The sequence below is a fragment of the Cupriavidus sp. MPR-AND1C genome (genome assembly GCF_058809705.1).
In genome coordinates this window covers 84262-197732 of the sequence record NZ_JBXASU010000001.1, presented here as the reverse complement: position 1 = coordinate 197732, position 113471 = coordinate 84262, and the positions used below count along the sequence as shown (strand labels likewise).

Annotated in this window: 96 protein-coding genes and 1 riboswitch (1 of these 97 running past the window's edge); of the genes, 35 read left to right on the top strand and 61 right to left on the bottom strand. The window is 67.2% G+C overall.

The genetic code is table 11. The features are described from left to right. Both mdeB and AC1RWI_RS00900 read right to left on the bottom strand, forming a co-directional pair. Positions 1-2584, bottom strand: the 5' portion of a protein-coding gene (mdeB, locus tag AC1RWI_RS00905) for an alpha-ketoglutarate dehydrogenase (protein ID WP_492863916.1). Its footprint begins 92 nt before the window's first position; only the first 2584 of its 2676 coding nucleotides appear in the window; the start codon lies at positions 2582-2584; the stop codon falls past the left edge of the window. 226 nt (positions 2585-2810) lie between these two features. Then, on the bottom strand, positions 2811-4331 hold the full coding sequence (locus tag AC1RWI_RS00900) for a CoA-acylating methylmalonate-semialdehyde dehydrogenase (RefSeq protein ID WP_043356536.1): 1521 nt from the start codon (positions 4329-4331) through the stop codon (positions 2811-2813). A 132-nt stretch (positions 4332-4463) separates the two neighbouring features. Between AC1RWI_RS00900 and AC1RWI_RS00895 the strand changes: the two genes are divergently transcribed. From AC1RWI_RS00895 to AC1RWI_RS00885, 3 genes are all read left to right on the top strand, one after another. Beyond that, positions 4464-5399 carry a LysR family transcriptional regulator gene (locus AC1RWI_RS00895; RefSeq protein WP_492863913.1) on the top strand — a complete coding sequence of 312 codons (936 nt, stop codon included), beginning with the start codon at positions 4464-4466 and terminating at the stop codon, positions 5397-5399. Between the two features lie 69 nt (positions 5400-5468). Next, entirely contained in the window at positions 5469-6464 is a 996-nt protein-coding gene (locus AC1RWI_RS00890; RefSeq protein ID WP_492863911.1) for a 5'-nucleotidase, read from the top strand. After that, positions 6461-6778 (top strand): YnfA family protein, encoded by a 318-nt coding sequence (locus AC1RWI_RS00885; protein ID WP_043356543.1) that lies wholly within the window; start codon positions 6461-6463, stop codon positions 6776-6778. Before AC1RWI_RS00890 ends, AC1RWI_RS00885 begins: the two co-directional genes overlap by 4 nt. 89 nt (positions 6779-6867) lie before the next feature. On the opposite strand, the gene AC1RWI_RS00880 is transcribed toward AC1RWI_RS00885, so the two are convergent. Then, complete coding sequence (locus AC1RWI_RS00880) at positions 6868-10428, bottom strand: indolepyruvate ferredoxin oxidoreductase family protein (RefSeq protein WP_043356546.1); 3561 nt, start codon at positions 10426-10428, stop codon at positions 6868-6870. Positions 10429-10544: 116 nt separating this feature from the next. Between AC1RWI_RS00880 and AC1RWI_RS00875 the strand changes: the two genes are divergently transcribed. From AC1RWI_RS00875 to AC1RWI_RS00860, 4 genes are all read left to right on the top strand, one after another. Beyond that, the gene (locus AC1RWI_RS00875) at positions 10545-11492 is read left to right on the top strand and encodes a LysR family transcriptional regulator (RefSeq protein WP_052495158.1); all 948 of its coding nucleotides are present in this window, start codon (positions 10545-10547) and stop codon (positions 11490-11492) included. 218 nt (positions 11493-11710) lie between these two features. After that, entirely contained in the window at positions 11711-13231 is a 1521-nt protein-coding gene (gene adh / locus AC1RWI_RS00870) for an aldehyde dehydrogenase (RefSeq protein WP_043356548.1), read from the top strand. 112 nt (positions 13232-13343) lie between these two features. Then, positions 13344-14372 carry an alcohol dehydrogenase AdhP gene (gene adhP, locus AC1RWI_RS00865; RefSeq protein WP_492863908.1) on the top strand — a complete coding sequence of 343 codons (1029 nt, stop codon included), beginning with the start codon at positions 13344-13346 and terminating at the stop codon, positions 14370-14372. 122 nt (positions 14373-14494) lie between these two features. Next, a complete protein-coding gene (locus AC1RWI_RS00860) occupies positions 14495-14887 on the top strand; it encodes a DUF779 domain-containing protein (protein ID WP_043356552.1) in 393 nt (130 codons plus the stop codon). Between the two features lie 52 nt (positions 14888-14939). Here the strand turns inward: AC1RWI_RS00860 and AC1RWI_RS00855 are convergent, their stop codons facing one another. After that, positions 14940-16874, bottom strand: coding sequence for a sigma-54-dependent Fis family transcriptional regulator (locus AC1RWI_RS00855; RefSeq protein WP_492863906.1), 1935 nt, complete (start codon positions 16872-16874; stop codon positions 14940-14942). A 216-nt stretch (positions 16875-17090) separates the two neighbouring features. Here AC1RWI_RS00855 and AC1RWI_RS00850 point away from each other — a divergent pair, with 216 nt between their 5' ends. Continuing rightward, the gene (locus AC1RWI_RS00850) at positions 17091-17498 is read left to right on the top strand and encodes a VOC family protein (protein ID WP_492863904.1); all 408 of its coding nucleotides are present in this window, start codon (positions 17091-17093) and stop codon (positions 17496-17498) included. A 25-nt stretch (positions 17499-17523) separates the two neighbouring features. Here the strand turns inward: AC1RWI_RS00850 and AC1RWI_RS00845 are convergent, their stop codons facing one another. After that, complete coding sequence (locus AC1RWI_RS00845) at positions 17524-17796, bottom strand: hypothetical protein (RefSeq protein ID WP_043356557.1); 273 nt, start codon at positions 17794-17796, stop codon at positions 17524-17526. Between the two features lie 229 nt (positions 17797-18025). Here AC1RWI_RS00845 and AC1RWI_RS00840 point away from each other — a divergent pair, with 229 nt between their 5' ends. Genes AC1RWI_RS00840 through AC1RWI_RS00830 form a run of 3 tightly spaced genes read left to right on the top strand, consistent with a single transcriptional unit; the run spans position 18026 to position 22385 of the window. Beyond that, positions 18026-18991, top strand: a complete 966-nt coding sequence (locus tag AC1RWI_RS00840) for an alpha/beta hydrolase (RefSeq protein ID WP_492863902.1) — start codon at positions 18026-18028, stop codon at positions 18989-18991. Between the two features lie 9 nt (positions 18992-19000). Next, a complete protein-coding gene (locus AC1RWI_RS00835; protein ID WP_492863900.1) occupies positions 19001-21097 on the top strand; it encodes a penicillin-binding protein 1A in 2097 nt (698 codons plus the stop codon). Positions 21098-21125: 28 nt separating this feature from the next. Continuing rightward, positions 21126-22385, top strand: coding sequence for an arsenic transporter (locus AC1RWI_RS00830; protein ID WP_492863898.1), 1260 nt, complete (start codon positions 21126-21128; stop codon positions 22383-22385). On the opposite strand, the gene AC1RWI_RS00825 is transcribed toward AC1RWI_RS00830, so the two are convergent. Genes AC1RWI_RS00825 through AC1RWI_RS00810 form a run of 4 tightly spaced genes read right to left on the bottom strand, consistent with a single transcriptional unit; the run spans position 22382 to position 25895 of the window. Beyond that, entirely contained in the window at positions 22382-23704 is a 1323-nt protein-coding gene (locus AC1RWI_RS00825) for an NAD(P)/FAD-dependent oxidoreductase (RefSeq protein WP_492863896.1), read from the bottom strand. The genes AC1RWI_RS00830 and AC1RWI_RS00825 overlap by 4 nt on opposite strands. Then, a complete protein-coding gene (locus AC1RWI_RS00820; protein ID WP_492863894.1) occupies positions 23701-24459 on the bottom strand; it encodes an amino acid ABC transporter ATP-binding protein in 759 nt (252 codons plus the stop codon). The genes AC1RWI_RS00825 and AC1RWI_RS00820 overlap by 4 nt, the downstream gene beginning before the upstream one ends. Continuing rightward, the gene (ehuD, locus tag AC1RWI_RS00815; protein WP_492863892.1) at positions 24456-25124 is read right to left on the bottom strand and encodes an ectoine/hydroxyectoine ABC transporter permease subunit EhuD; all 669 of its coding nucleotides are present in this window, start codon (positions 25122-25124) and stop codon (positions 24456-24458) included. Before ehuD ends, AC1RWI_RS00820 begins: the two co-directional genes overlap by 4 nt. A 6-nt stretch (positions 25125-25130) precedes the next feature. After that, the gene (locus AC1RWI_RS00810) at positions 25131-25895 is read right to left on the bottom strand and encodes an ABC transporter substrate-binding protein (RefSeq protein WP_492863890.1); all 765 of its coding nucleotides are present in this window, start codon (positions 25893-25895) and stop codon (positions 25131-25133) included. Positions 25896-26079: 184 nt separating this feature from the next. Between AC1RWI_RS00810 and AC1RWI_RS00805 the strand changes: the two genes are divergently transcribed. Then, positions 26080-26874 (top strand): IclR family transcriptional regulator, encoded by a 795-nt coding sequence (locus tag AC1RWI_RS00805; protein ID WP_492863888.1) that lies wholly within the window; start codon positions 26080-26082, stop codon positions 26872-26874. A gap of 79 nt (positions 26875-26953) precedes the next feature. Here the strand turns inward: AC1RWI_RS00805 and AC1RWI_RS00800 are convergent, their stop codons facing one another. Continuing rightward, entirely contained in the window at positions 26954-27262 is a 309-nt protein-coding gene (locus AC1RWI_RS00800; protein ID WP_043356568.1) for a nicotinamide mononucleotide transporter, read from the bottom strand. A gap of 69 nt (positions 27263-27331) precedes the next feature. Then, the gene (locus AC1RWI_RS00795) at positions 27332-27466 is read right to left on the bottom strand and encodes a hypothetical protein (protein ID WP_492863886.1); all 135 of its coding nucleotides are present in this window, start codon (positions 27464-27466) and stop codon (positions 27332-27334) included. 478 nt (positions 27467-27944) lie between these two features. Here AC1RWI_RS00795 and arsN2 point away from each other — a divergent pair, with 478 nt between their 5' ends. The 5 genes from arsN2 (at position 27945) to AC1RWI_RS00770 (ending at position 31512) form a co-directional block, all read left to right on the top strand. Then, complete coding sequence (arsN2, locus tag AC1RWI_RS00790) at positions 27945-28373, top strand: arsenic resistance N-acetyltransferase ArsN2 (RefSeq protein ID WP_043356573.1); 429 nt, start codon at positions 27945-27947, stop codon at positions 28371-28373. A 244-nt stretch (positions 28374-28617) separates the two neighbouring features. Next, a complete protein-coding gene (folE, locus tag AC1RWI_RS00785) occupies positions 28618-29343 on the top strand; it encodes a GTP cyclohydrolase I (protein ID WP_043356575.1) in 726 nt (241 codons plus the stop codon). 157 nt (positions 29344-29500) lie between these two features. After that, positions 29501-29944 carry a BLUF domain-containing protein gene (locus AC1RWI_RS00780; RefSeq protein WP_043356577.1) on the top strand — a complete coding sequence of 148 codons (444 nt, stop codon included), beginning with the start codon at positions 29501-29503 and terminating at the stop codon, positions 29942-29944. A gap of 78 nt (positions 29945-30022) precedes the next feature. Then, complete coding sequence (locus AC1RWI_RS00775; protein WP_492863883.1) at positions 30023-30820, top strand: fumarylacetoacetate hydrolase family protein; 798 nt, start codon at positions 30023-30025, stop codon at positions 30818-30820. A 161-nt stretch (positions 30821-30981) separates the two neighbouring features. After that, on the top strand, positions 30982-31512 hold the full coding sequence (locus tag AC1RWI_RS00770) for a hypothetical protein (RefSeq protein WP_492863881.1): 531 nt from the start codon (positions 30982-30984) through the stop codon (positions 31510-31512). Positions 31513-31559: 47 nt separating this feature from the next. Here the strand turns inward: AC1RWI_RS00770 and AC1RWI_RS00765 are convergent, their stop codons facing one another. The 3 genes from AC1RWI_RS00765 to AC1RWI_RS00755 all read right to left on the bottom strand — a co-directional run bounded on the left by AC1RWI_RS00765 (position 31560) and on the right by AC1RWI_RS00755 (position 34696). Further along, the gene (locus AC1RWI_RS00765; protein ID WP_492863879.1) at positions 31560-31856 is read right to left on the bottom strand and encodes a YciI family protein; all 297 of its coding nucleotides are present in this window, start codon (positions 31854-31856) and stop codon (positions 31560-31562) included. Positions 31857-32368: 512 nt separating this feature from the next. Continuing rightward, on the bottom strand, positions 32369-33760 hold the full coding sequence (locus AC1RWI_RS00760; RefSeq protein WP_492864059.1) for a dihydrolipoyl dehydrogenase: 1392 nt from the start codon (positions 33758-33760) through the stop codon (positions 32369-32371). Positions 33761-33964: 204 nt separating this feature from the next. Then, positions 33965-34696 carry a glutathione peroxidase gene (locus tag AC1RWI_RS00755; protein WP_043356588.1) on the bottom strand — a complete coding sequence of 244 codons (732 nt, stop codon included), beginning with the start codon at positions 34694-34696 and terminating at the stop codon, positions 33965-33967. A gap of 430 nt (positions 34697-35126) precedes the next feature. Here AC1RWI_RS00755 and AC1RWI_RS00750 point away from each other — a divergent pair, with 430 nt between their 5' ends. Further along, entirely contained in the window at positions 35127-38528 is a 3402-nt protein-coding gene (locus AC1RWI_RS00750; protein ID WP_492863877.1) for an ATP-binding protein, read from the top strand. On the opposite strand, the gene AC1RWI_RS00745 is transcribed toward AC1RWI_RS00750, so the two are convergent. Both AC1RWI_RS00745 and AC1RWI_RS00740 read right to left on the bottom strand, forming a co-directional pair. Beyond that, positions 38525-39325, bottom strand: coding sequence for an Hpt domain-containing protein (locus AC1RWI_RS00745; protein WP_492863875.1), 801 nt, complete (start codon positions 39323-39325; stop codon positions 38525-38527). The genes AC1RWI_RS00750 and AC1RWI_RS00745 overlap by 4 nt on opposite strands. Before the next feature lie 65 nt (positions 39326-39390). Further along, positions 39391-40029: a response regulator transcription factor gene (locus tag AC1RWI_RS00740; RefSeq protein ID WP_043356589.1), complete on the bottom strand. Its 639-nt coding sequence runs from the start codon at positions 40027-40029 to the stop codon at positions 39391-39393. Positions 40030-40721: 692 nt separating this feature from the next. On the opposite strand from AC1RWI_RS00740, the gene AC1RWI_RS00735 reads away from it, so the two are divergent. Continuing rightward, entirely contained in the window at positions 40722-41435 is a 714-nt protein-coding gene (locus tag AC1RWI_RS00735; RefSeq protein WP_492863872.1) for a response regulator, read from the top strand. 32 nt (positions 41436-41467) lie between these two features. Here the strand turns inward: AC1RWI_RS00735 and AC1RWI_RS00730 are convergent, their stop codons facing one another. The 19 genes from AC1RWI_RS00730 to AC1RWI_RS00640 form a co-directional block, all read right to left on the bottom strand. Further along, positions 41468-42445 (bottom strand): LysR substrate-binding domain-containing protein, encoded by a 978-nt coding sequence (locus AC1RWI_RS00730; protein WP_492863870.1) that lies wholly within the window; start codon positions 42443-42445, stop codon positions 41468-41470. A 91-nt stretch (positions 42446-42536) separates the two neighbouring features. Beyond that, positions 42537-44993 (bottom strand): polysaccharide biosynthesis tyrosine autokinase, encoded by a 2457-nt coding sequence (locus AC1RWI_RS00725; RefSeq protein WP_492863868.1) that lies wholly within the window; start codon positions 44991-44993, stop codon positions 42537-42539. Between the two features lie 57 nt (positions 44994-45050). Continuing rightward, positions 45051-45836: a Crp/Fnr family transcriptional regulator gene (locus AC1RWI_RS00720; RefSeq protein ID WP_492863866.1), complete on the bottom strand. Its 786-nt coding sequence runs from the start codon at positions 45834-45836 to the stop codon at positions 45051-45053. Positions 45837-45893: 57 nt separating this feature from the next. Next, positions 45894-47051 (bottom strand): polysaccharide biosynthesis/export family protein, encoded by a 1158-nt coding sequence (locus AC1RWI_RS00715; protein WP_492863864.1) that lies wholly within the window; start codon positions 47049-47051, stop codon positions 45894-45896. A gap of 177 nt (positions 47052-47228) precedes the next feature. Continuing rightward, positions 47229-48956 (bottom strand): FAD-dependent oxidoreductase, encoded by a 1728-nt coding sequence (locus AC1RWI_RS00710; RefSeq protein WP_043356595.1) that lies wholly within the window; start codon positions 48954-48956, stop codon positions 47229-47231. A gap of 148 nt (positions 48957-49104) precedes the next feature. Further along, positions 49105-50313, bottom strand: coding sequence for a glycosyltransferase (locus tag AC1RWI_RS00705; protein WP_492863862.1), 1209 nt, complete (start codon positions 50311-50313; stop codon positions 49105-49107). Further along, entirely contained in the window at positions 50313-51824 is a 1512-nt protein-coding gene (locus AC1RWI_RS00700) for a hypothetical protein (RefSeq protein ID WP_492863860.1), read from the bottom strand. Before AC1RWI_RS00700 ends, AC1RWI_RS00705 begins: the two co-directional genes overlap by 1 nt. A 13-nt stretch (positions 51825-51837) precedes the next feature. Further along, positions 51838-53124, bottom strand: coding sequence for an acyltransferase family protein (locus tag AC1RWI_RS00695; protein ID WP_492863858.1), 1287 nt, complete (start codon positions 53122-53124; stop codon positions 51838-51840). 101 nt (positions 53125-53225) lie between these two features. Next, on the bottom strand, positions 53226-54530 hold the full coding sequence (locus tag AC1RWI_RS00690) for a glycosyltransferase WbuB (protein WP_492863856.1): 1305 nt from the start codon (positions 54528-54530) through the stop codon (positions 53226-53228). 194 nt (positions 54531-54724) lie between these two features. Next, positions 54725-55900 (bottom strand): glycosyltransferase family 4 protein, encoded by a 1176-nt coding sequence (locus tag AC1RWI_RS00685; RefSeq protein WP_492863854.1) that lies wholly within the window; start codon positions 55898-55900, stop codon positions 54725-54727. Between the two features lie 19 nt (positions 55901-55919). Then, the gene (locus AC1RWI_RS00680; protein ID WP_492863852.1) at positions 55920-56909 is read right to left on the bottom strand and encodes a GDP-L-fucose synthase family protein; all 990 of its coding nucleotides are present in this window, start codon (positions 56907-56909) and stop codon (positions 55920-55922) included. Between the two features lie 5 nt (positions 56910-56914). Beyond that, complete coding sequence (gmd, locus tag AC1RWI_RS00675) at positions 56915-58033, bottom strand: GDP-mannose 4,6-dehydratase (protein WP_043356603.1); 1119 nt, start codon at positions 58031-58033, stop codon at positions 56915-56917. Positions 58034-58099: 66 nt separating this feature from the next. After that, positions 58100-60334 (bottom strand): polysaccharide biosynthesis tyrosine autokinase, encoded by a 2235-nt coding sequence (locus AC1RWI_RS00670; protein ID WP_492863849.1) that lies wholly within the window; start codon positions 60332-60334, stop codon positions 58100-58102. Between the two features lie 85 nt (positions 60335-60419). Then, entirely contained in the window at positions 60420-61799 is a 1380-nt protein-coding gene (locus AC1RWI_RS00665; protein WP_492863847.1) for an undecaprenyl-phosphate glucose phosphotransferase, read from the bottom strand. A 203-nt stretch (positions 61800-62002) separates the two neighbouring features. Beyond that, positions 62003-63535, bottom strand: a complete 1533-nt coding sequence (locus tag AC1RWI_RS00660) for a mannose-1-phosphate guanylyltransferase/mannose-6-phosphate isomerase (protein WP_492863845.1) — start codon at positions 63533-63535, stop codon at positions 62003-62005. Between the two features lie 118 nt (positions 63536-63653). Next, a complete protein-coding gene (locus tag AC1RWI_RS00655; RefSeq protein WP_492863843.1) occupies positions 63654-64640 on the bottom strand; it encodes a GlxA family transcriptional regulator in 987 nt (328 codons plus the stop codon). A 744-nt stretch (positions 64641-65384) separates the two neighbouring features. After that, the gene (locus AC1RWI_RS00650; protein WP_492863841.1) at positions 65385-66074 is read right to left on the bottom strand and encodes a PIG-L deacetylase family protein; all 690 of its coding nucleotides are present in this window, start codon (positions 66072-66074) and stop codon (positions 65385-65387) included. Between the two features lie 48 nt (positions 66075-66122). Continuing rightward, positions 66123-67187 carry a glycosyltransferase family 4 protein gene (locus AC1RWI_RS00645; protein WP_492863839.1) on the bottom strand — a complete coding sequence of 355 codons (1065 nt, stop codon included), beginning with the start codon at positions 67185-67187 and terminating at the stop codon, positions 66123-66125. After that, entirely contained in the window at positions 67187-68443 is a 1257-nt protein-coding gene (locus AC1RWI_RS00640) for an oligosaccharide flippase family protein (protein WP_492863837.1), read from the bottom strand. Before AC1RWI_RS00640 ends, AC1RWI_RS00645 begins: the two co-directional genes overlap by 1 nt. Before the next feature lie 318 nt (positions 68444-68761). Here AC1RWI_RS00640 and AC1RWI_RS00635 point away from each other — a divergent pair, with 318 nt between their 5' ends. From AC1RWI_RS00635 to AC1RWI_RS00620, 4 genes are all read left to right on the top strand, one after another. Further along, the gene (locus tag AC1RWI_RS00635) at positions 68762-69988 is read left to right on the top strand and encodes a glycosyltransferase (protein WP_492863835.1); all 1227 of its coding nucleotides are present in this window, start codon (positions 68762-68764) and stop codon (positions 69986-69988) included. A 304-nt stretch (positions 69989-70292) separates the two neighbouring features. After that, a complete protein-coding gene (locus tag AC1RWI_RS00630; RefSeq protein WP_492864057.1) occupies positions 70293-70985 on the top strand; it encodes a DapH/DapD/GlmU-related protein in 693 nt (230 codons plus the stop codon). Between the two features lie 126 nt (positions 70986-71111). Then, positions 71112-72254, top strand: coding sequence for an acyltransferase family protein (locus AC1RWI_RS00625; protein ID WP_492863833.1), 1143 nt, complete (start codon positions 71112-71114; stop codon positions 72252-72254). Positions 72255-72399: 145 nt separating this feature from the next. After that, on the top strand, positions 72400-72873 hold the full coding sequence (locus AC1RWI_RS00620; RefSeq protein WP_492863831.1) for a transposase: 474 nt from the start codon (positions 72400-72402) through the stop codon (positions 72871-72873). Between the two features lie 123 nt (positions 72874-72996). On the opposite strand, the gene AC1RWI_RS00615 is transcribed toward AC1RWI_RS00620, so the two are convergent. Next, entirely contained in the window at positions 72997-75441 is a 2445-nt protein-coding gene (locus AC1RWI_RS00615) for a hypothetical protein (protein WP_492863829.1), read from the bottom strand. A 440-nt stretch (positions 75442-75881) separates the two neighbouring features. Next, positions 75882-76463 (bottom strand): phosphatase PAP2 family protein, encoded by a 582-nt coding sequence (locus AC1RWI_RS00610; protein ID WP_043358436.1) that lies wholly within the window; start codon positions 76461-76463, stop codon positions 75882-75884. Positions 76464-76785: 322 nt separating this feature from the next. Between AC1RWI_RS00610 and galU the strand changes: the two genes are divergently transcribed. Further along, positions 76786-77799, top strand: a complete 1014-nt coding sequence (gene galU / locus AC1RWI_RS00605) for a UTP--glucose-1-phosphate uridylyltransferase GalU (RefSeq protein WP_236702118.1) — start codon at positions 76786-76788, stop codon at positions 77797-77799. Between the two features lie 57 nt (positions 77800-77856). On the opposite strand, the gene AC1RWI_RS00600 is transcribed toward galU, so the two are convergent. Next, positions 77857-78309: a GDP-mannose mannosyl hydrolase gene (locus AC1RWI_RS00600; protein ID WP_492863826.1), complete on the bottom strand. Its 453-nt coding sequence runs from the start codon at positions 78307-78309 to the stop codon at positions 77857-77859. A gap of 505 nt (positions 78310-78814) precedes the next feature. Here AC1RWI_RS00600 and AC1RWI_RS00595 point away from each other — a divergent pair. The 5 genes from AC1RWI_RS00595 (at position 78815) to AC1RWI_RS00575 (ending at position 84602) form a co-directional block, all read left to right on the top strand. Next, positions 78815-79006, top strand: a complete 192-nt coding sequence (locus AC1RWI_RS00595; protein WP_043356632.1) for a hypothetical protein — start codon at positions 78815-78817, stop codon at positions 79004-79006. Between the two features lie 440 nt (positions 79007-79446). Next, positions 79447-80358, top strand: coding sequence for a LysR family transcriptional regulator (locus tag AC1RWI_RS00590; RefSeq protein ID WP_492863824.1), 912 nt, complete (start codon positions 79447-79449; stop codon positions 80356-80358). Between the two features lie 242 nt (positions 80359-80600). Further along, positions 80601-81215 carry a glutathione S-transferase family protein gene (locus AC1RWI_RS00585; RefSeq protein WP_492863822.1) on the top strand — a complete coding sequence of 205 codons (615 nt, stop codon included), beginning with the start codon at positions 80601-80603 and terminating at the stop codon, positions 81213-81215. 58 nt (positions 81216-81273) lie between these two features. Then, complete coding sequence (locus tag AC1RWI_RS00580; protein WP_492863820.1) at positions 81274-83388, top strand: 2Fe-2S iron-sulfur cluster-binding protein; 2115 nt, start codon at positions 81274-81276, stop codon at positions 83386-83388. A gap of 275 nt (positions 83389-83663) precedes the next feature. Next, the gene (locus tag AC1RWI_RS00575) at positions 83664-84602 is read left to right on the top strand and encodes a VOC family protein (RefSeq protein ID WP_492863818.1); all 939 of its coding nucleotides are present in this window, start codon (positions 83664-83666) and stop codon (positions 84600-84602) included. A gap of 174 nt (positions 84603-84776) precedes the next feature. Here AC1RWI_RS00575 and AC1RWI_RS00570 read toward each other — a convergent pair whose 3' ends face one another. Continuing rightward, positions 84777-85679: a LysR family transcriptional regulator gene (locus tag AC1RWI_RS00570; protein ID WP_492863816.1), complete on the bottom strand. Its 903-nt coding sequence runs from the start codon at positions 85677-85679 to the stop codon at positions 84777-84779. Between the two features lie 144 nt (positions 85680-85823). On the opposite strand from AC1RWI_RS00570, the gene AC1RWI_RS00565 reads away from it, so the two are divergent. Then, entirely contained in the window at positions 85824-86819 is a 996-nt protein-coding gene (locus tag AC1RWI_RS00565) for a hydroxyacid dehydrogenase (RefSeq protein WP_492863814.1), read from the top strand. A 41-nt stretch (positions 86820-86860) separates the two neighbouring features. Then, the gene (locus tag AC1RWI_RS00560; RefSeq protein WP_492863812.1) at positions 86861-87559 is read left to right on the top strand and encodes an RraA family protein; all 699 of its coding nucleotides are present in this window, start codon (positions 86861-86863) and stop codon (positions 87557-87559) included. Positions 87560-87951: 392 nt separating this feature from the next. On the opposite strand, the gene AC1RWI_RS00555 is transcribed toward AC1RWI_RS00560, so the two are convergent. The 4 genes from AC1RWI_RS00555 to AC1RWI_RS00540 form a co-directional block, all read right to left on the bottom strand. Further along, positions 87952-89187, bottom strand: coding sequence for a multifunctional CCA addition/repair protein (locus AC1RWI_RS00555; protein WP_492863810.1), 1236 nt, complete (start codon positions 89185-89187; stop codon positions 87952-87954). Positions 89188-89195: 8 nt separating this feature from the next. Then, on the bottom strand, positions 89196-89885 hold the full coding sequence (locus AC1RWI_RS00550) for a glutathione S-transferase family protein (RefSeq protein ID WP_492863808.1): 690 nt from the start codon (positions 89883-89885) through the stop codon (positions 89196-89198). Positions 89886-90085: 200 nt separating this feature from the next. Continuing rightward, positions 90086-91111 (bottom strand): complex I NDUFA9 subunit family protein, encoded by a 1026-nt coding sequence (locus AC1RWI_RS00545; RefSeq protein ID WP_492863806.1) that lies wholly within the window; start codon positions 91109-91111, stop codon positions 90086-90088. A 104-nt stretch (positions 91112-91215) separates the two neighbouring features. After that, entirely contained in the window at positions 91216-93168 is a 1953-nt protein-coding gene (locus tag AC1RWI_RS00540) for a lytic transglycosylase domain-containing protein (protein ID WP_043343169.1), read from the bottom strand. Between the two features lie 96 nt (positions 93169-93264). On the opposite strand from AC1RWI_RS00540, the gene AC1RWI_RS00535 reads away from it, so the two are divergent. Further along, a complete protein-coding gene (locus tag AC1RWI_RS00535; protein ID WP_236701956.1) occupies positions 93265-93873 on the top strand; it encodes a 5-formyltetrahydrofolate cyclo-ligase in 609 nt (202 codons plus the stop codon). 22 nt (positions 93874-93895) lie between these two features. On the opposite strand, the gene AC1RWI_RS00530 is transcribed toward AC1RWI_RS00535, so the two are convergent. The 5 genes from AC1RWI_RS00530 to ahcY form a co-directional block, all read right to left on the bottom strand. After that, positions 93896-94663: a Mut7-C RNAse domain-containing protein gene (locus AC1RWI_RS00530; protein ID WP_043343167.1), complete on the bottom strand. Its 768-nt coding sequence runs from the start codon at positions 94661-94663 to the stop codon at positions 93896-93898. Positions 94664-94694: 31 nt separating this feature from the next. Continuing rightward, positions 94695-95057 (bottom strand): TfoX/Sxy family protein, encoded by a 363-nt coding sequence (locus AC1RWI_RS00525; protein WP_043343164.1) that lies wholly within the window; start codon positions 95055-95057, stop codon positions 94695-94697. A 22-nt stretch (positions 95058-95079) separates the two neighbouring features. Next, a complete protein-coding gene (metF, locus tag AC1RWI_RS00520; RefSeq protein WP_043343160.1) occupies positions 95080-95910 on the bottom strand; it encodes a methylenetetrahydrofolate reductase [NAD(P)H] in 831 nt (276 codons plus the stop codon). A gap of 62 nt (positions 95911-95972) precedes the next feature. After that, positions 95973-96326 (bottom strand): phage holin family protein, encoded by a 354-nt coding sequence (locus tag AC1RWI_RS00515; RefSeq protein WP_043343157.1) that lies wholly within the window; start codon positions 96324-96326, stop codon positions 95973-95975. Between the two features lie 118 nt (positions 96327-96444). Then, entirely contained in the window at positions 96445-97878 is a 1434-nt protein-coding gene (gene ahcY, locus AC1RWI_RS00510) for an adenosylhomocysteinase (protein WP_492863802.1), read from the bottom strand. Between the two features lie 131 nt (positions 97879-98009). Further along, positions 98010-98090, bottom strand: a riboswitch (S-adenosyl-L-homocysteine riboswitch). A gap of 74 nt (positions 98091-98164) precedes the next feature. On the opposite strand from ahcY, the gene thiD reads away from it, so the two are divergent. Together thiD and AC1RWI_RS00500 are read left to right on the top strand one after the other, a co-directional pair. Then, complete coding sequence (thiD, locus tag AC1RWI_RS00505) at positions 98165-98995, top strand: bifunctional hydroxymethylpyrimidine kinase/phosphomethylpyrimidine kinase (protein ID WP_043343151.1); 831 nt, start codon at positions 98165-98167, stop codon at positions 98993-98995. 81 nt (positions 98996-99076) lie between these two features. Next, the gene (locus tag AC1RWI_RS00500; RefSeq protein WP_043343150.1) at positions 99077-99517 is read left to right on the top strand and encodes a PGDYG domain-containing protein; all 441 of its coding nucleotides are present in this window, start codon (positions 99077-99079) and stop codon (positions 99515-99517) included. A 4-nt stretch (positions 99518-99521) separates the two neighbouring features. Here AC1RWI_RS00500 and AC1RWI_RS00495 read toward each other — a convergent pair whose 3' ends face one another. From AC1RWI_RS00495 to AC1RWI_RS00470, 6 genes are read right to left on the bottom strand one after another with little or no spacing between them, the layout of a single operon-like run. Continuing rightward, a complete protein-coding gene (locus AC1RWI_RS00495) occupies positions 99522-99968 on the bottom strand; it encodes a PaaI family thioesterase (protein ID WP_492863799.1) in 447 nt (148 codons plus the stop codon). Positions 99969-99998: 30 nt separating this feature from the next. Next, the gene (locus AC1RWI_RS00490) at positions 99999-100211 is read right to left on the bottom strand and encodes an acyl-CoA carboxylase biotin carboxyl carrier protein subunit (protein WP_492863797.1); all 213 of its coding nucleotides are present in this window, start codon (positions 100209-100211) and stop codon (positions 99999-100001) included. Further along, positions 100211-101641: an acetyl-CoA carboxylase biotin carboxylase subunit gene (locus tag AC1RWI_RS00485; RefSeq protein WP_052494404.1), complete on the bottom strand. Its 1431-nt coding sequence runs from the start codon at positions 101639-101641 to the stop codon at positions 100211-100213. Before AC1RWI_RS00485 ends, AC1RWI_RS00490 begins: the two co-directional genes overlap by 1 nt. Then, positions 101638-103749 carry an acetate--CoA ligase family protein gene (locus tag AC1RWI_RS00480; protein WP_492863794.1) on the bottom strand — a complete coding sequence of 704 codons (2112 nt, stop codon included), beginning with the start codon at positions 103747-103749 and terminating at the stop codon, positions 101638-101640. Before AC1RWI_RS00480 ends, AC1RWI_RS00485 begins: the two co-directional genes overlap by 4 nt. Position 103750: 1 nt before the next feature. Beyond that, positions 103751-104761, bottom strand: a complete 1011-nt coding sequence (locus AC1RWI_RS00475; protein ID WP_492863792.1) for a tripartite tricarboxylate transporter substrate binding protein — start codon at positions 104759-104761, stop codon at positions 103751-103753. A gap of 51 nt (positions 104762-104812) precedes the next feature. After that, positions 104813-106360, bottom strand: coding sequence for an acyl-CoA carboxylase subunit beta (locus AC1RWI_RS00470; RefSeq protein WP_492863790.1), 1548 nt, complete (start codon positions 106358-106360; stop codon positions 104813-104815). Positions 106361-106522: 162 nt separating this feature from the next. Between AC1RWI_RS00470 and AC1RWI_RS00465 the strand changes: the two genes are divergently transcribed. Further along, on the top strand, positions 106523-108304 hold the full coding sequence (locus tag AC1RWI_RS00465) for a sigma-54 interaction domain-containing protein (protein WP_492863788.1): 1782 nt from the start codon (positions 106523-106525) through the stop codon (positions 108302-108304). Between the two features lie 20 nt (positions 108305-108324). Here AC1RWI_RS00465 and AC1RWI_RS00460 read toward each other — a convergent pair whose 3' ends face one another. The 7 genes from AC1RWI_RS00460 to AC1RWI_RS00430 all read right to left on the bottom strand — a co-directional run bounded on the left by AC1RWI_RS00460 (position 108325) and on the right by AC1RWI_RS00430 (position 113448). Next, positions 108325-108642: a hypothetical protein gene (locus tag AC1RWI_RS00460; RefSeq protein ID WP_043343135.1), complete on the bottom strand. Its 318-nt coding sequence runs from the start codon at positions 108640-108642 to the stop codon at positions 108325-108327. After that, positions 108643-109419, bottom strand: coding sequence for an AAA family ATPase (locus AC1RWI_RS00455; RefSeq protein WP_043351167.1), 777 nt, complete (start codon positions 109417-109419; stop codon positions 108643-108645). It abuts the gene before it with no gap. 59 nt (positions 109420-109478) lie between these two features. Beyond that, positions 109479-109982 (bottom strand): GNAT family N-acetyltransferase, encoded by a 504-nt coding sequence (locus AC1RWI_RS00450; RefSeq protein WP_043343131.1) that lies wholly within the window; start codon positions 109980-109982, stop codon positions 109479-109481. Between the two features lie 92 nt (positions 109983-110074). Then, the gene (locus AC1RWI_RS00445; RefSeq protein WP_492863786.1) at positions 110075-111208 is read right to left on the bottom strand and encodes a thiamine phosphate synthase; all 1134 of its coding nucleotides are present in this window, start codon (positions 111206-111208) and stop codon (positions 110075-110077) included. Then, the gene (locus AC1RWI_RS00440; protein ID WP_043343126.1) at positions 111205-112053 is read right to left on the bottom strand and encodes a thiazole synthase; all 849 of its coding nucleotides are present in this window, start codon (positions 112051-112053) and stop codon (positions 111205-111207) included. Before AC1RWI_RS00440 ends, AC1RWI_RS00445 begins: the two co-directional genes overlap by 4 nt. Before the next feature lie 6 nt (positions 112054-112059). Further along, positions 112060-112257 (bottom strand): sulfur carrier protein ThiS, encoded by a 198-nt coding sequence (thiS, locus tag AC1RWI_RS00435; protein ID WP_043351166.1) that lies wholly within the window; start codon positions 112255-112257, stop codon positions 112060-112062. Between the two features lie 12 nt (positions 112258-112269). Further along, positions 112270-113448, bottom strand: a complete 1179-nt coding sequence (locus AC1RWI_RS00430; protein WP_043343122.1) for an FAD-dependent oxidoreductase — start codon at positions 113446-113448, stop codon at positions 112270-112272. Positions 113449-113471 lie beyond the last annotated feature (23 nt).

The window sequence follows — 113471 nt, the reverse complement described above, 5'->3', positions numbered from 1 at the left end:
CAATCGCCACGTGGTAGCGGTCGATCTCGAAGAAGCGGCGCAGCGCGGCGCGCGTGTCGCTGCGGCCGAAACCGTCCGTGCCAAGCGCGGTGAACGGCGCGCGCAGGTACGAGGCGATGAGCTGCGCATAGGCCCGCACGTAGTCGGTGGCGGCGATGACCGGGGTAGCGCCCGGCAGCGAGCGCTGCAAATGGCTCTGCGTTTCGCCGCCGCTGGCGAACAGGCTGGCGCGCTCGCATTCGCGGGCGTCCCTGGCCAGTTCGGAAAAGCTGGTCACGCTCCAGATCTCTGACTTGATGTCCCAGTCGCTTGCCAGCAGGTCCGCGGCGGCGATGACTTCGCGCAGGATGGCGCCCGAGCCGAGCAGCCTCACGCTGGTGGCGGCGCCTTCCGGGCCGCGCGTGCCGAAAAGGTACATGCCCTTGATCACGTCGCCGTGCGCGTCCTCGCGCAGCGGCGCCTGCAAGTAGTTCTCGTTGTTGACGGTCAGGTAGTAGAACTCGTCGCGCTGCGCTTCCAGCATGCTGCGCGCGCCGTGGTGGATGATGACCGCGGCTTCGCTGGCGAAGGCCGGATCGTAGGCGCGGCAGTTCGGCACCGTGGCGGCGATCAGCTGGCTGGTGCCGTCCTGGTGCTGCAGGCCTTCGCCGGCAAGCGTGGTGCGCCCGGCGGTGGCGCCGATCAGGAAGCCGCGCGCGCGCTGGTCCGCCGCCGCCCAGATCAGGTCGCCGACGCGCTGGAAGCCGAACATCGAGTAGTAGATATAGAACGGCAGCATGGCGACGCCGCTCACGCTGTATGACGTTGCCGCGGCCGTCCACGACGCCAGCGCGCCGGCTTCGGTGATGCCTTCTTCCAGCAGTTGCCCTTGCTGGCTTTCCTTGTAGTACAGCATCGAGCCGGCGTCTTCCGGCTCGTAGAGCTGGCCCACCGGCGAGTAGATGCCGATCTGCCGGAACAGGTTGGCCATGCCGAAGGTGCGCGCCTCGTCGGCCACGATGGGCACCACGCGCGGGCCGATGTCCTTGTCCTTGATCAGGTTGGTAAACAGGCGCACCACGCCCGTGGTGGTGGAGACGGCGCGCTCGTCCGGCTCCATGGCGAAGCGGCCGTACTGCATCAGCTCTGGCATGCGCAGCGCGGGCGCGGTGCGCGCGCGGGCGGGCAGGTAGCCGCCCAGCGCCTGCCGGCGCGCATGGAGGTAGGTCATCTCCGGGCTGTCGTCGGCCGGCTTGTAGAAGCGCAGCTGCGCCACGGCATCGTCGTCCAGCGGCAGCGCAAAGCGGTCGCGGAAGGCACGCAGCGCGTCGATATCAAGCTTTTTCTGCTGGTGCGCCGTCATGCGGGATTCACCCGCTTCGCCCATGCCGTAGCCCTTCTTGGTCTTGGCGAGGATCACGGTGGGCTTGCCCTGGTGCGCCTGCGCATCCTGGAATGCGGCGTACAGCTTGCGAAAGTCATGGCCGCCCCGGCGCAGCGCATCGATATCCGCGCTGCTCATGCTGGCGACCAGGGCCTTGAGTTCGGGGTCCGTGTTGAAGAAGTGGGCCAGGTTGTAGTCGCCATCCTTGGCCCCGAGGTTCTGGTACTCGCCGTCCACCATCGCCGCAAAGCGCCGCAGCAGCGCGTGATGGGTGTCGCGCGCAAACAGCGCATCCCACTCGGAACCCCAGACCACCTTGACGACGTGCCAGCCAGCGCCGCCAAACAGCGCCTCCAGCTCATGGATCACCTGGCCGTTGCCGCGCACCGGGCCGTCGAGGCGCTGCAGGTTGCAGTTGATGACGAAGGTGAGGTTGTCGAGCTTCTCGCGCGCCGCCAGCGAGAGCGCGGCAAGCGATTCCGGCTCGTCCATCTCGCCATCCCCGAACACGCCCCACACGCGCCGCGCAGCGGTATCGGCAATGCCGCGATGCCCAAGGTAGCGCAGGAAGCGGGCCTGGTAGATGGCGCTGATCGGGCCGATGCCCATGGAGCCGGTCGGGAATTGCCAGAAATCCGGCATCAGCCAGGGATGCGGATAGGAGGAGAGGCCGCCGCCGCCGGTTTCCTGCCGGTAGCTCGCCAGTTGGGACTCGGACAGCCGGCCCTCCAGGAAGGCGCGTGCATAGACGCCTGGCGCGGAGTGGGGCTGGAAGTAGACCAGGTCGCCCTTGCGGTCCCCATCGTCGGCGCGGAAGAAGTGATTGAAACCCACCTCGAAGATCTCGGCGGCGGAGGCATAGCTGGCAAGGTGGCCGCCAAGTTCGCCGTAGGCCTTGTTGGCGCGCACCACCATGGCCAGCGCGTTCCAGCGGATGATCGAGGTCAGCCGCTGCTCCATGGCAAGGTCGCCGGGATAGCGTGGCTGCTCGCCTACGCCGATGCTGTTCTGGTAGGCCGAGTACGGATTGGCCCGTTCGCCAAGGCCGAGATGGCTGGCATGCTCGGCAAGGCGCTCCAGCAGGAAGCGCGCACGCGGCGCGCCGCCGGTGCGGAAGACGCCGGCCAGGGCGTCGAGCCATTCGCTGGTTTCCTCAATGTCGGGGTCGTGCCCTTCGCCAGGGGCAATCTGGATGGCGGCTGTCTTTGGCAGGGCACGCATTGCGGTCTCCGTGGGCCTCGTTCCTCTCTATTGGATTGTAGGGAGGAGCCCGCGGCAGATGCTGCCGAACTGGCAGGCAACACCGGCCGCCCGCAGCGTAGCGTGCTGCGGCTGGCCGGCTGGCAGCGCAACGTGCTGCCGGGACTGGCACGCGGATCGATCTGGCATGTGGGTCATATCCAGATTCGGATCCGGATTAGCGCGCCAACATGCCGCCGCCCGCAGCTTACTTCGCCGTAGGCATGGCGAACTCGGCGCCCTTGCCGATGCTGTCGGGCCAGCGCTGCATGACCGACTTCTGCTTGGTGTAGAAGCGCACGCCTTCCTCGCCATACGCGTGGGTGTCGCCAAACAGGCTGCGCTTCCAGCCGCCAAAGCCGTGCCAGGCCATCGGCACCGGGATAGGCACGTTGATGCCGACCATGCCGACCTGGATGCGCCGCGCAAACTCACGCGCCACGCCGCCGTCGCTGGTGTAGCAGGCCACGCCGTTGCCGAACTCATGGTCGTTGACCAGTTGCACGGCCTGGGCAAAATCCTTCACGCGCACGCAGCCCAGCACCGGGCCGAAGATTTCTTCCTTGTAGATGCGCATGGCGGGGGTCACGTTGTCGAACAAGGTGCCGCCCGTGAAGAAGCCTGCTTCATGGCCGGGCACGCGGCAGTCGCGCCCGTCCACCACCAGCGTGGCGCCTTCCGCCACGCCGAGGCCGACGTAGCCTTCGATCCGCTCCAGGGCCTGGCGCGTGACGATGGGGCCCATCTCGGCCTCGGCGTTCATGCCGTTGCCGATCACCAGTGCCTTCACGCGCTCGGCCAGCAGCGGCAGGATCTTGTCCGCGACATCGCCCACCAGCACGGCGATCGAGATCGCCATGCAGCGCTCGCCGGCCGAGCCGTAGCCGGCGCCGATCAAGGCGTCCACGGCTTGTTCGATGTCCGCGTCGGGCATGACCACCAGGTGATTCTTGGCGCCGCCGAGCGCCTGCACGCGCTTGCCGAAATGCGCCGAGCGCTCGCTGATGTACTGAGCGATCGGGGTAGAGCCGACAAAGCTCACCGCCTTGACCTCAGGATGTGCGATCAGTGCGTCGACCACGACCTTGTCGCCCTGCACCACGTTGAACACGCCGGCCGGCAAGCCGGCTTCGGTCAGCAGATCCGCCATGAACAGGCTGGCGCTGGGATCGCGCTCGCTGGGCTTGAGCACAAAGGTGTTGCCGGCCGCCAGCGCGATCGGGAACATCCAGCACGGGACCATGCAGGGGAAGTTGAACGGCGTGATGCCAACGACCACGCCCAGCGGCTGGCGCAGCGTCCAGTTGTCCATCCCGGTGCTGACCTGGTCCGTGTAGTCGCCCTTGAGCAACTGGGGAATACCGCAGGCAAACTCGATGATATCGATGCCCCGGGAGACTTCGCCCTGCGCGTCGGAAAAGACCTTGCCGTGTTCCGCCGTGATCATCGCCGCGAGCGTGTCGCGATGCTGGTTCATCAGTTGCAGGAAGCGTTGCATGACCCGCGCGCGGCGGATCGGGGGCGTGTCCGCCCAGGCCGCAAAGGCCGCAGCCGCGGCGGCAACCGCGGTGCCGGCTTCGTCGGCCGAGCCCAGCGCCACGCTGCGCGCGGCGGCGCCGGTGGCCGGATTGAAGACATCCTGCGCGCGGCCGCTGGCGCTGGCAACCCGGCTGCCGTTGATGTAGTGGCCCAGCTGGCCGCCTTCGGTGTATGCGATGGGAGTCTTCACGTTGCTGCCTTCCAATAAAAGAGAGGGAAAGAGTAGGAGGGATTAGCCAATGCGACGAGTGTAGTCACGGCCCCTTCCCCCATCAATGCCGCGCGGCTTGACTCATTGTTTAGCAAAGTAAACAATGCCGCGATGGAAGACGAAAACAAAGAACCCAACTGGGCGCACCTTTACTCGCTGGTCGTGCTGGGTGAGCTTGGCAGCTACACGGCCGCGGCCGTGCGCCTGGGCCTGAGCAAGGGGGCCATGAGCCAGCGCATCGCGGAGCTGGAGCGCAGCGCCGGGGTGCCGCTGGTGCAGCGGACCACCCGCAGCGTCCGGCTGACCGAAGCCGGCCAGCAACTCGCGGACACAACACGCAACGCCTTCGCGGACATCGAGCGCAGTTTTGCCGGCGTGCGCGATCTTGCCGGCGAGCCGCGCGGCTTGCTGCGGGTCACGGCGCCAGTGGCGCTGGGCCGGCAGCAGATCGTCCCGCGCATCCCGGCCTTCCTGAAGGCCTATCCGGAGGTGCGGATCGAGATGGAGTTTTCCGACAAGTTCACCGCGTTGGCGCAGGAGGGCTTCGACCTGGCAATCCGGCACGCCTCGGTGGCACCGGATACGCATATCGCCTGGACGCTATGCCGCACGAACACGGTGCTGGTGGCAACGCGCAGCTACCTGAAGCGCCATGGCTCGCCCGAAACCCCTGAGCAACTGGTCGAGCATGCCTGCCTGCATTACTTCCGGCGGGGCGAATCGCCCACCTGGAGCTTCGAGCCGCTGCGCGGCGCCGGCCCCCGGCGCAGCGTGGCCATCCACGGCAGCTTTGCCGCCAACAACAGCGAGGCCCTGCGCGAGGCGGCGCTGGGCGGACTGGGCATCGCCCTGCTGCCGGACTTCACCGCCCAGGCGGACGTGGCCGCCGGCAGGCTGGTCAAGGTGCTGCCCAACTGGCGCCCGGCGGGGGCCTTTGGCGACCACCTGTTCGCCATCCGCCCCTACAGCCCCTACCTGCCGCGCGCCGTGCGCGTGTTTGTGGACTACCTGCGCGAGACGCTGAAGGATGGCTTCACGATGGGCTGACGCCCCCTGCCCTGCCGCAGCTTGCCCGGCGCATTGCCAGCGCCGAATCGTCTGCCTTTATACTGCGGCATGGCCTACGATCTCACAGACAAACTCGTCATCGGCATCTCGTCCCGGGCGTTGTTCGACCTCGAGCACGAGAACGGCATCTATCAATCCGAGGGGGTGGCGTCCTACTCCGCCTACCAGCGCCAGCATGAGGACGAACCCCTGCTGCCGGGCACGGCCTTTCCGCTGGTGCAGGCGCTGCTCGGACTCAATCACCTGATCCCGGACCGAAGGCTGGTCGAGGTGGTGGTGATCTCGCGCAATTCGCCGGACACCGGGCTGCGCGCGTTCAACGCCATCGAGACCCACCGGCTCGACATCACCCGCGCGGCATTCACCGGCGGCGAATCGATCTCGCGCTACCTGCAAGCCTTCAAGGTGGACCTGTTCCTCTCGCGCGAGGCCACCGACGTGCAAGCCGCCATCGACGGCGGCGTGGCCGCGGCCCAGCTGTACGCTGCGCCAGCCGATTATCACGCCCCCGCCGGCCAGATCCGCATTGCCTTTGACGGCGATGCCGTGCTCTTCTCGCCGGAGTCCGAGCAGATCTTCAAGCAAAAAGGGCTGGAAGCCTTCGTCCGGCATGAGCAGAGACACCGCCACAAGGCCATGGCCGAGGGGCCGTTTGCCAAGCTGCTGCTCCGGCTGGCGGAGATCCAGTCGCATTTCCCGCCCGGGGAATGCCCGGTGCGCATCGCCATCGTGACGGCACGCAACAGCCCGGCGCATACCCGGGTGGTGCATACCCTGCGCGCGTGGAACGTCAGCATCGATGAAGCCTTCTTCCTCGGCGGCCTGCCCAAGGATCAAGTGCTGCAGGCGTTCGGCGCGCATATGTTCTTCGACGACCAGGAAGGGCATGTGGAACTGGCGTCGGCGGTGGTGCCGTCGGGGCGGGTGCCTTACAAAGGTGGCGAGCTGGGGGGCGGCAAACGCAGGCCCGCGCGCAAGCGCGCCAGGAACGATGACAACGATGCCGCCAGCCAGGCCGGCGACGCACCCGCCTGCGCCGCATGAAGACGTTCGCCCTTTACCTCATCACGGCCTGCGCGGAAATCCTGGGCTGCTATTTCCCCTACCTGTGGCTGCGCCAGGGTGCCAGCGCATGGCTGCTGGTGCCAGGCGCGCTGTCGCTGGCGCTGTTCGCCTGGCTGCTGTCGCTGCACCCGGATGCTTCCGGGCGGGTCTATGCGGCTTATGGCGGCATCTATATTGCGGTGGCTATCCTGTGGCTCTGGCTGGTGGATGGGGTGAAGCCTAGCCACTGGGATCTGGCCGGGGTGGCGGTGGCGATTGCCGGGATGGCGATGATTGTTTTTCAGCCGCGCTAAAGCGGCGCGGAGCGTGATGGAGCGCTTGCGCTACAGCTAGCGCCCGCCCTCCCGGTCCGTGCCCCGCCAACCATTGCGCCCGCAGCCGCTCAGGCCGCGACCCGCGCCGCCGCCCCGCGATACTGCGCCAGCAGCGCCACACGCCGCGCCGCCGCCTTCTCCATATTGGCTTCCTTGACATGCCCGAAGCCGCGGATGTCGTCGGGCAGGCTTGCCAGCGCTACCGCCGTATCCAGCCGGTCCGCATTCAGCGTCGCGCCGAATTCCTCCGCCATCGCGATGTAGTCCTCGATCAGCTTGCGTTCCGCGCGCCGCTCGGCGGTCTTGCCGAACACGTCGAAGGCGGTGCCGCGCAAGCCCTTGGCGCGTGCCAGCAGACGGAAGGCGGTCAGCATGGCCGGGCCGAAGCGGCGCTTGACCAGGTGGCCATGCGAGTCCCGCTTTGCCAGCAGCGGGGGGGCCAGGTGGAAGCTGAGCTGGTAGTCGCGGCCAGGTTCGCCTTCGAACTGCGCGCGCAGCTTGTCCAGGAAGGCGGGGTCGGCGTACAGGCGGGCGACTTCGTACTCGTCCTTGTAGGCCATCAGCTTGGCCAGGTTGCGCGCCACGGCTTCGGCGAGCGGCAAGCGCGGGTTGGCGCCCACGCGCTTCTCGGCGGCGCGCACGCTTTCGACCGCGGCGCGATACCGGGCGGCGTACGCCGGATTCTGGTAGGCCGTGAGCAGGGCTTCGCGCTGGCGGATGACGCTATCGAGCGTTTCCGGCATGGCCACCACCTGGGCACGCGGCGTGATCTGCAATTGCGCTGCGAGCGCAGCCTCGCCGTGATGCGCCAGATAGCGGCCCCAGTCGAAGGCCAGCAGGTTCTTCTCCACCGCTACGCCGTTCAGCTCGATGGCGCGCACGAGGCTTTCGCGCCGCAACGGGACCCAGCCCTTTTGCCAGGCAAAGCCCAGCAGCAGCGGGTTGGAGTAGATCGAATCGGCCAGCAGCTTCACGGCCCACGCGTTGGCGTCGATAAAGGCGCAGGCGTCGCCGACGCTGGCGCGCAGGTCTTGCTCGGCCGAGGCGCCCGGGAATTTCCAGTTGGGGTTCTTGATGAAGTCGGCGGTAGGCGTATCGGCGCTGTTGATGGCGGCTGCCGTCACGTCGATCCGGGTCTTGGACAAGACCTCGGGCGAGGCGGAGACGATCGCGTCGCAGCCGATCACCAGCCGTGCCTCGCCGGTGGCGATGCGGGTGGCGTGCAGCGCGGCCGGGGTCGGGGCGATCTGCACGTGGCTGATCACCGCGCCGCCCTTCTGCGCCAGGCCGGCCATGTCGAGCACGGTCACGCCCTTTTGCTCCAGGTGGGCGGCCATGCCGAGCAAGCCGCCGATGGTGACCACGCCAGTGCCGCCGACGCCCGTTACCAGCACGCCGTAGGGCCGCTCCAGCGTGGGGAGCGCCGGCTGCGGCAGCGCGCTGAAATCGGCGAGCGCGCCCTTGCCGCCCGCCGCGGCCGGCTTGCGCACCTGCGCGCCTTCGGCCGTGACAAAGCTCGGGCAAAAGCCGTTGACGCAGGAGAAGTCCTTGTTGCAGGACGATTGGTTGATCTTGCGCTTCGTGCCCAGCGGCGTTTCCAGCGGCTCCACCGACAGGCAGTTGGACTTGACCGAGCAGTCGCCGCAGCCTTCGCAGACCGCGTCGTTGATAAACGCGCGCTTGGCGGGATCGGCCATGGTGCCGCGCTTGCGGCGGCGGCGTTTTTCGGTGGCGCAGGTCTGGTCGTAGATCAGGATGGTGACGCCGGCGGTATCGCGCAGCTGGACCTGGATCTCATCGAGCTGGTCGCGGTGGTGCACGGTCACGCTGGCGGGCAGCATGCCGCCGTCGCCGTATTTCTCGGGCTCGTCGGTGACCACCACGATCTTGCTGGCGCCTTCGGCCAGCACCTGGTGAGCGATCTGCGGCACCGTCAGCACGCCGTCCACCGGCTGGCCGCCGGTCATCGCCACGGCGTCGTTGAACAGGATCTTGTAGGTGATATTGGCCTTGGCCGCGATGGACGCGCGCACCGCCAGCAGGCCCGAGTGGAAATAGGTGCCGTCGCCGAGGTTGACGAACACATGCTTCTCGCCGGTGAAATGCATCTGCCCGGTCCACGCCACGCCCTCGCCGCCCATCTGGCTGAAGGTGTCGGTATTGCGGTCCATCCACATCGCCATATAGTGGCAGCCGATGCCGGCCAGCGCGCGCGAGCCTTCGGGCACGCGGGTGGAAGTGTTGTGCGGGCAGCCCGAGCAGAACCAGGGCTTGCGCTCCACCGAGATGCGCGGGCGCGCGGCTTCGCGCTCCTTGGCCTCGATCAGCGCCACGCGCGCGGCGATGCGCTCGCGCACGTCGGTGGGCAGGTCGCTCTTCTCCAGCCGGGTGGCGATGGCCTTGGCGATCAGCGCGGGCGATAGCTCGTAGTGCGCCGGCAGCAGCCAGTTGCCGCGCGGCAGCGACCATTCGCCGCCGTGGTTGCCGCGCTCGTCGAACTTGCCGTAGACCTTGGGCCGCACGTCGTCGCGCCAGTTGTAGAGTTCTTCCTTGAGCGCGTATTCGAGGATCTGGCGTTTTTCTTCCACCACCAGGATCTCTTCCAGGCCGGTGGCGAACTCGCGCGCGTCGTGCGCGTCCAGGGGCCACACGCAGCCCACCTTGAACACGCGGATGCCGATACGGCGGCAGGTATCGTCGTCCAGGCCCAGGTCCGACAGCGCCTGGCGCACGTCGAGGTAGGCCTTGCCGGCGGTCATGATGCCAAAGCGCGCGTTCGGCGAATCCAGCACCACGCGGTTGAGCTTGTTGGCACGGATATAGGCCAGCGCCGCATACCATTTGTGGTCGAGCAGGCGGGCTTCCTGCGCCAGCGGCGGATCTGGCCAGCGGATATTGAGGCCGCCCTCGGGCATGGCGAAGTCTTCCGGCAGCACGATCCGCACGCGATCCGGATCGACCTCCACCGAGGCGGTGGATTCCACCACGTCGGTCACGCATTTCATCGATACCCACAGGCCGGAGTAGCGGCTCATGGCCCAGCCGTGCAGGCCGTAGTCGAGGTATTCCTGCACATTGGACGGGTACAGCACCGGAATGCCGGAGGCCAGCAGCACATGCTCGGACTGGTGCGCCACCGAGGACGACTTGGCGGCGTGGTCGTCGCCCGCCAGCAGCAGCACGCCGCCGTGCTTTGCGGAGCCGGCCGAGTTGGCGTGCTTGAGCACATCGATGGAGCGGTCCACGCCCGGGCCCTTGCCGTACCACATCGAGAACACGCCGTCGCGGGTCGCGTCCGGGAACAGGTTGACCTGCTGGGTGCCCCACACGGCGGTAGCCGCCAGGTCTTCGTTCACGCCGGGCTGGAACACCACGTCGCTGGCGGCCAGGTGCTTCTTGGCCTTCCACAGCGCCTGGTCCACGCCGCCCAGCGGGGAGCCGCGGTAGCCGGAGATGAAGCCCGCCGTATTCAGTCCGGCGGCAAGGTCGCGCGCCTTTTGCAGCATGGGCAGGCGCACCAGCGCCTGGGTGCCGCTGAGATACACGCGGCCTTTCTCCAGGGTGTATTTGTCGTCAAGGGAAACCGACGCTAGCGCATCTTGCTGGGCTGAGGATAGGGGGGCATTCATCGATGCTGTCTCCGGGTGCTCTTGTGGGCTGTCACTGAGTGTAGGAAGGCTGGCCGATATCGTAAAATCATGAATTCAGAGAGCTGGTATCCGAAAAACGCATAGTGGAGTGGCATATGGCGAAAGAGCGGCACGGGAAGGAAGACGGCGGGCAGCGCATCGCCAAGGAAATTACCCTGCGGCAGTTCCGCTATTTCGCCGCGGCGGCGGAGACCGGCCAGTTCTCCATGGCCGCCACCGCCGAGCATGTGTCGCAATCGGCCATTACCAATGCCGTGCTGATGCTCGAGCAGCAGCTTGGCGTGCGCCTGTTTGACCGCCTGCCGCACGGCGTGGCCCTGACGGCGGAGGGCCACCGGCTGCATCAGCGCGCCCGGCAGATCCTGGATGCCGTGCAGGACACGTTGCGCGAGCCGCGCTTCCAGGCGCACAACCTGAGCGGCACGGTGCGCCTGGCGGCGTCCTACACGGTGCTGGGCTACCTGCTGCCGGGCCTGCTGGCGCGGTTTCGCACCAACTACCCGGATATCGATTTCGACCTGCACGACATGGACCGTCCCGGCATCGAGCGCGCGGTGCTGGCCGGGGAGATCGAGCTTGGCATCGGGCTGCTGTCCAATATCGAGAGGCTGCAACGCTTTGCCCACCACACGCTGATCCGCTCGCGGCGCCAGCTATGGGCGTCGCCGTCGCATCCCCTGCTGGCGTTGCCCAGGCTGACGCTGAAGGACATCGCGGCGCATCCCTACATCCTGCTGACGGTGGATGAAGGCGAGCGCTCCACGCTGCGCTACTGGCGCAGCAAGCGGCTGACGCCATCGATCGCCTTTCGCACCAGTTCGATGGAGGGGCTGCGCGGGCTGGTGGCGCACAGCTTTGGCGTGACCGTACTGTCCGACATGGTGTACCGCCCGTGGTCGCTGGAAGGCAAGCAGATCGAGGCGCGGCCGATTGCCGAGGGCGTGCCGGACATGGAACTGGGCCTGCTGTGGCAACCCGGGCGCAAGCTGGACAAGCCCGCCGATGCGCTGCGCGAGTTCCTGATCCATGCCAGCGGCAGCTAGGCGTCAATCCCCTGTGCCAAGGCGCCACACGCTGTTCCAGATTGGTACACCTTGGCGCACCGCGGCACACTGGAAGCCGCCTGCATAGCCTCCTGCTTGCCAGGTTTTACGTGGTTTCGCCGTTCTCGCTGCGCCGTGTCCGCCAGGCACGGCTTTTGCGGATGGATGCTTGTGCGCGAACAACGCGGCACGACGGACATCACAGAACGGAGACAGACATGAACATGGCGGAAATCGCCCAGCTGGGCGTTGCGTATCCCTACAAGGAACAGTACGAAAACTATATCGGCGGCGCCTGGCTGGCCCCGGCCGATGGCCAGTACTTTGAAGCGATCTCGCCGGTCACCGGCAAGCCCTTCACGCGCGTGCCGCGCTCCAACCAGAAGGACGTGGACGCCGCGCTGGACGCCGCGCACCGCGCCAAGGGCGCCTGGGGCCGCACCTCCACCACCGAACGCGCCAACATCCTGAACCGCATCGCTGACCGCATCGAGGCCAACCTGGTCACGCTGGCGGTGGCCGAGACCATCGACAACGGCAAACCCATCCGCGAAACCACGGCGGCCGACCTGCCGCTGGCGGTGGACCATTTCCGCTACTTCGCCGGCTGCATCCGCGCGCAGGAAGGCGGCATCTCCGAGATCGACCACGACACCGTGGCCTATCACTTCCATGAGCCGTTGGGCGTGGTCGGCCAGATCATCCCGTGGAACTTCCCGCTCCTGATGGCCACGTGGAAGCTCGCGCCCGCGCTGGCCGCCGGCAACTGCGTGGTGCTCAAGCCCGCGGAGCAAACGCCGGCCTCGATCCTGGTGCTGATGGAAATCATCGGCGACCTGCTGCCGCCGGGCGTGCTCAATGTGATCAACGGCTTCGGGCTCGAGGCAGGCAAGCCGCTGGCCTCCAGCTCGCGCATCAGCAAGATCGCCTTTACCGGGGAAACCACCACCGGCCGGCTGATCATGCAGTACGCCTCGCAGAACCTGATCCCGGTCACGCTGGAACTGGGTGGCAAGTCGCCCAACATCTTCTTCGAGGACGTGCTGTCCGCCGACGACGCCTACTTCGACAAGGCGCTGGAAGGCTTCGCCATGTTCGCGCTGAACCAGGGCGAGGTCTGCACCTGCCCGTCGCGCGCGCTGATCCAGGAGTCGATCTACGAGCGCTTCATGGAGCGCGCGCTCAAGCGCGTGGCAGCGATCAAGCAAGGCCACCCGCTCGACAAGGCCACCATGATCGGCGCGCAGGCTTCTCAGGAGCAGCTTGAGAAGATCCTGTCGTATATCGACCTGGGCAAGCAGGAAGGCGCGCAATGCCTGATCGGTGGCGAGCGCAACGCGCTGGGTGGCGACCTTGCGAGCGGCTACTACGTCAAGCCCACGGTGTTCTCGGGCCATAACAAGATGCGCATTTTCCAGGAAGAGATCTTTGGCCCGGTGGTGTCGGTGACCACGTTCAAGGACGAGGAAGAAGCGCTGGAAATCGCCAACGACACGCTCTACGGGCTAGGCGCCGGCGTATGGACGCGAGACGGCGCACGCGCCTTCCGCATGGGCCGCGGCATCCAGGCCGGCCGCGTGTGGACCAACTGCTATCACGCCTACCCGGCGCATGCGGCGTTTGGCGGCTACAAGCAATCCGGCATCGGGCGCGAGAACCATCGCATGATGCTGGACCACTACCAGCAGACCAAGAACCTGCTGGTGAGCTACAGCCCGAACGCGCTCGGCTTCTTTTGATACAGCGCAAGAATGGGCGCTTGCGCCCATGACATGATCGACATGCCGCCCGCCCCTGCCGGCTTGCCGCCGCGCAGCGCGGGCGTCTTTGCCAACAGAATCAGGAGTCGAGATGACAGCGATGATGAAAGCCGCCGTGGTGCGGGAGTTCGGCGCCCCGCTCACGATCGATGAAGTGCCCGTGCCGCAACCCGGGCGCGGCCAGATCCAGGTCAAGATTGAAGCTTCCGGCGTATGCCACACCGACCTGCATGCCGCCGAAGGCGACTGGCCGGTCAAGCCGACCCTGCCCTTTATTCCCGGCCACGAAGGCGTGGGCTATGTCTCCGCGGTAGGCGCGGGCGTGAGCCGCGTGAAGGAAGGCGATCGCGTCGGCGTGCCCTGGCTGTACAGCGCCTGCGGCTACTGCGAGCACTGCCTGCAAGGCTGGGAAACCCTGTGCGAGAAGCAGCAAAACACCGGCTACTCGGTCAACGGCGGCTATGGCGAATACGTGGTGGCCGATCCCAACTACGTGGGCCTGCTGCCGGACAGCGTGGGCTTCGTGGAGATCGCGCCGATCCTTTGCGCGGGCGTGACCGTCTACAAGGGCTTGAAAGTCACCGACACGCGGCCCGGCCAATGGGTCGTGATCTCCGGCATCGGCGGGCTTGGCCATGTGGCGGTGCAATATGCGCGCGCCATGGGCCTGCGCGTGGCCGCGGTGGATATCGACGACAAGAAGCTCGAACTCGCCCGCAAGCTCGGCGCCGAGGTCACGGTCAATGCGCGCACCACCGATCCCGTGACGTTCCTGCAGAAGGAAATCGGCGGCGCGCACGGCGCGCTGGTGACGGCGGTGTCGCCCAAGGCATTCGGCCAGGCGATCGGCATGGTCCGGCGCGGCGGCACGATTGCGCTCAACGGCCTGCCACCGGGGGACTTCCCCACCCCGATCTTCGACGTGGTGCTCAAGGGCGTTACCATCCGCGGCTCCATCGTCGGCACCCGCAGCGACCTGCAGGAGTCGCTGGACTTCGCCGCGCATGGGGCGGTCAAGGCGACCGTGTCCACCGCGCCGCTGGAGAAGATCAACGAGATCTTCACGCGCATGCGCGCCGGCGATATCGAAGGCCGGGTCGTGATGGACTTCGCTGCTTGACGTTTGCCAGCCGAAGTTGCCGTCCGAAGTTGCCGTCCGAAGTTGCCATCCGAAGTTGCCATCCGAAGTTGCCATCCGAAGTTGCCACCTGAAGTTACCACCTGAAGGCAAGGAGCCGCCCGATGCCCGCCCCCCAGTCACCCGACGCCGTGCAGCGCGTCGTCGCCACGCCTGCCGCGCTGGCGCTGATCGAGCGCCTGCGCGCGCAGCACGGTGCGTTGATGTTCCACCAGTCGGGCGGCTGCTGCGACGGCAGCGCGCCGATGTGCTACCCGGACGGCGACCTGATCATCGGCGAGGCCGATGTCTGCCTCGGCGAGATCGGTGGCGCGAATTTCTACATGACGCGCGCGCAGTTCGAGTACTGGCAGCACACGCGGCTGGTGATCGATGTAGTGCCCGGATCGGGCGGGATGTTTTCGCTGGAAGGGCCGACCGGGTTGCGGTTCCTGACGCGCTCCGCATTGTTCAGCGATGAAGAGGCGGCGCGGCTGGAGCGTGAGCCGGCGCCGTGACGCGCCGGCACGACGTGAAACCGGTGTTGATCCGCCGCGCTTTAGCCCCGCTTTAGCTCCTCTTTAGCCGCCGGTAAATCGTATTGCGCGACAGGCCAAGCTCGCGCGCGGCCAGGCTGACGTTGCCGCCGTGGCGCGCCAGCGCCTGGTGGATCATGGCGGCTTCCCGATCGCGCAGGCGCTCGGGGGTACCGGCGGGGGTCACGGGCATCACCGGCGTCGGGGGCATGAAGGCTGATGCGGCGTCGCTGTCCTGCGCGAACATCGGCTCACGCTCGAAATCCTCCGGCAGATGCTCCACGCGAATCTCTTCTTCGCCTTCGGCCATGATGGCCGCGGTGCGCAGCACGTTGACCATCTGGCGCAGGTTGCCCGGCCAGGGATGGCGCTGAAAATGCGCCAGCACGTCCGCGGCAACGCGGGTTGGATGCGCGTCACCGTGCTCGCCCTGCTCCGCCTGCGCGAGTTGCTGCGTCAGGATGCGCTCCACCAGCACCGGCAGGTCGGTGCGCTCGCGCAGCGCCGGCAGCGTCACCGATAGCGCATTGATGCGGTAGTACAGATCCTCGCGGAAGGTGCCTGCCGCGATCATGGCGCGCAGGTCGCGGTGGGTGGCGCAGATGATGCGCAAATCCACGGGAATCGCGTGGGCGCCGCCCAGCGGGGTCACCGCGCGCTCCTGCAGCACGCGCATGAGCCGCACCTGCTGCGCCAGCGGCATGTCGCCGATCTCATCAAGGAACAAGGTGCCGCCGTGCGCCTGCACCAGCTTGCCCGGGCTGCCACGCCGCCGCGCGCCGGTGAACGCCCCGTCCTCGTAACCGAACAGCTCCGCCTCGATCAGGGACTCCGGGATCGACGCGCAATTCACGGCCACGAATGGCGCCGCGCCGCGTGGCGAATCGCGATGGATGGCGCGCGCCAGCCACTCCTTGCCGGTACCGGTGCGGCCCAGCACCAGGATGGGAATATCACGTCCGCGCACCTTGTCGACCCGCTGCAGCACGGCGGCCATGCGAGCGTCCCCGGTATCGAGAGCGGCCAGCGCCGAGGTAGTTGCCGATTTGGTTGCACGCGCGGCCTGCGCGCGGCGCGGCGGCGCGAGCAGCGCGATGCGCGCGAACACGAGCACACGGCTTGGCAGGGTCAGTGTCAACAACTGGCCCGGCGCATCGACGCCCTGCTTGAGCGCTGTGCCCAGCGGCATGCCGAACAAGGCGGCAAAACTCTGGCGGTTCAGCGTATCGGGAGACAGGCCGAGCTGGAACAGCCCGCTGCGGTTGGCCGCCAGGAAGGTGCCATCGGGCGCGAACGCCGCCATGCCTTCGAACAGCGTGCCCACGAACTCCGGCCGCGCGTGAAAGCGCACCAGCGCGGCATCGGTGAAATGGGTGGAAAACAGATGGTTCTCGATCATCTGCGCCGACATGCGCACCAGCGCCATGGTGTGCTTGTGGAAGCCGCGATGATCGCCGCTGACGTCGAGCGCCCCAAGCATTTGGCCAAACGGCCCGGAGATCGGCACGCAGGAACAGGTCAGCGTGCGGTTGGCACGCAGGAAATGCTCGTCGGCATGGACCACCGCCGGCCGGGCCTCGGCCAGCGCGGTGCCGATGGCGTTGGTGCCCTTGCTCGACTCCGCCCACGAGACGCCCGGCGCCAAGGCCACGCGCCTGGCCCGGTCGGCAAAATCGCCGTCGCCCAGGCTGTGCAGGATCACGCCGCCGCTGTCGGTCAGCAGCACCATGCTCTCGGTATTGGCGATCTGCGCGTGCAGGGTTTCCATGACCGGCAGCGCATGCTTGTACAGCATCTGGTTGGCGTCGACCAGTTCGTGCAGCGCGCGCGCGCCCAGCGATTGATAGTCCGCCGCATGGGTGGCTTCGAGGCCGAAACCGGTGGAGCGCGCGTGCGCGCGCGCAATCAGGATGTGGCGCTCCGGATCGGCGTGCGGCGTGGCGTCGTGGCTGGCAAGCGTGCTGCTCATGGCGGCAGGTCTCCTGTTCTGGATCCCGGCGTGGCCGGGTCAGGCCGTCTTTCGTGCCGGCCTGTCTGGCGGCATGGCGGCCTTGCCGCCAGACCTTATCACATGCCGGGCGCGCAACGCGCACGCACCACCGGGAAGTCGGGTGTAAAGTACATGTTTGCCGCACGCGCGCTGCGCGCCCGGCCACTCCCGTTTCACTCCCTCGAAAGGCGCACGATGAGCATTGTGATAGATCGCTTCGACCATATCGTCCTGAATGTGAAGGACGTGGAGACCAGCGCGGCGTGGTACGAGAGCGTGCTGGGCATGCGGCGCGAGGACTTCGAATCGCGCACCGGCAAGCGGGTCTCGGTGCGCTTCGGCCAGCAGAAGATCAACCTGCGCCCGATCGATACAGACACCGTGGCGTGGTTCACCGGCGTTCACCCGACCACCGGCAGCGACGATCTCTGCTTTATCACCCACAACACGCTGGAGAGCGTGATCGCGCACTGGATTGCGCACCATGTGCCGATCGAGGCGGGACCGGCGGCGCGCACCGGCGCGCTCGGCCCGATGACCTCCATCTATTGCCGGGACCCGGATGGGAACCTGATCGAAGTGGCCGCCTATCCCGCACACTGAGCGCCGGAGGCGGCGCCCGCCGGAATCAACGCTTGCCGTCGAGCAGGTCGTTCAGCACGTCGTCAAATGCCGCTTGCGCATCTTCCAGCGCCTGCAGCGACGCATCGAAGGTCTGCAACGCCATCTTTGACGGCTTGCCGCTGCCCTGCGGCGCAAACTGCCCCTGCAGCGCGGCAAAGGCCACCTGCACCTGGCGGGTGGCGTTGACGACACGCTCCATCGCCCGGGCTTCTTCCGCGCGGTTGTCTACGTCGTTTTGCTGGTCTTTCTGCTCTTTCTGGTCGTTTTGTCCGGTCATGCCCTTGGCTCCGTGCGCGGCCGCACCGGCCGCCGTTGATGTGAGGCGTATCGTACAAGAATCGGGCAAGAACTTGCGCACGGGTTGCCCGGTCGAATGCCGTGCCCCCCGGAAAATGATCCGGGAGACGCCAGGAAACACCAGGAAGCACCAGAAAGCACCAGAAAGCACCAGGAAACGCCCCCACGCATTGCGCTGTAAAGCCAGGCAGAACAAACCCTCCGAACCCATGCCCCCCCATTCACGCAAGGCCCTCGCCGCCGTCCTGCTCACTGCGGGCGGCTTCACCTGCTACTGGACCTACCTCACGCTGAACCAGGACAGGTTGCTGTTCGACGCCCGCCGCCGCCCGCCGCGGGACCTGCCCGAGGGCATTTCCGCTTACTCGCACGAAGTGCCGGGCGGTTTCCTGCGCGGCTATGTCTTCGGCGCCCAAGGCGTCCAGGACGCGCAAACCGGGGAAACCGTGCGCGACGCACAAACCGCGCGCGACCTGCTGTTCTACCTGCCCGGGCGCGGCGAGGATGTACTGGACACCATGCAATACCTGGCCTGGCTGCCGCCGGACGTGGGCTTTGCCACCATGGACTACCGCGGCCTGGGCCACTCGGACGGCCAACCCTCCGAAGCAGCCGCCGTGGCAGACGCCAGCCAGTTCCTGCTGCACCTGCGCCGCATGTTCCCCGGCACGCGCGTGCACGTGGTCGGCCGCAGCCTGGGCACCGGCGTAGCCATCCAGCTGGCGGACCTGCAGGATTTCGAGAGCCTGCAGCTGATCACGCCGTACGACTCCTTGCTGGAAATCGTGCGCAAGCGCTTCCCGCTGGTGCCGCTGCGGCAACTGATGCGCCATCACTTTGACTCGATCGCTCACTGCAAGAAGGTGGTGCAGAGCACCAAGGTGCTGCTGGCCGAGGTTGACGAGGTGGTGCCCCACGCATGCTCGGAGCGCCTGATCGCGGCCTGGCCCGGCCACGTGGCGCGGCAGATGATGCCGGGCACCAACCATTTCACCATCATCGAGCAGCCCGAGACCTGGCACGCGCTGGCGGAGTTCGCACAGCGCGTGGGCCGGCCCGGCGCCCGGCCGGTTGTGCCGGAAGTGCCGGAAGTGCCCCGGGCCGATGGCGTGGAACCGGCAGCGGCGCAAGCCCCGGACGGCATGCCCGGCATCCCTGAGTTCGCCCCAAGGTAGAATGCGCGCATGAAACGAGTCGTTGCAAAGGCAGCAAGCGTCACACTGGCGCTGGCTGCAGCCTCCACCCTGCTAGTTGGGTTCGCCGCCGTGGTGAGCCTTCGTCAACTCCCCGCCGTCGATGCGCTGCGGGACTACCGCCCCGACCTGCCGCTGCGGATCTTTACCAGCGACAACGTGCTGATTGGCGAGTTCGGCACCGAGCACCGCGAATTCGTCCCGCTGGAGCGCATGCCCAAGCAGATGTCCAACGCGCTGCTGGCGGCGGAAGACGATCAGTTCTACCAGCACGCCGGCGTGGATATTCCCGGGATCTTCCGCGCCGCGCTGGCCAATATCGGCGAGGGCTACGCCCAGGGCGCCTCCACCATCACCATGCAGGTGGCGCGCAACTTCTACCTGTCGCGCGAGAAAACGCTCTCGCGCAAATGGTATGAAATCCTGCTGGCCTGGAAGATCGACCGCTCCCTGCCGAAAGACCGCATCCTCGAGCTGTACATGAACCAGGTCTACCTGGGCGAGCATGCCTATGGCTTTGGCAGCGCGGCGCAGGCGTATTTCGGCAAGCCGCTGGATGCGCTCTCGCTGGCGGAAACCGCGATGCTGGCCGGCCTGCCCAAGGCGCCGTCGACCATGAATCCCGTGGTCAATTTCCCGCGCGCCAAGCTGCGCCAGCAATATGTGCTGGGGCGCATGCAGGCGCTCGGCATGATCTCGCACCAGCAATACCAGGCGGCCCGCGCGCAAACGCTGCAGGTGGCCGGCTCGCACAACGGCCGCTTTGACGGGCACGCCGAGTACGTGGCGGAGCTGGCCCGCCAGCTCGCCTACGACCGCTTTGGCGAGGCCGCCTATACCCGCGGCCTCAATGTCTACACCACGGTATCATCGGTGCGGCAAAGCCTGGCCTACGAGGCCGTGCACGCGGGCCTGGACCAGTATGGCAAGCGCCATGGCCAGCAAGCCGCGCCGCAGGCCGCGCTGGTCTCGCTGGACAGCAGATCGGGCGCCATCGAGGCCATGATCGGCGGCGCGGACTTTGCCACCAGCCGCTTCAACCATGCCACGCAGGCGCTGCGCCAGCCGGGCTCGACGTTCAAGCCGTTCATCTATTCCGCCGCGCTCGAGCGCGGCGTGTCGGCCAACACGCTGATCAACGATGCGCCGCTGGATGCCTCGTCGCGCTGGCAGCCGGGCAACGACGATGGCCGCTTCCTGGGCGCCGTGAGCGTGCGCCAGGCGCTGGCGGAGTCGCGCAACCTGCCTGCCATCCGGACCTTGCAGACGATCGGCATTCCCTATGCGGTTGACTATGCGGGCAAGTTCGGCTTCTCCGAGCAGCGCCTGCCGCGCTACCTGCCATTGGCCCTGGGCACCGGCACCACCACGCCGCTGCGGCTGGCCGCCGCCTATGGCGTCTTCGCCAGCGAAGGCTACCGCACCGAGCCCTACCTGATCGAGCGCATCAGCGACGGCGCGGGCAACGTGCTGTTTAGCGCCGACAGCGAACCCCAGCCACACCGCGTGATTCCCGAGCGCAATGCCTATGTGATGAACAGCCTGCTGCGCAGCGTGGTGACCAGCGGCACCGGCGCAGGCCTGCAACGCTACCTGCGGCGCACGGACGTGGCAGGCAAGACCGGCACCACCAACGATTCGGTCGATGGCTGGTTTGCCGGCTACGCGTCTGGCATCGTCACGGTGGCGTGGATGGGATTCGACGATAACCGCAGCCTGGGCCGGCACGAGTTCGGCGCCACCACGGCCCTGCCGATCTGGGCCAGTTACATGGAAGGCCGTCTGGCGGGCCAGCCCGAGGCGGAATTCGTTGCGCCCAGGAACCTCGTGCGCAGCGGCGACGACTGGGTCTACCCGGAATACGCCGACGGCAGCCACGGCATTGCCGCGCTAGGCTTCCCGTCCGCGCCGGCGGACGCTGATGCGGGGGTGGCGACGGCGCTGACCGACACAAGCGGCACTACCGCCGCGACCAGTGCAACCAGCGCGACCAGCGCCAACGGCACCGCCGGCGGCGCCGAAGCCGTCAGAGCACTGAGCCCTGCCCCGGCCGGCGTGCCGCCCCGCGCATCGCAGCCCACGACCTGAACCTCCACCCGCCGCCCGCAAGGCTCCGATGCAATTCTCCCAGTACAGTGGCCCCTTGATCTGGGCGGTGGCCGCCGCCACCACCTTTGGCGTCATCACGCGGCCGTTCCGGCTGCCGGAAGCCTTCTGGGCGGTAGCTGGCGCGCTGCTGCTATGCGTCACCGGCCTGCTTGCCGTGCCCGATGCCATGGCCGCCGTGGCGCGCGGCTATGACGTCTACCTCTTTCTTGGCGGCATGATGCTGGTGTCGGAGCTGGCGCGCAAGACCGGGCTGTTCGACCATGTAGCGGCCGTGGCGGTGCGCCAGGCCGGCGGATCGGCGCGGCGGCTGTTCCTGCTGGTCTATGGCTTCGGCACCCTGGTCACCGTGTTCATGTCCAACGATGCCACCGCCGTGGTGCTCACGCCGGCGGTGCTGGCCGCCGCCCGCGCCGCCAAGGTCAAGCATCCGCTGCCCTACCTGTACAGCTGCGCGTTCATCGCCAACGCCGCCAGCTTTGTGCTGCCGATCTCGAACCCCGCCAACCTGGTCATCTTCGGCGCGCACATGCCGTCGCTGATGGGCTGGCTGGCGCGCTTCACGCTGCCTTCGCTGGTGGCCATCGTGGCCACCTTCGCCGCGCTCTACTGGACCCAGCGCGACGCGCTGCGCGAGCGCATCGCGACCGACGTGCCGGTGCCGCCGCTGTCGCTGGAGGCCAGGCTGACCGCCGCCGGCATCGTGATCATGGGCCTGGTGCTGCTGACGGCCTCGCTGCTGGGCGCCGACCTGGGCTGGCCGACCTGCCTGGCCGGCGTGGCGACGCTTGTGCTGGTCTGCGCCTGCAGCCCCGGCTTGTGCCTGCCGGCGCTGCGCGAGATCTCCTGGGGCGTGCTGCCGCTGGTGGCGGGGCTGTTCGTGCTGGTGGCGGGCCTGGAGCAGACCGGCCTGATCGGCAAGCTCGCCCACGTCGTGCAAGCGCTGTCGCAACAGTCGCCCACGGCCGGCGTCTGGGTAACCGGAGGCACGGTGGCGCTGGTGTCCAACGTGGTCAACAACCTGCCGGCCGGCCTGTTCGCGTCCTCGGCGCTGGCGGCCAGCCATGCCTCCACGCAGATCACCGACGCGGTGCTAATCGGCATCGACCTCGGGCCCAACCTGTCGGTGACCGGCTCGCTGGCTACCCTGCTATGGCTGACCGCGCTGCGGCGTGAGGGCCATCATATCGGCGCGCTGCAGTTCCTGCGCATTGGCGCGCTGGTGATGCCGCTGGCGTTGGTGCCGGCCCTGGCCACGCTGCTGCTTTAGGCGCCCAGCTTGTCGAGCAGGCTGTACCAGGCCACCCCCGCGGCGATGTAGAAGCGCTGCAGGCCATGCAGCGGAATCCCGGCCACAGGCGTGATGGGATATGGGAAATCCTCGCCCTTGCCCGCCAGCCGTGCCGCGATGTGCTGGCCCAGGCTAGTGCACAGCGCGATGCCGCGCCCATTGCAACCCAGCGCCATGATGACGCCCGGCGCGGGCTCATGCACATGGGGCATGAAATCGCGCGTGATCGCAATACGCCCGGCCCAGCGGTACTCGTAGGAGAGCGGACCGAGTTGCGGGAACAGCAACTCCAGCGAGCGCTCCAGGTGGGCGAAGTCCTGCGGCCCGCGCGGATCGGCGAAGAATCCGCGGCCCCCCATCAGCAGGCGCCCCAGCGCATCCTTGCGAAAATACAGCAACAGCCGCTGTGAGGTGGATGCCGTCTCGCCTTGCGTGAGGATGCCGTGCGCCTCGGCGTCCCGCAGCGGTTGCGTGGCCACGATGAAGCTGTTGGCCGACAGCACCGTTTGCGCCAGGCCGGGCCACAGCGGGCCGGTGTAGCCGTTGGTGGCGATCACGACTTGCTTGGCCGTCACCGTGGTGCCCAAGGAAGTCGTCGCCACCCAGTGCGTGCCCTGGCGCACCAGCGCCGTCACCGCCGTGCCGCCGTGCACCGTGGCGCCCGCCCGCTGTGCGGCGCCGACCAGCCCGCGCGTATAGGCCAGCGGCTGGATGGCGCCAGCGCGCCCATCCAGCCAGCCGCCGGCGAAGGCCTGCGTGCCCACGCGCCGCGCTACCGCCGCGCGGTCCAGCACGTCGACCGGCGCCCCGCGGCGCGCCCATTGCTCGGCGCGCGCATGCATGGCCGGTACGGCGCCGGGTGAATAGGAAAGCTGCAGCCAGCCGCTGCGCACGGGCTGGCAATCGATGCCGTGACGCGCGATCAGGTCGAACACCAGGTCGGCCGAACGCGACACCGCATCGAGCAACGGCTCGGCCCGGGCAGCGCCAAACATGCGCACCAGCTCGTCGGGATCGTGCTTGAGCGTGGGATTGACCTGGCCGCCGTTGCGCCCGGACGCGCCCCAGCCTGGCTCATTGGCTTCCAGCACGCACACGTGCGCGCCGCCCTCGGCCAGGTGCAGCGCGGTCGACAGGCCGGTGAAGCCACCGCCGATGACCAGCACGTCGGTGGCAAGCGATTCGCGCAGCGCAGGCGTGGGCGGCGCAGGCGGGGCCGTGGCCGCCCAGAGGGAGGACGGCAAAGGGATCGCGGTGGCCGGGGCCGGCCGGCTTGCCGTGAACTGGCTGGAGGTCATGGCGCCGGGTCCCCCGCCGCTTCCACTGGCTTGTGCAACACGCGCCGCAGGAAGTCCTGCGTGCGGGCGTGGCTGGGCGCGCCCAGCACCTGCGCGGCGGCGCCTTCCTCAACGATGGTCCCGCTGTGCAGGAAGCACACACGGTCCGCCACTTCCCGCGCGAACCCCATCTCGTGCGTCACCACGATCATCGTCATGCCCTCGCGCGCCAGGTTGCGCATGACTTCCAGCACGTCGCCCACCAGCTCCGGGTCGAGCGCCGAGGTGGGCTCGTCGAACAGCATGGCTTCGGGCCGCATCGCCAGCGCGCGGGCAATCGCCACGCGCTGCTGCTGTCCGCCGGAGAGCTGCGGCGGAAAGGCCTGCGCCTTGGCGGCCAGGCCGACCTTTTCCAGCAGCTCCATGGCCTCGCTGCGCGCCTTGTCCCGGCTCTCGCCCTTCACGTAGACCGGGCCTTCCATCACGTTTTCCAGCACGCTGCGGTGCGGGAACAGGTTGAAGCGCTGGAACACCATCCCCATGCGGCTGCGCAGCCGGTGGATGTCCTTGCCGCCGCGGTCCACTCGCTCGCCAAAGGCACGGATCTCGCCGCCCTCGTAGGACTCCAGCCCATTGATGCAACGCAGGACGGTGGACTTGCCGGAGCCGGACGGGCCGATCAGGCAGACCACCTCGCCAGCGTCGACATGCAGGCTCACGCCGCGCAGCACGTGATGGTCGTCGAAATACTTTTGCAGGTTGTCGATCCGGATCATGGCTTTTTCCTCCCCACGCCAAGGCGATGCTCAAGCCGGCGCAGCCCGAACACCAGTGGCAAGCTCATCAGCAGGTAGAGCAGCGCCACCAGCGTGTACACCGTCATGTTCTGGAATGTGGACGAAGCGATCAGCTGGCCCGCGCGCGTCATCTCCGCCACCGTGATGGTGGACACCAGCGACGAGTCCTTGAGCATCATCACCAGCGTGTTGCCGTACGGCGGCAGCGAGATGCGCAACGCCTGCGGCAGAATCACCCGGCGCATCACCAGCGCCGGGCGCATGCCCATGGCCTGCGCGGCCTCGCGCTGGCCCGGGTCGACGGCCTCGATGCCGGCGCGGAAATTCTCAGCCTGGTAGGCTGAGTAAGCGATGCCCAGGCCGATCACGCCGGCCTGGAAGGCCGTCAGGTGAATGCCCGCATCCGGCAGCACAAAGTAGATGTAGAACAGCTGCACGATGATGGGCAGCCCGCGGATCACGTTGATCGCGCCGGACGCGCCCCACGACAGCGTACGCGCAGGCGACAGCTTCATCAGCGCCAGCGCCAGCCCGAGCAGGCTGCTGAGCACAAAGGCGAGGACGGTCACCTCGACGGTGACCACCGCGCCCTGCAGCAGGATCGGCAGGAACTCCCGCGCGTGCTGGAAAAAATTGGCATCCATGGGAACTCACATGTTCCATTTCTGGATGATGCCGGCCAGCGTGCCATCGGCCTTGATCTTGGCGATGGCCTTGTTGATGCGGGCAAGCGTCTCGGTGTCGCCCTTGCGCACGACCAGGCAAACGTCGCCAACGTTGACCGGCTTGTAGCTGGCGGCCAGCTTCACGCCCGGGAAGGCATTCTGGCGGATCTGGTAGGCAATGATGGGCTGGTCGCCCAGGCCAGCCTTGATGCGGCCCAGCGTCAGGTCGCGCGTCATGTCCGCCACCGAGTCGTAGCTGCGCACTTCCTTGAAGATGCCCTTCTTGTTGAGCATGTCGAGAAAGACCGTGCCCACCTGCGCCCCCACGACCTCGCCCTTGAGTTCGTCCAGCGAGGCATAGGGCTTGTTGTCGTCGCCCTTGACGATCAGGCCTTCGCCGTAGGCATAGACCGGATCGCTGAAGTCCACCACTTGCTGGCGCGCCGGCGTCTTGAGCATGGCAGCCGAGATGATGTCGATCTTGCTGGAGGTCAGCGACGGGATCAGCGCGGAGAAGACGGTCTGCTGCACATTGACGTTGAAGCCCCCCGCCTTGCCGACGGCCGTGACCGTATCGACCATCATGCCCTGGATGGTGTTGGTCTTCACGTCCAGGAAGGTGAACGGCACGCCGGTGGCCGTCGCGCCCACGTTATAGGTCGGCGCCGCCCCCTGGGCCCAGGCGAACGAAACGGTGCTGGCGGCGCACAGGATTAGTGCGGCGCGGCGGGACATGGTGAATCGAAACATGCGGACACTCCTGGCGAAAGGGAACAAAAGGCGCCCGGGTGGGGGCGACCCACCGGCTTATGCAATGAGCATGCCAATTTTCAATTACGGAGGATCGAAAATTAATTGTCGTTAACCAGTAATTGCTTTATTGAAATCGATATGCGATTCTGTAACATGATTAAATGCCTTTTGCAGCACAAATATGTCGCAACCTGAAGCCAACGATTCCGCCAGCCTCCTGTTCAACCAGTCTCTGGAGAAAGGGCTTGCCGTGCTCCGCGCGTTCAGCGCGCAGCGCCGCACCATGACGATCGCCGACGTGGCGGATGCGGCCGGCATCAACAAGAGCTCGGCCCAGCGCATGGTCTTCACGCTGGAGCAGCTCGGCTACCTGCGCAAGCATCCGCAGACGCGGCGCTACCAGCTCACGCCCCGCGTGATGGAGATCGGCTTCAACTACCTGGCCGCCAACCCGCTGATCGAGGTGGCCAACCCTTTCCTTTCCGAGCTGACCAAGGTCACCACCGAGACTTCGTGCCTGACGGAGCCGGACCTGCTCGACATGGTCTATATCGCGCGCTTTGTCAGCGCCCACTTCGTGCCGGTGCATATGCCGATCGGCAGCCGTATCCCGATGTACTGCACCGGCTCCGGGCGCGCCTACCTGAGCGCGCTGCCGGAAGACGAAGCGCGCGCCATGATCGAGCGCTCGGCGCGGACCGTGCATACGGTCCACACCAGCACTGCAGTGGCTGACATCATGGAGAAGCTGCGTGAGACCCGGCAGCGCGGGTACGCGGTCAACAGCGAGGAGCTGTTCCTTGGCGACATGACCCTCGCCGCGCCGGTGATCGGCGGCAATGGACGGCCGCTTGGCGCGATCCACCTCGTGGCACCCACCGGGCGCTGGACCCGCGAGCAAGCGGAGCGCAAGCTCGGCCCGCCGCTGTTGCAGTGCGCACGGGCCGTGAGCAGTTCGGCGCGGGCGATGGGCTAGGCGCGGCTATTGCCGCGCGGGCGATGCCGCTGGCGGGGTTGCCAACGGGCTTGCCAAAGGGATTGCCGAAGTTAGTGCCTCAGGCCGGATCAGGCATGGGCTGCCCGGCAGCTTGCCCGCGCTCTTGCTGCCGGTGAAATTGCGTGTGGCGGTACAGGCCGTAGATGCTGGTCGCGGTAAAGCCCAGTTGCTGCACGAACAGGCCGTAGGTGCCGGTCACCAGGGCGAACACGCTCCACACGATGTTGGAGCACAGGTAGGCGATCCAGCCCCAGCGCGACGCCTTGTTGTGCAAGGCCACCAGCAAAGAGCCGCTCATCGCCAGCGCGCAGCCGGACCACTCCAGGCCATTGAGCAGATTGGGAATGTACTGTTGCGCCAGATCCATCGCGCTTGTCTCCTGATTGGGTTCAGATTTATTTTGTGTTCACGTTTTGCATACAATGCAGGGCGAAGCTTAGCGTGACAACTCGGGCGGAGCAAGGGGTTTGCGGGGATAGTTGGCGCTGATGATGCGCCTGGCTTGCTTGGTCAGGCAAACGACGATCACGATGACCTCGAGGCCGGCGAGGGCGAGCACCAGAGTGCCCATGCGATCGGGATCGATCTCTGGCGCCGCCGCACGGCGTGTATTTGATCGCGTTGGACAACAGGTTGGTGACCACCTGCGTCACCTGCGCCGTATCCGCGTACACCATGACCAAGGCAAAATTGCAGCGCCTCGCGCGCGGCCCGGGCCTGCGCGGCTTCCTTGCTGCGCGACATGCTGGGCACCGCGCCGGCAAAGCCGAATTGGCGAGGGATCGCAATAGCGCCAGGGCGGATTTCCATATCCGGCCGTACGGGGGACCGCGCGGCCGCAAGCGCGGCAGGCGCACCGCTATCGCACACCCAGGACGATAGCGCACCAGTGAAAACCCGCACCCGCAGACCCCGGATGTGGCTTTTCAGGACGGAATCGACGATGCCCGCTGTCCAGTACGCGAATCTACTTAAGAACTATCCCTAGGCACCGTAAAGCTAGTCTGAACTTAAGATACGAGTAACAGCCCGAAGGGCAGGAGGGCAACATGCGCCCGCACTATGCAAACGAAAAAGACAGTAAGGAAGTACAGGACCTGCTCCAGGCGTGCGACCTGCCGGTGGACGGCGTAGCCGAGCAAATCGGTAATTTCCTGGTGGTACGCGACAACGCTGGCCTGCTCGGCTGCGCCGGGGTGGAGAACTACGGACAAGTGGCCGTGCTGCGCTCGGTCGCCGTGGCCGAGCGCGCGCGCTCGGCTGGCCTTGGCGAATTGCTGGTGGCTGCGATGCTGGCCGAGGCCCGCACGCGCGGCGTGCAGTCCGTGGTGCTGCAAACCACCACCGCCGTCGACTATTTTGCCCGGCTGGGCTTTGAGCGCGTGGAGCGCGCCTGCATGCCTGCGGAACTGCTCAATACCGCGCTGAGCCGCGAAGCCTGCCCGCCGTGCGCCACCTTGATGCAAGCCGCGCTGTAGCCATCCCTGCCAAGGGCCTGCGCCCGTGATGCGGCCCGGCCACATTGCGATCTGGCCGGCCCCTCTTCCCATTCCCCGCGTTGTTGTGTGCCGTGCACCCATGGCTGGCCGGTGCCGGCGCAGGATATTGTTGTAAAGTAAGCGCAAAGCGCAGACCACAGGCGGCCAGAGGTGGATCGGCACGCGATGCCCGCCTGCCTCCCCCCTTCAACGATCCTTCAACGACAGCCACGAACCGCACGATATGGAATCCGACCACCAAGCACCCGACCCCGGCCTCGACGAGGCCTTGGGTAGTGTGTCGACCCGCATACGGTCGCGTTTGCAGGCGGCACGCGAGCGCTTCCACGCCAACGACAATATCGCCGCGTATGTCGAGCCCGGCGAACTGGACGAGTTGCTCGATGAAGTGCAGTCGCGCATGGAAGAGGTGCTGCGCAGCCTGGTGATCGATATCGACCACGATCACAACACCCGCGAGACCGCGCGCCGCGTGGCCAAGATGTACCTGAAGGAGATCTTCGCGGGCCGCTACGTCAACCAGCCCAATGTGACCGAATTCCCCAACGCGGAGCGCATCAACGAGTTGATGATCGTGGGCCCGCTGCGCGTGCGCAGCGCCTGCTCGCATCATCTGTGCCCGATCATCGGCAAGCTGTGGGTGGGTGTCATGCCCAACCAGCACTCCAACCTGATCGGCTTGTCCAAGTATGCGCGCCTGGCCGAATGGATCATGTGCCGCCCGCAGATCCAGGAGGAAGCCGTGACCCAGGTGGCCGACCTGCTGCAGGAAAAGATGAGCCCGGACGGGCTGGCCATCGTCATGGAAGCGGAGCATTTCTGCATGCACTGGCGAGGTGTGCGCGACACCGATGCAAAGATGACCAACAGCGTGATGCGCGGCTCGTTCCTCAAGGATGACAGCCTGCGCCGCGAGTTCCTGACCCTGCTGAACCGCACACGCGACTAAGAAGCTGTTTCAAAATGAAGCGAAGCGGTTCTGGCTAGGCGCGCGGCCGCAGACAGTACAAGTGGATCGGCCAAGGCCGCGCAACGACGCCAGAATCTTTTGGAAACAGCCTCTAAGCCAGCGCGATTCACCGCCTCGCAAACCCAGTGGAGACAACATGCTCGTACGCCTGCTCTACGCCAGCCGCGCATGCCAGCCGGCCGATCCCGCGCTGGTAGACGCCATCGTCGCCACCAGCGTGGCGAATAACCCGAAGCACGGCATCACCGGCGTGCTGTGCTACGGCAACGGTATCTTCATGCAGGCGCTCGAAGGCGGCCGCACGGAAGTCTCGCGCCTGTACCAGCTGCTCGGCCGGGACGCGCGCCACGAGGACGTGGTGCTGCTGCACTACGAGGAAATCCTCGAGCGCGAGTTTGCCGGCTGGGCGATGGGCCTGGTCAATACCGGCAAGGTCAATATGGCCACCATCCTGAAGTATTCCGCCCACGGCGAGCTCGATCCCTACCGCACCAGCGGCCACGCCTCGCAAGCGCTGCTCAAGGAACTGATCGCGGGTGCGTCGATCGTGGGGCGCACGTCGGAGCGGCATCGCTTCTGAACGCTTTCGTGCCGTGGCCCGGCCAGCCCCCCGCTATTCAACAACCCATCACCCATCATCCATCATCCAGGAGAATTCGTGAGCGAACCCTTCAACCCCGGCCCCGCGGCGATGCTGCTGACCGACGCCTGCCGGCGCGGCGTGCAATTCGCTGACCTGCCCGCCAACATCAAGCCGGCGACGCTGCGCGACGGTTATGACGTGCAGGATCGCTTCATCGCCGCGCTCGGCGATCCGGTGGCGGGATGGAAGCTGGGTGTCGGCAGTGCCAACGCCATGCGGCGCGCAAAGCTGGCACGCCCGCTGGTGGGCCAGGTGGGGGCATCGCGCTGTTATGCCTCGGGCGACACCGTGCCGGTCCCCACGGGGGCGACGGTAACCATCGAATTCGAGATTGCCGTGCGGCTGGCGCGCGATGTCGCGCCGCTGCAGGCCGAACTCGCGCCGGCAGCGCTGGCCGAGCTGATAGAAAGCGCGCAGGTCGCCGTCGAGGTGGTGCTGTCACGCTATGAAGACCGCACTGCGGTGGGCATGCCGGCTTTTGCCGGCGATAACGTGGGCTTCCATGCGCTGGTGCTGGGCGCGAAGATCGACACCGACAGCATGGAAGACGTGCGCGCAAGCGCCAGCGTGGCGCTTGACGGCGTGGCTTGCGCACAACCGCTTGCCGGCGACGATGCGGTCTACCCGCTGGAAGCCCTGCAATCGCTGCTGGCGCATGCCGCCGAACGCGGCGTGACCTTGCGCAAAGGCACCGTGGTGACCACCGGCACGCTCACGCGCCCGTTCGACGTGCCGGCCGGCGCGCATACGGTCCAGGCCACCTATGGCGGCGGCGAACTGGTGTTAAAGCTCGCTGCGCAAGCCGCGGGCTGAAACCGGGGCCCTTGCGGCCCGATGCCTCGCGGCTCTTTCTCGTCACCCAGGCTGCCGCCCGAGGCGTTTCGCGCACGCGTGCGGCCTTGGCATTTCCAGCGGATAGGCTAGAACTATCACAAGGGCCTGGCTTTCAGGCCGCTGGTGAGAAGGAGCCGTTCATGGAACTCCATTTGCATATGCAGCCGCACCATTTCGACCGCCGCGCGCCGGACTGGCGCGCCGCTGCGATTGCGGGGCTGATCGCGGGCACGCTGTACGTCGTACTGGAGCTGCTGACGGCACGCTTTGTGCTGTACCAGGGGGCGTGGGGCACGGTGAAGATGGTGGCTGCGCTCATGCTCGGGCGGCAGGCGCTGGCCTCCGCCGACGCGTTCAGCTGGACCATCGTGCTGGCCGCGGGCATCGTGCACTTTGGCCTGTCGATCGTGCTGGCGACGATCCTGGCCACGCTCATCGCGTCGTTCCGCTTTGATTCCAGCATCGGCATGGCCACGCTGGCGGGCGCGGTGTTCGGGGTGCTGGTCTACCTGGTGAACTTCTACGTGATGGGCCGGTACTTCAACTGGTTCGATGAGGCGCGCGGGTGGGAAAGCCTGTTCGCCCACATCATGTTCGGCGTGATCGCGGCGGATGCCTACGCCAACCTGGAGCGGCGTGAGCCGGATGCGCCGGGGATGCCACGGGGATAACACGGGGCGGCTGAGCGCGCCCGGGACAGACTCATCGCGCCCGCTGGCTACAGGTAGCACTCACCACCCAGATAGGCCTTGCGCCAGCGCGTGATGCGCACCTCGGCAAACAGGCCGGCCCGTGTGAACGGGTCGGCATTGATGAATTGCTGCGCCGCGTCGCGGGTGTCAAGGTCGACGATATAGAAGCCGCCGCCGGCATCGCTGCCGTCATCGTTGAGCTTGGCCCCGCAGGCCAGCAGCAGGGCCTTCTGGGCGTCCAGGAAAGCCAGGTGCTCCGCCCGGGCCGCTTGCCGCACTTGCTGGTGCTGTGGCTTGTCCCAGGTTTCGATCAGGAATGGCATGGCGTTGTCCTCGGGTGATGGCGGGTTGGAATAGAGTATCGGGTATCGCCGGATGGGGTATCGCGGCTTGGGCATGGCGGCTGCCAGTGTCATGCCAATCACTCCCGCGATGAGTTTCGCCGATTCCGTGCCGGCAGCACAAGCCGGCAGAACCTGCGCACCGGCCGCCGTTGCGCCCACCGCCGCCAGGAAAAACCTGGCCCCAGGGCTTGACAAACCCGCCGGGCCTCACATCTCCCCTGCTGCCGCCCGACAGTGTTATCCACACTTTATGTGGATAACACTGTCAACAAGCTCCGCAAATGGCTCTAGCACGCGGACCCCATCGGACTGCCCACAAAACGGGCAACTGCAAGCCGGCCAGGCAGGCAAGTCCATCATCCGCGCTGCCTACAACGGAATCACAGCGTCGTCAATGGGGGCCGGCGCAAGGAAGCGGGTGGTCAGGATGCCGAAGTCGTCAAGGATGCCGATCACCAGCACCACGTTTAGCGCGACCGTGATGATCGGGCTCAGCCGGCCAGCTTCGCGGCCGCATCGCGCAGCGCGGTGCGCAGGCCTTCTTCCACCACCGGGTGGTAGTACGGCATGGCCAGCATCTGGTCGATGGTGAGCGCCTGCTGGTAAGCCCAGGCCAGCAAGTGCGCGATATTCTCGGCGCGCGGGCCGGTCCATTCCGCACCGAGAAAGCGCCCGCTAGCCTTGTCCGCATAGACGTGCATCAGCCCACGGTTCTTGAGCATGACGCGGCTGCGGCCCTGGTCCTCGAAGCTCACCTCGCCAGTGACAAAGCTGTCGGGCTCGAGGTCGGCATGGCGCTGGCCCACCATGGCGATCTGCGGGTCGGTGAAGACCACGCCGATCGGGGCGCGGCGCGACAACGGGCGCACCTTGGGATAGGCCGCGGCGTTCTCGCCGGCTGCCTTGCCTTCGTCGGCAGCTTCGTGCAGCAGCGGCAGGACATCGTTGGCGTCGCCGGCGATGAAGATCGGCGCCGTGCCGCATTGCAGGGTGGCCGGGTCGAATACCGGCACGCCGCGCCAATCCAGTGCCAGGCCGGTGTGCTCAAGCCCGAGGCCGCGCACATTGGGCTGGCGGCCGGTGGCGGCGAGCACGTAGTCAAAGCGCTCCGTCACGGTGTTGCCCGAGAGATCGGTAAAGCTGATCACCGCCTCGTCGCCATCGCGGTGCATCTCGCCAAGCCTGGCGTCCGGATCGAGGTAGAACTCCTCGCGGTAGCTAGCCACCGCACTGGCCTTGATGGCCGGATCGGTCAGCGGGCCCACGCCGCCGCGCAAGCCGAACACGCGTACCTGCACGCCCAGGCGGGACAGTGCCTGGCCAAGCTCCAGCCCGATCACGCCAGGGCCGAACACGGCGACGCGGCGCGGCAGGTCGTCCCAGGCGAAGACGTCGTCGTTGACCACCAGCCGATCGCCGAACACCTTGAACGGCGGCGGGATCACGGGGCTGGAGCCGGTGGCGATCACCACGCGGCTGGCACGCACGGTGGTGTGCTCGCCGACCTGCAGCACGGTGTTGTCGATGAAGCGGGCATAGCCGCTCACCTTGTCCTCGGCGGGAATGCCTTCCACGCCGCGCACCACGAAGCCGACAAAGCGGTCGCGCTCGCGCTTGACGCGCGCCATGACTTCGCGCCCGTCGATGCGGATCTCGCCATCCACATGCACGCCGAAGGCAGCCGTGTGGCGCAGCTCATGCGCGGCCTCGGCCGCGGCGATCAGCAGCTTGGAGGGCATGCAGCCCACGCGGGCGCAGGTGGTGCCATAGGGGCCGCCTTCGATGATGACGGCGCGCTTGCCGGCAGCGCGGGCCGCGCGGTATGCGGCCAGGCCCGCCGTGCCGGCGCCGATCACGGCGACATCGGTCTGGATGGTTTGCACGGTCTTCACGTTCTGCAAGTTCTGCGCGTTTTGCACGTTCTGCGGGGTGGTCATGTCGGCGTTCCTGGTAAAGGCTGTGTCAATCAACGGACCGGATGGCACCGGGTGGCGCTGCCATCGGGTCCGCCGACTGGGGCACGTCCGCCGGCCTTGCCGGCGGCCGCGTCCTGCGGCGATCAAGCGTCTTGCGTGGCTGGCTAAGGCTTAGCGAACCAGGTAGGTCTCAAGCGCGTCGGCGCCGCCGATCAGCTTGCCGTTGATGAAGATCTGCGGCGCGGTCATGTCGCCCGACAAGGCGCCCAGCACCTTGCCGCGGATCTTGTGTTCCAGCGGCACGTCGATGTACTCGAAGCCGTGGTCCGACAGCATCTGCTTGGCCTTGGCGCAGAACGAGCAGCCCACCTTGGAGAACACCACGACCTGGTCGGGCCTCTTGGCGTTGGGGGCGATGTAGTTGAGCATGGTGTCGGCGTCCGACACCTTGAACGGGTCGCCCGGCTCTTCCGGCTCGATGAACATCTTGTCGACCACGCCGTCCTTGACCAGCATCGAATAGCGCCAGCTGCGCTTGCCGAAGCCCAGGTCAGCCTTGTCGACCAGCATGCCCATGCCTTCGGTGAATTCGCCGTTGCCATCGGGAATCATCACGATGTTTTCCGACTCCTGGTCCTTCGCCCACTCGTTCATCACGAACGTGTCGTTGACCGAGACGCACAGGATCGCGTCCACGCCGTGCTTGGCGAACACCGGCGCCAGCTCGTTGTAGCGCGGCAGGTGGGTGGACGAACAGGTCGGGGTGAATGCGCCCGGCAGCGAGAACAGCGCGATGGTCTTGCCTTCGAACAAGTCGGCCGTGGTCACGGTCTTCCATTCGTTGTTCTCGCGAACACGGAACGTGACATTGGGAACGCGTTGACCTTCACGGGATTGCAGCATGGGTTAGCTCCTGGATGACTTGAGGGTGGATGGCCGCGTGTTGCAGCGAAGACCCGATTCTGTTCGCACCCATGTGATTTGTACAATTCATCGTTACAAAGACGATGATTGTTTTTTGCTATGGTCAGTGGATAGCCCGACCCTATCCCGAATTAAGAAGCCTCCTAAACCGGCTTTAGCGCCTCAAAAATCACTTTCGTGTGACGGCGCCACTGAATGCGACCTGCCCGCATCGCATCTTCAGCGCGCCAGCCTCGGAAAGTTCTGCAGGTCTTTTCAGACATTTCTCAAATCTGTGCGCAGGCGCGGCCCGTACATTTGGGCCAAGGCGTGCACTTCCTGACCGGCGCTCGGCGTCGCCTGAAGCTGCAGCCCCATGCGTGCGCAGATCCGGCACAACGCGGCACGCCTGCCTCCACGAGAATCCCTTATGTGCATCTGCAGTTCCCCACATCCGGCGCACGGCTCGCCCGCCGCGAGCCGGCGCGTGCCGGCCAACTGGTGGCGCCGACAACTGTTGGTGCTGCTGCTGGCGCTTTGCCAGGGCGCGCCGGCGCTGGCCGCCCTGCCTGCCGAGCCCCTGCGCACGTTGCGCCTGAACGCCCAGGTGCGCCTGGACCCCGCCGGCACAAGCGATATCGTCGACCGTGCTGCATCGGCCCGGGGCGACGATGCGGCGTTGCATGCATGGCGCCGCGCGCACAAGGCCTTGCGGGTGGGCGTGGTTGGCAACTACCTGCCGCCGTTCGACCTGGTCGGCCTGAGTGGGGACTACCGCGGGATTTCCGCCGACTACCTTGCCGTGGTGGTGGCCCGGCTTGGCGTGCCGGCGCAGATCCAGCGCTACCCCTCGCACGAACTGGCGCGCAGCCATCTGGCCAGCGGCGCCATCGACCTGATCACCACCTCGCCGGACAGCCCGGGCACCGGCGCGCGAACCGCGCCGTACCACGATCATCGCCTGATCGAGGTCGTGTCCCGGCGAGACGGCGCGCGCAGCCACGCCAACCGCACCATCGGATACCTCGCGGGCGAAGTCTCGCCGGCCTTGCTGCAGCGAGCCTACCCTGGCGCGCGGCTGCTACCGTTCGAGAACCTGCTCGGCGCGCTCGACCGGCTCTCCCGGGACGCGGACTTTGTCATGGTCACCAACGCCACCGCGGCCGGCTACCTCGTCGAGCAATACCGCTACGACGAACTGACGGCGCGCAACTTCGCGCCGCTGGCGCACGAGGGCATCGCGTTCGCGGTGAGCGACCCCGCGCTGGGCCGGATCATCGACCAGGTGCTGGCGCAGCTGCCCGCGGCGCGCAAGCGCGAGATCGACGCCTTCTGGACGCCCAGCTCGCTCGAATTCGATATCACCGACAAGCTCAATCTCTCCACGGCAGAGCGCGCGTGGGCAGCCCTGCATCCGGAGGTGCGCTACCTAGCGGCCCGCGACCTGATCCCCTTCCAGTTCGTCGACGCCGGGCAAGGCCTGGGCGGGCTCACCGAGCAGGTGCTGCAACGGATCGCGCAGCGCACCGGGCTGCGTTTCGTCCCATACTGGCCGGCCAGCGCCACGGACGTGACCGCCGCGCTCAAGAACGGCACGCTGGACATGGTGCCCACCCTGCCGCTGAACCATGCCGCCACCGGCAACGCCCCGCTCTCGGTCAGCGCGCCCTATTTTTCCGGCAACTGGGTCGTTGTCACGCGCGCCGGCAACGACAGCATCAGGAGCCTGCCCGACCTTGCCGGCAAAGTCATCGCGGGGCCGCCGCTCAACGGGATCTACGATCTCGTGCGGGCCAGCTACGCGGTGAGCCAGCGCGAGACCAACTCGTACGATGAGGCATTTCGCATGGTCGCCACGGGACGCGCGGATGCCACCATCTCCAGCGCCTTCATGGCCGACCACATGCTCAAGCAAACCTATGCCGGCCGGCTCAAGGTCGCCGCGGCCGCGGGCGGCGTGCCGCTGGAAGTCGGCGTGGGTGTCAGCAACCGGCACCCGGAGTTGCTGGGCATCATCAACAAGGCCATCCTCAGCATCTCGCGCGACGAGCTTGGCGCCATGCGCGCGCACTGGACGGAACCCAGGCCGCCGGGCTTCACCTGGCGCCAGTTCATGCCATGGCTGATGGCTGGCGCGGCCGCCCTGCTGCTGGCCAGCCTGCTGGTTCTGGCTTGGGTGACCTCGCTGCGCCGGCAGGTGACCCAGCGCACCGCGGCCGAACGCGCCTTGCAGGACCAGGTCGCGTTCCAGACGGCAGTGCTCGACGGCATTCCCCAGCCTATCTACCTGCGCGACAACCAGTTCCGCATGATCACCTGCAATACCGCCTACGAAGCGGCGCTGGGCACGACGCGGCGGGCGCTGGCCGGGACCGGGCCGGCCTTCGTGCACGCCGCCTTCAACCCCGATATCAGCCACCAGGAACTGATGGCCGTTTATCAGCGCGTGCTGCGCACAGGCCTGCCGTTTGCCGCCGATCGCCAACTGACCATCGGCAACGCGCCGTGCAGCGTGATCAGCTGGGTGGTGCCGCTGCGCCGCGCCAATGGCAGCACGGCGGGCATCGTCGGGGGCTGGATCGATGTGACGGAGCGCCAGCAGATGCTGGCCGAACTGGCTGGCGCCAAGAACCGCGCCGAGGCGGCCAACCGCGCCAAGTCGACATTCCTGGCATCGATCAGCCATGAGATACGCACGCCGATGAACGCCATCCTCGGGATGCTGGAACTGGTGCTGACGCGCCGGCACGCCCGGCACGAGGATCGCGAGCAACTCGACACGGCGCATGGCGCGGCCACATCGCTGCTGGCGCTGCTCGACGATATCCTGGACCTCTCCAAGATGGAGGCCGGCAAATTCACGCTGCAACCCCGTGCCGCCAGCCTGCGCCAGGGCCTGCATGAAGTCACGCGGATGTTCGGTCCCGTCGCCTCGCGCAAGGGCGTGGCCTTGAACGTCAGCGTGAGCGATGCCGTGGCGCCGGCGCATCGCGTGGATATCCTTCGCATGAAGCAGGTCATCAGCAACTTTCTCTCCAATGCCATCCGCTTCACCGAGCGCGGCAGCGTGGATATCCGGCTCGACGGCTCCCCCGCGCGGGGAGGCTCGCAAGCGCTGTGCCTCAGCATCAAGGACACCGGCATCGGCATTCCCGCGGAGGCAATCGGCAAGCTGTTCCGGCCTTTTTCCCAGGTGGAGTCAACCGGGCGCGCGAACACCCGCGGCACCGGGCTCGGCCTGTCCATCGCGCAAAACCTGGTACGCAAGATGGGGGGCGAGATTACCCTGGAGAGCGAGCCGGGACGCGGCACGCAGGTGCTGGTGCGCCTCAGGCTGGAAGTTTCGGCTGCGCAGCCCCCGGCAGTCGCGCCGCCTGCCGGCAACGCGGGCATCACGGGCATCGCGGACATCGCGCTGTTTGCGCCAGGCACCCGCGTGCTCATCGTGGACGACCACGCGCCCAACCGGTTGTTGATGGCGCGCCAGCTGGAGCGGCTTGGCATTACCGTGGAGACGGCGGAGAACGGCGCAGTTGCCTTGCAGGACCTGCAGCGGCGCCCTGCGGACCTGATCATCTGCGACTGCATGATGCCGGTGATGGATGGCTTCGGCCTGGCCCGGGCGATACGCGCACGCAAGGATGCGCTGGGCCGCATCCCCATCATCGGCTGCACGGCGAGCGCGCAGAGCGAGGATCACCTGCATGCGCTGGCTGCGGGAATGAGCGAAGTGATAGTCAAGCCGGTGGGACTCGCCACGCTGGAACGCGCATTGCGCGGGTACCTGCGCAGCGGCCCCCGACCGGCCAAGGGCAATGCGCAACCGGGCTAGCCGTCCCCCCCGTCATGGGGCGCGGCAGTGGTTGGGATCGCGGTTAGGGTAAAGATAGCGGTCGGGCCGCTCGCGGGAGGCGGGCGCAGCGCCGCCAGCGACGCATCAAGGTGCGCCAGCGTTGGGGCAAGAATCGGCAGCAAGGCTTGCGCGGTGGCAAGGTCGCCGAACTGGGCAACGGATTCGAGCCGGCCGCAGAGCGTGACCAGGGCCCCGCACTCCAGGATCCTGGCCGAGCCCTTGATGCGGTGAGCCCCGCTGCCAAACCGCTGCCAGGCGCCATCCGCCAGCGCCGTGCGCATCATCTCGAGGTCAGTGCGGTTGGTCTCGACCAGGCTGTCCACCAGCTCCCGGACGATATCCGCGTCACCGCCCGCGAGCGTATCGAGCAGCGTGCCGACGGCCGCGCATTCGCCGGGCGACACCGCGACAAACCCGTGCTCGGCCAGCGCGTGCGCCAGCGCGCTGACGTTGACCGGCGCGCTCAGCGTGGCATCGAAGGCGGCGCCGTGGGCTGCATCAACCACGCTCGCGTGCGCGCCGGCCTGCACCACGGAAAACAACAGACTGTCCGGGGACAGGCCGAAGTCGCCGCGCGCGAGCTCGCCGGCATGGTCATGGGCCAGCCAGACCAGTGCCAGCCTGGGCGGCTCGCGCTGGACGCGCCCCGGATCCGGGCTGGCCAGGCCCACGTGCTCGACGGAAAAGCCCAGGCCCGCGAGCACGTCCGCCAGCCCGCTGAATTGCAACGCTTGCACGCCACTCCCGGTAGTGCTGAGCAATAGCGCACGGATCATGTCTTTGCCTCTGTGAACATTTGCATATTGTTGACCCAATGCCGACGCGCGGCCAATGGCTGGCGTCATTGCGCAGGCGTCAGGCGGCAGCGCCGCGCCAAGTCGACCAGGTCCACCAGCGAGGTAGCCTGCAGCTTGCCCATGATGCGGGTCTTGTGGCTGCTCACCGTTTTATTGCTGATGAATAAAAGCTCTCCGATCGCCTTGTTGGACAAACCCCTGACCAGCATCTGCAGGATGACGATCTCCTTGTCCGAGAGCAACGCGAGCCGCTCTTCATCCGCAAGCTGGTTGAACAGCGGCAACTCGCGCTCATAGCGCATTTCGGGAAACACCGTGTAGCCGGCCATCACCCACTCGATGCAGCGCACGATTTCCTTCATGTCCTGCATCTTGCTGACGAAACCCTGGGCGCCCGCCCGCCGCACCCGCGGCGCGAAGATGGCCTGTTCCTGACCCGAAATCACCAGGATCCGGATCGGCGGATAAATCCGTTTCAGGCGGGGGATCACGTCCAGCCCGCTGATACGGGGAATATCCAGGTCCAGCACGGCAAGATCGGGCTCGAACTGCCGCGCGGCTTCAATCGCGGTCTGGCCGTTGTCGGCTTCCAGAATATTGCCGACCCCAAGCACTTGCGACAGCTGGGCCTTGATCACCAGGCGCAGTGCAGGGTGATCGTCGACGATCAGGATAGTTGCCACTTGCGCTCCCCCCAAAACTGCCGAAATAACGAACTCACCTGCGTCGGGCGACAGCCGGCAATCAGCAGGTGAAGCGCGGATTATGTGGTGAAGTGGCCCCCGAACTGGCGTGAAACGTCCGAATCAGCCGTCGGAAATTTCCCAAAGGAGGGGGAAATTCAGTCCTGCCGAGTGCACGGGCGCGTCGTTTCGGCATGTCGGAACACCTAAAAAAGTAATCAAAAGTCACTTTTAAGCATAGAACCGCCCACCGGATGGCGACTTCGCTCCGCCTTCCGTTGGGAATCTTCCTTGGCGATCGGAAGAAGACCCGGGGAGTGGAGCGCCAGTGAAGCGCCTCGGGCTGCCTGGCGATTCCACCAGCATCCGGGCCGCGGTGCCGCGGTGCCGCAGGCAATGCCTCCCCAGGCAACGACGGCGCGGAATCAAACTGCCGAAGATTCTGCTCCGGACCCAATTTCCGCGCGGTTCCCGGCTCGCGCCCGCAATTGCGGCGAATTGAGGAAATTTCTCAAACCAGCTTGGCGTTCCCGGCGATACAGTCAGCAGTCACAAATTCAGTACCTTCTTCGGCGCGCCGCGCCGCGATTCCAGGAGCGCAAGGAACTCTGCCATGAGCGACCTCACCCCTCTTTGTCCGCGCCAGTTGCCGGGCATGCGCTGGCGCCATTCGTCGTCGTGGACCCATGCCCATGCCGGCTAAGCTCTCGGCCGCCAAATCCCACATCGTCATCGCCGACGACCATCCCGTCATGCTGCTGGGCTTGAGAGGCTTGCTGGCGCAGTTCGAGGGCATAGAGATTGCCGGCATCGCGCGAAACTCGACCGAAATCCTCGCCGCGCTCAGCCGGCAACCGTGCGACATCCTGCTGACGGACTATGTGATGCCAGGCGGCGTGCATGGAGACGGCCTGCACATGATCGAGTTTGTGCGGCAGCGCTATCCCGCGCTGTCGATCCTGGTGGTCACCATGCTGGAAAACCCCACGCACATCGGCAGGCTGGTCCGGTTCGAGCGCTTGTCGGTGGTCAGCAAGCTGGACGATGCCTCGCATATCGCGATCGGCCTGTCGCAGGTGCTCGACGGCGTGCGCTACCTGTCGCCGACGATCGTGCAACTGCTGGACAGCACCGGACCGGACGTGAACGTGCGCTCCCGGCTCAGCGCGCTCAGCCCGCGCGAGACCGACGTGATCCGGCTCTACCTGTCGGGCATGTCCGTGAGCCAGATCGGGTTGAGTCTCGGGCGCAGCGTCAAGACCATCAGCACCCAGAAGGTGTCCGCCATGCGCAAGCTCGGGCTGCGCGGCGACCTGGATCTCTACAGCTACGCCGTCTCCATCGGCCTGCTCGGCCAGCCCCGCAAGCTGGCGCCACGGCGGCGCAACAAGCGCCCGGCGCAATAGAGATCTGCTTCTGGTAAGGTGAGACGGGCGGCCTATTCATTCCCGGCTGGCGCCCGGGGCGGCATCTCGGGCGGCGTCTCGGGCGGCGTCTCCGGTGGCAGGCAGGGGGGCGCATCCGCAGCCACCTCCGCCAGCAGCCAGGCAAGGAAGACGCCGACCAACGGGCTATGCCACTTGTCCTCGAGGCAAACAAAGTAATAGGACTTGGGCGAGACATAAGTGGCGTCCAGCAACCGCACCAGCCGCCCCGCCTTCAGGTCCTCCCTCACCACGTAGTCGGGCAGCAGGGCGATCCCCATGCCGCTGAGCGCCGCCTGCAACCCCATGGCCAGCGAGGCATAGCGCGGCCCGCGCAGGGCCCTGCGCGCCGCCATGCCGATCACATCGAAGTAGCCCGCCCACGCCTCCAGCGCCTCCGCCTGGTGCAGCAGCGGCAGGTGCTCCAGCGCAGCCTGGGCGGACTGCGCCTGCGCCAGCAGTTCGGGCACGCACACCGGAAACAAGGCCAGTGGCATCACCTTGACCCCGACATGCCCGTCGGGCGGGCTCGTGCAAACCTGGATCGCGCCGTCCAGGCCGGACGCACGCAGATCCACCGTGCCCGCCTTGGCGGTGACGTTGACCTGGATCCGGGGATAGGCCTTGGCAAACCCCGCCAGCCTCGGCAGCAACCAGATATTGCCTAGCGAAACCGGCACTCGCAGATCGAGCCGGCCACCGCTGCCCCTGCTTGTCAGCACCTCCAGCGTGGCTTCCTCCAGTTCGGCAATCACCTTGCGGACCGTGCGCAGGTATTGCTCGCCCGCCTGGGTGGGCGAGACCGCGCCCTTGCGGCGGGTCAGCATGGGCACGCCGAGGTACGCTTCGAGCTCGGTCAGCTGCTTGCTGACCGCGCTCTGCGTCAGGCATAGCTCGTCGGCCGCGCCGGTCACACTGGCTAGCCTGACGGTAGCTTCCAGCGCCACCAGGTGGGACAGCGCGGGCAGGTGCCTGCCGTTCGTGCTTCTCATAAGGCCGTTCTGGTCGATAAAGGGTGGAGAAGATGGCAGGCACGCGGCGGCGCCCATGGCCGCTACGCAGGCAAAAGGCGAAGAAGGCGAGTCAGCCGATGCGCCAGGCCGGCACCGTGCCATCCTCCGGCGCGCTCGCGCGCAGGTAGTCGCTGGTCTCGGCGCAGCGCTCCCGGTTGCTCCGGCGCACCTGCACGCCATTGAGCACGCCGCCGATCACGTTGGCGTGGGCCCGGTCCAGGTATTTGAGCGCCTCCGCCACCTTCTCCTGCGGAGTGTTGCCGGCACGCACGAACAGCAGCGTGGCGCCGGCAACGCGGCTGACCAGCGCGGCGTCGGCCACCGCGAGGATGGGGGGCGTATCCACGAGGACCAGGTCAAAGCCCGCGGCGCAGGTGAGCAGCACCTCGCGCAGGGCGGGCAGCATCAGCAGCTCGGATGGATTCGCCGGCCGCGTGCCGGCCGAGAGCAGCCACAGCCCGCCGACAGCGGTGGGCTGGATCGCATCATGCAGCGTGAGGGCCCCGCCCAGCAGGTCGGCCAGCCCCAGCGTGCCCTCCAGGCCGAACTGCCCGGCCACGCGGGCACGGCGCAGGTCGGCGTCGACCACCAGCACGCGCATGCCGGCCTGCGCCGCCAGCACGGCCAGGTTGACCGCGCCAAAGGTCTTGCCCGCGCCTACGCAGGCGCTGGTGATGGCCACGATGTGGTTGGCAGCGCCGTCCATGGCGAAGTGCAGCGACGCGCGCAAGGTGCGCAGCCCCTCAACGGCCGGGGCATGCGGATACTGCCGCGCGAGCAGGTACCGGTCGTGCAGCACCGTGTCTTCACACGCCGCGCCGGGGTGCACCGAAGCGGTGGACACGCAGTGGCGCAGGCTCGCCCGCGCCGCGTCGTCCGTGCCGCGTGCGAGCCGTACCGTCTGGCCCGGCTCGCACACGGACAAGACCGGTGCGCGCAAGGGCCGCGGCTGCGCCAGGCTCTTGCGCTCCAGCTCAAGCTGCTCGGGGCTGAACACGACCTCGCCCACCATCGGCAGCGCCAGGCTCCCTTCGATCGCGGCCGCACTCTGCATGCCCCGGGACGCGCGGCTCTTGAGTACTGCCAGCCCGGAGCCGGCCAACAGGCCCAGCAGCGCCGCCAGGCCCGTCGCCAGCGCCCGATTCGGTCCGACCGGCAGCGCAGGCGCCACCGCAAGGTCCACGAGCCGCACATCGCTGCTCTGGTCGGACTGCGCCAGCGACAGCAGCTGTGCCTGCCGGCGCAAGGACATGTACATGTCCTCGGCCACCTTCACGTCGCGGCTGAGCGCCCCCGACTCCCGCTCCGCCTCGGACAGCCCTTGGCGCCGGCTATCCATGCTGCGCCTGTCGCCGCGCAGCTGCTCGATCTGCTCGTCGATCGCGCGCACTTCCTGGCTCTGCGGCATGTAGTTGCGCAGCAGGCGCGCGCGCTCGAGCCGCAGCCCGGAGATCTGCCGCTGGTACTCGATGCTGCCGCTGAGATAGGACTGGGATTCCTGGGAAGGCTGCAATGACCCGGCGCGCGCGCGGTACCGGGCCAGGGCCGCCTCGGCGGCCTCCAGCTCGGCCTTCACGCGCGGCAGCTCGCTGGAGACGAAATCCAGCTGCTGGTTGTCCTGCTCGCGCCGATGGCCAACCTGCGTATCGACAATCGAGCGCGCCACGGCATTGACCACGGCCGCGGCATGCTCCCGGTCGGCGTCGCGCCAGACGATGCGCACCGCGTCGGCGGCTGCACCCGCGGCCGCGCCAGCCGCGCCGCCCGCCTCTGCGCCATTCGGCCCGGTTGCCGTGGCCGTGCCACGCTGCGCCTCCAGCCTGAGTCCGCGCGCCAGCAGCTCGACAGCCGTGACGGCATCGCGGCGCATCACCACGAACTCGGTTCCCGCGCGCGCGGTGAGCTGCGCCAGCTTGAGCGAAACGCCATTGCCCCGCGCGATGTCGCCGACCTTGCCCGTCAGCAGCACCGCACCGTCCTCGCCCAGCAGGCGAAAGCGCTGGTCGCCCAGCGCCACCAGCGTCAATGGCTGGTTGAGCAGCGCGTCGGGCACGTTGAGGGCGATCAGGTCGATCCGCTCACCACCCCAGGCGTAGGCGGACAGGCTCTCCAGCGGTGCAGCTAGCGGCGTGGAAAGCGCACTGGCCAGTGCACCACCGGCGAACCGCGCCCATAGCGTGCCGGCCACGGGCACCGTGCGCGGGGCCGCGACGATATCGAGCCGGGTTTCCCGCACCACGGGCGCCAGCACCGCGCGGCTGGTCATCGCGTCCGGCCGCAGTGCGTCGGCTGGCTGCCCCGCGTTGGCCGGCGCAAGCCGCCTGGCAGACTCCGGGCGCACCAATACATCGGCCTGGTACATGGCAGGCAGCGACCACGCATACAGCGCGCCGCACAGCGCGCCGAACAGCGTGGCGGCGAGGATCCAGCCGGCATGGTCAAGCAGTGCCCGGGCCGTGTCCCAGCGCACGCGGGAACCCGGCTGCCGGGATGCCGCAGACAAGCCCACTTCGGTAAAGGTAATCACGCTCAGTTCCCCCGCATGCACTCCATGCACTCCATGCACTCCATGCCCTTCATGCGCTCAGTGCGCGTGATGCGCGCACACAGCCAGCGCGCGGGCGTGTCCCACCCGTTCCGGCAAGGCCGGCCCGTTATCGCCGGTGTACAACAAGCGCCCGTATTCGCGCCTGACGAGGCCGTAGCACTCGCAGGCATGCAGCTCCAGCCGGACCCGGTCGATCACCGTGATGTGGCCGCGGCTGTAGTGGATCAACCCGAGATCTGCCAGTTTCCTGGCGGCCTCGGTCACGCCCTCGCGGCGCACGCCCAGCTTGGTGGCGATGACCTGCTGGGTGATGGCGATCTCGTTCGAGCAAAGCCGGTCGACGGCGAGCAGCAGCCAGCGGCAAACCTGCTGGTTTAGCGAGTGATAGCGGTTGCACACCGCGGTCTGCGCGATCTGCGTGAGCAACGCCTGCACGTACAGCAGCGTCAGCCGCAGGATTGCCGGCGAGCGCAGCAGTTCTTGCCGCAGCTTGTTCGCCGCGAGCCGGTAGCCGAACCCGGGCGTGTGCACCTCCAGCCGGTAGGGCATGGCATTGCCCCCCGTCACCACCGGGATGCCGACCATGCCCTCGTTGCCTGCCGTGGCAATCTCGACGGTGGTGGAGTCCTCCAGGAAGGACAGCATGGAGACGACCGCCGTGGTCGGGAAATACACATGATTGGTATGCTGCCCGCAATCGGTCAGCAGTTGCCCGGGGCGCAGGCGCACCAGTTCGAGGTGGTTGGAGATGGCCTCCCAGTCATCGCGCGGCAAGCCGCGCAGGAGGTGATTGAGGTCCGGCGCTAATCGCTGGCTGTGCATCACGTGTTCCCCCTGCAAGACCCCAACTGCCCAACTGCCTGCCCCGCCAGCCCTGGTTTATTTGCCCAGTTGCTTGGTGAAGAACAGGGTCTGGATGGTCGGCGTGATCTGCTCGAGCACCCGGTTAAAGCGCACGGCATCCGACGTGCCCACATACACCACGTCGAGCGGCTCCATGCGGAACTGCGTCGACAGCAGCAAAGCATCCACCTGTGTCATGTCAAGCCGGTACACGGCCGGCTGCGTCGGGTTCTCGCGCGCGCCGCGGATCACGAAGACCTGGCGCGGGTCGGCAGCGCGGATGTCGATGCTGTTGACGCCGGCGAGCGCGTCGGCCAGCGTGAGGCGGCCCTTGTTCATCAGCAGCGAGGTCGGCTTGACCACTTCGCCCATCACGAAGATCCGGCTGGAGAGCCGGTCGGGCACATTGATGATGTCGCCGCCCTGCAAGAGGAAATCGCCAACGCCATTGCGCCGCTCGGTCAGCGTGTCGAGATCCAGTTCGTAGACCTTGTCGCCGCGCGTCAGCCTGACCTTCTGCACGTCAGCGTCGGGCAAGGTGCCGCCCGTGCGCGCAATGGCGTTGATCATCGAGAGCGGCACATCGGTGACCTGCAGCGATCCGGGGTTCTTCACCAACCCCGTGACGTCGATCCGGCTGTTGCGGTACGACACCACGCGCACGTCGACCCGTGGGTCCCGGATCTCCTTGGACAGCGCCGTGGAGATCATGCTGCGCACCTGCTCCACGGTCTTTCCGCCAACCCGCAGCATGCCCACGGGCGGATAGTAGACCTCGCCATTGGCGCCGACGCGAAACCCGTTCTGCTCCAGCGGCGCCTGCTGCTGCGCGCCGTCGGCGCCGGGCGCGATCGGCGCGGGCGGCATGTTCGCCGCGCTGGAGCTTAGCTGCGGGTTGTACAGCACCGTGACGCCCAGCAGGTCCTGCGGGCCGATGCGGTACTCGTACTTCGCGATGCTCTGGGCAAGGTCCGCGCCCGTGGCGGGCGTCACCTGGCTGTTGGTCGTGGCGACCGCGTCGATCTGGCGGGAAATCACCGCCGCGTCGATCAGCTGCACCGGGAAAGCTTGCGTACCAGTCTTGGCGCCGATGTCGTCATGCAGGCGACTCGAGTCCAGCGCAGGGCCCGGCGCCCACGCGCATCCGCCAAGCACGCCGACGAATGCAAGAGCGGGAAAGATCCTGGTTGCCATGGCAGCGCCTCCTTGTCGTGAACCATATTCAAGTCGTTTGAGGGCGCTGTGCCTGCAACGATCTATCCGGGGTTCCGCCCCCGGATAGCCGCAAGATTCGCGCCAATACCTGGTCTTTATGTACGTTGGGCCACAGTGGCGCAGGCACGCCGGCGCCAAGGCGTAGCCGCCCCGAAGTCACTCCTCCCGCAAGGGCATCAAGCCCTGCGCCGCGCCCGCCAGCGTCATCGCTTGCTCCGGCTCGCGTGCAGGCGCCTTGCGCTGCGGCGTGCCGTCGCTCGCGTAAGTCGCGCACGGCATGCCGAGCTCCCGTGCGATGTGCCCGCCCAGGCGCAATGCCAGCGCAGCAATGGTGATGGTGGGGAAATTCGCGCCAACGGTCGGGAACACCGAACTGCCGGCCACGTAGAGATTCGAGATGCCGTGGACGCGGCTATTGCGGTCCACCACTCCCATTGTTGGCGAATCATGCATGCGTGTGGTGCCCATGTGGTGCCAGGTACCTTCGAGCTCGGCCGGCCAGGGCTGGCCCTCCACGGGTGGATCCAGCGCGACTTGCGCCACGCCGCTGCTTTGCAGCTCCTGCGCCAGCAGCGCAAAGGTGCGGTCGAAGGTACGCTGCACCAGGCTGCCCACGCGCCAGTGCACGCGCACGCGCGGCACGCCGAGCCGGTCGCGGTGTTCGGACAGCGTCACCCGGCTGTCCGGATCGGGATCGGCCTCCACGATAGCCTGCATCTTGACGTCGGTGATCAGCGAGCGCGGCTGCATCAGCCGCGTCAGCCCGAAGCCCACGGTGTCGACCGGATGCGCGGCCATGGTCAGCAGGTCCCGGGTGAGGCTATGGCCTGGCTGGTCCTTCTTCAACAGTGCCTGCTTGGTGCGGAACAGCGCCTGCGCGCCTTTGCTGCCTTCGCCGTAGAACATCGAGAAGAACCACACCCGCGCATTGAGCAGGCGTTCGCGCTCCAGCACGGCGGGCTTGAGCGCGAGCTGCGAGGAGACATAGGTGCCGTTGGCACTCACCGCCGCGTTCTGGTAGTGGTACTTGATGTCGTAGAGCTTGTTGCGCGCCCATCCCTTGTTGAAGCGGACACTGCCTGACATCAGCCGCGGATGGTCCATGAAATAGCGACCCACCAGGTCCGCGCCATTGCCCAGGCCGGCAGGCTGCACCTTGTTCGATGCGAGCAGCAGGCGCGCGTTTTCGATGCCGCCCGTGGCCAGCACGAACAAGCGCGCCGCCACCTTGATGTGCCGCCCGCTGAGCGTGGCGACCGAGACCGCCGTCACCGACGTGGCGTCAGCATTGGTGCCGATGTCGACCACGTTGGCGTAGAGATACACCTTGACGCGATGCGACTGTTCCAGCGGCTCGCGGTACAGCTTGCCAAAGCGGGCCGGCGGGCTGAACTGCGAGATCGTGTCGCGGATATGCTCGCCGATCAGCGGCAGGCGCCGCACGTCGGGACGGCGGATGGCAGCCTCCCAGTAAGCGGGATCGAAGTTGTTGGGCCCGAGCTTGAGCAGCGCATGGGTGCGTTCGTAGTATGGGGTGAGCTCATCGAGCCCGAACGGCCAGCCGCTGTGCGCCACCCAGCTGCGCTTTTCCAGGTCCCACGGGTCCAGCGGGCGGCACCAGCCGCCCCAGCAATTGCTGCTGCCGCCGAGAAAGCGGCTGCGGCTGCCGTCGGCGAAGGTATAGGGCAGCCCGATGTTCTCGCCGCGATAGAGGTCACGCGTGTCGTCGTCGGCCTTGTAGCCGCCACTCTCCAGCAAGCAGGCATCGATGCCAAGCCGCTGCATCTCCAGCGCCAGCGTGATGCCAGCCACCCCGGCACCAATGATGCAGACGGTGGTATGCACGACGGTGTCCTCTTCGAGCTTTCTGGTGTCGATAAACATCTGCTGCTCCCCCTGCTGGCCGGTTTCAAGACGGATTTCCGCTACCCTTCGCGCTTCCATCTTCGTACGGCGCCCTCGCTCGCGTGCGCCAACATTGCGCTAACCGCGGCCAAGCGCGTGCGTTGCCGGACGCCTCGCGCATCGCGCATCAGGCATCGCGGCCCAGCCACTCGGGCTCCATCACGGCCTGCGCCGGCTCGCCCGACTGCAGCACGCGCAGCAGGTCGCGAGCCATGCTCTCCACGGTGAAGCGCCGGTTGAACGTTGCCTTGGCGCAGGCGCGCATCTGCGCGCGCCGGGCGTCGTCCATCGAGAGCCAGCGCCGCAGCAGCGCCTCGCATCCCTCAACCGTGTCGGGCGCGGCCAGGCCCGCGCCGTCACGCTCGATCTCGCGCCAGATGTTGACCTTGTCGGAGATCAGCGCGGGCACGGCGCACCCCAGCGCCTCGGCCACCGCGATGCCGAAATTCTCCTGGTGCGATGGCAGCGCGAACACATCGCTGGCATAGAACGCGCCCCACTTCATCTCTGCGTGCAACATGCCGGGCCAGCTCACGCGTGCGCCAATGCCACGCGCCGCGGCCTGCGACTGCAGCCGCGGCACCCATCCCGCGCTATCGGGGCCCGCGATCACGAGCTGCGCCTGCGGGTCCAGCGCCGCCACGCGGGCAAAGGCGTCGATCAGCAGGTCGCAGCCTTTCTTCTCGTGCACGCGGCCAAGAAACAGGACGATGCGCTTGCCGCGCAGCTCGGGGTAAGCCGCCAGGAAGCGCTCGCGCAACGCCACGCCGCCGGCGTCGTGCTCCGGGGGCGGCGACTGCGTGCCAAGGCTCACCACCGACTCCCTGGCGCGGTACAGCCAGAAGGACTGGCTGGCCAGGCGCCGCTCTTCCTCGGCGGTAAACAACACGGCCCGCGCATCGCGCAGTACGCGGTACTCGGCCCACGGCCAGTAGAGCCACTTCTTCAGGTGCTTGCGCGGGTAGGCACGCTTGAACCAGGGATCGAGCATGCCGTGCGGGTAGACGTAGTACGGCACCTGCAGCTTGCGCAGCGCGCGCCATGCGCCAAAGCCATGGTATTGCCACAGGCCGTTGACGATGACCGCGTCGAACTCCTGCGCATGCTCGCGCAGCCAGGGCACCAGCCGCGGCGAGTAGTGGTAGTAGCCGCGCGCGGGCCCCAGCACGTGCAAAGGCAAGGGGAAATCGGCCAGGTAGGGCGCATCCGGCGGATCGAGCGACAGCACCTCCACGCGATGGCCCTGCGCAATAAGCTGGGCGCTGCCCTGGCGCACGCATTCCACCGGTCCGCCCAGCCTGGGATCGATCGATGAAAGCAGGTGAAGGATGTTCATCAGTCGACTCCTTGCGGGGCAAATCGCAGACGCTTGGGCGCGCGCTCTGGCTGGTCATCACCCACCGCGTTGGCAGCCGGCGCGCGGGCTATCGTTGTCAGCATCGGCGCATGGAGCCCGGGCCTGAGCGCGGGCGCCCCCGCCAGCGGGCCTCGCCTGGGCCAGCCCTCTTTTGCCTGTCGCGCCTGGCGCGCGCGTTCGGCCGCCGCCGCGCCCTGCGCGGCGAGCTTCGCGGCCGTCGAGCGGGCCAGTTGCGCATGCGTGGCCACCAGCAGGCCCAGCGCCACGCCGTACACCACGCCGGAGAAGCGCGGGCCCAGCGGATTGCCACCGATCGACGTGGCCGGCAGCGCCGCCAGCACCAGCAAGGCGCGGCCCATCACGGCCAGGTTGGGCGCGTTCGGCGCCACGCGCCGCCAGTGGCGATAGGCCATGCTGCCGCGATAGAGCGAGAACAGCACGATGGCGGGAAACGCGATGCCGAACAGCAAGCCGCCCGCGAACAACTGGTAAACCCAGAAGTTATGCCCCGCCGTCCACTCGTTGATGGCATAGAACTCTTTCTCGCTCATCTGCCCGGAGAGCGCCTTCAGGTAAGCGGGCGAGTAACGATAGAAATGCCCGTAGCCTTTGCCGACCATGAGCGACGTCGTGTTCGAGGTGACCTGGTCATACTGGTCCTTGAGCTCGGCGAGCCGGGTGGCGGTGGTCGGGTCGATGCCGGAAGCGGTTGCCTTGCCCGCCGCAATCCGCTGGGTCCAGTGCGCGGCGACGCTCGGAAACAGCTCCGAGCCAATCAACGCGGTGCCACCTACCAGCACCGTCGTGATGACGACCGCGCGCAGCACGGCCTTGAGCAGATGGCGCAGCGACGCCGCGCTCAGCCACGTGGCAAAGCAGAACAGCAACGCCGTGCCGACCAGCAAGCTGCGCGTGACGCTGAGCATCTCGATGGCCACGGTGCCGATGAACAGCAGCACGGTGAACCTGGTCACGCGCCTGGCAATGACGAACTCGTGCAGCAGCACGCCCTGCGTCGCCAGGAAGACCACCGAGACAATGCGAAAGCGCACCGTCTCCAGCCCGCCCCCCACCGCCATGCCGTAGGCAAAGCTGAACAGCAGCGACGTCACCATGGCGGCGAACATCGCCGACTCGATCTGCGTCAGGCGCGCTTGCGGCCACGGATGGCGCGCGGCCAGGTAGCCGATCAGCAACAGCATGAACGGCAACAGCACGCGCAGGTAATTGCCGACATCGTTGCCCTGGACCCACTGCGGGACGATGCTGCCCGGCACGGTCAGCAGCAACGCGGCCATGACCACCGAGCTCAGCCGGGTGCGCGTGACAAAGCGCGGCGCGATCAAGGCCAGGGCAATGCCCGCCGCGATCACTGGCAGGGTCAGCAGGATCTGCGTCAGGCGGCTGCCGTTTTCATCGACGCTTTTGAAATCCACTGCCAGCGGGCATAGCATCAGCCATATCCAGAGGGTCGCGAAGCGGTTGCGCATGGCGGGCCCTCCTTCATCCGTTGGCGGCTGGCACCGGCACGGCCGGTGCCTGGGCCGCCGATGCGGGCGGCACCACAGGCGGCACTACGGGCGGCACTGCAGGCGGCACTACGGGCAACACTAAGCGCGGGCGCGCCAGCCGGCGCCGCAACTGCCGGCGCATCGGTTCCTCGACATAGCGGTAAATGGCCAGGCTCAGCAAGATGGCCAGCGCCACCGCCAGCCAGCCGGCCTGCTGGCGCCAGCCGGCCAGGTAAGCCATGCGCGCCAGCGGTACGTGAATCAGGTAAAGCGCGAAGCTGGCTTCGCCAAGCGACACCAGCCAGCGCCGGTGCAGCACGCCTGCCACCGGCCGCTCCAGCAAGGCAAGGCCAAGGATCAGCGCGCCAAAGAACGGCGCCTGCAGGTAGAAGGCAGGACTGAGCGGGCGCAGCACCGCCAGCGTGCCGACCGCGCAAACCGCCACCGCCACCAGCCCCATGCCGAGCGTGTGCCGGCTGCCGCCAGCGCCACGCAGCCGCGCGTAGGCAATACCAGCGCAGACACCAAGCACGAACTCGAAGAGGTGGGTCAGCGGAAACTGCGCCACCAGGAAGCCATGCCTGGACGGCGGCAGCACCGCCAGCAGCAACGCGATCCAGGCACCTTGCAACAGCCACAGCGCCAGGCACAACAGCGCCAGCGCACCGCTGCCGCGCTTTTCCAGCCAGCGCAGCAGCAACGGAAACAAGGCGTAGAAGAACGCCTCGCAGGAGATGCTCCAGGCGGGTCCGTTCCAGGGCTGGTTGAGCGCCGAGAATGGCAGCCACGCGGTCAGCGCCAGCAACTGGGCCACGAGGCTCACCGCCAGCATCGCGACGTACGCCCCTTTGAGCCCATACCACTCGCGCAGCAGCGTGCTGTCGCCCGTATGCAGGAGCCACACCGTCACCGGCAGCGACAACAGCAGCGACAGCACCAGCACCGGGTAGATCCTGGCGAAGCGCGCGGCATAGAACGCGGTGGCGCCGCCTGGCAGGCCGATCTTGTCCCGGTAGGTGAAGGTCAGCACAAAGCCGGACAACACGAAAAACAGCGACACGGCCGGCCGACCGCCGTCCGCCACCTGCAGGAACCACACCGGGCCGTTGAGCACGCCGATCTCGGTGAAATGGCAGAGCACCACGGTCAAGGCCGCCAGGAAGCGGATGCTGGTGAGCGCGGGCAATGTCGCCACGGCGTGGCTTGCGGCGGCCGTGCCGCGAGGCCGCGCCGCCGCCCGGCCTTGTGCTGGCGCCGCTCCTGGTTGTGTCGCTGACATGCCTCACCTCCCCTGTCCTTTCTTGCACTCGGTTCTGCGCCTGCCTTCTTGTTGTTGCGTGCGCGACGCCCGGCCTACGCCGCTTACCGCAACTACCGCACCTACTCCACCTTCTCCGGCTGCAGTACGTTGGCCGGGAGTTCGTCCCCAACGCGAGGCTCCCCCGCCGCCGGCCGGGCCGCGCCTTCGCCGCACAAGGCACGCAGCCTGGCGTCGAAGCGGGACAGCACGGCGGCCGCGGACAGCGTGGCCTCGGCGTAGCCGCGCGCCGTGGCCCCCAGCTCCGCGCGCAGCGCGGGCGACGCCGCGAGCCGCTTGATGGCGCCTGCCAGGGCCTCGACGTCGTCCGGGGGCACCGCGACCCCGCGCGGCGACACCGCCGCGAACAGCTCGGTCCCCGGCAGCGCCATGGCGACGATGGCGCGGCCGCTGGCAAACATGCCGGTCAGCTTGGAGGGCATGACCAGGTCGGCCGCATCGCCGCGCTGGGGCAGTACGTGGATGTCCGCCAGGTTCAACAGCTCATTGAGCCGGTCGACCGGCTGCAGCGGCAGGAAGCGGCAGTTGTCCAGCCCGGCGCAGTGGGTTTCCAGCATCGCCCTGGCCGGGCCGTTGCCGCAGAAGACAAAGGTGATGCCGGCATTGCCGGCCAGTGCGGCAACCGCGCACACCAGGATGTCCAGGCCTTGCTTCTCGCCCATGTTGCCCGCATAGAGCACGACCTTCTGGTCCGGCGGGATGCCGAGCTCCTCGCGATAGGTGCTGGGCCGCTCAAGCGGATGGATGGCGGTGGTGTCCACCCAGTTGGGCAGGCGGAACACGCGCGTGCTGGCCACGCCCTTGCGCACCGCATGCTCGGCCATCTTCTCCGAGATGGTGGACACCACGTCGAAGCGGCGCATCACGAGGCGCTCCATGGCAAGCGCCGCGCGCCGCAGCCTTGCGCCCTTGAGCATGCCCAGCTCAAAAGCCGCATCGACTTCGTAGTCCTGCACGTGGAGCCAGGTCCTGGCGCCGGCCAGGCGCGCCACCACCCATGTGGCGGGCACGCTCATCAGGCTGGGCGCGATCGCCATCACGGCATCCGGGCGCCATGGCACCTGCCTGAGCAAGGACGGCAGCGCGCCAAGCGCGAAGCTGGCGAGGTGCAGCAGGCGCGTGACGCCGGTCGGGCGCGCGGGCACCCACAACGGCGCGCGATGCACCTGGACGCCGCCGCGCAGCTCGCGGGTGTAGCGCCAGGCGGAGTATCCCTCGCCCACGCGCCAGCCGGGGTAGTAAGGGGGCGCGCAGACCACGCGGACCTCATGCCCGCTGGCGGCCAGCGCTTCGGCCATCTCGGCGGTGTATTTGCCGATTCCGGTCAGCTCCGGCGCATAGTTCTGTCCGCAGATCAGGATTCTCACGGGACGCTCCATTCGGTTCTGCGTGTGTCACTCCGGCAACTTGACGCCTTCCTCCCGGCCAGCCGGCCGACCGGGGAACGCCGCGCATGCGGCGAACGCGCGCAACCCTGCCTGCAATGGCCGCAAAGGCCATCGCAAGATCAAGACACACGGCAGGAAGAAGGCGGCCTGGGTACCGGGTACTGGGTCCTGGCTTAGGTCTGCACGCCCGTTCGCTGATGCACTTGCGGCTCGCTGAGCATCGCGGCGCAGCCGCGCGCGATGTTCGACGCGGCATTCGCCGGATCGAAGCGCCGGATCACGGACAGGCAACGCTCCGCGCTGGCCTGGGTATCCGCGAACGCTGCCAGCGCGCGGGTCATGCCGGACTGCAGCGCAGCGGTGCTGCGCGCCGGCACCGCAAACCCGGTCTCGCCCTCGAGCACCAGCTCCGGCACGCAGCCGCAGTTCTCGCTGACCACGGCCGGGCAGCCATGGGCCAGCGCCTCGTTGACCACCAGGCCCCACGGCTCGCTATGGCTGGGCAAGACCATGCAGGCTGCCCGGTAGTACTCCCTGGACAGGCCTTCGTCCTGCAGGCTGCCGACCTGGCATACCGCGGCCTCAAGGCCGAGCTCGGCCGCCATCTGGCGCAGGGTGCCTGCCATCGGCCCGGTGCCGACCAGCCGCAGCGTTGCCGACGGCATCGTCTTGTGCAGGCCAGCGAAGGCTTCCAGCAGCGTGTCCAGCCCCTTTTCTTCCGACAGGCGGCCCACATACAGGAACACGGGCGCACCGTCGGCACGATGCTTCAGGCGCTCCTGCAGGGCTTGCTCGGGCTTGTAGGTGGCTGGCATGGCGGCCGCCTGGCAGGGCGTGAAGATCCGCTCCGGCTTGGCGCCGAGCGACATCAGGTACTCGCGGCTGCGCTCGCCAAAGCCGAAGTAGCCGTGGCACAGCGAGAAGAACACGCGCTTGGGAATGGAGGTCAGCATGCGCCGCGGCCGGTCCCGCCCGGTGGAGTCGCAAAACACCGCGCGCCGCTTGCCGGTGACGATGCAGGCCAGCAGCATCGCCCAGTATTCGGGACGGTGGTAGCCCGGCAGCACCACCAGCTCGCCCTTGGCCTTGAGCACTTCCCAGGTCAGGCGCGCGGTCATCTTCCAGCGCGGCACATCTTCATAGCAGCCGGCGTACAGCTGGTGCATGGGATAGTTGTGATACGAGTAATCGACGTCCGAGAAGCCGAGCCGGAAGTGCTCCGTCTCCGCGATCTGCACCATGTCGTAATGGATCGAGCTTGCCGCCGACTGGCTGTGCAACGCCGAGAACACCGCGCCCTTGTGGCGCGACCAGACTACGTTGTGGAATATCGTGACTGAGCCTGACATTGTTATCTCCTGTTTGCGGTCACTCGATAACGGCACCGCAGAGCGCCGTTGCCCCTGCCTGCCCGACCCTGGGCAACCCCTCTTCCATGCGCTGCGCATACTCCTGGTAGATGGCGGAAATCCCTTCATCAAGGCCGATCGCAGGCCGCCAGCCGATCTGCCCCAGTTTCGAAACATCAAGCAGCTTGCAAGGCGTGCCGTCCGGCTTGGAGGTATCGAACACGAGTTCGCCCTCGAAGCCGGCGATGCGGCAGATCCGCTGCGCCAGCTCGCGGATCGACAGGTCCCGGCCCGTGCCGACGTTGAATACGCCATGCGGCACCTCGCGCTCCAGCAGGAACAGCGTGGCCGACGCGAGGTCATCCACATGCAGGAACTCGCGGCGCGGCTTGCCGGTGCCCCAGATGGTCACGCTCGGGGCGCCTTGCCGGGTTGCCGTGCAGGCCTTGCTGATCAGCGCCGGCAGCACGTGGCTGGTGGCGAGGTCGTAGTTGTCGTTGGGGCCGTACAGGTTGGTCGGCATCACCGAGAGATAGCGGGTGCCGAACTGCCGGTTGTAGGCCTCGCAGAGTTTCAGCCCGGCGATCTTGGCGATCGCGTAGGCCTCGTTGGTGGGCTCCAGCGCGCCCGTCAGCAGGTACTCCTCGCGGATGGGCTGCGCGCAGTCGCGTGGATAGATGCAGGACGAACCAAAGAACACCAGCCGCCCCACGCCCGCCTGGTACGCGGCGTGGATCACGTTGGTCTCGATGACCAGGTTCTCGTACAGGAAGCTGGCCGGGCGCGTGGCATTGGCAAGGATGCCGCCGACGCGCGCCGCGGCCAGCAGCACCACCTCGATGCCCTCGTCGGCAAAAAAGCGGTGCACCGCGCCCTGGTCCGTCAGGTCCAGCTCGGCGCGGTCCCGCGTCACCAGGTTGCGGTAGCCATCGGCCCGCAGCCGCCGCACCAGCGCGGAGCCCACCATGCCGTTGTGGCCTGCGATAAAGAAAACTGTGTTCTTGTCCATGGTGATTACTCGTGGTGTTCCAGCGCCTGGAAGCCGGCCAGCGTCACCAGCGCATCGCGCCGGGCAATCTGGAAGTCGGCGCGGACCATCTCCTTGACCAGCCTGGAGAACGGCGTTCGCGGCGCCCAACCCAGCTTGGCGTGGGCCTTGGACGGGTCGCCCAGCAAGGTCTCCACCTCGGTAGGCCGGAAGTACGCCGGATCCACGCGCACGATCACCTTGCCCGGGGTGAGCTTGGTTTCCTTGCCCTTGACCGACTCCACGATCCCGACCTCATCCACGCCGCTACCCTCGAATCGCACGGTGACACCGAGCTCGGCAGCGGCGCACTGGACGAACTCGCGCACGCTGTACTGCTCGCCGCTGGCGATCACGAAGTCCTCCGGCTGGTCCTGCTGCAGCATCAGCCATTGCATCTCCACATAGTCGCGCGCATGGCCCCAGTCACGCAGCGCGGACAGGTTGCCCAGGTAGAACTCGTCCTGCAGCCCGACCGCGATGCGCGAGATCGCCCGCGTGATCTTGCGGGTGACGAAGGTCTCGCCGCGCACCGGAGACTCATGATTGAAGAGGATGCCGTTGCAGGCGTACATGCCGTAGGCCTCGCGATAGTTGACCGTGATCCAGTAGGCATAGAGCTTGGCCACCGCGTATGGGCTGCGCGGATAGAACGGCGTGGTCTCCTTCTGCGGGATCTCCTGCACCAGCCCGTACAGCTCGGAGGTGGAAGCCTGGTAGAAGCGCGTCTTTTTCTGCAGCCCGAGGATGCGGATCGCCTCCAGGATGCGCAGCGTGCCAAGGCCGTCGGCATTGGCCGTGTACTCGGGCTCCTCGAACGAGACGGCCACATGGCTCTGGGCCGCCAGGTTGTAGATCTCGTCGGGCATCACCTGCTGGATGACGCGCAGCATGCTGGTGGCGTCCGTCAGGTCACCGTGGTGCAAGAAGAAGTGCCGGTCGGGATCGTGCCGCTCGCGGTAAAGGTGATCGATGCGGTCCGTATTGAACAGGGAGGTGCGGCGCTTGATGCCGTGCACGTCGTATCCCTTTTCGAGCAGCAACTCAGCCAGATAGGAACCGTCCTGCCCGGTAACACCAGTGATCAGAGCAACCTTGCGCGTCATTGTCGTTCTCCCGCCTTGCGTTGGTAATGCTTGGTATGGATGTCGAGTAAGCGGCCCCCCGCGGCCCTACTTCACCCGTCCTTCGTAGCCGTAGTACTCGGTGTAGCCTGTACGCAGAAGCAGGGGCGGCTTGGGGACGTCGGTCAGCAGCACACCATGCAGCGTCACGCCACCGTTGGTCAGGCGCCGCGCGGTCTCGGTGACCTCAGCCGCGGAATGCCGGCCGTGGCGCACCACCAGCAAGGTCGTGCCCGCATGCCGCCCGATCAGCGTGGCATCCGTGACCGCAAGCACGGGCGGCGTGTCGATGATGACCATGTCGTAGCGTTGCTTGAACAGGTCCAGCGTGGCGTGGAAGCGATCGCTCATCAGCAGCTCCGCCGGATCGGGCGGCAAGCTGCCGCGGGTCAGCACATCCAGGCCCGGCAGCACCTCGCGGATCACCACGGAGTCGATGTCCGTGCCCATCAGCGTGTCCGAGAGTCCCGGCACCTGCGACAGCCCGAAATGCACGTGAACCTCGCCGCGCCGCATGTCGCCATCGATCAGCAGCACGCGCTTGCGCCCGGACGCCACCAGCGCGGCCAGGTTCACGGACAGGAACGACTTGCCGGCATCCTGGCGCGAGCCGGTCAGCATCACGACGTTGTTGCGGGCGGTGTGCAGCGCGTACTGCAGCGTGGTGCGCAAGGCGCGCACGCCTTCCACCGCGATGTCGTCCGGCGCGCGTGCCGCCAGCACCCCCAGCCCGCTGCTGCCGGAGGCGCGCAGCTCGCGCTGCAGGCGCAGCTGCGTCTGGCTGCGCGGCACCACCGCGCAGACCGGCACGCCCAGCATCCGCTCGATCTCTTCCGGATGCTCCACGCCGCCATACAGGGCCTTGCGCAGGAAGGCCAGCAAAGCCCCGAGCACCAGGCCGACGCCGCCGCTGATCAGCACCAGCATGGCGCGTTGCGGGCGGATCGGATCGTCCGCGGGTTCGGCGAAGTCCACCACGCGCACGTTGCCGACCTGGCCCGCCTTGACGATGCGCAGTTGCTGCGCGTTGTTGAGCAGGTTGGTATAGAGCTCGGTATCCACGCGTACATCCCGCTCCAGACGCAGTGCGGTCTGCTCGGTATCCGGCAACACGGAGACGCTGCGGCGCAGCGTGCTCTGCTGCGCGCTCAGCGTTTCGATCTGCGCCATCAGCGCCACCACCGCCGGGTTGGCGTCGGTGTAGTGCGTGCGGATCTCGGCCAGCCGCGTCTGCAAGCGGGCCAGGCTGGTCTTGTTCTCCACGATCTGCTGCAGCAGCAGCCGGCTTTCCTCGCCGAGGTTGACGGTGCCCTGCCGATTGCGAAACGAGTTGTAGCGCTCCTCGGCCAGGTCGAGCTCCTTGCGCAGCGCCGGCAGCTGCTGGTCCAGGAACGCCAGCGTGTGCTCGGCTTCGGCGGAGCGCCGGCCAATGTCCTGCTGGACGAACTGACGCGCGACGGTGTTGACGATGTCCGCGGTGAGCTTGGGGTCCGGCCCTTCCAGGCTGGCGCGGATGATGCCGGACTGCAAGGAGGACTCGGCCACCGCGAGCGCACGCTGGATACGCTCCACCGTGCCGATGGTGGATGCGCGCACCAGCTCGAACTGCGACCCGCCGCGCCCCACCAGCGCATCCACGCGGATGTGCACCGGGCCCAGCGCGGTGGTGCCTTCGGCCTCCTCGCCAACCCGGCCCCGCAGCACCGTATTGCCTTCGGGATCCCGCAGGGTATAGGTGTGCGCGCTGTCGGCGATCAGCCTGAACACCTTGCCGTAGTACTTCTGCGGCGTGTCGAGCCGCGAGAGCGTGATGGATTCCGCGCCCCACGCGTACTGCGACAGCCCGAGCAGTTCAGTGGGCGGCGCCAGCCCGCTGTTATACGCCGCCAGCCACGCGCCGATCACCGGGAAGTAGCGTGGCCTGGCCGCGATATCCAGATGCAGCTTGCGCACGGCCTCCTCCACCACCAGGCGGGACCGGATCAGCTCGATCTCGGCCGCCGTGGAGGAGTTGGGATCGAAGATCGACGACAGCGTCTGCAGCGACGAGCCCTGGTTGGCATTGGCGGCGTTGCCGCCCTTGCTTTCCTCCACCTGGATCATGGCGTCGGCGCGGTAGACCGGCTTCTGCAGCAAGGCATAGACGGTGCCAAGCACCAGCGCCAGCAGGGTGACGGCGGCAATCATGCGCCAGTGGTCAACCAGCGTCACCAGGTAGTCGGACAACCGAAGCTCGGCCGGGCCGCCGACATCGGTGTATTGGGTGTCGAATGAGGTAGCCATGTCTTGTTGACTTCCATCTAACTATCGCTTCCCGCCGGCAACGCTCCTGCGCGTGCCGCGGCCCCGTGCTTGCGTTCCGTACGGCTCAGTAAGCGTTGCGATGCACCAAGCCCTTGACCACCGTGGCGGCAATGATCCGCATATCGAGCGCGAACGACCAGTTGCCCAGGTAGTACAGGTCGCAGGCGATGCGGCCTTCCATCTTTTCGATGCGATCCGTCTCGCCGCGGTAGCCGTTTACCTGGGCCCAGCCGGTAATGCCTGGCTTGACGCGGTAGCGGTGGATGTAGCCGCTGACGAGCTTCTGGTACTGGTCGTCATGCTCGATGGCATGCGGGCGCGGCCCCACCACCGACATGTCGCCGCGCAGCACGTTGAAGAATTGCGGCAACTCATCCAGGCTGGTGCGCCGCAGGAACGCGCCCACGCGCGTGATGCGCGGATCGCCGCGCTTGGCCTGGGTCACCACGCCGGGCGCCTCGGCATGCGTGCGCATGGAGCGGAACTTGTAGATGGTAAAGATGCGCCCGTCTGTGCTCTTGCGCTTTTGCTTGAACAGTACCGGCCCGCGCGACGACAGCTTGACGGCGACGGCGATCGCGATCAGCAGCGGCGACAGGCCGATCAGCGCGGCCGCGGCAAAAAGGCGGTCGAACACGTCCTTCTGGCGCAGCGCAGTGGCCGATAGCGGCGACGCCACCAGGTTGATGGCGGGCATGCCGATCAGCTCGATGGTGCCGCTGTCGAACAACGCCAGGCTGTGCAGGTCCGGCATGAAACGGACATTGACCAGTTCGTCGCGGAACTCCTCCACGAACTCCAGGATGACGCGCTCCTCGGACAGCGGCAGCGCCAGCCACAGTTCGTGGATATCCTGCGAGCGGATATAGCGGTGGAAGGCGGCGCGATCGTCGAACGTCGGCACCTTCGCATTGAGGCTGCCGCCCTGCGGCGCCACGTTGAACGCCGCCACCACGCGAAAGCCCGAGGCAGGCGCGGCCACGCCGCGCCGGATGACCGCGCTGCAATGCGCACCGCAGCCGACCACGGCGACCTTGTGCAGGTTCATGCCTGCGCTGCGTACCTGGCCCAGCACCGCATGGGTCATCAGGCGCGACACGATCAGCATGGCACCGGTGGAACCCGTCCAGTAGACGAACCACAGGCGCGAGATGATGTCGATATGGTGCAACGAGAACAACACCATGACGCCGCTGAACTGCACCAGCAGCCAGGCCAGCGCGATATGGCCGGCCAGCCCGATCTTGGAGCGTCCGCGCCAGGACTCGTAGATGCCGAAGGCAGGAAACAGGGCCAGCGTGAACGCGACGGAGAGCGCGATGAACACGTCGTAGAACGTGCGCTGCGACATGTCGTTGAAGCGCATGTGCGAGGCAATCGCGGCACCGGCAAACACCAGCGCGACATCCAGAAGGCGCGCCAGCAACCCTTCGATCTTGAGCATGTTCCTCTCCCCGTTCTTCCCAGCCCTTCGCGTTTCTTCACCACTCGTTGCCTGACTTCCTTCTTTACTTCCTTCACGTCCATCACGTCGCATCGCAGCGCGTCACATCACGCTTTTCTGCCGCGCCGGACGCGACCTCCCCATGGTCGCGCCCGGCGGTGCTCGCGTGGCCCGGCGGTCCTTCGGTCCTTGTTCCTGACGCCTTATGTTTGTGGTCCCGGGCAGCGGCCGTAGGTATCGTCCACGCGCACGATGTCGTCTTCACCCAGGTAGCCGCCGGACTGGATCTCGATGATCTCCAGCGGGAGCTTTCCGGGGTTCTCCAGGCGATGCAGCACGCCGAGCGGAATAAAGGTGGACTGGTTCTCGCTGAGCAGGAACTGCTCTTCGCCGCGCGTGACCATCGCCGTGCCGCTGACCACCACCCAATGCTCGGCCCGATGGTGATGCAACTGCAGCGACAGGCGCGCGCCCGGCTGGACCACGATGCGCTTGACCTGGAAGCGATCGCCATGCTCGATGGAGTCATAGAAGCCCCAGGGCCTGCGTACCTTGCGGTGGGTGTCGGCCTCCGGCGCGTGCAGGATCTTCATGCGCGCGACCACATCCTTGACGTCCTGCACGTGCGAGCGATCCACCACCAGCACCGCGTCAGCTGTCTCTACCACCACGATGTTGCTGGTCCCGACGCATGCCACCAGGCGCCCGTCGGAGTGGACATAGCTGGAGTGCGCACCTTCGAACACCACGCGGCCGCGCCCGGCGTTGCCTTCGGCGTCCTTGTCCATGGCATCCCACACCGCGTCCCACGAGCCCAGGTCCGACCAGCCCGCCTCCAGCGGCACCACCACGCCCCGGCACGGCGAGGCCGGATTGTCCAGGCGCTCCATCACCGCGTAGTCGATCGAGTCCGACGGGCTCAGGAAGAACTGCCGCGACGCGGGCCGGAAGAACTGGCCCTCTTGCTTGCCTTCGGCCACCGACGCGGCGCACATCTCGTGGATGGCGGGATGCAATGCCTCGATCGCCTGCATCCAGACCGTGGCGCGCACGACAAAGATGCCGCTGTTCCACCAGTAGTTGCCACTGGCCACGTACTGCGCGGCAAGCTCGATGGCCGGCTTCTCGACGAAACGCTCCATGCGGCGCACGCCGTCGGGCAGCATCTCGCCAAGCTTGATGTAGCCATAGCCCGTGTCGGGCCGCGTGGGCGGCACGCCAAGGGTGACGATGGCCCCCTCGCTGGCATGGGCGGCCGCGATCGACAGCGCCTGGTGAAAGGCGCAGGTATCGGGAATCGCATGGTCGGCCGGCATGACCACCAGGATTGCGTCCTGGCCGTCGGCCAGCGCCAGCGATGCGGCCAGCGTGAGTGCGGGCGCCGTATTGCGCCGGACCGGCTCCACCACCAGCCGGCCTTGCATGCCGCTGGCCTGCAATTGTTCGCTGGTGATAAAGCGATGCTCGTCGCCGCAGACGATGATGGCGCTGGGCTCGATCTCGTGGCCGGCGGAGAAACCCTGCATGCGCAGCAGCGTGGACTGCAGCAGCGAGTCCTTGCCAACCAGGTCGATCAGTTGCTTGGGGAAATGCTCCCGCGACAGCGGCCACAGCCGCGTGCCCGCGCCGCCGGCCAGCACCACGGGCGCAATGCGCAAGCGCACGGGGGCGCCCGGCGCCACCGCGGCGGTGTCCCCGGGTTGCGCGGCAACAGGCTCGCGTACATTATTCGACATGATCCAGCCCTCCCTGCTCGGGCGCCGCGCGCTTGCGCAGGCGGCCCGTGGTGCCAATCGTCTACGCGGGGGCGCGGACCTGCAGGCCCGCACATACGCCGCCGCGCCCGCATGCCTGCTAACCCACTGCGCCGACCTTGCTGCGCTGACGATATTCCGTTGGGGAAATCGACATGCGCTTGCGGAAGATCTTGGCCAGCCGGTCGCCATTGCCCATGCCGCAGCGCCGCGCCACCTTGTCGACAGGCAGCTCCGTCTCGGCCAGGAAACTGCACGCGGTGTCCAGGCGGGCGTGCAGCAGGTAGTCGGACGGCGTCACGCCCATTTCCAGCTTGAAGCGGCGCAGGAAGTTGCGCTCGCTCATGGCCGCCACCTGCGCGGCATCGGACACCGAGATCGATTGCTCGCAGTGCTCATGCAGCCAGCGCGCGGCCGCGCGGATCTTGTCGCCCGCGCTGGTCGCACCGGTATCCGCGAGCCTGGGCATCAGGCGGGCGGTCCAGGCGGGCATCACCCGGGTACCGACCGCGCGCGCCACGTCCAGGCCGAGATCGCGCTTGATCAGCGTCAGCGCGCCCCTGACGAGTTCGTACTGCTCGCCGGACTCGTCCGAGGCATGCTGCCCGAACACGGGATGGCGATGCTCGTCCTCGTGCGGCTTGAGCACGCCGGCTGCCGCCAGCACCGCACGGCCTTCGGCGATGGGCCGCACCGTGGGCGTGCGGGGGGAGACAACGCGCAGCCAGCGCAGCAGCCGCTCGTCCGCCGCGGCGGCATGGGCGCCCGCGCCGCCGGCGATAAAGAGCACATCGAAGCCGATGAACTGGCGCGGATCGAGTCCGTCGGTCCAGACCCGTACAGACGCGGAGCAGGCGACGCTGCCTCCGTCGACGGAAAGCAGCCGCACGTCATAAGCGGCTTCTTTCGCGGGATCGGATGCGGAGCATTCATTGGCGGTCTGGAATAGTTCAGCCACCAAACCCGCGCCCAATAATGAAAAACCATCGAACAGTAAAATGCCGACGCGCCGCGCGGCGCACTTTGAACGGTTAGTTGAGGCATGAAGCCAACTAACCGTTGCGGGCTCAAGTTGGGCGTACGGCATGATTTCCCCCCAAAAAAAATGTTGATCCGTTCTTGCGCGAATTTATTGGTGTTGCAATGCATCGTAGCGATCCCGAATCCGAGAAATATGTCTGTGTCGGAAAGTAGCGAGATGTTGGCGGAAGGCATCCGCCCGCTCCAAAATTCTACGCAAGACGTTGCAGGAACGGCCTTTTCCGGGTAGAGGACTCATCTCTCATCGCTTGTCCCGGCGCGCTGTCCTGCAACTGGCTACTACTCTATGAGGGATGATGCATCGCAGCAAACACTGCACCAATCCGTGCGTTGGCTACCGAACATAAGGGTCGGAAAGGGTGCATGAGAGCGGGAATCCGACATTAATTTCACGATTTCCGGCAGGTCCTCACCCGCACCGAATAACATAAGAATCATTTCTAAACATTAAAAATTATGACAAATTAACTAGTGCATCGGATCAGCAACGAGGATATATCGCGCAACGGCCGCCCCGGATTTTCTCTGTCGCCACTTCGATTAATGAAATAATTGCGGCCGCCAGGGACGCAACATGGCCTCGACGTCACGACACAGACGGCTTTGTTGACCTGGGGGACTGAAGAACGGCGCGAGCGCGCGCCGGCGGCCGGGTACCTGGCCCGGCGCAGCCGGGTGACTTGCGCGGTTGGCGCGAGCGTGCCGGACTAGTCTGCCGGCGCCGCAGTGCGCAACACGGCACGTCGCACCCGGCCCCGTGCATGCGCAAATCTGGGGCAGCAGGCCAACTTCATCCCGGCCAGCGCGCGCGCATGATGTGCAGCACTTCCGCCAGCGCGAAGCCGGCTTCCGCACCTCGCCACTGCGCCAGCGCCGTGACACCTTCGATGCTGACCAGGTGCCCGGCACCGTCATGCATTTGCGAGCGGTGCCTGCGCAACGCTTCCACCTTGCGCGGCCACGTGGCGCTGACATCGATATAGAGCGAGCCGCCCAAGGGATTGACGATGCCGCCACCGCCCCAGCACGTGGCCGGATATTCATAGGCCGCCACCAGGCGGGGGGCATGCTTGGCGGGGTTCAGGCGCGTGGCGGCAACGCCGGTCTCCCAGCAATAGCGGTGATCCTGGTGCGAAGACGACAACGGAATCAGCACCTCATCGGGCTCAAAGCGGTTCTGCAGCGCGTCCAGCATGCCGACCATCTGCGCGCGCGGGAAGCTGTCGAGCACGCCGTCGAGCCCCGTGGTGAGGACCTCGGTCGTCTGTACACCAAGCACGGACATCGATTCGGAGAATTCGTCCAACCGTTCCTGTTCGGTCACCTCGCGGCCAAGGCAGAGCGACCGGCTCTTTCCTACCGTGGCCAGGGCCACCATCACTTCGCCGCCCGCGTCGATGACCCGGGCCAGGTAGGCGCCCACGCCCAGCTCCGCATCGTCCGCGTGCGGGCTCAGCACCAGTACACGTTTGCGTTCCATATCTCCTCCCGCTTTTATCCCGTGATGCCAGGCGCCCAAGGGCAGCCATCACGCCGTGCTGGTCAGCCTGCGCGCCAGCGCCCGGTACTGGTCGGCCGTGTCCTTGAGCGTCAGGCCATCGAGCGAGCGCGCGACCCGTGGCTGTGCCAGCGCCGCGCTCAGCGCCGCGCCGTAGGCTGCGGAATCGGCGGTGTCGAGCAACTGCACGCCGGCGAAGCCGCGGGCGAATGCGAAGGCAGGGATGCCGCTCGCCACCACCGGCATGCCTGTCGCCAATGCCTCGAGAAAGGCGATGCTGTGCGCCTCCGACGCCGACGGCATGGCAAACACCGATGCGCCCGCCAGCAGCTCCGGGATATTGGTCTGTGGCCCGTTGACCCGCACCTTGTCGGCCAGGCCCAGCTCTTCGACCAGGGCGCAGACCTTGACGTAGTAATCGGGATCCTCGATCACGCCATACATCTCCAGCAGCGCATCCGGCACGCGCTTGAGCGTCTCGCGAAACGCCAGCACGGTATGCAGCTGGTTCTTGATCGCCGCATAGCGGCCCACCTGGATGACGCGCCGGGACGCCGCGTCGCGCTGGCCCGCGGGCCGCACGAAGAAGCGCCGGGTGTCCACGCCATTGGGAATCACCGCCATGAGCGGGTGCGTGCCCACCGAGTTGATGTAATCGCGCAGATTCCCCTGCGACACGCCGATCACCGCGCGCGCGCGCGTGGACAGCATTCGCTCGACGTAGCGGAACATGGTGCTCTCGAAATCGTTGGCGGCTGAGTGCATCACGTACACCACCGGCACCCGCGACGGCAAGGCCCGCGCGTAAAAGGCCGGGATGGTGGCGTGCGCGAAGATGATGTCCGGCTGGTAGTCGCGCAGCACGCCGCGCAGGTGCCAGAGCCGGCCCGCCAGGCGCCGGGGCTGGTCCGGAAACAGGCACAGCACGCCAGCCGCATCGAGCTGCGCGCGCAGCGCCGCGAAGTCCTCCTGCTGCGGCATCAGGGCCGACAGGCAGACCGTGTCGCCGTGAGCCTGCTGGTGGATGGCCAGGTCTTTGGCCAGCATCTCCGCGCCTGAAAGGCGCGGTGCCAGCACAAGATGGAGAATCCGCATCACACCCTCCTCATTTTCAGGATCTGGTAGAGCATCCATGCCGCCGCGACCGCCAGGCCCGCCGTCATCGACCAGGCAATGCCCTGCGCACCCCAGTAACGGGTGGCGGGCGGCACCGTGGCCAGCAATACGCAGACCTGGAGCACCGAGGCATGCGTGGCGGCCTTGGGAATGCCCACGGCGCGCAGGTAGGCGACCAGCACTGCGATCAGCCCGCCGATCGCCATGTTGATGGTGAAGATGCGGAACAACGGCACCGCGCCGAGCCAGGCCGGCCCCAGCACCAGCAGGAACAGCGGCTGCGCCACCAGCCGCAGCGCCACCACCACGATCGCCAGCCCCAGGCCGCCGATCACCACGAAGCGGCGCAGCAGCACCGCGTCGGAGCCATCCTGCTTGCGGAAACGGGCGGCAAAGGTGGGAAACAGGTACTGCGAGATCGCGATGCCGGCGTCGGCGAGCAGCATCTGCGCGAACTTGGACGACATCTGGTAGGCGCCCAGCTGGGCCGGGCCGAGCAGCTTGCCGACAATGACCTTGTCGAACTGGTTGAGCAACAGGTTGACCACGCTGCCCGCCCAGATCCAGCGGCTGAAACCCACGTAGTGGCCAATGCCGGCCCACTTGAAGCGCAGGGGCGGCCGGGGACGCATGCTCAGCCAGGTGAGCGCGGTCTTGACGGATTCGCCCGCGAGCAGCCCGATCAGGATGGACATGGCGCCCGCGCCCGCGAAGGCGCACGCCAGGCTGACGCCGCAGTCGGTGCCGGCGGCCGCCACCTCGATCCCGGCAATATGCTGGAAGCCCCGGTCCCGCGTCACCACAAAATAGGCCGGCGAGGCCAGCCCGCGGATCAGCGGCAGGGCGGCGGCCAGCTGCAGCAACAGCAAGGAACCCGCGAGGTGGAACTGCGCCTCCAGCAGCGGCGCCAGCGCGACCAGCAGCAATGCCACCCCCGCGCCGCGGCACGTGAGCGCGGTCCAGAGCGCACTAAGCTGGTCGGGGGTAGGCGTTTGCTTGTCCTGCACCACCGCCTGGGGCAAGCCGGTATCGCTGAGCGCCTCGGCAATCGCCACGGCCAGCAGCGCCACGGCGGCGACTCCGACCGCGGACGGGCCGAGAATGCGCCCGACCATGAGGAACTTGATCGCCACCAGCCCCCGCACCAGCACCTGCTGCCCCAGCACCCACGCGGCCGAACTGGCATGCAGGCCGGTCAGCGGCAGAAAGAAGGCATTCCTCAGCGATCTGGCCATATTGCCCCACCATGGGTTGCGCGCCGATGGCAGGCACCGGTGCGGCCAGCACGGGTATCCGTGCTGGCGCGGCAGGCGCCGCGCGCCAGCCATGAAGCACAACTTACCGTAGGCGCGGCGACAGGAATCGCCATCGCCTAGCGTTAATCCGTCACTTGCGCGCAGCATCCAGGTGATGCTTGCGCAATCGGGCCTCGCCCGCCTTTATCCGCCAAGCCGGCCCGCAAATTGGCGGCCGGCGCCAAGACGGCGGTGCTAGTGTGGCAACATCCGCAACCCGCCGCACACCGGGCTCGCCCCACCGTGCCTGGAGACGCGATGTCCGAGCCGACCGCACTGATCATCGAGCACGATTTCACCGGCCACCGCTGGCGCTACGTCGAATGGGCGGTGCAGGCCTACACGGAAGCCGGCTACCACTGCATGGTGGTCACCGACCCCTGCAACCAGGCGCATCCGCTCGCCCAGCGCATGCTGGCCGCACAGGATCCCTCCGCCGGCATCGTCGCTAGCATCGTCTTCACGCAGCCACCGCCCGCGGTGGGCAGCGGCCTCGGCAAGCTCAGCTATGTGCGCTTCTGGCGCACCTTCCGCCATGCCTTCCGGGTTGCCGCCGGCCTGCGCGACATCTCGCTGGTGCTGGTGCCCTATGCCGACTACTTCCTCTATGTGCTCCCGCTGCTTGGTTCGCCATTCGCCAAGGTGCCATGGGTGGGCATTACGATGCGCGCAAGCTTCCATCACAGCAAGGTGGGGGTGAAGTCGCCGCACCAGCCGCTGGTGAACGCGGTCAAGACGTGGCTGTTCCGGCGCGCCGTCGAGTCCGGCGGCATGAAGACGCTGCTGTCGATCGACCCGACCTTGCCGCAGTGGTATCCGCGCGGCAACGGCCGCACCGCCCTCGCCTACCTTGCCGATCCCTGTCCCGACGCGCTCCCGGCCGATCCCGCCGCCGCCAGGCAACGGCTGGGGCTGGGCCAAGGCCCGGAATGCCCGGAAGGCCCAGGGCATGGCGCCGGCACCTACCTGCTGGTGTACGGCGCGCTCACGCAACGCAAGGGCATTTACGAACTGGTCACCGCGCTGGCCGGCCACCCACGCGCGCCCACGCTGGTGGTGGCCGGCCAGCAAGACCCGCAGACGCGCGCGTTCCTGCAGGCGGCCGCGTACACGCTGTCGCCGCCGCCCGTGATCTTCGACCGCTTCATCACCAACGAGGAAGAGGCTGACCTGTTCTCCGCCTGCGACGCCGTCTGGCTCGGCTACAAGGGCCACTACGGCATGAGCGGGGTACTGGTGCAGGCCTACCGCTTTGGCAAGCCCGTGATCGCTACCACCGACGGCCTGATCGGCTGGTTCTGCCAGGGGCAGGAACTCGGGCCGGTGCTGGAAGACCTGTCGGGCCCCGCCATCCAGCGCGCGCTGGACCAGTTGTCACGGCCCGTGGCGGCACCGGCGCCGCAAGCCGCATCCGCCAGGGCCCACCTGCTGGCCCGGCATACCTTGAGCGAATTCAAGCAAACCCTGCGCCGCGCGGCTGCCTGAGGCCCGCGCCTGAGCGCGCGGCCATGCCGCGTTGCGCGCCCAGCGTAGTGCGGAGCCGCCAAAACGCCCCTTGCGAAAGGCCAATCGCGCCAGATTGCCGGCCAGCCTCGTTTTCACGTTCGATAATTTTCCCGACAGGAACGTAATGAATGAATTCGCGTTCCTGCGAATGCAGGATGCAGGATGCAGCGCGCAATACGATGGACTCTTCCGCGCGGCGATGCCCGGCATTGCCGAGCGCGCCGCGGGGCCACTCAGTGAGAGGCGGAACATGGATACCGAAGCTTATGCCGATTGTCTCGATGTGGTCGGCGATCCACGCGGGGCAGGCCGTGACAGTAGCCGCGAGGCCAATCGTGAAGGCAACCGCGAAAGCAACCGCGATGCAAGCCGGGACAGTACGCCGGGACATCGCGTCATCGACCTCACCCGCGCCGGCAAGGGCAACTACGTGCGCCGGCGCAGCCTGCTGGTCGAGGCGGCGTGGTTCCTGGTCGAAGCTGGCATTATCAACAACAAGCTGAATCCGTTCTCCGGGCTGCGCGTCGCCCTGCTGCGCCTGTTCGGTGCGCGCGTCGGCCAGCACTGCCGGCTGGTCCACCCGCTGCGCGTCAAATCGCCCTGGAATCTGGAAGTGGGCGACGGCTGCTGGTTCGGCGTGGATGTGTGGATCTACAACCAGGCCAGCATCCGCATCGGCTCCAACGTCTGCATCTCGCAAGGCAGCTTCCTGACGGCGGGCTCGCACGACCTGGACAGCAACATGGACTTGCATGTCGCGCCGATCGTGATCGAGGACGGTGTGTGGATCACGTCCAAGTGCGTCATCCAGAAAGGCATCACCATCGGCCGCTCGGCGGTGGTCACGCCGCTCTCGGTGGTGCATCACTCGCTCGAGGCCGAAGGCATCTACGGCGGCAATCCGTGCCGGTTCATCCGCAAGCGATTCGACCCGCCCGGTCACGCCGCCATCACGACCCCGTCCGGCACCCTATAAGAGGCCATTTCAAAAAGATTCTGGCGTCGTTGCGCGGCCTCGGCCGATCTAGTTGTACTGTCTGCGGCCGCGCGCCTGGCCAGAACCGCTTCGCTTCATTTTGAAACAGCCTCTAAGGAGAACAGCATGGACTACCAGGCAAGCCGCGACGTCAACCCGACCGGCCGGTCCATCGAACTCGATTTCGTTCGCGGGCTGGCCATCATTGCCGTGATGGGAATGCACTTCCACACGGTCAGCACCGGCAGCCAGTGGGTCGCCCTGATCGAGTATCCGCTCAAGAACTTCGGACGCGAAGGGGTCAACCTGTTCTTTACCCTGAGTGGCTTCCTGGTCGGGGGGCTGTTGCTGCGCCAGTACGCACACAGCGGCAGCGTGGATGCGCGGCGCTTTATCATCCGCCGCATCTTCAAGATCTGGCCTGCCTACTACGCGCTGATCCTGTTCCATGTGCTGGCCGGGCGCCACCCGACCAGCACCTTCCTGTACCAGAATCTCACGCACATGCAGAACTACCTCGGCTCCTCCATTGCGCAGACCTGGAGCCTTGCCGTGGAAGAACATTTCTACCTGTTCCTGCCGGCGCTGGTGCTGCTGTTCGCCCGCCTGCGCGTGCGCGCCAACGCCATCCTGTGGACCCTGGGCGCCCTGTGCGTGGTGGTGCTGGCCGCGCGCTGCGCCGCGGTCGCCAGTGGCGAGCTGGAGGCGGCATCCGCCTACACGCAATATCGCATCGACAGCCTGCTCATCGGTGTCATGCTGGCCACGGTCTATTGGATGAAGCCGGAGCTGTACCGCCGCATCGCCGGGCAAAAACTGCTGTTGCTGGCCGTGGTGGCAGGCACGGTCGTCTGGCTGGTACTCCTGCAACGCAACCTGATGCTAGAGGAAAGCATCGGCTACACCATCCAGGCCATCGGCTTTGCCGCGCTGATCGTGCTGGTGCTCGAATACTCCGGCGCAATACGCGGCGCCAGGCTATACCGCGCGGTGGCATGGATCGGCGTGTATTCCTACGGCATCTATCTGTGGCACTCCGTGGCGCTGGCCCCGGGCGACGTGTTCATTCGCAAGGCAAGCACGTTCGGCATCCCCGTCATGGTGGCCTGGGGACTCGCCCTTGCGCTGCAGTTTGCCATTGCGATCATCGCCGGCTATGCCGCCACGCGTGCGATCGAGTTCCCCTTCCTGCGCATTCGCGATGCGCTGTTCCCGGCCCGCCGCCGCGGCACGCCTGCCGCACAGCCAGCCGAGCAGCACGCCGCGTGAGTTGACCCGACGCCGTCCCCGCGGGCGTAAGCCACGTGCCGCGCGGGACTCGATTTACCGACTGCCAACGCCCCGGACCATGGCCTTGCCCCGGGGGAGGAAGGACAGCAACCGGGCGGCAACAGAAGAATCAAGGTGAATCACAGTGGCTAGATATACACAGTCCTTCAAGGAATGCGCCGTTGCGCGGATGCTGCCTCCCGAGAACGCCAGTGTTGCGCAAGTCTCCGCCGAGATGGGGATATCGCCGGCGGCACTGGAGCGCTGGCGCGCGGTGGCCCTCGCCCCGCCTGCGGCCAACCCGCCCGGCGCCGGTGAGGCGCGCCTGGACGCCGTGCTTGCCACCGGCGCCATGGGCGAACTGCAGAAAACCGCCTGGTGCCGCGAAAATGCGATCGACCCGACCGAACTCGAATGCTGGCGCCAGAGCGCCGCGGCGGCGCTGGCGGACAACCGCGGGATTGGCGCGGTGCGCAGGCGGCATGAGCAGGATCAGAAACGGATTCGGGAGTTGGAGAGGGAGTTGAGGCGCAAGGAGCAGGCGCTGGCCGAAACCGCGACGTTGCTGGTGCTGACCAAGAATGTGACTTCGTTGTTTGCTGCGCCTGAGGATAAGTGATTGTGGTGATTACGCGCTGCTGGCGCGTGTCCGCGACAGCAGCTAGTTCTCCCAATCCCCCCACCCACGATCACCTGCGCCGACGGTCGGCTGCTGTGGCAAAAGCGGCCTCCCCCAAGCCGCCTACCTCCCCACATACCCCTCCGGCGTAGTCACATTCCCCTGCGCCACGGAAGCATTGGCGGAAATCACGTACACCGGCGCCTCCGTCAAAGCCAGTGCAACCTGCCCGTTCGAGTAGGCCACGGACGCGGCATTCCCCATCATGTCCAGCACCGTCACCTGCCCGCTGGACCCTGGCGCATCCACCTGCAGGCTATAGGCAACGCTATACGTTGCGCTGAACCCCGTAGCCGCGCTCCAGCTGGCATTGTTGTGCGCCCACAATGCCGTCACCACGCTGCCGTTGTTGAGCCGCTGGAATGCATAGCCGTAGACGCCGAACGGCAGCCCGTTGAGCGGCCCCAGCGTATTGGTGCCGTCGATCAGCCGGGTCATCGCCGCGACTGCCAGCGCGGCGGGCTTCGGGCTGATCCTGGCGGGGCCGTAGGTGCCTTGCGGGTTGACCAGGTCGAAGAACAAGCCGTAGCCGGCAGCGTCGGTGGGGATGTCCGTGGCGTAGAACAGATAAGTCACATCCGCGCCCTCCCCAAGCAGTATCAGGTGCGTGCGGACAACCACCGCGCCGTGCGCGTACAGGACGTTCTGCGTCGGGTAGTTCGGGCCGTAGGCGGAGCCAAGGTCGTAGCTGATGCCGGTCTCGGTGACGAACAGCCGCGCGCCGCGCTTGAGCAGGGTCGCGACGGCATGGCGCAATTCGCGCATGGCGGCCGGCAACGCGTTGGCGGCGTTGGAGGGATCGCTGTTGCCGACCAGGCGCTCGGGCGGATGCGATGGCGAAGTGCCGACGTCGTAATAGCCGTGCGCCGTCACGCCGTCGAGATACTGGGCAAAACCCAGGGGCGCCAGCCGGTTCAGCCAGACGGTGTTCTCGCGCACCATGGCGTTGGTGGTGCCCATGATCACCGCGCTCGGGTCGGTGCTATGGACGCCCTGGAAGGTGGCCTTGTACATCGCGGTGAAGTTGGCATCGGTATCCAGCCACGGCAGGCCACCGTTGTAGTCGGGCTCCCAGGTCACCTGGTAGTAGTTGGCCGATTGCGCGGGGAAATACTGGGTGCGCACCGTGTTCGACTCCTGCCCCACCCGGGTCATGTAGTCCTGGTAGGCGGGCAGGGATTTCGGCGCGTAGCTGTGGGTGGCCACGCCGGTGGGACTCGCCCAGGCGGGAATGCCGTCGAGCTGGATCAGCCGCATCAGGTCGCCGGGCTTGAAGTACGAGGCGAGGTGGTCCACCGCGGGATTGAACGTATTGGGGCCGTTGGGTTCTTCCACGTACCAGTTGCGGTTGTCGTTGGCCCACGACAGGCCCAGCGCGGGATAGAGCGGACGGTAGCCGTCGCCATCGCAGCAGCCTTGGCCGGGCAGCAGGTAGGCCGCGCCTTGCCCGCCGAAGCGGTGCAGGTCCTGGCTGGCGTAGCTGACCGCCGGGAGCACCGAAGAAACGTCGGGCAGTACACCGAACGTCGCAATGCCGCTGGGCCGGGTGCCGCGTGCGAGCAGCGAGCCCGCGCCGGAGGCCAGGCTTGCCGATCCGGCAAAGTAGCCTGACAGCGTGGACGTGCAGTTCAGCGTCGACACGATCGCACCGGCGGCGACCGGGAACTGGCCACTGGCGCGCACCTTGTTCCAGGTGTCGGAGATCTGCCAGTTCACGGTGTCCGCGCTGCCGGCGCGGGTGGTCACGCTCACCTGGAAGGTACTGCCCGAGGCGAACATCCGCGTGCCGTCGCCGCCCGGGGTATCCATCTCGATGGCATCGCCGCCGCCCGCCGCGGCGACGCTGCCGGCAGGCGCGGTGCAACTGAGCGTGCCGCTGCCCGTCGGCGTCACTGGCGTGGTGGGTGTCGTGGGCGTGGTGGGTGTCGTGGTGCCGGTGTCCTCGTACGAGCACGTCTTGCCGAAGCCGGGCGCGGGGTCGCCGAACACGCCGTTGTTGCAGGCCACGCCATTGGTGAAGGTCAGGGTGACGTATTGCGTGGCGGTCCCGTAGCGGACCTGGCGCGTGCCGGTAAAGCTGCAGAAGCCGTTTTCCGAGCTGCAGGCAACCCAGGTGCTGGTGGCGGGGGGCGTCGTCGATCCGCTCGTGCCGGAGTCGTACCAGCAACTCTTGGCAAACCCGGAGGCGGGGTCCCCGAACACGCCGTTGTCGCAACCGGTGCCGCCGGTGAAGGTCTTGATGACGTACTGCGTATCAGTGCCGTACTTGACCTGGTGGGTGCCGGTGAAGGCGCAGGTCTGGTATTCCGAGGCGCACAGCGTCCAGGTGACATCCGCTGGCTGCAGGGTTGCCGCGGGGGTTGCGCTGGTGGCGTCGCCGCTGCGGTCACCGCCGCAACCCGCGATGGCAAACAACAGCAGCAACAGGATGCCGGCGCGCTGCAAGGCCGCACGTATCCAAGGGCTCCCCGCAACCGGGGCCGGGTTCGGGCTGGTAAGCGTCGACATGGCTTCCCTATCGTTTGGCCTGCGTCGGGTCAACGCGGGCGCAGCAGTAACGCAGTAACGCAGTAACGCGCGGACCCCGTAGGCCCCCGAATGAATGGAAAACTGGCGGACGCTGGACGCGCCTTGCTCGTGCAGCCTCTGGCCAAGGCCTCTTATTGGCGAAGCCCCCTGGCACGGCCAGACGGAGCAAGGCCGCAAGGCATGTGAGACGCACACTGCCGCGGCGGGGTTGAGTGAGCCCTCCGGCGTAGCGGGCAGGCTCCGGGCCGAACGAAGCCTGGCGCGCCATGGTGGTGAGCGCGCCGGATAGAAGCTTACCCGCGCGCCCCTGGCTATGGCCGCCAGGATTTAGTGTTTATCGGACAAAGCCAGAGCCGCAGGCATGGCCGGTGCGCGGCGTGCGCATGGCGCACCGGGAACGGGCAGCGGCTCCGGCGGCGCTAGTAGCAGATCACAGGGGCGTAATACGGCGAGTAGTGCCAGATGATCTGCTGGAATGGCGCATGGCGTCCGTAAGCCACCGTACAGAGCCCGAGCAGGGCAACGCCAGCGATCAGGCATTTGCCCAGCCGCTTCGGCGCGCCCTGGCAGGCGTGCAACACCCAGAACGCAACGGCGCCGCCCAGAAGCCACCCCGCGATGACCTCGGCCGGGGTATGCGCGCCCAGACGCACGCGGCTAAAGCAGATCAAGGCCGCCAGCATCAGGCCGAGCACGAAGCCGGCCTGGCGCCACGCGGCCCGCAAGCTGCGCAACAGCAAGCCGAGGAACACGGACCACACCGCCGACGAGAGCATCGCGTGGCCGCTGATCACGCGCATGTCGAAGCGCTCCAGTACCGTGCCGCAGCCGGTGTGCAGCAGCTTGCTGGCCAGCACCAGCGCCGCGGCCGCCGCCAGGCACAGGGCCCAGCGCAGCGCCACCCGCCACCCGGTGCTTTGCAGCAGCCACAGGCCGGTGGTCAGCGCCAGCGGCAGCGTCACCGCGGCATCGCCGAGGTCTGTGATGCGGTACCAGTTCATGGTGTTTCCATCTGCTTGCGTTGGCGTGCGGGCGAGCGCGCCGCTGATCTCGCCATCGAGCACCTTCGACGGCGCTGCCGGCTTGCCTGTGGGCGCCGTCCTGTTGGCCACAATGTATGCCCCCCGCGCGAGGCCAGGGCGGCGCGATGCATGCGCTGTCGGAATACAGCGAACTGTTGGCAGATGGCGCGCTCCGCGCAGCGATACGCTGGCTTGGCCACGGCTGGCTCCGGGACCATGCCATGCGGCAGCCGCCGCGCGCGTCAAGGCAACCGACCGGCAAGAGGCCAAGCCTATCAAACCAGACGACGGGGGTAGTTTCATGCTCAAGATCAGGAAAGCCGTATTCCCGGTGGCCGGCCTCGGCACGCGATTTCTGCCGGCGACCAAGGCCAGCCCGAAAGAGATGTTGCCGGTGGTCGACAAGCCGTTGATCCAGTACGCCGTGGAAGAAGCGATGGCGGCGGGCATTACCGAGCTGATCTTTGTGACGGGGCGCAGCAAGCGCGCTATCGAGGATCATTTCGACAAGTCCTACGAGGTCGAGGCCGAACTGCTGGCGCGCGGCAAGCAGCAATTGCTGGACCTGGTGCGCAGCATCAAGCCCGCCCACGTGGATTGCTTCTATGTACGGCAGGCAGAGCCCCTGGGGCTGGGCCACGCGGTGCGCTGCGCCAGCAAGCTGATCGGGGACGAGCCCTTCGCCGTGATACTGGCCGACGACCTGCTGGACGCGCGCACGCCCGTGCTCAAGCAGATGATCGAGGTCTTCGACCACTATCACAGCTGCGTCATTGGCGTGGAGGAGATCCAGCCGCAGGATTCACGCGCCTATGGCGTGATCGACGGCAAGCCTTGGGACGACCGGATCTTCAAGATGTCCGGCATCGTGGAGAAGCCCGCGCCGGAAGTGGCACCGTCCAACCTTGGGGTGGTGGGGCGTTACGTGCTGATGCCCAGCATCTTCGAATTGCTCAACGCGCTCAAGCCGGGCGCCGGCGGCGAGTTGCAGCTCACGGACGCCATCCAGGCGCTGCTGGCGCGCGAACAGGCACTGGCCTACCGCTATGAGGGACGCCGCTTCGATTGCGGCAGCAAGCTGGGCTACCTGAAGGCCACCGTGGAGTTCGCGCTGCGCCATGCTGAAGTCAGCGCGCCGTTCGCGCAGTACCTGCGCACCGAATGCGCCATCGTCGCGCAAGCCCTGGCCCACGGCAGCGACCGGCCAACGCAAGCGGCGACGGTGACGCCCGGGCTGCAAACCGACGTGCAAACCGAAGCACAAGCCAAAGCGGAAACCGAGAGCGATGCGCGCTTGATTCCGCTGGCAGCCTGACCCTGACCGACGCATTCCCGGCGCCAAGCACCGGGGCCGTCTCGCAGCCGGCCCCGGTCAGCGGAAATACGCCCTTGTGTTCTCGTGCACCTCGGCATGCGCCAGCAGCTCGGCCGGCGTCATCCAGCAATACTCGCTGTGCTGGTCGGGTTGCCCGAGCGGCGCGGCGCCGGGCATGGTCCACGCATAGGCAAGCACCACGTAGTGCGTGGAGATGCCGGGCGCTGCGGCGAAATTGTCCGGATAGTGATGTTCGAACACGCCGCGCGGCGCGGCATCGCCGCGCTCGACCCCGCTAAGGCCAAGCTCGTCCGCCACGATGCGCCGGAACGCGGCATCCAGGCCCTCGTCCTTGCGGATGCGCCCGCCCGGCACGAACCACGATCCTTGCGCCGGCCGGTTACGGCGGCGGCCAAGCAACACCCGGCCCTGCGCATCGGTGACAAGCAGGTCGATCGAGACCAGCGGGGTACTGGCAACCACGCGGAGGAAATCCGATTTGGTAAGCATTGCGTGCGAGACTCCGAAATCGAAAGACTACCATCTGCCTGGGCCTGCCTGGGCCTGCTTGAGCTTGCTACGATCCGCCTCCTCCCGCAGCAAGCGTGCCGCCCCGAAAAAAGAACAGCGCCGGCATGCATGTCGCGCGGGGGGTCCGGGAGCGCATCGTTGCGCCCTGGAGCTGAACCGAAACCCGTCAACACGACCCTGCCGGCGCAGAAAGACGCCTCGCCCACCGGGGGATAGGCGAGGCGCAAAGCGCGGGCAAGTGGGTCAGACCTGTCCGCGACGTATGGAGCCTACCCGCGGCGAGGTGATTCGAAGGTGGGCTAGCGCACCAGGCGTTGCGCCCGGCGAACAAATGGCGGATGGCGACTGCCTGGCCCACCAGATGCACCAGGTGCGGGCAATGCCTTAAAATTCTCCCGCCGCTGCCGTTATTTCACTGGCGGCCAACTGTCACTGGCCGCGCGCCAGACTGCGCCAACGCGCGCGACGATGCCCAGGAATTCCTATGCAATACGACCCGACACAGCTCGCCCAGCTCGGCTGCATCCTTATGGTAGTGCTGTGTGCAGCACTTACAATCCGGCACAACCGCAAGCGGACCCGTGTCGACCATCGCATCTCCGAACTGGAGCGCCAACTCCGCGAGCGCGCACCAGCGCGCCACGACGCCGCGGGCGAAGCACGCATCTTCGGGTAACGCGGTGTGCATCGTGGTGCACGCCCGGCGGGATGCGTACCCCACGATGCACACCGCGCTGCAAATGAACGCGAGAACAGCGAGGGAAAATAGGGGCTTTTCCCCATACGATGCCCCGACGCTAGTACGTATCATCCGTCGCGTGACAAGTTGCAGCGCATAAGTTAGTAAATCCGAAAGCTGGGCCACAAGCGGCATTGCCGCCTGGAACGACTTGCTTGCCGGTCTTCGCAGCGTGACTCCAGCATTGCCTACGCCGGCCATAGAGCCAACGGGGCAGGAGCAACGTGGTGTGGATGTCGCGGGGTGTAAAAAGCCATTCTTCGGAATGGCTTTTTTTATGGGCCAGCGCGTCCATGCGCCGCCCCGGCACGGCGCCGTACCAGTCCTTATATACTCCGCCACATCATCAAGCGCCCGCACGGGCCGGGAGAGCTGGCGTGGATCGACTGCAGGCCATGAAGACCTTCGTCACCGTGGTGGAGACAGGCGGCTTCACCGCCGCCGCGCGCAAGCTGGATATCTCGCTATCGGTGGTCAGCCGCGTCGTCAACGAGCTGGAGACGCACCTGGGCGTGCGCCTGCTGACCCGCACCACGCGGCTGGTCCGCATGACCGACACCGGCGCGGCTTACTTCGAGAGCTGCCGCCGCCTGCTGGGCGAGATCGACGAAGCCGAGCTGGCTGCCACGGGCGCGCATGCCGCGCCGCGCGGCCAGCTTGCCGTCACGGCTTCCGTGCTGTTTGGCGCCGCCTACGTGATGCCGATCGTCACCGAATACCTGAACCGCTACCCGGGGGTCGACGCGACCTGCCTGTTCCTGGACCGGATCGTGAACCTGGTCGATGAAGGCATCGACGTGGGCATCCGCATCGGGACGCTGCCGGATTCGTCACTGCAAGCCGTGCGCGTGGGCCAGGTGCGGCGCGTGGTGTGCGCGGCGCCGTCCTACCTGGCCAGGCACGGCGCGCCGCAAACCCCGCACGACCTCGCCGGCCATGCGACCATCCTGCCCAATGGCGCCAACAACACGGCGGAGTGGCGCTTCAACCGCGACGGCACGCCCGTCGTCACGCGGCTGCAACCGCGCCTGACCACCACCACCAATGACTCCGCGATTGCCGCCGCCGTGTCCGGCTTTGGCGTCGTGCGGTTGCTGTCGTACCAGGTGGCCAGGCAACTGCGCGACGGCTCGCTGCGTGTCGTGCTGGCCGACATGGAGCCGCCGCCCCTGCCCATCAACGTGATCCACCGGGAAGGCCGCCATGCCACGCGCAAGGTCCGCGCCTTCCTGGACCTCGCCATCGAAACGCTGCGCGCGGACACGACGCTAAACGCACCGGCAGGCTGACGGGGGGCGCCAGGCGCCCGGATTCTTCTCGCAACGAGAATAGTGCCTTCTCGCCGGGGCCGTTTTTCGTGCTTCGGGACGCACCTATGATCCATCCAAGCACACGGACCGGACACGGCGCAGGCGGGCCTTCTCCCAAGAACCCGCCAAAAACTCGCCAAGAACCCGTCAAGAACCCTCCGGACCCTGTGCTCGCCGCCACCGGGCGGCGCCATTCACCCAACACGCCGAGGATCGCCGCCATGCAAGTCTACTTCCACCCCCTCTCCGGACATTCGCACCGCGTCCGCCTGTTCCTGTCGCTGATCGGCGCCAATGCCGAAGCGATCGAGGTCGATCTGGCCAACGGCGCGCACAAGGCCCCCGAGTTCCTCAAGCTCAATCCGTTCGGCCAGGTGCCCGTGCTGGTGGACAACGACACCGTGATCACCGACTCCAACGCCATCCTGGTGTACCTCGCCAAGACGTTCGGCAAGACGGACTGGCTACCCGAATCGCCCGCCGGTGCCGCCGCGGTACAGAAATGGCTGTCGGTCGCAGCGGGCGAGATCGCCTACGGCCCGGCCGCCGCGCGCCTCATCACCGTGTTCGGCGCCCCCTACAACGCCAAGGAAGTGATTGCCCGCGCGCACGTCATCCTCAAGCGCGTTGACGACGTGCTGGCCAAGGGCAAGTGGCTGGCCGCGAGCCACCCCACGCTGGCCGATGTTGCGCTGTACAGCTACATCGCCCGGGCGCCCGAGGGCTTTGTCGACCTGTCGGGCTACACCAACGTCAAGGCCTGGCTGCAACGCATCGAAGCCCTGCCGGGCTTTGTGGAGTTCAAGCACACGCCGGCCGGCCTCGCCGCCGCCTGATCAGCACGCCGGCCCATTGGCCTGGCCACCGATTGCCGCACAGCAAGGAGCACCCGCCATGCCCACCCAAGCCCAGCCATCCACGCAAGCCACCCATGCTCCCGCACAACCCTGGCACGCCGGCGAGCGTAGCCTGCAGGCACGCGCAGGCGTTGCCGGGCGCATGGAGGACGTCGGCCGGCGCGTGGTGCGCGACTACATGCCCGACCAGCACCGCGAGTTCTTTGCACAGTTGCCAATGGTGGTGCTGGGCGCGGTCGCGCCGGATGGCCGGGTGTGGGCGACGCTGCGCGCCGGGCAGCCGGGCTTCCTGCACTCGCCGGACGCCACCACGCTGAACATCGCCATGGCCAGCGAGCCCGCCGACCCGGCGGACGCCGGCATGGAAGACGGCAGCGCCATCGGCCTGCTGGGCATCGACCTGCTGACCCGCCGGCGCAACCGCATGAACGGCACCGCACGGCGCGGCGACGGCGATGGCGTGCTGCGGATCGACGTGGAGCAGAGCTTCGGCAACTGCCCGCAGTACATCCAGAAGCGCGTGTTTGAATTCGCGCGCACGCCGGGCACGCCGGGCGCGCGCTCACCGGCGGCGGCGCACCTCACCGCACTGGATGCGCGCGCGCGCGCGCTGATTGGCTCCTCTGACACGTTCTTCGTCGCGTCCTACGTGGACCTTGAAGAGGGCGGGCGCCAGGTGGATGTGTCGCATCGCGGCGGCAAGCCCGGCTTTGTCCGGATCGATGCGCACGGCGGCCTGACCATTCCGGACTTTGCCGGCAACCTGTTTTTCAACACGCTTGGCAACTTCGTGGTCAACCCCATCGCCGGCCTCGTCTTTGCCGACTTCAGCACCGGCGAACTGCTCCAGCTTTCCGGGAAGGCCGAGGTCATCCTGGACTCGCCCGAGATCGCCGCCTTCCAGGGCGCGGAACGCCTGTGGCGCTTCCAGCCTGAACAGATCGTGCGCCGCGACGAAGCACTGCCGCTGCGCTGGCAGCCGCAAGCCGATGGCGCATCGCCGAACTCGCTGATGACCGGCAGCTGGGACGAAGCGGGCAGCCGCCAGCGCGCCGCGGCGCTGGCCAACGCGTGGCGGCCCTTGCGCGTTGCGCGCATCGTCGATGAAAGCAGCGTGATCCGTTCCTTCCACCTGGAGCCCGCTGACGGCGCCGGCCGCGTGGCGCATCTGGCAGGCCAGTTCCTGCCGATTCGCGTCACGCTGGCGGGCCAAGCGCAGCCGGTGATGCGCACCTACACGCTGTCGGTGTCGCCGGCGGACGATGTGTACCGCATCAGCGTGAAGCGCGAAGGCACTGTGTCGCGCCACCTGCACGACAACGTCAAGGTCGGCGATATGATCGAAGCCCGCGCGCCGGCCGGCGCCTTCACCATCGATGCTGCCGAGCGCAGGCCGGCCGTGCTGCTGGCCGCTGGCATCGGTGTCACGCCGATGCTGGCCATGCTCCGCCATATCGTCTACGAGGGCCTGCGCAAGCGCCGGGTCCGCCCGACGTGGTTCTTCCACTCGGCGCGCACGGTGGCCGAGCGCGCCTTCAGCAAGGAGCTTGCGGCGCTCACCGAGAGCGCCGGCGGCGCGGTGGAACTGGTGCGCCTGCTGAGCGACCCGAAGGACGCCACCCGGGTCAAGGACTACGACGTGTCCGGGCGCATTGACATCGACCTGCTGCGCGCGCGCCTGCCCCTCGACGACTACGACTTCTACCTGTGCGGGCCAACCGCGTTCATGCAATCGCTCTACGATGGCCTGCGCGCGCTCAACATCGCCGATTCACGCATCCATGCGGAAGCCTTTGGCGCATCGTCGCTGGCGCGCAAGCGCGATGCCGGCCGCCCGGCAGTGCTTACAGCCAGGCCCGCGCTGCAGCCCGTGCCGGTCACTTTCGTGCAATCGGCCAAGGAAGCCCGCTGGACGCCCGGCGGCGGCTCGCTGCTGGCGCTGGCCGAACAGCGCGGCCTGGCGCCGGCCTTCGGTTGCCGAGGCGGCAGCTGCGGCTCGTGCAGCACGCGTGTGCTGCAGGGCTCGGTGGCCTACGCCGAAGCGCCGGAGTTCGACGTGGCGCAGGGCGAGGCGCTGATCTGCTGCGCGGTGCCAGCGGCGGTGGATGCCAACGGCAACGACGCCGTCGTGCCGCTGCAGCTGGATCTTTGAGCCGGTTTGCCAGAAGAACGCGAACGCCCGCGCTAGCACCTTCCCGCAACCCTTGCCAGCACCGGCAACGGGCCATGTGCCCAACAGCCGACAAAGTGGGGCGCCCTGCCCAAACATTCTATAAAAATAGTTCTTGTACATATCTTCGCCTAGCATAGACCAACGAAAGCGACGTGATCGTGACTGGCACGCCCAGCGGCATCGGCTGGGCGTGCGAGCCCAAGCTGCTGATGCGCCCGGGCCGCCTGACGCCACGCGACCAGCGGAGGAGACGAATGGAAGACAACAATGAGGCCCGCGAGCGCGAACCCGCCGTGCATTCGCTCGACCACTACGCACTGACAGTGCCGGACCTGAGCGCCGCGGAGCACTTCCTTGGCGCATTCGGGCTGACGGTTGTCAGGCAGGACGACACGCTGGAAGTGCTCGCTCAGGATGGATGGGTCTGGGCCCGGTACTTCCCGGGCGAGCGCAAGGCCCTGGCCTACCTGAGCTTCAACTGTTTCGCGGGGGATTTCGAAGGCATCCGCCGGAAGCTGCTCGCCGCCAACGTTACGTTTGCCAGCGGCGCCGCCCATGCGACGACCGAAGGGCTGTGGTTCCTTGATGCCGACGGCAACCTGATCCAGGTCAAGATCGGGCCCAAGACCTCGCCCAGCGCGAAAAACCCGCTGAAGGACATCCACGGCCCGGCGGACATGCGCGGCGCGGCCTTCCGCGACCAGGTCGGCAAGGTCCGCCCGCGGCGCCTGTCGCACGTGCTGCTGTTCACGCCGGACGTATCCCGCGCCGTGTCGTTCTACAACGACACGCTAGGCCTGCGCCTGTCCGACCGCTCGGGCGACGGCATCGCCTTCCTCCACGCGCCGCACGGCTGCGACCATCACCTGCTGGCCTTCGCCAAGAGCTCGGCGCGCGGCTGGCACCATGCCGCATGGGATGTGGCCAGCGTCGACGAAGTCGGCCAGGGCGCGGGACAGATGGCGGTCGCTGGCTACAAGGAAGGCTGGGGCACCGGGCGCCATGTACTGGGCTCGAACTTCTTCCACTACGTGCGCGATCCCTGGGGCTCGTTCTGCGAGTACTCGGCTGACATCGACTACATCTCCGCCGGCCACGCATGGCCGGCCGGCGACTACCCGCCGGAAGACTCGCTGTACCAGTGGGGGCCGGATGTGCCGCCGTACTTTATCCATAACACCGAGGCTGAGTAGAAGCAGCACTAGCCGTACCGCAGCCGGCTTCTTCACCCTCGCCTTCCCCGTCCCCGCCGCCTTGCGTGCGGCCAGATGCGCCATGACGAAATCCGTCGTCACCTGGAAGTGTTCATGGCGCAGCCGGGGCGACTCGCATCTCGCTACCAGGCGTTCGTCGCGGGGCAAGCCAGACTAATCCACTTGGTTGAACAAACTGCTCCCATGGTCATGCAGCAGGGCAATCAGCCGTCCGGCCGCCGGCGATAGCCCCATATCCTTGCGATAGGTCACACCGAAATTGCGCACCAGCGTGGTCGCCGCCAGCGGCACCTCCTCCAGTTGTCCGCCGCTAGCGCGCAAGGTGCGCCGCGAGACAAAGGTCAGCAATTCGGTGTCAGCGACCACGCGCGGGATCAGCGGGATGGAGTTGGTCTCGATCTGCGCCACGGGCCGGGGCAGGTCGTGCGATTCGAAGGCATGGTCCAGCCAGGTCCGGCTGGCCACCGCGCGGTTGGGCAGCGCCCACTGATAGCCGGCGAGCTTGTCCAGCGTGACGCGCCGGGTCTTGAGGATCGGATGGCCCGTCACCGCGGCCACCACCACGGTGTCCTTGAGCAGCGTCTCGCAGCGAAACTCCTCCTCCTCGTCGGGCACGAAGCCCAGCACCAGGTCCAGCCGCCCCTCGCGCAGCTCGTCGCGCAACTCGTAGTTGTTGCGGATGGTGAGCTGCAGCATCACGTTGGCGGCTTGCCCGAGCAGCATGCTGCAAATCCGCGGCAGCAGGTATTCCGCACCGAGCGGCCCGCTGCCCAGGCGCACTGTGCCAGCCACGCCGCGCGCGATGGCGCCTACCTCGTCGCGCAGCAAGTCGGCCTCCTGCAGCAGCGACGTGGCGCGCGCACGCAGGGCGATGCCGGCCGTGCTGAGCTTTTGCCCTCTGCCCTCGCGCTCGAACAACTCGGCGCCGAGCGACGCCTCCAGCCTGTCGATGGCCTTGGTGAGCGTGGGCTGGCTGCGGTGCACCAGCTCGGCCGCGCGGCGGAAGTTGCCCGCGCCGGCCACGGCAAGGAAATACTTGAGATCGCGAAGGTCCATGGGAGCGTGCTGCCAGGGCAGCCCTGACTGATTACTTTTTTTGAATAAATTTGAAAAATTATAAGCTGGACGGAAACTATTGATCGAGCAAGAATTCGGCATCGCACCGGGCCTTTGCCCAATGCCATGACCAGCCTGAGCGCCATGCCAACTACCGTACTCGTCACCGCCCCTCGCCTGGCTCCGGCCGGCGTCCGCCTCCTGGAAGCAGCGGGCGCGCGGATTCTCTACCTTGCCGATGCGAACGGCGTCAGCGATGCTGGCGAGTTGGCACGCACCCTCGCCGCCGAGCCCGTCGACGCAGTCATCTCGCGCACGGTCGCACTGAGCGGCGCCGCCATCGCGGCATGCCCCACGCTGAAGGTCATCTCCAAGCACGGCGTGGGCGTCAGCAATATCGATGTGCAAGCCGCCACCGCGCGCGGCATTCCCGTCTATGTCACGCCAGGCGCCAACGCCCGGTCGGTCGCCGAGCTCACGCTTGGCCTGATGTTCGCGGCGGCGCGGCGCGTCGCGTGGATGGACCGGGAGCTCCATGCCGGCCGGTGGTCGCGCGCGCAGGATGGCATCGAACTGCATGGCCGCACGCTGGGGCTGGTTGGTTTCGGGCAGGTCGCCCGGCGCGTGGCCACCGTCTGCCTGGCGCTCGGCATGCCGGTGGTGGCGTTCGATCCGGCGCTGGCCGGGCGCGCCAGCCCTGTCGCAGGCGTTGCGCTCGCCGATTCCCTCGACGCGCTGCTTGCGGCCAGCGATGTGCTGAGCCTGCATGTGCCCCTGAACCAGCACACCCGCAACATGCTGGCAGCGCCGCAGTTCGCGCGGATGCGGCGCGGCGCCATCCTGATCAACACCGCGCGCGGCGAGGTGGTGGACGAGGCCGCGCTGGTAGCCGCGCTGCAAAGCGGGCAGCTCTACGCGGCCGGGTTGGACACCATGGCCGTCGAGCCGCTGCCCGCGCACAGCCCGCTGTCCGCGCTGGACAACGTGGTGCTCACGCCCCATGTGGGTGGCTCCACGCCTGCGGCGCTGGCGGCAATGGCAAGCGATGCCGCGCGCAATGTGCTCGGCTTCCTGCAAGGCAAGCCGCCCGCCGCCACCGCCTGCGTCAATCCGCAGGTCCTCGCCGCGCTCGGCGCGTAACACCGCGCTCCACACAACAGCACGACACCAGGAACACTGACATGAGCAACGAAGCCACCCAGGCATGGCCCGCGGGCTACCGGATCAACCCTTGCGCCGCCGGCCCCGCGCCAGACATCGTCGCGGCCTTCCGGGAGATGCCGGTGGCCGCCATTGGGGATGCCATGAGCCGCAACATCGGCACCATCGGCCTGCGCCCGTATCACCGCCGCCCCGACACCGTGCTGTGCGGGCCGGCCGTGACCGTGCGCGTGCGCCCGGGCGACAACCTGATGATTCACAAGGCGCTGATGATGGTCCGCCCCGGCGATGTGCTGGTGATCGACGGCGGCGGCGACATCACGCAGGCACTGGTTGGCGGCCTGATGCGCACCACGTGCGTGGCCAGGCAGCTCGGCGGGCTGGTGATCGATGGCGCCGTGCGCGACGTGCTGGAGTGGGCCGAAGACGGCATGCCCATCTTCGCGCGCGGCCACACCCACCGCGGCCCGAGCAAGGACGGCCCCGGCGAGGTCAACGTGCCGGTGTCATGCGCCGGCATGGCCGTGATGCCAGGCGACCTGATCGTGGGCGACGCGGACGGCGTGATCGCGGTGCCGGCAGCCGAAGCCGCCGACCTCCTGCAGCGCACCCGTGCCCACCTGCGCAAGGAAGCAAAGATCCGCGCCGACAACGCCGCCGGCACCTCGGACCCCGAGCGCTTCGATGCCGCGCTGCGTGCCAAGGGACTGCCGGTCTGAATCCGGCAGGGCAAGCCCGCATGGGCACCTGGAACCAGCGGGAGAATCAGAGCATCGATTCAGTGTAGCCGTGTGACCCGCCCCAGGCGGGGAACACCCAAGCGCGATGCGAAGCGAGCCGTGAAGGTTCACCCAGGCCGTATGGGGCGCCTCGGGATTTCACGAAAAGAGCGGAAAAGAGGGACCCATGTCTGAGTATCGCCTTAAGGCGATGCGAGTTTGGGTCCCGGCCGCTCTTTTCGTGAAATCCCGAGGGGGTGTCGCCCCATCCGGCGCGCCTTTTTTGCCTACTTTTTTGGCAAGACAAAAAAGTAGGTCGCCGCCCCGCAGGGGTGGTGAAACTGCAGTTGAAGTTGACGTTAAGCCGTTGCAGTTGCAGTTGCCAGAGCCCCCTACCCCCCAACCTTAACCGCCACTGCCGCCACCCTCGCCACATGCACCCGATCCTTGATCAACCCAGGATCCCCAGCACACTCCCGCGCCACGGCCCCGGCGTCCACCGAAGCCGCTGCCTCCAGCGCCATCATCAACCGCGCCGTCTGCGGATACTCCCGGTCCTCAAACCCAAGCCGTCCCCGCGCATCCGCCTCGCATGCCTGCAGCGCTTGCGCAAACCGCGCCGGCTTGCGCAATGCATCGCACCGCTCCAGCAAACGCGTCAGCGCGGCGGCGCCAAACGCCTCGGAGCGATGGATATTGCCATGCTCGCGCGCCACCACCACAGCCAGGTCACGGCAGTCAGTCGGCACGCGCAACCGCTTGCAAACCGCCTCAAGCAATGCCACGCTGCGCTGCTCGTGCCCGATATGACGCGGCAGCACATCCTCGGGCGTGGTGCCCTTGCCCAGGTCGTGCATCAGCGCGGCAAAGCGCACCGGCAGCGAGGCGCCCATCGCGGCGGCGGTATCCACGACCATCATCACGTGCACGCCGGTATCCACCTCCGGGTGGTAGTCGGCCCGCTGCGGCACGCCCCATAGCCGGTCCAGCTCGGGCAGCAGCCGCGCCAGCGCCCCGCATTCGCGCAGCACCTCGAACATGCGCGAAGGCCGTGCCTCCATCAGGCCGCGCGCGAGTTCCTGCCAGACGCGTTCGGCCACCAGCGCGTCGACCTCGCCGGCTTCAACCATGCGGCGCATCAGCACCCGCGTCTCGGGGGCTACCGCGAAATCATGGAAACGCGCGGCGAAGCGCGCCACGCGCAGGATCCGCACCGGGTCTTCGGCGAAGGCGTCCGACACATGGCGAAACAGCCGTGCACAAAGGTCGCGCTGCCCGCCGTAGGGATCGATCACAGGGCCCGCGAGCGCGCCGTCATCGTCCACCGCCCGCGCCATGGCGTTGATGGTGAGGTCGCGCCGCACCAGGTCGTCTTCCAGCGTCACGTCCGGCGCGCAATAGAACGAAAAGCCCTTGTATCCTGCCGCGGTCTTGCGCTCGGTGCGGGCCAGCGCGTATTCCTCCCGGGTCCGGGGATGGAGGAAAACGGGGAAATCCTTGCCTACCGGCTTATAGCCCTGGGCTTCCATCTCGGCCGGGGTTGCGCCCACCACCACGTAGTCGCGGTCCTGGCTCGACAAGCCGAGCAGGGCGTCGCGAATGGCGCCGCCTACGGCATACACCTGCATGGACGAGCTCAATGGTTGATCACGATCGCGTCGGCGCGATCGGGGGTGAGGCGGTAGGGCTCGTCGGAGGCGAGGAAATCGCGCTCTTCACGGGCGTCGGCGATCCACGCCTGCATGGCCGGCAGCGCCAGGATAAAGTCCGCATATTGCTTGGCGGCCTCTGGCAGGTGAATGCCATACGTGGCAAAGCGGCTGACCACCGGCGCGAAAAATGCGTCGGCAATGGTGAACGCGCCGAACAGGAACGGGCCGGTGGCCGCATGGCGCGCGCGCAGGTCAGACCAGATCGCGGCGACGCGGTCCACATCGCGCTGCACCGCTACGTTCCAGCCCATGCCGGGCAGCACCGCGGTGACGTTCATCGGCAACTGGCTGCGCAGGTTGCCAAAGCCCGAGTGCATCTCCGCGCAGATCGAGCGCGCGTGCGCACGCTCGGCACGGTCGGCCGGCCAGAGCTGCTTCTCGGGAAAGGACTCGGCCAGGTATTCGGCAATCGACAGCGAGTCCCACACGGAGGTATCGCCATCGACCAGCACCGGTACCTTGCCGGTGGGCGAGTGCTTCGCAATCGCTTGCTCAAACCCGGCCACGAACAAGCGCACCTTGACCTCCTCGAACGCAATGCCAGCCTGCCGCATCAGCAGCCAGGGGCGCAGCGACCAGGAAGAGTAATTCTTGTTGCCGATGACAAGCTTCATCGCAAAATCCTTGCAGGAAAACGTGGGGGAGCGCGCGCGGCCGGGGCGATCCCGCAGCGCGAAGCGTGCGCACGCAAGCGCACGGCGGCGAACGAACCATTGTAGCCAGCCGCGCCAAGCGCCTCCAAGCGAATTACGCTCGCAGCGATGTGAATCCTGGTCACATGCGAAGGGCAAAGCCGGGCCGGGCAGCCTGCCGCTCAACGATACCCGCTGCGCCGCAGTCCCAGCATTTGGCTCTCGTGCCCGCGACCCGCCAGCACATCGGTCATCACCACCTCCAGCCCCACCGGCTGGCCCAGCCCAAGCTCGGGCGCGATCGGCCCCCGCATGACATTGTCGAGCCGCATGGAGTCCAGGTTGTCGCGCGACATCACCGGCGCGCCCGGCATGTGTTCGAGGATGGCTGCCTGCACGCGGGCCAGGGCGTCGGGCAGGTGAAGGACCGGGCGCGGGTGGCCGCTGGCGCGGCCCGCAAAACGCACCAGTTCCTCCAGCGTATAGACCTGCGGCCCCGCCAGGTCGTAGGCGCGGCCGATGGTGTCCCGCGTCGCCATGGCGTTGACCATGGCCTGCGTCACGTCCTGCACGTACACCGGCTGGAACCTGGCATGCGCGCAGGCGAGCGGCACCACGGGCGCCAGTTGCTGCATGTGGGCGAACAGATTGAGGAAATGGTCGTCGGGGCCGAAGATCACGGACGGACGGAAGATGGTCCAGTCCAGGGCGCTCTCGCGCACCACGCGCTCGCCGTCGCCCTTGCTGCGCAGGTACATCGACGGGCCGGTGCTGTCGGCGCCCAGCGCGCTCATGTGCAACAGCCTGCGCACGCCGGTACGGTGGCAAGACTCGACAATGCGCCGCGTGAGGTCCACATGGGCGGCGGCAAAGGCCGCGCCGTAGGGCTCGGCGCGTTCGCCATGGAGAATGCCGATCAGGTTCACCACGATGCCGTCGGTGCCCAGCGTGCCAATGGCGGCGTCGAGCGCGGCATCGTTCCTCACGTCCAGCTCGATCACCTCGACGCGCGGCAGCAGCAGCAGGTGCTGCGCATGCTCGGCGTCGCGGGTAGCAACCACGATGCGCTCGGGGTCCAGAGGCGGCTCCACGACGGTGCCCGGCTCCAGCGGCGTGGCCGACGCGGTGGCAACACCTGCCAGGCGGGCTACCAGGTGGCTGCCGACAAAGCCGGCCCCTCCGATCACTAGGACATTGCTGGTCTGCATGGATCTCTCCGCGGCAAGGAACGACTGGTGCACGCTCCAGGGCTGGAGCATGCGCCGGCTACCGCATGGCCTGCAGACCGTGCTGCCTCGAAGGCGTTAACACCTCAAGGCAGGCTGGTCGTGGTGATCTGCGACGGCGACACCACGCCCAGGCGATCCTTGAGCGACTGCGGCCGGCCGCTCATCAATGCAGCATAGTACGTGGCGTTCGACAGCACATTCTTCACGTAGGTCCGGGTCTCCGAGAACGGAATGGTCTCGGCGAAGATCGCGCCCTCAACCTGGCGCGGCAAGCTGGAGCGCCAGTTCTTGGGACGGCCCGGGCCGGCGTTGTAGGCGGCCGAAGCCAGCGTCCAGGAGCTGTCCAGGTCAGTCAGCACCATACTCATATAGTTGGTGCCGAGCTGGATATTGATACTGGGATCGCTCATCATCGCGGGTGAGAAGTCCGTCATGCCGATCTTGCGCGCAACCCACTTGGCAGTCGCCGGCATCACTTGCATCAGGCCATGAGCGCCGGCGGACGAGCGCGCATTCATGATGAAGCGCGACTCCTGGCGCACCAGCCCATAGGCCCATGCCATATCCAGGCCCACGTCATCGGTGGCGCGCTGCATGATGTCGCGATACGGCATCAGGAAGCGCAGCGAGAAGTCATGCTCGGCCTGGGTGCGGTCCGCGGTGTTCACGGCGCGGTCCAGCAACTCGATGCGGCGGGCGTAGTCGGCGGCGGCCAGCAGCTGGCGGTCGGTCATGCCGCGCAGTTCCCAGTTCCATTCGCGATTGCCTTCGAAGCGCAGGCTCAGGTCGTAGAACTTCTGCGCGCGCAGGAAGCCCGGGCGGGTGCGCATGGCATTGACCTCGGCATCGCTGACCTGCGTGCGTGCCGGCAGCACGATGCGGTTGCCCAGTTCCTCGCTGGCCAGCTGGCCATAGAAGTTGAACTGGCCGGCGATCGACTGGAACTGCTTCTCGGCCTCGGCGCCGCGGTTGTCAGCCTTGAGCGCGCGCCCGTACCAGTACGTCCAGGCCGGGTCCTTGGCGCGCAGCTCGGGGCGCATCAGCTCCACGGCCTGGCGCACCTGCTTCCAGTCGCCCTGGCGCAGCGCGGCGCGCACGCGCCACTCCTGCGTTTCGTCGGACAGCCACTGGTTGCCGCCCAGGTCCATCTGCCGGCGGTAGTAGCCGGCCGCCTCGGGTGCAAGTTTCTTGGCGGCGTACTGGCCGACCACGCCCCAGCCGGCGCCCTGCTCGTCGCGCGACAGGCTGCCGGCGTTGGCGCTCAGGTAGGCCGCGGCCTGGGAGGGATCGCTGCGCGCCATCTTGACCACGGTGGCGAGCGTGTTGCTGTCGCCGCGCGCGTCCGGCGCGGCGGCGGCGATGCGCCCGGCCAGCGTCACATAGTTCTGCTCCAGCGCCTGGCGTGCCTGGAAGGCCACGTCGCTCGGCTCGATCTGCCTGCTTTGGGCCAGGTAGCCGATCAGGTCGACACAGCCTTCGCCGTAGTAGCGCGGATCGCTCAGCGCCGCGCGTGCGTCCGCCGCCACGTTCTGGCCCTTGAGCGCACGCGACAGCAACGCGTAGCACTCGACCTGCGTATCGTCCTTGAGCACGAACTGCGGGTACTCGGCGTCGAAATTGGCCCAATCGCGCTTCTTGCCCAGCACCAGCAGCCAGTCATTGCGCATGCGGTCGGCAATGGCCTCGCCCTTGTAGCGCTGCAGGAAAGCACGCACCTGGTCGTCAGGGGCGTCGATGCGGGCCAGGCCGCTGGCGTCGAACATCTGCGGCTTGATGCGGAAGTACTCGACGTAAGACGAGATCGGGTAGTCCACCAGCGTGGCCGAGATGGCGTCGGTGCGCGCCACGTCGTTCTTGCGCGCGGCTTCGCGCAGCGCCACGAAAGCGTCGTCGGGGTTGCCCGGGATGGCGGGCGACTGCGATTGGGGTTGCGGCTGGGGCCGTTTCTGCGCAAATACCGGCGTGGCAAGCACTGCGCACGCGATCGCCGCCAGGGCGGCCTTGGCCACACGCTGCGGATATACTCCCTTCGGCATTCTTCTTCCTTGTTGTGACAGCCGGACAACCCCTTTCGAGGGCGCGCATCCGACCGTGCAATGTTGGGTCAACAACAGACATTATCCCACGCAGCCATGCTCAGCGACGACGTTCGCAGCCCCTCCGGCGAGCCCGGAAAGCCCGACTCCGGCGTGCCGCGAGCGGCACTGCGGCGTCAGTTGCTGGCGCTGCGCGGCGCATTGCCGCAGCGCCCCACCGCCGACGCCGGCATCGAAGCCGCGCTGGCCGCCCTGCTGGAGCGCCTGCCCGTGCATCGCCTGGGCTTCTACTGGCCGATCCAGCAGGAGTTCGACCCCCGTGGCGTGGTCTCGCGCTGGCTTGCCGGCGCCCCCGGACGGCAAGCGGCCCTGCCGGTGGTAAGCCGGCCGGGCGCGCCGCTGGATTTCCACCAGTGGGAACCGGCGACGCCAATGGTTGCCGGGCATTACGGCATTCCCGTGCCCGACGGCACGCCGCCCTTGCTGCCGGACGTACTGCTGATTCCATGTGTCGGTTTTAGCGAGGATAAGTTCCGCCTGGGCTATGGCGGCGGGTTCTACGACCGCACGCTGGCGGCGCTGGCTGCCAGCGCGAACGCGCCGGTTGCGATCGGCATCGGGCATGAGGCCTGCCGGATTGCGTTGGTGCCGCAGGAGCATGATCTGCCGATGGATTGGGTGGTTAGTGAGAGGGGGGTGTTTTGAGGGATTTGAACAAAGCCACCCACTACAACCGCCCCGCAGGCACCAACTCATCCACCAGATCCCGCATATGCCGCCAATGCGATCCCTCCCAAAACACGCGCTGGCAGCAATCGCAAGTCACGAACCGCGCCTGGCGCGCGAGCACGCCCGGCGGCGCGCGGCCGTCGACCTCGGTTTTGTCGATCGCCCGCAGCGGCGCATTGCAGTCCAGGCACAGCGAGAACGGCCGCGCGCTACGGGCCAGGTCGAGCCGCGCGAAGATCTCCCGCAATTGCGGCGTGGCCTTGATGGCGCGCACGTAGCAGCCATGGGTGACCCCGCGCCGCTTGAGCAGCTCGCGGTCCCGCGTGAGCACGATGCGGCCTTCGCGCATGGCAATGGCCTCGATCTCGCTATCGGCGTAGTGGTTGTCGTAAAGCGTGTCAAAGCCGGTCAGGCGCAGCAGGTGGGCCAGCCCGCCCAGGTGGGCATCGGCAACAAAGCGGGTCGCGCGCAGCGGCTCGGCACGCACGCGCAGCAGCGGTGTGACGTCGAAGGCTTCGAACTGGGGATAGACCGAGACGCGGTCGCCATCCTGAAGCAGCCGCTCGAAGCCGCATGACTCGCCGTTTACCAGGATCAGCTCCACCTCGGTGTGCGGCACGCCCAGCGCTTCGATCATGTGCTTGACGGTGGCGGCGCGCGCGCAGGCGCACACGCAATCCCGGCCGCGCTGCGCGCGCGGCAGGAAATCGTTCAGTTCCTCGTAGAAACGAAACGTGGCGGTGACGGTGGCAGGGTCGGTGGCCATGGGCCAAAGTATGCCACCGCCCGGCGGCGCCTCAGCCCGCCTGGTTGGCCAGCCGCAGCGTGGATTCCACGGAAAGCCGCGCCCAGGCCGTCATGGCCTCGGCCGATTCCAGGCAGGCTGGTGGAACGCTCAGGTAATGCTGCATGGAGATCTCGCGTCCGTTGCGGCTGTAGCGGAACGGCTCGCCGCCCTCGGCCTCGAAGCCCCCGCGCGTCTGGTCGTCCACTTTCAGGTAGCAGCGCCCGCCCAGCACCAGCGCGAACACCAGGCCGTCGTAGTACAGGGCGTGGCCGCCAAACATGCGGCGCGCGGTGATCGGGCCAATGCGCGCCGCCAGCGGCCCCAGCAGTTCGAGCAGATGGTCGATGAAGGGGTCGGGGCGGCGGGCTGGCATGTCGCTGGCGCGGGCGGATGCCTTAGAGCTTCAGGCGCTGCCAGATGGCTTTGGTCGCGCTGGCTGTGTTGAGCGTATAGAAATGCAGCCCCGGCACGCCGGCCGCGAGCAGGCGCTCGCACAGCGCGGTGACCACATCCAGGCCAAAGGCGCGGATCGACTCGCGGTCATCGCCGAAGCCTTCCAGCCGCTTGGCCACCCAGCGCGGCACTTCGGCACCGCACATTTCGGAGAAGCGCATCAGCTGCGAGGAATTGGTGATCGGCATGATGCCCGGCACGATCGGTACGTCCACACCCATGGCGCGCACGTCCTCGACGAAACGGAAGTACGCATCGGCGTTGAAGAAATACTGGGTGATGGCCGAGTCGGCGCCAGCCTTGACCTTGCGCACGAAGTTCTCGAGATCGTGGCGGGGCGACTTGGCCTGCGGGTGGTACTCGGGATAAGCCGCCACCTCAATGTTGAACCAGTCGCCGGTCTCGGCGCGGATGAACTCCACCAGCTCGTTGGCATAGCGGAACTCGCCGATCTCGCCCATGCCCGACGGCATGTCGCCGCGCAGCGCGACGATATGGCGGATGCCGCCTTCGCGGTAGGTCTTGAGGATATCGCGGATGCTCTCGCGCGAGGAACCCACGCACGACAAATGCGGCGCGGCCTCGATGCCTTCGCGCTGGATCTCCAGCACGGCGTCCAGCGTGCCCTGCTGGGTGGTGCCGCCGGCACCGAAGGTCACCGAGATGAACTTGGGCTGCAGCGGAGCGAGCTGCGCACGCGTGTTGCGCAGCTTCTCGGCGCCCTCCGCCGTCTTGGGCGGGAAGAATTCAAAGCTGAAGTAGCGGTCTTGCATGATGGTGGCGCGCCGCCTATGGCGCGGCGCGCTGAAAAATTGGCATGGGACGCCGGACGGCGTCAGGCGCTGCGACGTTCGCCGAGCAGCACGCTCGACAGGGCCCAGGAAATCACGCTGTAGAGGATCGAGCCGAGCAGGGCCGCGCCAAAGCCGGTGACCACGAAACCAGCCAGCAGCTTGCCCACGAACAGGAACAGCAGTGCGTTGATCACGAAGATGAACAGGCCAAGCGTCAGCAGCGTCACCGGCAAGGTCAGGATCACCAGGATCGGGCGGATCAAGGTATTCACCAGGCCAAGCACCAGCGCGGCGATCATGGCCGAGCCGAAGCTGCCAAGATGAACCCCATCGATCAGGCTGCCCACCAGGAACAGCGCGGCGGCGTTGATGATCCAGACGGCCAGCAATCTCATGACGACTCCTTCGCTTGGGTAAAACGGATTCGGGGCACGGCACCCGCGGCGCGCGGGCGCCGCGGGTTGACAAGGCGGCGGTCGATCAAACGCAGATCAGCCGCCGGTCACCGGCAGATCAATAACGGTAGTGATCGGCCTTGTACGGGCCTTGCTTGCTCACGCCGATGTAGGCGGCTTGCTGCTCGGTCAGCTCGGACAGCTGCGCGTTGAGCTTCTTCAGCTGCAGGCGCGCGACCTTTTCGTCCAGGTGCTTGGGCAGCGTGTAGACGCCGACCGGGTACTTGCCGCTTTCGCGTTCCTGCCACAGTTCGATCTGGGCGATGGTCTGGTTGGCGAACGAGCTGCTCATCACGTACGACGGGTGGCCCGTGCCGCAGCCCAGGTTCACCAGGCGGCCCTTGGCCAGGATGATGATCTTCTTGCTGGGTTGATCGCCCACGGCGGGGAACACCACGTGGTCGACCTGCGGCTTGATCTCGTCCCACTCGTACTTTTCCAGCGAGGCGATGTCGATCTCGTTGTCAAAGTGGCCGATGTTGCAGACGATGGCCTGGTCCTTCATCTTGGCCATGTGGTCATGGGTGATGACGTGGTAGTTGCCGGTGCAGGTGACGAAGATGTCGGCCTTGTCGGCAGCGTATTCCATGGTCACCACGCGGTAGCCTTCCATCGCGGCCTGCAGTGCGCAGATCGGGTCGACTTCGGTCACCCACACCTGGGCCGACAGGGCGCGCAGTGCCTGCGCGCTGCCCTTGCCCACGTCGCCGTAGCCGGCCACCAGCGCAACCTTGCCGGCGATCATCACGTCGGTGGCGCGCTTGATGCCGTCCACCAGCGATTCACGGCAGCCATACAGGTTGTCGAACTTGCTCTTGGTCACCGAGTCGTTGACGTTGATGGCGGGGAACTTGAGCTCGCCCTTTTGCGCCATCTGGTACAGGCGGTGCACGCCCGTGGTGGTTTCCTCGGTCACGCCCTTGATGGCGTCCAGGTTACGGCTGTACCAGGACGGGTCCTTGGCCAGCTTTTCCTTGATCGCGGCGAACAGGAAGGTTTCTTCCTCGCTGCCCGGGTTGGCGATCAGCGATGCGTCCTTCTCGGCGCGGGCGCCCAGGTGCAGCAGCAGCGTGGCATCGCCGCCGTCGTCCAGGATCATGTTGGGGGTGCCGCCATCCTTCCAGTCGAAGATGCGGTGGGTGAAGTCCCAGTATTCCTTCAGCGATTCGCCCTTGAAGGCGAACACCGGCGTGCCCAAAGCAGCGATGGCCGCGGCAGCGTGGTCCTGGGTCGAGAAGATGTTGCACGATGCCCAGCGCACGTCGGCGCCAAGCGCCACCAGCGTCTCGATCAGCACGGCGGTCTGGATGGTCATGTGCAGCGAGCCGGCGATGCGCGCGCCCTTCAGGGGCTGGGCGGCGGCGTACTCGTCGCGGATGGCCATCAGGCCGGGCATTTCGGTTTCGGCGATGGCGATTTCCTTGCGGCCCCAGCCGGCGAGGCCCAGGTCGGCCACGAGGTAATCGTTCTTCAGGTCAGTCACTGCGTTCATGTTTCACTCCGATGAAGAGTGGCGACGAAGGACGAGTGCGGGGAATACGGCCGCGCCATGCAGGGATGGTGAAAACCAAGGCCTTTGCATAACGGGCGGATAGGTCGACTCGCCTCCGTGTGTATGCCACGGATCAGCGAGCGCCGTTGAAGACAGTCCGAGCCTGGCGAATGGCACAATAAGGCCCATTCGTTGCAACGCTCCTCGGAGTGGCGGTATTGTAGCCTGCCCTGGCACGCTTGGCACCGCCACCGCCGTGAATTTTTCTTGACCGCCGGCCCAGCACATGACCCTGACGACACACCGCCCCCCGCGCACCCTGACCATCGCCGGCTCCGACTCGGGCGGCGGCGCCGGCATCCAGGCCGATCTCAAGACCTTTGCCGCGCTGGGCTGCTTCGGCATGAGCGCCATCACCGCCATCACGGCGCAGAACACGCTCGGCGTGACCGGCGTGCATGCCATCCCGGCCGACATGGTAGCGGCCCAGATCGACGCGGTTGCCAGCGATATCGGCGTGGATGCGGCCAAGACGGGCATGCTGGGCACCGCCGCCATCGTCGAGGCGGTGGCTGCCGCTGTGGACCGCCATGGCATTCGCCAACTGGTGGTGGACCCGGTCATGATCTCCACCTCCGGCGCCACCCTGGCGGACGACGCCACCACCCAGGCCATGGTGCGCCTGCTGTTCCCCCGCGCCGTGCTGGTCACGCCCAACCTGCCGGAAGCGTCCTACCTGCTGGGCCGAGAGATCACCCGCCGCGAAGAGATGGAGCAAGCCGCACGCGACCTGGCCGCGCTGGGCTGCCCGGCGGTGCTGCTCAAGGGCGGGCACCTGGATCCAGCCGATGCCGGCCTGGACGACCTGCTGTTGAGTGCCGACGGCACTGTACGTGTGTTCAGGCATCAGCGGGTCGACACCCGCAACCTGCATGGCACCGGCTGCACACTGGCCGCAGCCATTGCTGCCCAGTTGGCAAGGGGCGATAAGGTGGAAGACGCGGTGGAAGTGGCGCTGGATTTCGTGGCCGATGCGATTGTGGCGGGTGCCGACTTTGCGCTTGGGACGGGCAACGGGCCGCTCAATCACGGCTTTGCGCCGCGGGTGCTGGGTTAAGTATTGGCTTAAGTACTGGGCTAAGGAGCGGGGAGCGAACCAGCGGTATGATTTGCGCCCCAGCCTGACATTCGCCACGCCATGCCCACCCTCACCCAGATCGACCTGCGCACCGACCCTGCTGCTGCCCCTTACCAAAAACACGAAGTAGTCCAGGTAGCCTTCGCCAAAGAACCCGGCGAACTCATCAGCCTCGAAGGGCCCAACCGCTACCAGCCCGGCGACGCCATCATCACCGGCTCCACCGGCGACCGCTGGGTCGTCTCGCGCGAACGCTTCGACCCCAAGTACGAACCGCTGCAAGCCGGCACACACGGCCAGGATGGCGCCTACCAGAACATCCCGGGCGTGGTGCTGGCCAAACGCATGGACCAGGATTTCAGCATCGCCCGCTCGGCCGGCGGCGACGTGCTGCATGGCGCGGCTGGCGACTGGCTGATGCAATACGCGCCGAACGACTACGGCGTCGTCCAGCAGGCGCGCTTCGCCCAGGTCTACCGCGCGGCCAGCGGCAACGCCTGAAGCGTCAGTCGCCGCCGCTGCTCAGCGGCACCAGCTTGAACGCCGCGCGTGCCACGCAAACCACTTCACCAGCGGCGTTCTTCACTTCACCCTCGCAAAACGCAATGCGCGCGCCGCGCCGCATGCAGCGCGCTTCCAGGTGCAGTTCACCGCGTGCCGCAGCCAGGAAATGCGTGGACATATCGATGGTGATCACGCCAGTTTCCAGCGGCGCATGCGAGCGCGCGGCGCCGCTGAGCGTGAAATCCAGCGTGGCCATCAAGGTGCCGCCGTGCACGTCGCCCCGGCTGTTGACCAGGAACTGGCTGACCGGCAGGCGCGTGCGGCACAGGCCCTCTTCCATCCGCACGGGCTGCAGGCCAAGATGGCGCATCAGCGGCACGTCGATGCCAAAGTAGGGTTTCTCGGGTGTGCCCGGCGCTACCGGGACAATCTGAGCGGGACTTTCCAAAACAATTCTTCCTTATTCGCGTTATGCGAGTTATGCGAGTTCCACCACCGCCTGGCCCTCGGCGACGGCATCGCCAGGCTGCACCAGGATGGCCCTGACCACGCCAGCATGTTCGGATTCGAGCGGGATCTCCATTTTCATGGACTCGATCATCATCACGGCGTCGCCGGCCGCAATGGTAGCGCCAACTTCGATGTGGATGGCGCAGACATGGCCGCTTACCGCGGCTTCGATCTTGTTCATCAGGCAGCTCTCTGTGTAGGTTGTGGGTTCTCTGCGGCAGGCGTGGCCAGCACACGCTGGACGAGCGCGGTATCGATGCGCCCGGCCAGGAAATCGGGATGCGCGAGCACGCGCAGGATGAAGGGGATATTGGTCTTGACGCCGGCAACGGCGAAATCCCGCAGCGCCGCGCGCAGCGTGGCAATGGCCTCGCCGCGATCGGCGCCGGTGGCAATCACCTTGGCCAGCATGGGGTCGTAGTACGGCGTGACGCGGGCGCCTTCGGCGTAGCCGGTTTCCACGCGGATGCCCGCGCCTTGCGGCGGACGGAATACCTGCAGCGGGCCAGGCGACGGGAAGAAGCGCACCGGGTCCTCGGCATACACGCGCGCCTCGATGGCATGGCCTTGCGCGGGGACCTGGCCGCCCGGCAGCACATCATCGATGCGCTCGCCGCGCGCCAGCCGGATCTGCGCGGCCACGATATCCACGCCGGTGATCTGCTCGGTGACGGCGTGCTCCACCTGCAGGCGCGTGTTCATTTCCAGGAAGACAAATCCGGTGGCCGGCGTGTGCAGCATTTCCACCGTGCCGATCACGTCGTAACCGATGCCGGACAGCAATGCCGAGAGCTTGGTCGCCATGGCTTGCACCTCGGCACGGTCCAGCCCGTGCGCGCGCGCTTCCTCGATGACCTTCTGGTGACGGCGCTGCACGGAGCAATCGCGCTCCCACAGGATGCGCACGCCGCCGTGGCGGTCGGCCAGCACCTGGAACTCGATATGGCGCGGCTGCTCGACCAGCTTCTCCAGGTACAACTCGGCCTGGCCAAAGCTGCGCTGCGCCACCGAGCGCGCCTGCTGCCAGGCAGCGGCCAAGCCGGCCGCGTCACGCACCGGCACCATGCCGATGCCGCCGCCGCCGCCGGCGGGCTTGATCAGCACCGGATAGCCGATACCCTGCGCCGCGGCGGCAACGGTGTCCATGTCGTCGGGCAGCACCTCGGAGCTGGGCGCCAGCGGCATGCCTTGCGCGGCCATGAAAGCGCGCGCTTCGGTCTTGTGGCCAAGGCGCCGGATCCAGTGCGGGGACGGGCCGATAAAGCACAGGCCGGCGGCTTCCACGCGCTCGGCAAAAGCGGCGTTTTCCGACAGGAAGCCATAGCCGGGATGCACCGCGTCGGCGCCACTGGCGCGCGCCGCTTCAAGCAGCTTGTTCTGGTCCAGGTAGCTGGCCAGCGGCGGCGCTTCGCCCAGGTGCAGCGCGGCATCGGCTTCGCGCAGGTAGGGCAAGCCGGCGTCGGCATCCGAGTACACCGCGACCGATTCCAGGCCCAGCCCGCGCAGCGCGCGGATGATGCGCGCCGCTACCGCGCCGCGATTCGCGACCAGCACGCGGCGTACCGGACGTGCTGGACGTAACGTTTCGCCGGCTTTCGTCTTGGCATTCATGACGTTTCTCCCGCGCGGATCACCACCGCGTCGACCAGCACCGGCGCCACGCCGGCGCGGCTTACCATGACCGGATTGGCGTCCACCGAGCGTACCTGTCCCTGCGCCTGCACCATCCAGTCGCCCAGGCGCACCAGCATTTGCGCCAGCGCATCCACATCGACCGCCTCCATGCCGCGCAGCGCGCCGAAGGCGCGCGCAATGTGCAGCCGGCCGATGGCCTCGCGCGCCTGCGTGGCGTTGAAGGGCGCGACGAGAAACTGCACGTCGTCTATCGCTTCGACCAGCACGCCGCCCTGCCCCACCATCACCACCGGTCCGTAGACGTCGTCGATGTGCGCGCCCACCGCCAACTCGAAAGCGCCGCGTTGCTGGCGTGCCAGCAAGACGCCGCCATACTGGATACCCTGGCTGGCAGACAGCCCTCGCAGCACACGGTCCAGGTCATGGAAGGCAGCCAGTGCCTGCGCCTCGTCGGCAAGGCCGAGGCGCACCAGCCCGAGCTCGGACTTGTGCGTGATATCGGACGAAACGCCCTTGGCGACCACTGGCGCGCCCAGTTCGCGCAGCGCGTGGCGCACGTCATCCGCGCTGCGGCACAGGCGATGTTGCACAACCGGCAGACCGGCCTGCGCCAGCGCCGCCAGGCTTGCCACTTCGTCGAGCGATACGCTGTCACCCGCCTCGTCTTTGGCGAACACCGGCGGCAGCGCGGCGGGCTCGGCCAACGCGGCGGCATTCACGTCCACGTGCCGCGCGAGCATGCCCAGTGCGCGCATGGCGGCACGCTCGCTGTCGAACACCGGCACGCCTTGCGCGCGGAACGCCTGCGCCACCCACTCCTGGTTGGCGCTGACCGCCACCGGCACGCCGCTGGCCAAGGCAAAGCGGCCGGTCTGCGCCGAGAAGTCGGCAAAATCGTAGCCCTCGCCGCCGATAGGAAAGCCCACGCAGATCATGTCGGCCTGGCGCTGCGCGGCCACCACTTCCAGCGTCTTCCCGTAGATATGCGGCTGGCCCAGCAGCGCGGTGGTCATGTCGATCGGATTGCGCGCCGACACGAACGATGGAAGCACTGCCTTGAGCGCGGCTTGCCCATCGCCTTCGAACTGGCACAGCGCGAGACCCTGGTCCTCGGCGGCATCGGCCGCCAGTACGCATGTAGCGCCGGAATTGCTGATCGCCACCACCTTGCGTCCACGCGGACGCTGCCCGCCAATAAACACCTGGCTGTACTCGACCAGCTCGCGGAAATCCGCCACACGCTGGATGCCGTGCTGGCGCAGGAAGGCGTCGGCTAGCGTGTCCTCACCGGCCAGCGCTCCGGTGTGCGAGCTGGCGGTGAGTTGCCCGGCCTGCGTGCGGCCAGCTTTGACCGTGAGGATGGGAATGTCGCGCTGATGCGCGACGCGCGCGGCCTGCGCCAGCACAGCCGGGTCTTTCAGCGATTCGATGTAGAGCAGCAGCACCCGGATGTCCGGATCGGCCGCGACCGCGCGCAGCACCTCTGCGGCAGTGATGTCCGCCTCGTTGCCGGTCGCCACCATATAGCGCACGCCGATGCCCTTGCGGCGCAGGCCACCGTAGACGATGGAAGAGCCCGCGCCGCTCTGGCTGACGATGGCAACCGGCCCGTCCTGGCCGGCTTCCTCGTTGACCATGGTGGAGAAGTGCAGGATGGCGCCATCGCGGAAGTTGGCCACGCCCTGCGTATTGGGGCCGAACAAGCGCAAACCGCCCGCGCGCGCACGCTCGACCAGCCTGCGCTGCTGCGCCGCACCGGCTTCGCCAAGCTCCGCAAAGCCCGATGAATAAATCACCGCCGCGCGCGCTTTGACCGCCAGGCACTGGTCGATGGCCTGTTCGACTTCCGGCCCCGCAACACTGACCACCACGACATCGGGCGCATCGGGCAACGCGGCAAGTTCGGGATAAGCCTGCAGGCCCTGGATCTGCGCGCGCTTGGGGTTGACCGGATACACATGCCCGGCAAAGCCGTAGCGGCGCATGTAATCGATCGGCCGGCCGCCGGCCTTGATCGGATTATCGGAGGCACCAAGGATGGCAACCGAACGCGGGGCCAGCAGTTCAAGAATGTTGTCGCTCATCTCAATCCACCTTCACCTTGGCTTCGGTGGCCACGCGCTTCCACTTGACCAGTTCCGCCTGTACGAACGCGCCGAACTGCTCGGGATTCAGCGTGCCGGGCGTGGTGCCGCTCTGCGCCAGGTTAGCCTTGGACTGCGCCGTGTTCATGCTCTTCACGGCGTCGCGGTTCAGGCGTTCCACCAGCGGCTTGGGCAGGTTGGCCGGACCATAGAAGCCAATCCACGTGGTGGCCTCGTAGCCGGGCACGCCCTGCTCGGCAATGGTGGGCACATTGGGCAAGGCCTCGCTGCGCTTGGCCGAGGTCACGCCGATGGCCTTGACCTTGCCGTCCTTCACATAGGGCGCCATCGTCATCACGTCATGGAACAGCGCGGGGATCTGGCCGCCGAGCAGGTCCGACAGCGCCGGCGCCGCGCCCTTGTAGGGAATATGCGTGAGCGGCGTGTTGGTCATCAGCCGCAGCAGCTCCCCCGACATATGCGTGGCGCCGCCGATGCTGGATGAGCCGAACGACAAGCCGTCCTTTTGCTTGCTCGCGTACGCAAGGAATTCCTGCAGGTTCGACACCGGCACATTGTTGTTCACCACCAGCACGTTGGGCGTGGTCGCCAGCAGCGCGATCGGGGTGAAGTCCTTGCTGGCGTTGTACGGCAGCTTGGGCCGCACCGCGGGATTGATCACCTGGTGCGTGGCGCTGACCAGCAGCGTGTAGCCGTCCGGGTTGGCGCGCGCCACGATCTCGGTGCCGATCTGGCCGCTGGCGCCGGCGCGGTTATCCACCACGAACGGCTGCTTGAACTCGGCCTGCATGTCGCGCGCGATGCGGCGCGCCAGCAGGTCGGTCATGCCGCCGGCGGGAAACGGCACGACGATGGTGACGGGCTTCTGCGGCCAGTGCTCCTGTGCCTGCGCGCCGGTGGCGGGGAGCAGCGCGGCGCCAACGGACAGCGTGGCGGCAACGATGGCATCGAGGGTCGGGCGGTGCACAAGGATAGGTCGGTGATTGGGCAAGGCGGTCTCCATTGTTTTGCTTGTGTCTGATTTGCCTGACGGCCTGTCGTCTCAGGGCCGGATGCCGAACTTGCGCACGCCCGGCTCGCGCAGCGGCGCCGCCAGGTTGGCGAACTCGCACAGCAGCGAGCGCGTATCGCGCGGGTCGATGATGTCTTCCACCACGAAGGCTTCGGCGCTGCGGAACGGCGACGTCAGGCTGCGCACGCGCTGCTCGATCTCGGCGCGCTTTTGCACGGGATCATCGGCGCCTTCGATCTCGGCCTTGTAGGCGACCTCCAGCCCGCCCTCGATCGGCAGCGAGCCCCAGTTGCCGGACGGCCATGCGTAGCGGAAGTTGAAGCGGCCCATATGCTGGTGCCCCGCGGCCGCCACGCCATAGGCGCGGCGCAGGATCACGGAGCACCACGGCGTGGTGGCCTGGTACACCGCGGCCAGCGCGCGCACGCCGTAGCGCATGGTGCCGGCCTTCTCGGCTTCCAGGCCGATCTGGAAGCCGGCGATATCGACCATGTTGATCACCGGCAGGTGGAAGGCCTCGGCCAGGTCCACGAAGCGGATGAATTTCTCCGCGGTGGGGCCGTCCCAGCCACCGCCGTAGTGATACGGATCGCTCGCCACCACCGCCACCGGCCAGCCATCCACGCGGGCCAGCCCGGCCACGATGGCGCGGCCCCAGTGCCGGCCCATCTCGAAAAAGGAGCCTTGGTCCACCAGCGTCTCGACAATGGGACGCACCTTGTAGACGGAGCGGCTGTCGCGCGGGATCGCGCTGAGCAGCCATTCATCGCGGCGGGCGGGATCATCGGTTGGCTCAACGCGCGGCGGCAGTTCATGCACCGAGCCCGGCAGGTAGGACAGGAAGCGGCGCGCGCGCGCAAAGGCTTCTTCCTCGCTCGCCACTTCGTCATCGACGACGCCGTTGCGCGTATGGATCTGGCTGCCGCCGAGCTCGTTCTTCTCCAGTACCTGGCCAATGCGCGCCACCACCGGCGGGCCGGCGTTGAACAATTGCGCGGTGCCCTTGACCATCACCGAGTAGTGGCTCGCGGCCACGCGCGCCGCGCCCATGCCGGCCACCGAGCCCAGCGCCAGCGACACCACCGGCACCAGTGACATGTTCTCCACCACGTGCTGCCACACCTTCATGGTGGGGATGTTGGTGTAGCCCTTGTTCTCGATATTGCGCACAGAGCCGCCACCGCCGGTGCCATCTACCAGCCGCACCATGGGCAAGCGCAGGTCGTGCGCCATCTTCTCGGCGTGGATCAGCTTCTCGCCAACGGCACCGTCGTTGGCACCGCCGCGCACGGTGAAGTCATCGCCCACCAGCACCACCGGGCGGCCGTCCACCTTGGCGCGCCCCATCACCAGGTTGGCGGGCGTCAGGCCCACCAGGCGGCCATTGCTGTCGTACTGGCCGCTGCCGGTGAGCGCGCCCACCTCGCGGAACGATCCGGCATCGGCGATCGCGTCGATGCGCTCGCGCACGGTCAGCTTGCCGGCGTCTTTGTGCCGCTTGACCTTGTCGGGGCCGCCGAGCTGCGCGGCGAGTTGCTTGCGGTAGGCCAGTTCATCGATTTCGGGCTGCCAGGACACGGCGGTCTCCTCAGTGCTGTTGTTATGGTCGTGGGCTATCTGAACGCATAAAGGCAGCAAACGTGCCAGGCTCGCCAGCCCTTGATTTCATTGTTCTTTTTATGGCTCGCTGATATTGTGTTCGCAATAAGGACACAAAAGTGCCCACGACGGAGACACAACATGTCGTCATCAGCGACACCCGAAGACACTTTCCCCGGCACCGAAGACAGCCTTGGCGTACTGGTCGCCAGCCACGCGGGAGACCTACTAGCCGGCCTGGGACTCGCCGCCAACGCCACGCTGGCAACCGCCGCGCTAGCCGCCAGCACAGGGCTCGCTGGCGACGGCGACTCCCCCCAGGATGCCGGCCGCCTGTTCGAATGCAGCCTGCCTGGCCCCGACGGAAAGCCCGCGCACCGCTTCATCGCCATGCGTCTGCGCGACCGCGAGCGGCAGGTCATCCTGCTGCGCCCGGCCGAGCGTGACGCAGCCCTCTTCGACTTCCTCGGCGCGGTACCCTTTGCCGGCGCGATCCTCGATCACTTCATCACCAACCCCTACCAGGCCATCACCGTGGCGGACCGCGCGGGCAACGTGCGTTTCATCAGCCCGGTGCACGAGAAATTCCTCGGCCTGCGCACCGGTGAAGGCACGGGCCGGCCCGCGGTGGACGTCATCCCCAATTCGCGCCTGGCGCAGGTAGCGGCCAGCGGCAAAGCCGAGATCGGGCAGTTGCAGGAGATGAACGGGGTGACACGCGTGGTGAACCGCCTCCCGATCAGCGCTGCGGGCGAGGTGGTTGGCGCCATCGGCCAGATCCTCTTCAAGGAGCCTGAAGCCATCGGCCGCATGCACCGCGAGATGACGCAGTTGCGCTCGCAACTGGCGCAAACACAACGCGAGCTCGACGCGTTGCGCGAGCAGCAAGCCGGCGCCGGCCCCGGCCTGCTGATTGGCGATAGCGCACCCATGCAGCGGCTGCGCCGTGAGATCGACACGGTAGCGCGCCTGGACGTGCCGGTGCTGATCCTCGGCGAAAGCGGCACCGGCAAGGAACTGGTGGCACGCGCCATCCACGGTGCCAGCCGCGCGGCCCAGGGCAAGCCGCTGGTCAGCCTGAACCTGGCCGCGCTGCCCGCCACGCTGATCGAGGCCGAACTGTTCGGGCATGCGGCGGGCGCCTTCACGGGCAGCCATCGCCATGGGCAGGCCGGCAAGCTGGAGCAGGCCGCTGGCGGCACGCTGTTTCTCGACGAGGTTGCCGATATCCCGATGGAGATGCAGGTCAAGCTGCTGCGCGTGCTGGAGGACCATATGGTGGAACGGCTGGGCAGCCGCCAGGCGCAGCGCGTGGACTTCCGGCTGGTAGCGGCAACCAACCGCGACATCCAGGCGCTGATCGATGGCGGACGCTTCCGCCTGGATCTGTATTACCGCCTGAGCGGCGTGGTGCTGCGCATTCCCGCGCTGGGCCAGCGGCGCGAGGACATCCCTGCCCTGCTGACCCATTTCGTGCGCGGCTTCTGCGCGCGCAACCAGGTGCCGGTGCCGGAAGTGGCATCCGAGGTGCCGCGCTATCTGGCCGAGCGGCGATGGCCGGGCAATGTGCGCCAGCTCAGGCAGAAGATCGAAGAAGCGCTGGTGTTCTGCGACGCACGCGTGCTGCGCGCAGCGGATTTCGCCCGGGGTGAGGAAAGCGCGGTGGCGCACAGTCTGAACGAGCCGCCGTTGCCGTATGGCGAGGCGCTGGATGAGGCGGCGGATGGGGCGGCGAATGGGGCGGTGGACGAGGCTGGGATCGATGCGCGCGCCGCATCGCCGGCGGACTTGCGGGAAGTCGCGTACGAGGCCGTGCTGCAAGCCATCGCGCGGCACGGTGGCAACAAGAAGCGCGCGGCGGAGCAATTGCGCATTTCACGCTCGCATCTGTACAAGATCCTGGAGCGTGGCGCGCGCGGCTGAGCGCAGGCGCTTGCCAGCGCCTACAGGATCTCCCGCACGAACCAGGCATTGAAGCGATAGAGCGCGATCGATGGCATCACGGAAAACAGGAACAGGCTGACGACAGCGCGCCGGTTCCTGTACAGGTAGAGCGCCAGCAGATTCCGCAGCGTGTAGCTGGCTACCAGCACCAGGAGCGGAATGTAGGCCAGGAAGCAAAACAGGAAAATCCAGACAAAGGCGCCGCCCTGCAACGCTCGGTCAAACATGCCAGCACCGGCGATCCAGTGTGCATCCCCGCCACTGAATGTGAGAAACAGCATCATCATCGAAACGATCAGCGTGGGATAGCGGAGCATCTAGACCGGCTCGCTCTCGCCGCCCGGCTCGTCGCCAAACAGCACGCGCAGCATGCGCTCGGGATTGGCCAGGAAATCGCGCGTCACGCGAAAGTGCTCGGTGTCCTGATAGTCGATCCGCGCCACGCCATCCGGCGAGCAGGCGTAGATCCACGCATTCGGATAGGCCATCAGGATCGGCGAGTGCGTGGCGATGATGAACTGCGAGCCGTCTTCTGCCAGATCATGGATGCGCGACAGCACCGCCAGTTGCCGCTGCGGCGACAGCGCCGCCTCGGGCTCGTCGAGCAGGTAGAGCCCATTGCCGCCAAAGCGATGCATCATCAGCGCGAGAAACGATTCGCCATGCGATTGCTCGTGCAACGAACGCCCGCCGTAGGCGTTGATGACGGGCGGACTGAAAGCCGGCTCCTGGTCCAGGCGCTCGATTTCCGTGGCCACGTTGAAGAAGCTCTCCGCGCGCAGGAAGAAGCCATCGCGCGGGCGCTTGAAGCCGCGCGCAACGCGCAGGTATTCGTGCAGCACTGAATGCGACCGGCGTGTGCCGAAGCTGAAATTACGCGAGCCGCCCTCGGCGTTGTAGCCCATGGCCACGGCAATGGCTTCCATCAGCGTGGACTTGCCCGATCCGTTCTCGCCAACCAGGAAGGTCACCTTGGGGTGCATCTCCATCGCGTCCAGCGTGCGCACTGCGGGCAGGCTGAAGGGGTAGCGCTCGAAGCTGTCGACGATGTCGCGCCGCAGGGTGACGCGGCTGATGAACTGGGACGAGATCATGGGGTTCGCCGGAGTGGATGGCACGGCGCCATCGTAACGCAGCGCGGCGCCGGCATGGCTCACAACGCCAGGCGCATGGCGATGCGTTGGCGCAAGCCGAGCGCCGCCTCGCGCGCCAGTGCGGCGCAAAGCGCCGGGCTGAGATCGGCTTCATCGAGACGGCGAAAGCCGAGGCTTGCGTAGAACGGCGCGTTCCACGGCAGGTGGCTGAAGGTGGTGAGATGGAGCGACTGCAGGCCTTGCCGGCGCAAACCATCGGCTACGGCGCGCACAAGTGCGCGGCCGATGCCGCGGCGGGCGTGGGCGGGGTGGACGTCCATCTCGTCAAGGCAGGCATGCTGGCCAAGCACGCTGGCGAGCGCGAAGCCGGCTGGCGTGCCGTCGGGGGCGATGGCGACCCACAGGCGGCGCTCACGCTGCGCGCGTTGCAGGTCTTCGAGCGGCGTGACTTGCTGGCGCAGCGCGGCAGGCAGGTCGGATTCGGGGAATAGTTCAGCCGCCGCGCGTTCGATGGCAGGCAGGCCGGGTACGTCTTCGGGTGTCGCCAGGCGAATGACAGGCATCGGTATGCGGGCAGAATGTGCAAGCTTGGACTCCCGGAGTGAGAGCGGTCAGGCGCACGCATGCGTACCCTCGCTCCGGGCCCGGCGGCACATCAAGCCGCCGGGAACATCCCCAGCAGATTCGTCACCGCCGCCGGCACGTCGGCCGCCTCGGTAATCGCGCGCACCACGGCCGCGCTGCCGACGCCAACCGCCAGCACCTCCGGCAAGCGCACCGCATCGACGCCGCCGATGCCCACCAGCGAGGGCACCACAGGCTGCATCAGCTTGACGTAGGCGTGGAAGCGGCCCAGGCCTTGCGGCGCGGTCGGCATGATTTTGGTGGTGGTCGGGAAGATCGCACCCAGCGCAAGGTAGCTCGGGCCGATGGTGGCCACGCGCAGCATCTCGGCATAGCCGTGCGTGGACACGCCAAGGCGCAGCCCGGAGGCGCGCAGCGCATCGAGGTCGGCTTCGTCGAGGTCTTCCTGGCCGAGGTGGATACCATAGATGCCGCTGTCGCCACCCTGGCTGGCGTGGTAGTCGATGGCAGCCCGCCAGTGATCGTTGATGAACAGGCGCGAAGCGCTGCCGCGCGCTGCCTTGGCGGCGCGCTCGATCTCGCTGCGCACGGCCTGCGCGTCGTCGGACTTGAAGCGCAACTGCACGGTGGGCACCGCCAGCGGCACCAGCCGCTCGATCCATTCGGCGCTGGGCACCACCGCGTACAAAGCCAGCGGCGGGCATGGTGCGAAGGGCTCGGCGCGCTGCTCCGGCGCGACCAGCGCGGCGTGGCGCACGTGCGGGAAGCGCGCGAAGTCCACCGGCCAGTCCAGCGAGCCCGGCTGCCAGGCGCGCGCCAGGCAGAGCGCGTCGTGCGCGGGGAAATGCAGCGCCAGGCAAGCCAGCAGCACGGCGACGAAGGCCGGCGAATGCGCGGTGTCGTCGTCGGCATGGGCACTGAAGACCCAGGTGCCCATCGGCGAGCGCACGGTGTCGCTCCATTGCCCGCCTTCGCGGTCGCTCTCGATGGCGATGGCGCCGGCGCCGGCAATGCGCGCCAGCGTGGCCTCGTCGGCCTCGCCATCGAACAGCACCACGTCGGCATCGCCGAGCGCGGCGGGGGCGTTGCCCTGCACCCACGCGCGCCAGGCCTTGTCGCTGGTGCCGAAGGTGGCGCCATAGCGCGCCAGCAGCGTGTCGCGCAGCGCGCCGTCGAAGCCGGCCGGGAGAGGATTGCGGGTCATGCGCGATCCTCCGCGCCTTCGGCGTGCCAGAACGGCATGCCCACCACCGGCGTGCTGGCCTGAGCGATATCGCGCTCCGGCATGGGGCCGGCCAGGTAGGCCGTGCGGCCCGCGTCCACAGCCAGCGCGAAGGCGCGTGCCATGTTGACCGGATAGGCAGCTTGCGCCACGGCGGTGTTCAGCAGCACGCCATCGTAGCCCCACTCCAGCACCTGGGCCGCGTGCGACGGCAGCCCGAGGCCTGCGTCGACGATCAGCGGGGTATCCGGCAAGCGTTCGCGCAACAGGCGCATGGCGTGCGGATTGACGGCGCCCTTGCCGGTGCCGATGGGCGCGGCCCAGGGCATCAGCGCCTGGCAGCCCACGTCCAGCAGGCGGCGGCACAGCACGAGGTCCTCCGTGCAATACGGCAGCACCTTGAAGCCTTCCTTGATCAGCGTCTCGGCCACGGCGGGCAGGTTGAGCGTATCGGGCTGCAGCGTGTAGTCGTCGCCCACCAGCTCAAGCTTGATCCAGTCGGTCTCGAACACTTCGCGCGCCATCATGGCAGTGGTGATGGCTTCCTGCGGCGCCATGCAGCCGGCGGTATTGGGCAGCACCGGCACGTTCAGCGAGCGCAGCATCTGCCAGAAAGCCTGGCCGCCCTCGCCATCGCCGACCGAGCCCTGGCGGCGCAGCGCCACCGTCAGCATGGCGGGCCGGGCCACCTCCACCGCGGCCTGCAGCGTGGCGGGAGACGGATAGCGCGCGGTACCCAGCAACAGGCGCGAGGCAAACGACTCGCCATAGAGCACGAAGGGGTCGGCGAACAGGTCGCGCCGGGGTTCTGCGGAATTGAAGGTCATTTGGGGTCAGCCTCCCGTCACGGGTTGCACGAGGTCGATACGATCGCCGGCGGCGAGCACAGTCGCCGCATGTGCGGCGCGTGGCACGAACTGGCCGTTAAGCGCGGCGGCAAATGGCGGCGCGATGCCCGCGCCCGCCACCGCATCGGCCAGCGTGGCGTTATCGGCAAGGGCGAGCGCACGGCCGTTGAGCAGGATATCCATGGTCATTGTCGTTCAGTGCAGCACCGGCGAGCCGGCGACGGTATCGAGCGCGGCCGCGATCATGCCCGGCCAGCGCACCGAGGCGGGCACGGCATGCGCGGCAGGATCGTCGTCGAGCAGAGCCTGCACAACCTGGCAGGCGGCCTCGGTGACCGCCGGGGCGATCAGGAAGCCGTGCCGGTACAGGCCGTTGAGGCGCACGATGCGGGCATGCTGGTCAACCCGGATGGCCGGCAGGTGATCCGGGCGCGTCGGGCGGCGCTGCACATTGAGTTCCAGCACGCGCGCCTCGCCAAAGGCGGGGTGCAGCGAATACGCCGCGGAGAGCAGCTCCAGCGCGGAGCGCACGCTCATCGGCGACTCATCTTCGCTTTCGAGCTCGGTGGCGCCGATCACGTAGAGGTCGTTGGGCTTGGGCGCGATATAGATCGGGTAACGCGGGTGCAGCAGGCGCACCGGGCGATGCAGCTTGACCTCGGGTGCGTGCACGCGCACGACTTCACCGCGCAGGCCGCGCAATCCCGGCATGCTGCCGTGCGCGGCGGGCTGCCCCGGCCAGGCGGCGCGGGCGCCAAGGCCACGGCAATCCAGCACCGTGCGCGCGCAGATACCCAGCGCGGGCAGGTCGCCCGCTTCGATTTCACCGGCCTCCCAGACGCAATGCAGCCCGCCTGCCACCGCGCATGCCAGCAATGCGCGCAGCGTGCCGCGATTGTCCAGCTGGCCTTCGCCGGCCAGCAGCAGCCCCTGGGAGAAACGGCCCGCGAGCGCGGGCTCGAGCGCGGCCACGCCATTGCCGTCCAGCGCGCGCATGCGCTCGGCCACCAGTTCGGGCGGCGCCACCGCGCGCACCCGGCTGGTGAACAGCGACATCTCGCTGCGGTCGCGGGTATGCCATACCACCAGCGTGCCGTCCTCCTGGAAGAACACCGGTTCCGGCAATTCGGCCACCCAGGCGCGCCAGAGGTCGACGCTGGCGGTGCCAAGCTCGACGATGCGGCGCTCGGCAATGGCGGATTCCGCCAGGGGCGCGAGCATTGCCGCGGCGACGTGCGCGGCCGAGCCAACGCCGTCGGGGCCACCGCGCTCGACCAGCGCCACGCGCAGGCCGGCACGCACCAGTTGCCAGGCGCAAAGGCGCCCGGCCAGGCCGGCGCCGAGCACGGCCACATCAAACGACTGCGTTGTCATGGGGATGCTTGTGCCGGGGGGGG

Excerpts from the sequence above, each read along its gene's own strand:
- AC1RWI_RS00895 (WP_492863913.1), top strand. The coding sequence starts at position 4,464 with ATGGAAGACGAAAACAAAGAACCCAACTGGGCGCACCTTTACTCGCTG.
- AC1RWI_RS00890 (WP_492863911.1), top strand. The coding sequence starts at position 5,469 with ATGGCCTACGATCTCACAGACAAACTCGTCATCGGCATCTCGTCCCGG.
- AC1RWI_RS00885 (WP_043356543.1), top strand. The coding sequence starts at position 6,461 with ATGAAGACGTTCGCCCTTTACCTCATCACGGCCTGCGCGGAAATCCTG.
- AC1RWI_RS00880 (WP_043356546.1), bottom strand. The coding sequence starts at position 10,428 with ATGAATGCCCCCCTATCCTCAGCCCAGCAAGATGCGCTAGCGTCGGTT.
- AC1RWI_RS00875 (WP_052495158.1), top strand. The coding sequence starts at position 10,545 with ATGGCGAAAGAGCGGCACGGGAAGGAAGACGGCGGGCAGCGCATCGCC.
- adh (WP_043356548.1), top strand. The coding sequence starts at position 11,711 with ATGAACATGGCGGAAATCGCCCAGCTGGGCGTTGCGTATCCCTACAAG.
- adhP (WP_492863908.1), top strand. The coding sequence starts at position 13,344 with ATGACAGCGATGATGAAAGCCGCCGTGGTGCGGGAGTTCGGCGCCCCG.
- AC1RWI_RS00860 (WP_043356552.1), top strand. The coding sequence starts at position 14,495 with ATGCCCGCCCCCCAGTCACCCGACGCCGTGCAGCGCGTCGTCGCCACG.
- AC1RWI_RS00855 (WP_492863906.1), bottom strand. The coding sequence starts at position 16,874 with ATGAGCAGCACGCTTGCCAGCCACGACGCCACGCCGCACGCCGATCCG.
- AC1RWI_RS00850 (WP_492863904.1), top strand. The coding sequence starts at position 17,091 with ATGAGCATTGTGATAGATCGCTTCGACCATATCGTCCTGAATGTGAAG.
- AC1RWI_RS00845 (WP_043356557.1), bottom strand. The coding sequence starts at position 17,796 with ATGACCGGACAAAACGACCAGAAAGAGCAGAAAGACCAGCAAAACGAC.
- AC1RWI_RS00840 (WP_492863902.1), top strand. The coding sequence starts at position 18,026 with ATGCCCCCCCATTCACGCAAGGCCCTCGCCGCCGTCCTGCTCACTGCG.
- AC1RWI_RS00835 (WP_492863900.1), top strand. The coding sequence starts at position 19,001 with ATGAAACGAGTCGTTGCAAAGGCAGCAAGCGTCACACTGGCGCTGGCT.
- AC1RWI_RS00830 (WP_492863898.1), top strand. The coding sequence starts at position 21,126 with ATGCAATTCTCCCAGTACAGTGGCCCCTTGATCTGGGCGGTGGCCGCC.
- AC1RWI_RS00825 (WP_492863896.1), bottom strand. The coding sequence starts at position 23,704 with ATGACCTCCAGCCAGTTCACGGCAAGCCGGCCGGCCCCGGCCACCGCG.
- AC1RWI_RS00820 (WP_492863894.1), bottom strand. The coding sequence starts at position 24,459 with ATGATCCGGATCGACAACCTGCAAAAGTATTTCGACGACCATCACGTG.
- ehuD (WP_492863892.1), bottom strand. The coding sequence starts at position 25,124 with ATGGATGCCAATTTTTTCCAGCACGCGCGGGAGTTCCTGCCGATCCTG.
- AC1RWI_RS00810 (WP_492863890.1), bottom strand. The coding sequence starts at position 25,895 with ATGTTTCGATTCACCATGTCCCGCCGCGCCGCACTAATCCTGTGCGCC.
- AC1RWI_RS00805 (WP_492863888.1), top strand. The coding sequence starts at position 26,080 with ATGTCGCAACCTGAAGCCAACGATTCCGCCAGCCTCCTGTTCAACCAG.
- AC1RWI_RS00800 (WP_043356568.1), bottom strand. The coding sequence starts at position 27,262 with ATGGATCTGGCGCAACAGTACATTCCCAATCTGCTCAATGGCCTGGAG.
- AC1RWI_RS00795 (WP_492863886.1), bottom strand. The coding sequence starts at position 27,466 with ATGGGCACTCTGGTGCTCGCCCTCGCCGGCCTCGAGGTCATCGTGATC.
- arsN2 (WP_043356573.1), top strand. The coding sequence starts at position 27,945 with ATGCGCCCGCACTATGCAAACGAAAAAGACAGTAAGGAAGTACAGGAC.
- folE (WP_043356575.1), top strand. The coding sequence starts at position 28,618 with ATGGAATCCGACCACCAAGCACCCGACCCCGGCCTCGACGAGGCCTTG.
- AC1RWI_RS00780 (WP_043356577.1), top strand. The coding sequence starts at position 29,501 with ATGCTCGTACGCCTGCTCTACGCCAGCCGCGCATGCCAGCCGGCCGAT.
- AC1RWI_RS00770 (WP_492863881.1), top strand. The coding sequence starts at position 30,982 with ATGGAACTCCATTTGCATATGCAGCCGCACCATTTCGACCGCCGCGCG.
- AC1RWI_RS00765 (WP_492863879.1), bottom strand. The coding sequence starts at position 31,856 with ATGCCATTCCTGATCGAAACCTGGGACAAGCCACAGCACCAGCAAGTG.
- AC1RWI_RS00755 (WP_043356588.1), bottom strand. The coding sequence starts at position 34,696 with ATGCTGCAATCCCGTGAAGGTCAACGCGTTCCCAATGTCACGTTCCGT.
- AC1RWI_RS00750 (WP_492863877.1), top strand. The coding sequence starts at position 35,127 with ATGTGCATCTGCAGTTCCCCACATCCGGCGCACGGCTCGCCCGCCGCG.
- AC1RWI_RS00745 (WP_492863875.1), bottom strand. The coding sequence starts at position 39,325 with ATGATCCGTGCGCTATTGCTCAGCACTACCGGGAGTGGCGTGCAAGCG.
- AC1RWI_RS00735 (WP_492863872.1), top strand. The coding sequence starts at position 40,722 with ATGCCGGCTAAGCTCTCGGCCGCCAAATCCCACATCGTCATCGCCGAC.
- AC1RWI_RS00730 (WP_492863870.1), bottom strand. The coding sequence starts at position 42,445 with ATGAGAAGCACGAACGGCAGGCACCTGCCCGCGCTGTCCCACCTGGTG.
- AC1RWI_RS00720 (WP_492863866.1), bottom strand. The coding sequence starts at position 45,836 with ATGCACAGCCAGCGATTAGCGCCGGACCTCAATCACCTCCTGCGCGGC.
- AC1RWI_RS00715 (WP_492863864.1), bottom strand. The coding sequence starts at position 47,051 with ATGGCAACCAGGATCTTTCCCGCTCTTGCATTCGTCGGCGTGCTTGGC.
- AC1RWI_RS00710 (WP_043356595.1), bottom strand. The coding sequence starts at position 48,956 with ATGTTTATCGACACCAGAAAGCTCGAAGAGGACACCGTCGTGCATACC.
- AC1RWI_RS00705 (WP_492863862.1), bottom strand. The coding sequence starts at position 50,313 with ATGAACATCCTTCACCTGCTTTCATCGATCGATCCCAGGCTGGGCGGA.
- AC1RWI_RS00700 (WP_492863860.1), bottom strand. The coding sequence starts at position 51,824 with ATGCGCAACCGCTTCGCGACCCTCTGGATATGGCTGATGCTATGCCCG.
- AC1RWI_RS00695 (WP_492863858.1), bottom strand. The coding sequence starts at position 53,124 with ATGTCAGCGACACAACCAGGAGCGGCGCCAGCACAAGGCCGGGCGGCG.
- AC1RWI_RS00685 (WP_492863854.1), bottom strand. The coding sequence starts at position 55,900 with ATGTCAGGCTCAGTCACGATATTCCACAACGTAGTCTGGTCGCGCCAC.
- AC1RWI_RS00680 (WP_492863852.1), bottom strand. The coding sequence starts at position 56,909 with ATGGACAAGAACACAGTTTTCTTTATCGCAGGCCACAACGGCATGGTG.
- gmd (WP_043356603.1), bottom strand. The coding sequence starts at position 58,033 with ATGACGCGCAAGGTTGCTCTGATCACTGGTGTTACCGGGCAGGACGGT.
- AC1RWI_RS00670 (WP_492863849.1), bottom strand. The coding sequence starts at position 60,334 with ATGGCTACCTCATTCGACACCCAATACACCGATGTCGGCGGCCCGGCC.
- AC1RWI_RS00665 (WP_492863847.1), bottom strand. The coding sequence starts at position 61,799 with ATGCTCAAGATCGAAGGGTTGCTGGCGCGCCTTCTGGATGTCGCGCTG.
- AC1RWI_RS00660 (WP_492863845.1), bottom strand. The coding sequence starts at position 63,535 with ATGTCGAATAATGTACGCGAGCCTGTTGCCGCGCAACCCGGGGACACC.
- AC1RWI_RS00655 (WP_492863843.1), bottom strand. The coding sequence starts at position 64,640 with ATGCCGTACGCCCAACTTGAGCCCGCAACGGTTAGTTGGCTTCATGCC.
- AC1RWI_RS00650 (WP_492863841.1), bottom strand. The coding sequence starts at position 66,074 with ATGGAACGCAAACGTGTACTGGTGCTGAGCCCGCACGCGGACGATGCG.
- AC1RWI_RS00645 (WP_492863839.1), bottom strand. The coding sequence starts at position 67,187 with ATGCGGATTCTCCATCTTGTGCTGGCACCGCGCCTTTCAGGCGCGGAG.
- AC1RWI_RS00640 (WP_492863837.1), bottom strand. The coding sequence starts at position 68,443 with ATGGCCAGATCGCTGAGGAATGCCTTCTTTCTGCCGCTGACCGGCCTG.
- AC1RWI_RS00635 (WP_492863835.1), top strand. The coding sequence starts at position 68,762 with ATGTCCGAGCCGACCGCACTGATCATCGAGCACGATTTCACCGGCCAC.
- AC1RWI_RS00625 (WP_492863833.1), top strand. The coding sequence starts at position 71,112 with ATGGACTACCAGGCAAGCCGCGACGTCAACCCGACCGGCCGGTCCATC.
- AC1RWI_RS00615 (WP_492863829.1), bottom strand. The coding sequence starts at position 75,441 with ATGTCGACGCTTACCAGCCCGAACCCGGCCCCGGTTGCGGGGAGCCCT.
- AC1RWI_RS00610 (WP_043358436.1), bottom strand. The coding sequence starts at position 76,463 with ATGAACTGGTACCGCATCACAGACCTCGGCGATGCCGCGGTGACGCTG.
- galU (WP_236702118.1), top strand. The coding sequence starts at position 76,786 with ATGCTCAAGATCAGGAAAGCCGTATTCCCGGTGGCCGGCCTCGGCACG.
- AC1RWI_RS00600 (WP_492863826.1), bottom strand. The coding sequence starts at position 78,309 with ATGCTTACCAAATCGGATTTCCTCCGCGTGGTTGCCAGTACCCCGCTG.
- AC1RWI_RS00595 (WP_043356632.1), top strand. The coding sequence starts at position 78,815 with ATGCAATACGACCCGACACAGCTCGCCCAGCTCGGCTGCATCCTTATG.
- AC1RWI_RS00585 (WP_492863822.1), top strand. The coding sequence starts at position 80,601 with ATGCAAGTCTACTTCCACCCCCTCTCCGGACATTCGCACCGCGTCCGC.
- AC1RWI_RS00580 (WP_492863820.1), top strand. The coding sequence starts at position 81,274 with ATGCCCACCCAAGCCCAGCCATCCACGCAAGCCACCCATGCTCCCGCA.
- AC1RWI_RS00575 (WP_492863818.1), top strand. The coding sequence starts at position 83,664 with ATGGAAGACAACAATGAGGCCCGCGAGCGCGAACCCGCCGTGCATTCG.
- AC1RWI_RS00570 (WP_492863816.1), bottom strand. The coding sequence starts at position 85,679 with ATGGACCTTCGCGATCTCAAGTATTTCCTTGCCGTGGCCGGCGCGGGC.
- AC1RWI_RS00565 (WP_492863814.1), top strand. The coding sequence starts at position 85,824 with ATGCCAACTACCGTACTCGTCACCGCCCCTCGCCTGGCTCCGGCCGGC.
- AC1RWI_RS00560 (WP_492863812.1), top strand. The coding sequence starts at position 86,861 with ATGAGCAACGAAGCCACCCAGGCATGGCCCGCGGGCTACCGGATCAAC.
- AC1RWI_RS00555 (WP_492863810.1), bottom strand. The coding sequence starts at position 89,187 with ATGCAGGTGTATGCCGTAGGCGGCGCCATTCGCGACGCCCTGCTCGGC.
- AC1RWI_RS00550 (WP_492863808.1), bottom strand. The coding sequence starts at position 89,885 with ATGAAGCTTGTCATCGGCAACAAGAATTACTCTTCCTGGTCGCTGCGC.
- AC1RWI_RS00545 (WP_492863806.1), bottom strand. The coding sequence starts at position 91,111 with ATGCAGACCAGCAATGTCCTAGTGATCGGAGGGGCCGGCTTTGTCGGC.
- AC1RWI_RS00540 (WP_043343169.1), bottom strand. The coding sequence starts at position 93,168 with ATGCCGAAGGGAGTATATCCGCAGCGTGTGGCCAAGGCCGCCCTGGCG.
- AC1RWI_RS00535 (WP_236701956.1), top strand. The coding sequence starts at position 93,265 with ATGCTCAGCGACGACGTTCGCAGCCCCTCCGGCGAGCCCGGAAAGCCC.
- AC1RWI_RS00530 (WP_043343167.1), bottom strand. The coding sequence starts at position 94,663 with ATGGCCACCGACCCTGCCACCGTCACCGCCACGTTTCGTTTCTACGAG.
- AC1RWI_RS00525 (WP_043343164.1), bottom strand. The coding sequence starts at position 95,057 with ATGCCAGCCCGCCGCCCCGACCCCTTCATCGACCATCTGCTCGAACTG.
- metF (WP_043343160.1), bottom strand. The coding sequence starts at position 95,910 with ATGCAAGACCGCTACTTCAGCTTTGAATTCTTCCCGCCCAAGACGGCG.
- AC1RWI_RS00515 (WP_043343157.1), bottom strand. The coding sequence starts at position 96,326 with ATGAGATTGCTGGCCGTCTGGATCATCAACGCCGCCGCGCTGTTCCTG.
- ahcY (WP_492863802.1), bottom strand. The coding sequence starts at position 97,878 with ATGAACGCAGTGACTGACCTGAAGAACGATTACCTCGTGGCCGACCTG.
- thiD (WP_043343151.1), top strand. The coding sequence starts at position 98,165 with ATGACCCTGACGACACACCGCCCCCCGCGCACCCTGACCATCGCCGGC.
- AC1RWI_RS00500 (WP_043343150.1), top strand. The coding sequence starts at position 99,077 with ATGCCCACCCTCACCCAGATCGACCTGCGCACCGACCCTGCTGCTGCC.
- AC1RWI_RS00490 (WP_492863797.1), bottom strand. The coding sequence starts at position 100,211 with ATGAACAAGATCGAAGCCGCGGTAAGCGGCCATGTCTGCGCCATCCAC.
- AC1RWI_RS00485 (WP_052494404.1), bottom strand. The coding sequence starts at position 101,641 with ATGAATGCCAAGACGAAAGCCGGCGAAACGTTACGTCCAGCACGTCCG.
- AC1RWI_RS00480 (WP_492863794.1), bottom strand. The coding sequence starts at position 103,749 with ATGAGCGACAACATTCTTGAACTGCTGGCCCCGCGTTCGGTTGCCATC.
- AC1RWI_RS00465 (WP_492863788.1), top strand. The coding sequence starts at position 106,523 with ATGTCGTCATCAGCGACACCCGAAGACACTTTCCCCGGCACCGAAGAC.
- AC1RWI_RS00460 (WP_043343135.1), bottom strand. The coding sequence starts at position 108,642 with ATGCTCCGCTATCCCACGCTGATCGTTTCGATGATGATGCTGTTTCTC.
- AC1RWI_RS00455 (WP_043351167.1), bottom strand. The coding sequence starts at position 109,419 with ATGATCTCGTCCCAGTTCATCAGCCGCGTCACCCTGCGGCGCGACATC.
- AC1RWI_RS00450 (WP_043343131.1), bottom strand. The coding sequence starts at position 109,982 with ATGCCTGTCATTCGCCTGGCGACACCCGAAGACGTACCCGGCCTGCCT.
- AC1RWI_RS00445 (WP_492863786.1), bottom strand. The coding sequence starts at position 111,208 with ATGACCCGCAATCCTCTCCCGGCCGGCTTCGACGGCGCGCTGCGCGAC.
- AC1RWI_RS00440 (WP_043343126.1), bottom strand. The coding sequence starts at position 112,053 with ATGACCTTCAATTCCGCAGAACCCCGGCGCGACCTGTTCGCCGACCCC.
- thiS (WP_043351166.1), bottom strand. The coding sequence starts at position 112,257 with ATGGATATCCTGCTCAACGGCCGTGCGCTCGCCCTTGCCGATAACGCC.
- AC1RWI_RS00430 (WP_043343122.1), bottom strand. The coding sequence starts at position 113,448 with ATGACAACGCAGTCGTTTGATGTGGCCGTGCTCGGCGCCGGCCTGGCC.